The organism is Duffyella gerundensis (assembly GCF_001517405.1).
GTDB lineage: Bacteria > Pseudomonadota > Gammaproteobacteria > Enterobacterales > Enterobacteriaceae > Duffyella > Duffyella gerundensis.
In genome coordinates, this window is sequence record NZ_LN907827.1 from 2,065,576 (window position 1) to 2,180,918 (window position 115,343).

The window sequence follows — 115,343 nt, forward strand, 5'->3', positions numbered from 1 at the left end:
TCTTGCTATTCCCCTTACCTCTTCTCAGGCCGGGCTGCTTCGCGCCATGACGGTAATCACCTCCAGCGTCAACATCACGCTTTCACTGCGTGGCGAATATCTCGCGATGCATTTTGTCGGCCGTAAAGTTGATCAATATACCTGGGCGGGCAGCGCGTCAGCCTGGGGCGACACCACTGCCGTGGCCAGAGATTTGACCCAGGGGCTGTCGTTTGCTGAGCAGGTTGTCTCGGAGGCAAACTCGGTAATCGTGATACTCGATCAGCGGGGAAACATTCAGCGATTTAACCGTTTGTGCGAAGAATATACCGGCCTGAAGGAACAGGAAGTTATTGGCCGTAATGTGTTTCAGCTGTTTATGACTCGCCAGGAAGCCAGCGAGTCGCGCCGCAATATTGCTGGTTTTTTCCGCGATGGCAGCTCTTACGAAGTGGAACGCTGGGTGAAGACCAAAAAAGGTCAGCGGCTGTTCCTGTTTCGCAACAAGTTTGTGCACAGCGGCAGCGGAAAAAACGAGGTTTTTCTAATCTGTTCCGGTACGGATATCACTGAAGAACGACGGGCGCAGGAACGGTTACGCGTGCTGGCCAATACCGATACGGTGACCGGCCTGCCAAACCGCAACGCGATTCACCAGCAGATTGCTCAGGTGATTGAAGCCCGCGAAAACTCTACTATTGGCGTGGTCTATCTTGACCTCGACAACTTTAAAAAAGTGAACGACGCCTACGGCCATATGTTTGGCGATCAGCTTTTACAGGCTGTTTCACTGGCTATCTTAAGCTGCCTCGATAAAAATCAGACACTTGCCCGCCTTGGCGGCGACGAGTTTCTGGTGCTGGCTGAAGATACCTCGCAGGAGAAGATGGAAGCGATGGCCACGCGGATTCTGGAGCACCTGCGCCAGCCTTTCCGCATCGGCTTAATCGAAGTCTACAGTGGCTGTTCCATCGGCATTGCGCTGTCTCCTGCTCATGGTGAAGAGCGGGAAAGCCTGATTCGTAATGCCGATACCGCCATGTATTACGCCAAAGAGCATGGCCGTGGCCGCTATTGCCTCTTCTCGGCGGAGATGAACAAGCGGGTTTTCGAGTATGTCTGGCTCGACACCAACCTGCGTAAGGCGCTGGAACAGGATCAGCTGCTGCTGCACTATCAGCCTAAGATCGACCAGGGCGGCGCGGTCAGCAGCGTTGAAGCGCTGGTGCGCTGGAACTCACCAGAACGCGGCATGGTGTCGCCAGGGGAGTTCATCGCCTATGCCGAGGAGTCGGGTCTGATTGTGCCGCTGGGGCGCTGGGTGATGCTCACCGCGGTGAAACAGATCGTGGAATGGCGCAAGCAAGGCATTATGTTGCGCGTTGCGGTAAACGTTTCTGCGCGCCAGCTGATCGATCAGAGCATCTACCTCGACTTACAGCAGGCGCTGCAGGAGAACGGGCTGGATGACTGCCCGATCGATATTGAGCTGACCGAAAGCTGCCTGATTGAGAATGAAGAGAAGGCGCTGATGCTGATGAAGCAGTTTCAGCAGCTGGGTGCCGAAGTGCATCTGGATGATTTTGGTACCGGCTACTCGTCGCTGTCACAGCTGGCGCGCGTGCCTATCGACGCCATCAAGCTGGATCAAAGCTTTGTGCGCGACGTAAACACCCAGCCGGTGGCGCAATCGCTGGTGCGCGCTATCGTTGCCGTGGCCAAGGCACTGGAGCTGAAGGTGATTGCGGAAGGCATCGAAACTGAAGCGGAAGAGACGTTCGTGATGGAAAGCGGTGTCGATGTGCGACAGGGCTACCTTTATGCGAAGCCAATGCCCGCAGAAGATATCGGGCATTGGCTGGTTAAGCGTCCTGCCCTTGGCTAATTATCCCGCTTTACGTAACTGCGCACTGTGGCGGTTTTGCAACTGCACCAGGCGCGTCATGTAAGCGAGGTCCTTTGGTTCAATGGTAAAGGCAAAGTCGACCCAGTCTTCGGTAATATCCATCAGCTCGGCGCGTGACAGCTGCAACACACGCTGACGCGCTTTCAACATCGCCCTGACCCCGTTGAGCTTGGGCTGTAACGTATCGATAAAGGTACGTACCGCCCGATAGCCTTCACCGGGTTGAAACACCTTATCCACCAGGCCACGGGTTTCAAACCACTCCGCAGAGTGTGATTCCCCCTCACAAATCAGCTCTTCCGCCAGCTTCATGCCGGAACGGCGAGCCACCAGCGAATAGCCGCCCATTCCCGGAAACAGGTTAAAGGCAATTTCCGGAAAACCCATCCGTGCGTTGTTCTGCGCCAAAATAAAGTGATGCGCCAGCGCGGCCTCAAATCCACCGCCCAGTGCGCTTCCCTCAATCATCGCCAGTGACACCGCGCCGGTGTCAAAACCCCGAGCCGCCGCGTGGATGCAATCCACACAGGCGCGCGCATACGCACGCAGCGCCTCCCGACGGTTGTTTTGGATGCAGTCAACAAAGAAGCCGAGATCGCCTCCTGCGTTGAACATCGATGGCACCAGCGACCCGGTGACCCAAAAGTCAATCTTCAGGCCCGAGCGTTGCGCGGCATAGCTCAGATTCATGATCTCTTCAATCAGAGCATGGTTAAAACTGGGACGCGGTTGCGCACGCAACATCATCCACATGGTTCGGCGGCCTTCCTCGTAATAAGCAGAAAGTTGCGTGGTTTGTCCTGCTTCGGTAAACACTCTGCATGCCGCCTGGTTTAAAACTGTCATAATGGTATCCTCTCGTTATATGAATGCGTTAACCGCAACACCAGCGTAAACGAGAGTGAGGCCAAACTTAATAAGAGTAAGATTTTTAAGAAAAAACCGTGCTAAATCGCTGACTTAGCACGGTTTTAAAACATTAGCGCGGCTATTTTATTGCGGCATGCTGCGCCGAGGCCACTTGCAGACGCTTAATGCGTCGTGAATAGAGCGCGGTGAGTATCGGCACTAAAATCGAGGTGACAATCACCGAGGTCGCGACCAGTGCGGTGGCAGCGGGCGCTACCGCCTTAAACTGTGGCAACATTTCAGCAATCAGCACCGGCGTGGCTACCGCGGCGCCAGCGGAACTGGAGGCAGCGATGCCCGCCGTGCCGTCACCGCCGCCAATCCAGCGGTCGGCGAAAATCAGTGGGATGCCAGTGACCACAATTACCGCCAGGCCGAGCATGATACCGAGCAGACCGGTCTGTGCGATGACCGTAAGATCGATGGTGTTGCCAAGGGCGAAGGCGAAGAAAGGGATCAGCGTCTGAATCGCCTTGCTGAAAAACTCGCGCAGTTCAGGATCGATATTGCCCAGCGTGAAGCCAATCACAAATGGCAGCACCGCGCCGACAAACACATGTGGTTCAAAAGAGGCGATACCGGCGGTGCCGAGGATTACCATGGTCATCAGCGGGCCCGATTCCAGCGACATCAGGACAAAGGCGCCCGCCTCTTCTTTGGTGCCATATTGTTGCATCACCGAGGCGTACAGGCCGCCGTTGGTCATGTCCATTGCCGCAACCAGCGCCAGGGTGGACAACCCCGCCAGCATACCGACCTCAAAGCCATTCTCTGGAATCAATCGCGATGCAACCGCAGCGACGATCCAGGCCACGGCAATTTTTGTCACCACCAGCGTACCGGATTTGCGTAGTACGGTGCCGGTAGCACTGAGCTTGATCGACGCGCCCATGCAGAAAAACCATACCGCCAGAATCGGTACCGTGCCGCCAATCAGGCCGTTGGTAAATGAGCCAAAATATTTGCCGGCACCGGGCGCAAGCGTGTGGCAGAGAGCGCCAAGGAAAAGCGGCACTAACATCATGCCGCCAGGGATTTTGTCAATCGCGCGTTTGATATGCATTTTGTTTTCACCTTGATTCAGCAAGACGAAGTCGTCGGTTGCAGAGGCCCGGATGGGCGGTGAAAGCAAGATAGCGGAATAGTCACGCTGCAAAAGTGATCTGGTCGATATTTTTAAAACAACGTTTCATTTTTATAGATCTGCCATTTTGAAAGGCAAATCACTCCTTTTGACCGTACCAGGCATCTTTGCCGTGCTTGCGCAAATAGTGCTTATCCAGCAGTGCCGGATTGATGGCGGGCAGCTGCGGCGTCAGTTGCTGGCTGAACAGAGCCATGTAGGCCACCTCTTCCAGCACTACCGCGCTATGCACCGCATCCTGCGCACTTTTTCCCCAGGCAAAAGGCCCGTGTGAATTGACCAGCACAGCGGGAATCGCCAGCGGATCGATCTGCCGTTCGCGCAGCGTCTCAATGATCACCTGCCCGGTTTGCCACTCATAGCGCTCAATGATTTCATCATCACGCATGGCACGTGAACAGGGAATGGTGCCGTAAAAATCATCGGCGTGCGTGGTGCCCCAGGCAGGAATATCGCGTCCGGCCTGTGCCCAGATGGTCGCATGTCGGGAATGGGTATGGACAATTCCGCCTGCTTCTGGCCAGGCCAGATAGAGTGCACGATGGGTATCGGTATCAGAAGAAGGACGTTTTGTGCCCTCCACTACGCGGCCGGTTTCCACTTCAACCACCACCATGTCGGCTTCCGTCATCTCACTGTATTTCACACCAGAGGGTTTGATCACCATCAGCCCAGAGGCGCGGTCTATCTCGCTAACGTTACCCCAGGTAAAGGTCACCAGATTGTGCTCCGGTAAGGCCAGATTTGCCTCGAGCACCTGCTTTTTCAGTTGTTCCAGCATCCTGTTTCTCCTTGCAAATAAACAGCAACAGTGTTGCCTGAAGCGAGCCTGGAGAATATGGATTGACTGGCTGTAATGCCGTCGGAAAGTCGCTGATGAGAGGAAACTGTGATGGAAATTGAGAGTTTTTAACCTGTTCAGGCGAAACGGAAAACCTACAATACTCGGGTCAGCTACCTGTGCACAGGACATGACATTATCGCGTTATGCCTTGCTTATGCGCACATAATGAAAAATTATACACAGAGCGGAATAAGAGAAACAGAAGACCATCTATACTTGTGGTGTTGTCTCTGAGATCAATAACAAAGGAGTAGTGATGACAATCAATTTTAAACGCGTATCAGCGGTGGTTTTGGCCACCACGTTAGTCATTTCATTGAGCGGATGTTCTAACTGGTCAAAACGCGATCGCAACACCGCGATCGGCGCAGGCGCAGGTGCTATCGGCGGTTCTGTACTGACCAACGGCAGTGGCCTGGGCACCGTAGGTGGTGCAGCAGTAGGCGGCATTATCGGCCACCAGATCAGCCGCTAACGCACTTACCTGATACTTCACACAGCGTAATAACAATAAGCAAAAGGCCACTAATCAGTGGCCTTTTTTTTATCCGCCCGCCAGCTTAACCTTCAGCCCTTTCGCTTCCAGCAGGCTTTTCAACAGATCGCGCTTATCGCCCTGGATTTCGATGACGCCGTCTTTAATCGCGCCACCGCAGCCGCATTTCTTTTTCAGCTCGGCAGCCAGCGTGCTCAGCCCCGCATCATCCAGATCGAGGCCGGTGATCAAACAGACGCCCTTGCCCTTGCGTCCGCTGGTTTGCCGCTGAATACGCACAATACCGTCACCTTTGGGCCGCACCGGTGCTGCTTTTGGTGTATCGATACGGCCGCTGTCGGTTGAATATACCAGAGGATTGTCGCGACTCATTTTGCTTCCTGTAACGATGCCAGAATAGTGTTCAGTGTAGCGCCCGGATCGGTGGATTGGGTGATCGGGCGTCCAATGACCATGTAATCCACGCCGGCGCGCTGCGCATCCACCGGCGTCATGATGCGACGCTGATCGCCAGCCTCGCTGCCCGCTGGACGAATGCCTGGCGTTACCAGCCTGAATGCGCTGCCCAGCTCTGCTTTGAACGTTGCGGCTTCCTGCGCCGAGCACACCACGCCGTCCAGGCCATTCTGTTGTGCCAGCCGTGCCAGACGTCCGGCATATTCTGCCGGTGACGCCTGAATGCCCAGATCAAGCAGATCGCTGCTTTCCATGCTGGTGAGTACGGTAACGGCGATCAACAACGGCGCATCTTTGCCAAATGGCAGTAACGCCTCTTTGGCCGCCGTCATCATGCGCGCCCCGCCGCTGGCATGCACGTTGACCATCCAGACGCCAAGATCGGCCGCTGCGGCGACCGCGTGCGCGGTTGTATTGGGAATGTCATGAAATTTGAGGTCGAGGAAAATCTCGAAGCCACGCTGCTGCAGCGAGGTGACAAAGTCAGGGCCGAACCGGGTAAACATCTCTTTACCCACTTTCAGACGGCAACTGCGGGGATCGATGCCATCCACAAAGGCCAGCGCACGGTCGCGATCGGCATAATCGAGAGCGATCAGAATCGGTGAAGAGATCGGAGCAGGTGAAGTCATGAATTGTCCTTGGCTGAGCACCGGCGGGCGCATTGATAAACGGCAGCATTCTACCTGCGGTCACCGCCCTATGACAATGTTGCAACGGCCTGTCGCCATTGTTCTTTTGCCAGACTTTTAGATGACCTGTGCTCTGGGGTAAGGTTAACCTTGTATACATTATATAGTATGTTGTAACTAGCATCGACCATTAAAAAAATGGGCAGTATTATTGCCCATCCAGCCCGCGAATCGGTTTTACCGAGGACCATGCGCGGCACGAAGGACAGTGCCAGTAAAGCGCATGCGCGGTAAAACCGCATTTGTGACAGCGATAACGCGGCTTAGTGCGAATCTGTTCGCCAACCATATCGCGCAGCACCATCAGGCTCTCTTTCGCGCGACCATCTTCAGCTTCCTGCAGGTGAAAATCCATCAGACGATGGAAAACACGCATCGTGGGATGGCGTTGCAACTGGCGGTTTACATAAGCTTCGGCGGTTTCCGCGCCTTCCTGTGCTTCCATGATGTCCGCCAGATAAAGTTCGGCTGCTGCACCGGTGTTCTCTTCCACGCAGCGCTGCAGATATTCCGCCCACTGATCGGTACGTTGCAGATGACCATAACAGGTTTCCAGCATCGGCAGCGTTTCGCTCACCAGCTCTTTGTCCTGCTCAATCACGCGCTGCAGAAAACCGGTGGCTTTGGCAAACTCTTCCTGCGCCATCAGAATACGGCCCATCATAATGGACACGCGCGCGCTCTGCCGATCGGCCGCCTCGCCCTTTTTCAACAGGCTCATCGCCCGTTCAAGATCGTCACTGCCCATCGCCTGCAGCGCCAGCTCGCAGTAAAAGTGCGCAATCTCCATCTTCTGCTTATCTTTACCGAGCTTGACCAGCCGCTCAGCGACGTCAATTGCCTGCTGCCATTCGCTGGTTGCCTGATGAATCAGCAGCAGCTGTTGCAGGGCGCTGACGCGAAACTCAGTTTCATCGGTCAACTGGGTAAACATATCTTCCGCGCGGTCATACATACCGGCGGCCATGTAGTCGCGGCCCAGCTGCTGCACTGCCAGCAAGCGCTGATCGTAGTTCAGCGAGGCGCTTTCCATTAAAGACTGGTGAATGCGGATGGCGCGATCCACTTCGCCGCGTGAACGAAAAAGATTGCCCAGCGTCAGGTGCGCTTCCACGGTGCCGCTGTCCTCTTTCAACATATCGAGAAACAGATCGACCGCTTTGTCCTGCTGATTTGAGAGCAGGAAGTTAACCCCCGTCACGTAATCCCGCGACAGGCGGCTCGCTTCCTGTTGCTTATCCTGCTGTGCGCTTCGTCTGCCCATATACCATCCGTAAGCAGCGGCAACGGGAAGGAGCAGGAATAGCAATTCCAACATAAGAGGTTATTCCTTGACCACAACACTGCGCGAGGCGGCAGATTTCGATTCATTCTGCTGGCTGATCTGCTGTTGCAGACGTTTTAGCTTACGTTGTGTGTGGCCCAACGAGACGCGCACGCGCAGCCAGAACAGGCCGCATATCGCCCAGCCAAGCAGGAAGCCCGCGGCAAACAAGGTCGCCAGAAGCGTGGAGATGCTGAACTGTCCTTGTGCGAGCAGGTAGTTAAAGGTGACCACCTGATCGTTATGTGCGCCAAGCGTGACGGAAATGATAAAAATGACCAGCACGACTAAAAAAATCAGCAAATATTTCACGTTTCTTCCCGTATGGAATGGTAACTAAAAGAATTATGCCAAAAAAGCGCGGCGGATGCTGCAACGTCATCATCAGCAGCGCGCGCTTTTCCTCTCCTGGCTGCCTGAATTATTTGGGGGCGAAATGTGTCAATGCAATCACCTGCCCTGCTCTTCCCGCTGATTTATCTCCTGCGACTCTTCAACCGGCACGGTAAGCGGGCCACACACTCTTTGCGCCAACCACACGGCGAGGGTAACCAGCAACCAGCTTATCAGCGTGGCCACGATCAAATCACGCGGCCAGTGCATGCCGAGCAGCATACGGCTGACCATCACGCCAGTAGCCCACAGCAGTAGCACCACGATGGTCAGGGTACGGCGGCGCGGCCACAGTAGACCTACACCCAATAATGCCCAGCTGGCGGCAAACAGGGTATGACCGGATGGAAAAGCAAAGCCGGTTTCAAACGCCCAGTGCCGTTTTAGCCATCCCGGAACCTGTTGTTCGTCCTGCAACAGGTTAGTGACCATTTCGCCACGCGCCTTACGCTTGAGCTGATAGAACGTCTCTTCATTGACGCCGTGCGTTTTTTCCAGCCAGAGTACGTAGGGCCGCGGTTCCTGCACGCGCTCTTTAATGAAAGATTTGGTGTACTGGCCCGCCATAATGGCCGCAAGCATAATAGCGACAAGGAAAAGCGCGGGTTTAAGGCGAAAGCGCAAACACCATAAAAACCAAGCGGTCAGCAGGATAAAAGTGATGATGCCCCAGGGACGAGTCACGGTTTCAGTCATCCAGAACAGGCCTTTCAACCACAAGGTATTCTGCCCCGGCTGCCATTGCCAACCTGACAGCCATACCACCAGCGGTATGATCAGCAACAGTAATGCGCCCAAAGCGGTTCGCCTGGCGATGTCAAACATCCGAGCTCCTTGGTGATGGCAAAAAATCTGCAAAGCAATACAATAGCTTAAAAAATAATAACATAACGATTACTACTTGGATAATTGTGCTTTATCACTACAATCGCTGATACAGGTTACCCCTTACAATAGTGGTTATGGCAAAATAGCCGCCATCATTCAGGTCAGTCGGGCCTGCAAGCGTTACCATTATGATAGCGCAACAGATCAAGGTTCTGGAGAGTTACATGCAGCTGAAACGGGTGGCAGAAGCCAAACTGCCAACGCCATGGGGAGATTTCCTGATGGTGGGATTTGAAGAACTGGCCACCGGGCACGACCATGTTGCCCTGATTTATGGCGATATCAACGACAATGAGCCAGTGCTGGCGCGAATTCATTCAGAGTGTCTCACCGGTGATGCGCTGTTCAGCTTGCGCTGTGACTGCGGCTTTCAGCTGGAAGCCGCGCTGACCGCCATCGCTGAAGAGGGTCGCGGTGCGCTGCTTTATCATCGTCAGGAGGGTCGCAATATTGGCTTGTTAAACAAGATTCGCGCCTATGCGTTGCAGGATAAGGGTTACGACACGGTTGAGGCTAACCATCAGCTCGGCTTCGCTGCCGATGAGCGTGATTTCACCCTCTGCGCCGATATGTTTAAGCTGTTGGGCGTCAATGAAGTCCGTCTGCTGACTAACAACCCACGCAAGGTTGAGATCCTCAGCGAAGCGGGCATCAATATTGTCGAGCGCGTGCCGCTGATAGTGGGGAGAAATCCTAAGAATGCCCATTATCTCGATACCAAAGCTGAGAAAATGGGCCATTTGTTGCCTAAAGGATAAGAGGAAAAAGGCCGTTACCGGCCTTTTTTTAGCTCTTCAACATGTTCCTGATAACAAAATGCAGGATGCCATCGTTGCGGTAATAGGTCAGTTCATTACCGGTATCAATGCGACAACGCGTCACCAGTTCCTCTTTGCTGCCATCGGAACGCGTTAAGGTCACGCGCACCGTACAGCCTGGCTGCAAATCTTCCAAATCTTCCACGTCAATCAGCTCTTCCCCGGTGAGATTAAGGGTTTTACGCGTGACGTCTTGCGGAAACTCCAGCGGTAAAATCCCCATGCCAATCAGGTTTGAGCGGTGAATACGCTCGAAAGACTCAGCGATTACTACGCGAACGCCCTGCAATCGTGGCCCTTTTGCCGCCCAGTCACGGCTGGACCCTGAGCCGTACTCTTTGCCGGCTATGATCGCCAGCGGCACGTTCTCCTGCTGATATTTCATTGCGGCATCGTAAATCGCCATCTGCTCGCCGCTGGGGTAATGCTTGGTTATCCCCCCTTCCACGCCCGGCACCATCTCATTGCGAATACGAATATTGGCAAAGGTGCCACGCATCATGACTTCATGGTTACCGCGGCGTGAACCGTAAGAGTTAAAGTCATTGCGCTCGACGCCATGCTGTTGCAGATAGCGTCCCGCCGGACTTTCGGCTTTGATGCTGCCCGCAGGTGAAATATGGTCAGTGGTCACCGAATCGCCGAGCATAGCCAGAATCCGGGCGCCGCGAATATCTTTCACCGGTTTAGGCTCCGCTTCCATATCGTCAAAGAACGGCGACAGACGGATGTAGGTTGATCCTTCATCCCAGTCATAGGTTGCCGCCTCGCTGACCTTGATCTCCTGCCATTCCGGCGTGCCGTCGAACACTTCGGCATACTCTTTGTGGAACATGTCCACCGAAACCTGCTGCACCGCTTCCGCAATCTCTTCCGGCGTCGGCCAGAGATCTTTCAGATAAACCGGCTTGCCGCTGAGATCGTTACCCAGCGGTTCAGTTTGCAGGTTGATGTGCATATTGCCTGCCAGCGCATAAGCCACAACCAGCGGCGGTGAAGCGAGCCAGTTGGTTTTGATCAGTGGATGAATTCGCCCTTCAAAGTTGCGGTTGCCTGAGAGCACGGCCGCAACGGTGAGATCACCTTCTTTGATGCCGTTTTCAATGGCGTCCGGCAGCGGCCCGGAGTTACCGATACAGGTGGTGCAGCCGTAGCCAACCAGATTAAAACCAAGCTTATCGAGATGCGGCGTCAACCGGGCTTTGGCAAGATAATCAGAGACCACTTTCGAACCCGGCGCCAACGACGCCTTCACCCACGGCTTACGCCGCAGTCCCAGTGTGACCGCTTTTTTCGCTACCAGGCCCGCCGCCATTAACACACTGGGGTTGGATGTGTTGGTACAGGAGGTAATGGCGGCAATCACTACCGCGCCATCCTCCAGCTCATATTCGTGTCCGCTTTCACTGTCGGACCATTTCACCGTCTTGTGGGCTTTCTGGGCACGGTTAACTTCCAGTTCGTTGCTGGCGTTGAACGCATTAGGCACATCGCCCAGCGATACGCGGTCCTGCGGACGTTTTGGTCCGGCAATACTGGATTCAACATCGTGCATATCCAGCGACAATGAGCTGGTAAAGACCGGCTCGTCGCCTGGATTACGCCACAGGCCCTGCGCTTTGGCATAGGCTTCCACCAGCGCTACCTGTTCATCGCTACGGCCTGTCAGACGTAAATAGCCCACCATTACCTCGTCGACCGGGAAAAAGCCGCAGGTTGCGCCATATTCAGGGGCCATATTGGCGATGGTGGCACGATCGGCCAGCGGCAGATCGGCCAAGCCGTCCCCGTAAAACTCAACAAATTTTCCTACCACGCCATGCTTGCGCAGCATCTGCGTAACCGTTAATACCAGGTCGGTCGCGGTAATACCCGGCTGTAGCTTACCGGTGAGTTTAAAGCCAACCACATCCGGAATGAGCATGGAGACCGGCTGACCGAGCATTGCTGCCTCAGCTTCGATGCCGCCTACGCCCCAGCCAAGCACGCCGAGCGCGTTGATCATCGTTGTGTGGGAATCAGTACCTACCAGCGTATCCGGCCAGGCGTAATGTTCGCCATCGCGCTCTTCCTGCCAGATAGCTTTACCGAGATACTCCAGATTGACCTGATGGCAGATGCCGGTGCCCGGCGGCACGACCCGAAACTGATTAAAGGCTTTTTGTCCCCAGCGCAAAAACACATAGCGCTCGTGGTTACGCTCCATTTCCAGGCGCACGTTCTCTTCGAACGCATCGTCATTGCCAAAATGGTCGACGGTCACCGAGTGGTCAATGACCAGATCGACCGGGGAGAGCGGATTGACCTTCGCCACGTCGCCGCCCAGCCGGTTAACGGCTTCACGCATTGCCGCCAGATCAACCACCGCCGGAACGCCGGTAAAATCCTGCATTAACACACGTGCCGGGCGATAAGCAATCTCTCGATCGGCATGAGCGGTCTGCTGCCAGTCTGCCAGCGCCTGAATATCTTCAGCCGTAACGGAATCGCCGTCCTGCCAACGCAGCAGATTTTCAAGCAGGACCTTGAGGGATTTGGGCAGACGATCAACATTGCCCAGCTGTTCAGCAGCACGCGGCAGGCTAAAGTAATGGTAAGACTTACCTTCCACATCCAGCCTGTCCTGACTTATTTCGTGTAGGGATAACGACATAGCTCCTCCATATTATTGTACGAGCGTTCACCCTAAAGGCTCAGGGCATACAATAAAGATAGTCCACACAGTCATTAACGTTTTGATAACAACAAAAATTGACACTTTTAAATAAAACGATAGAAACAAAAACGCCCCGCGAATAACTCGCAGGGCGTTTGTTAAAATTTGTGTTAATTACATTACCAGAACTGCAGCGCCGCTCCAGAATGCACAAGACAGGGCCCAGGCGCTATACCACGTAATTTTAGTAAGATTCATATATAACTCGCTCAGGCCGGAATACGGCCAATAAAAAACGCACATTCAGAATCAAGCAGTTAGCGCCGATCCAACCGATTTTTAGAGACCCAGAAGTGTTGATGTTTATGGACATCAAACGCTATAAGCGAAAACAATATTACTTAAATCAAATTAACCACATTGCGCAGTTAGCTTTACGGCAAATATAACAAACAGCTTATTTTACTTTCTCATCGAACATCGATTCGATGAAATTTCTCTGCTTCTCGTTCAGGTTCCATGATGGGGGTATATTCACTGTGTCCGCATCCCTGGCTTTGCAGTAGGGAGAGGCTTCAACATTGCGCGCCTGCTTCGGTTTGTGACTCAGCGTATGTCCCAACATGATTTACCCCCAGAAGCGCCAAATCATTACTGCAATCCCCACCCAGAACAGGGCAGACACAGCAAAAACGGATAACCATGCGTTGCGGCGGGTGTTACCACTACGCTCGACCTTAGTGCTTTTTGCCCGGAAGCCGGGTTGTACAGTTATTCTGGTAGCCATAGTTTTTGATAATCACTCTCAATGAAACGATTGTTAGGACCGATGAAGAATTAGGACGAATCCTAAACTCTTACCCAATTAAAATCCAGCTATTTTTATTGAACACAACGATTAACGTTATTAATCAAATTGGCAATTATCGTTCAGTAAACTGCTGCTCTTTAACTGCGACATAATTGCTCCGTAACTTAAATTAAAATAATCGGCACAAAAATCAGATCCATCTATTAATAGAGCCACCCGGTTGCATTAGCGGTGCAGCTGACCTAAGCCACATCGGATAACTGGAGTATGAGATTTATCCTGGCTTTCTGCAAAACAGAACATAGGAAAATGTGCTGCATTTCTCATTTAAGAAACAACAATGAATAAACCTGTGAGCCATGTTTCATTTACAATAAATTAATAAAACAGATGTGAAAATGGGGCTTTAGGACCAACCAGACATAAAAAAAGCCGCATAAGCGGCTGAGAAAAGAAGGAAATGCTGGCTAAACTCTATTTGACAGGCAATTTTATATCTTTGAACATGGCTTCAATGTCATCGTTAGATCGTAATGCCACGGCGGTATCCACGACGTCTCGCGTCAGGTGTGGCGCAAAACGTTGAATAAAATCATACATATAGCTTCTAAGGAATGTGCTACGGCGAAAGCCAATTTTGGTCGTGCTATAGGTAAAAGTATCTGTCGCTTCTATGCGGATTAAGTCAGGGTCTGCAACAGGATCGACTGCCATGCTGGCAATAACCCCTACTCCCAGCCCTAAACGCACGTAAGTTTTGATCACGTCAGCATCGGTGGCGGTAAAAATTATTTTCGGCGTCAGGCCAGCGCGATTGAAAGCAGTATCCAGTTCAGATCGTCCGGTAAAGCCGAAGGTGTAGGTTACCAACGGATATTCAGCCAACTCCTCAATCGATACTTTGCTTTTCGCCGCCAGTGGATGGTCCGGGGTGACCACGATAGCGCGGTTCCAGTGATAGCAAGGCAGCATGATTAAATCGTCATACAGGTGCAGCGCTTCGGTGGCGATAGCAAAATCGGCATTCCCCTTGGATACCGCCTCTGCAATCTGCGTAGGCGAGCCCTGATGCATATGCAATGAGACACGCGGATAGCGCTCGATAAAGCCCTTAATGACGTTTGGCAGTGCATAGCGCGCCTGAGTATGTGTGGTGGCGACGTATAGCGATCCCTTATCCGGCCAGGTGTGCTCGCCTGCTACCGACTTAATCGCCTCAACCTTTGACAACACTTCACGGGCGATGCGGATAATCTCTTCACCGGCCGGTGTAACCTGCGTCAGGTGTTTGCCACTGCGCGCAAATATTTGAATGCCAAGCTCGTCTTCCAGCATGCGCACTTGTTTACTGATGCCCGGCTGCGAGGTGTAAAGCCCTTCAGCGGTAGAGGAAACGTTAAGATTGTGGTTAACGACTTCGACGATATAACGCAGCTGTTGCAGTTTCATAATGGTGTTCCCGGTTAGCGTCCAGTGCACGCCCTCTTTCCGTTCGTGAAATGATGCAGGCGACGGGTAAAGGTCAGGCAAAATGGTGGGGTTTTACTATAACAACTATATCATTTTACGTTTGGATGTAGAGGATATTGTTATAAGCAGCGCCATAAAAAAAGGCCAGCAAAGCTGACCTTTTCATTAGCGAACGTTAAGCGGGGGCTACTTTTTCGCTTCCTGCCATTTGCCATCAACAAAAAAAGCTGACCAGCCGGTGGCTTTTCCCTCTTTTTCTGAGCTGACATACTGCTGTTTTGTCTTACGACTGAAGCGAACGACCGTCTTATTCCCCTCTTTGTCGGCTACAGGCGCATCGGCCAGGTAGCGCAATTTCTCAGGCAGACGATCTTTAAAGCGTTGCAGCTCTTCCACCAGCGGCGCACGGGTTTCGCGCGATTTCGGGAAGGTGTTAGCGGCAAGGAACACGCCTGCCGCGCCGTCACGCAGCACGAAGTAGGCATCGGACTTCTCACACGCCAACTCAGGCAGCGGTACCGGATCTTCTTTTGGTGGCGCAACGTCGCCATTACGCAGAATTTTACGCGTGTTTTTGCACTCTTCGTTGGTGCAGGCCATGTATTTACCGAAACGACCCATCTTCAGGTGCATCTCAGAACCACATTTTTCACATTCTACGATAGGGCCGTCGTAGCCCTTGATGCGAAACTCGCCCTGCTCAATTTCGTAGCCATCACAGCCGGGATTGTTACCACAGACGTGCAGCTTGCGCTGGTTGTCGATCAGATAACTGTCCATGGCGGTGCCGCACTTCTCACAGCGGCGACGGGCACGTAACGCATTGGTTTCGGCATCGTCACCTTCAAGAATGTTCAGCACTTCATTTTCAGGAATCAGGTTAATCGTCTGCTTACAGCGCTCTTTAGGCGGTAACGCGTAACCTGAACATCCTAAAAACACGCCGGTGCTGGCGGTGCGAATACCCATTTGACGGCTACAGGTTGGGCAGTCAATAGTGGTCATCACCATCGCATTCGGCTGCATGCCGCCTTCTTCCGGATCTTTTTCAGCCTGCTCAAGCTGCTGGCTAAAATCGCTGAAAAAGCTGTCGAGCACCCCTTTCCATTTCGCTTCGTTGTTCGCGACCTGGTCAAGGCTGTTTTCCATATGCGCGGTAAAATCGTAGTTCATCAGCTCGCGGAAATTTGCTTCCAACCGATCGGTAACGATTTCACCCATTTTTTCCGCATAGAAACGGCGACTTTCAACGCGCACATAACCGCGATCCTGAATAGTCGAAATAATTGACGCATAGGTTGACGGTCGGCCAATGCCGCGCTTTTCCAGTTCACGCACCAGTGAGGCTTCGCTGAAGCGCGCCGGCGGCTTGGTAAAGTGCTGACTTGGCGTCAACTGCACCAGCGTGAGATCGTCACCGACGTTGACCGGCGGCAGGGTGCGATCTTCATCGCCTTTGCGCAGCGCTGGCATCACTTTGGTCCAGCCGTCAAAACGCAGCGTACGGCCTTTCGCTTTCAGTCTGAAATCACCAGCATTGACGGTCAGCGTCGTTGAATCGTACTGCGCAGGCATCATCTGACAGGCAACAAACTGGCGCCAGATCAGCTGATAAAGCTTCTGCGCATCCGCTTCCATGTCCTTCAGGCTTTCCGCCAGCACGTTGACATCAGAAGGACGAATCGCTTCGTGTGCCTCCTGCGAATTGTCTTTGCTGGCGTACTGATTTGCTGCTTCCGGCAGATACTTTTTACCGAACTCGCCGCCGATATAGTCGCGTACCATGCTTACCGCATCCTGACTCAGATTGGTTGAGTCAGTACGCATATAGGTGATGTGACCCGCTTCATACAGCCGTTGGGCCATCATCATGGTTTTTTTGACGCCAAAACTCAGGCGGGTACTGGCGGCCTGCTGCAGCGTCGAGGTAATAAAAGGTGCACCCGGTTTGCTGCTGGTCGGCTTATCTTCACGATCGGCAACGGTAAAGCGCGCTTTTTCCAGCAGGCTCAACGCCGCCTGGGTCTGCTCACCGTTTACCGGGCGAAATGCTTTGTCGCCCTGATGCGTGACCTGCATGGCCAGATCGCTGCCTTTTGGCGTGGTGAAATCAGCATCCAGCTCCCAGTACTCTTCGGGAACGAAGGCTTTGATCTCACGCTCACGTTCTACGACCAGACGTACCGCTACCGACTGAACGCGTCCCGCGGAGAGACCACGTGCGATTTTTTTCCACAGCAAAGGGGAAACCATGTAACCCACCACGCGATCCATAAAGCGTCGCGCCTGCTGTGCGTTAACCCGGTTAATGTTCAGTTCGCCCGGCTTTTCAAACGCCTGACGAATGGCATTTTTGGTGATCTCGTTAAAGACCACGCGACTGAAGCGGGAATCATCACCGCCAATCACTTCCCGCAGGTGCCACGCAATGGCTTCCCCTTCGCGGTCAAGGTCAGTTGCGAGATAGATGTGGTCAGCGTTTTCAGCCAGTGCTTTCAGCTCGGCAACCACTTTTTCTTTGCCCGGGAGAATTTGATAATCCGCTTCCCAGTCATGCCACGGGTCAACGCCCATGCGGTTGACCAGCGCCGCTTTCTCATCTTTCTTAACTTTTTTGGCAGGTTTACTGGTTGTAGAGTCAGCGCTCTTTTTAACTGTTGATCCACTGGTCGGCAAATCACGAATATGACCTACGCTGGATTTCACCACGAAGTCATTGCCGAGATATTTATTGATTGTTTTGGCTTTTGCCGGGGACTCAACGATTACCAGAGCTTTTCCCATAATTACCTTTACCTGAATATAACGTCTGACCGTAAATGAAATGAAAGGATGACGACCGGTTGCGGTACAGAGGAATCTGATGCCTCATCAGAACCACAACGAAATGTCTTTATCCAACCTACTGAAAAGGCATGCCTTTTAACAGCGATGCAACTCCAGCACAACAAAATTTACTGCCAGAACCTGAATCGCCCACACTCTACCTGATAAAATCTGTTACGCAACCTTATTAGCACTCAGGTTAAAATCGCGCCATAAACTGCGAAGCAGTAAACAGATTTGAGCGAGTGTAGCCCGGCCAGTAATATAGAAGGATTCTCTTCACTGTCAAAAAATGAGGCAATAATGATGCTGACTACAACCGCCCTTTCGCGTGAAGCATTACTGGAACGGGCAAATGCCATGCTTGAAGCGCACGACGATTATTTTCCTGGTGTGCAGGTTGATGGCGTAGAGCAAAAAGGCGACGTGCTGGTGTTCAACGGCAATTTTTGGCTGGATGAGCAGGGATTACCCACGGCAAAAAGCACGCGGGTATTTAATCTGTATAAATTTTTGGCAACCGAACTGTCGAAACAGTATCACCTGGCGTAATGTCCGGCGATAAACCGGGCAACATTGACTACAGCAGCGGTTTATCGCCGCGCTGCCACAGCTTCAGCAGCGAGCGTTCGGCGCTGGCGGCCGCGCTCTGCGTAAAGCGATCGAACATTTTTTTGCGGCGAGCATAGCGCACGCTCAACACGTCAAAACGCTCCAGTTGCGAGATGATCAGCGTATCGCTGGTGCCAATCTCATCAACCAGTCCCAGCTCAAGTGCCTGACGTCCAAACCAGTGTTCGCCGGTGGCGACCTGCTCAATATCCAGCGAAGGACGCATCTCATGCACAAAATCTTTAAACAGCAGATGCGTTTCGTTTAAATCCTCACGGAATTTTTCACGGCCTTCTTCGGTATTCTCACCAAACAGAGTCAGCGTGCGCTTATATTGCCCGGCGGTATGCAGCTCAACATCAATATTGTTACGTTTCAGCAGGCGGTTAAAGTTAGGCACCTGCGCCACCACACCAATTGAGCCGACAATCGCAAAAGGCGCGGCGACGATACGATCGGCCACGCAGGCCATCATGTAGCCGCCACTGGCCGCCACTTTATCCACCGCAGCGGTAAAGGTGATACCGCTGTCGCGCAAACGCTGCAGCTGCGATGCAGCCAGGCCATAACCGTGCACTACGCCGCCTGGGCTTTCCAGTCTGAGCAGCACTTCATCGCCGGGTACGGCAACGGCAAGAATGGCGGAAATCTCTTCGCGCAACGATGCCACTTCGCCGGCGTCTATGCTGCCCTTGAAATCGAGCACGTAGAGTGAAGGTTTGGTGCTGTCACGCTTAATGCCTTGTTTCGCGTTGCGCTTAGCCAGCTTGTTTTTTTCTTTCTCGCGCTTTTTATGCTCTTTCAGCCAGGTTTTTTGCTCCAGTGGCGGCAGTTTAGCCAGCGTCATCTCCTCTTTGACATGACGATAGTCATCGCCAATACGCACTACCTTCAGCTGTCCTGCCTGACCACGCTTACGCTGCGCCACGTTCACCAGAATAATGGCGATGGCCGCGATGGCGGCCACAATGGTGATGGTTTTCGCCAGAAACAGTCCATACCAGAAAAGTAATTCCATTCGTCCGCCCTGTTGCACATGTTGTTAATTGTCTCTCAGTTTATCACAGCGTGACCGCTTCACATCACGCGCCCTGTGCTGGTTTGCACTGCCTGGTTTTTTCAGGCATAAAGCGAACACCATGAACAATTGCACGTGACGGCAATCTGCCGAGGAGCCGCTATGGATTACCAACCGAAAAACAACCTGCTTGAAGGCCGCATTATTTTGGTGACCGGTGCCACTGACGGCATCGGTCGCGAGGCAGCACTGACTTATGCCCGCCATGGCGCCGAGGTTTTGCTTTTAGGGCGCAACAGTGAAAAGCTCAGCCAGGTCGCTGCAGAGGTCGCGACCATAACCCGCAAGCCCGGCAAAACGTTCGTGCTGGATATGAATAGCGCTACCCCCGCAACCTGCCAGACGCTGGCAGCGTCGATTGCCGCTGAGGTTCCTCGGCTGGATGGTCTGCTGCATAACGCTGGCGTGCTGGGCGACATTGCGCCAATGTCAGAGATTAAACCGCACGTCTGGCGCGAAGTAATGCAGGTTAACGTAGACGCCACTTTTTGGCTGACGCAGGCGCTGTTGCCATTACTGTTGAAATCGGCTGCCGGCTCGCTGGTGTTTACCACCTCAAGCGTTGGCCGTACCGGTCGCGCCGGATGGGGCAGCTATGCGGTTTCCAAGTTTGCTACCGAGGGCATGATGCAAGTGCTTGCCGATGAGTATAAAGATCGTCATTTACGGGTGAACTGCATCAATCCTGGCGGAACGCGTACCAAAATGCGCGCCAGCGCCTTCCCACAGGAAGACGCCAATAAGCTGAAAACGCCAGCTGATTTAATGCCGCTTTACCTCTATCTAATGGGCGACGACAGCCGCAACGAGAACGGTGTCAGCTTTGATGCTCAGCCGGGCCGCAAGCCAGGAGCTGCAGAATAATGGCCGCTGAAGATCGTCATCAACAGCGCCAGCAGCGGTTGAAAGATCAGGTTGACGCCCGCATCGCCGCGGCAACGGACATGCGCGGCATTGTGATGGTGTTCACCGGCAACGGCAAAGGCAAAACCACCGCGGCTTTCGGCACGGCTACGCGGGCGGTCGGTCATGGCAAGCGCGTCGGCGTGATTCAGTTTATCAAAGGCGAATGGCCAAACGGTGAACGCCAGCTGCTGGAGCCGCAGGGCGTGGAGTTTCAGGTGATGGCCACCGGTTTTACCTGGGAAACACAGAGCCGGGAAACGGACAGCGTCGCCTGCGCGGAAGTGTGGCAACATGGCCTGCGCATGCTGGCTGATGCGCGTCTCGATCTGGTGATTCTGGATGAGCTAACTTACATGGTGAGTTACGATTACTTGCCGCTGGACGCGCTGCTCACGGCATTACGGCAACGCCCCGCTCATCAGAGCGTGATCATTACCGGGCGCGGCTGCCATCGTGACATTTTGGAACTGGCGGATACAGTGACGGAGATGCGACCGGTCAAACATGCGTTTGATGCCGGCATTCAGGCACAGCAGGGAATTGACTGGTAAAAAAAAGGCGCCCCGAAGGCGCCTTTTTTGTTATCCGCGTTTGCTGTTGCTGTTAGTGCGACGCGAACCGCTGCTGACATTGCTGTGACGTTTCACCGCCCGGCGAATCTGGTTCGCCTTGGTGCGACGGCGATCTTTTTCTACCGCCACCTTGGTGACCGTTTCCGCAGGCAGATCCACCAGCTCGCGCAAATAGTTAATTGGCGGCAGCTCCAGTTCGGTCCAGCCACCGCGTGGCAGACCTTTTGGCAACGGAATATCGCCATAACGCACACGAATCAGACGGCTAACCTGTACACCCACGGCTTCCCACAGGCGGCGCACTTCACGGTTACGGCCTTCGGTCAATGTGACGTTGTACCACTGGTTGATGCCTTCACCGCCGGCAAACTTGATGGTTTTAAATGCTGCCGGACCATCTTCCAGTTGCACACCGCGGCTCAGCTGGCGAATTTTATCATCGTCAACCTGGCCAAAAACGCGTACCGCATATTCACGCTCAACTTCACGACTTGGGTGCATCAGGCGATTGGCCAGCTCACCATCGGTGGTGAACAGCAACAGACCACAGGTGTTAACATCGAGACGACCCACCGCTACCCACCGCGCGCCGCGCAGGCGTGGCAGGCGATCAAATACGGTTGGGCGACCTTCGGGATCGTTGCGCGTGCACAGCTCGCCTTCCGGCTTATAGTAAGCGAGCACACGGCACACTTCCGTGGCCGATTCGGTGATGGCAACAATGTGCCCATCAATACGGATTTTCATCGATTTGTCGACTTCAACGCGATCGCCGAGGGTGGCAATTTTGCCATCGACGCTGACGCGTCCGGCGCTGATCATCGTTTCAATTTCGCGTCGTGAGCCATGGCCCGCGCGCGCTAAAACTTTTTGTAACTTTTCGCTCATTGAGCTGCCTCGCTGTCGCCTTCACAGGCGTCGTGGAAAAAACATTCAGGCAATTTTGGTCATTCCGCAGGAATTAACGCCGGGGATTGCACACCGCACTCTGATCGCGGCGAATCGTCGCTCTGCGCAGAGGCGGCATATTCTATACCAGTTAACTGCATAAAGCTGTGAAATCTTCACCCCGTAGTTAACGTCTGCGTAACGGCTCGTACCGCATCAGTTTATTGATTTATTTACCGCGTAATTAACCGCACCGATTATTTTCGACAAATAAATATTATCGATAATTATCGATATAGTCTTATTTACAAGAATGCGTACTGCGCTAGGATTTGACTGGCAAATTAACACCAGGGAAATAGTCGTTACAGTAACCCGTAATATATAGCCAGCCCGCGCAGGCTGATTATCTGCACGCTTATTTTTTAATAATTATCTCACAACAGCAATTAAAAGGATTCAGGATGAACATGTTTTCCTGTTCGGCACTGCTACGCAAAGGAACGCTATTAGCTCTCTTTTTTACGCCCCCATCCATGGCGCTGATCGAAATACGTGACGGCTTTGTTTACGGTCCTTCTGCGCCCTATGATGACTATGTAAAATGGACCAACCCGGCGCTGCTCGATTTCCACTTTTCTCATATTCGTTCAATACGCAGCGTCGCGCCTGAAGGTGAACACGGCTCCGTCACCGTGTTTCTCAACGATACGTTAGTGTCAGGTGCGGATGGCACAGCCATCGATCTCACCGCTCAGGACCACAGTTTCCAGGTCGGCCCCTGGCTGGATGTTAACAACAGTACTGTAACCAGCAATCGCGACAGCGTGGTGAAATTAGACGAGCGCGGCATTATTCGCATGGACAATGGAAAAATCATTGCAGGGGAAAATGGCGAGCATGGTGTTGAATTACGCAGCGGATATATGACGTTAACCAATGGCAGTGAAATTATCGGCAACGATGTCGGTTTATTATGGGGAGGCGGCTATTTCCCAAACCAGACTAATACATCAATTGGTGTTGACAACGGATCGATTATCTCAGGACGGAATGGTCCGGCTGTACGCGTTGAGGATAATATAAAACAAATCAAATATCTCAACATGACGAATGACAGCAAATTAATCTCCGGCACCGACACGATTGTCGAAGCGGTGGGTGAAAATACCCTGCTTGATATTCTGTTCAGAAATACCACCATTGAAGGCGATGTGGTTGCCCGTAATGGTGCAGAAATGCTGTTGTGGCTCGATCGCAACGCAAATTTTACTGGCAATGTACGGAACGCCACGCACATGACTTTAAGTCGCAACAGCACCTGGTATCTACCTGCCGACAATGATTTACAACAGCTTGAACTGGATGCCGACAGCAAAATTGTGTTTGGTGACGGTTCCGCACCCCGTACCCTGACGGCCAACGACCTCTACGGTGGTGGCCATTTTTATATGAACGCCTGGACAGCCGACAACCGCAGCGATTTTCTGCGCATCAATAACCGCGCCACCGGCGACTATTATCTGCATTTCACGCATCAGGGCAGCGAGCCGGGTAAGAATAACCAGCCTCTTAATGTGGCGCATATCGCCGGAGGCGACGCCTCGTTTTATCTTCCGGGCGGCAGCGTTGATTTAGGCACCTGGCAATATACGCTGGTACAACAGGAGCAGGATTACTTCCTCTGCCAGAACAGCGCCACCTGCCTGACTGGCGAACCGGTTACTCCCGAAGAACCTGAGGAGCCGGGTAAGCCGGAAGAACCTGAGGAGCCAGGCAAGCCGGAAGAACCCGAGGAGCCGGTTAAACCGGTTGAACCAGAAAAGCCTGTCGATCCCTGCGCGCACGGCGGCTGTGTAACCACACCCTCTACCGATGCTCTGATTGCCATGGGTATCGCACCGCGAATGATCTTTAATGCGCATCTGCCCGCCTGGCGCACCCGCAGCGGTGACACCGGCGGTGTTAAGCGACAGCAGGAGCAGGTTAACGCTCGTTTCCTCGGCGGCACCCGTCGTTATCAGGGCGCGGCTAACAGCGAATGGAAAATGCAGAGCCGTGGCGTGGAAGTGGCGATCAATACACCCTTTGCTTTTGAAGGAGGAGAAGCTTATTTCGGGCCGGTTGCTACCTTCTCTTCGCAGACCCTTACCGATCGGCGTGGTGCAAACGGTCAGGTTGACAGCTGGGGTATTGGCCTGGAGGCCAGCTGGGTATTCGACAATGGCGCCTGGATCGACACGCTGCTGACCACCAGCCGATATGACCATCGGCTGGGTACCCGAATGAGCAGCGGCACAGAGGTAAGCGGAGAATGGGCTCGTCAGGGTTTTGGCGCCGCGCTGGAGTCAGGCTATCGCATTGCCACCACCGGTGCCGTGTGGCTCGAGCCCTATGCCCGGCTGACCGCCTTCACCGCTGACAGCAAAAATGTGGCGCTGGATAACGGCATGCGGGCGCATTTCAGTCGTGACCGTTCGCTAATGGGTGAAGCGGGCCTCTATGTAGGAGGAACGTTGCAGCTGGCTTCTCTACCGGTAACGCCCTGGCTTAAAGCGGCCATGAGTTATGAAACGCTAAAAGGCAAGGACACGGTGATCAACGATCGTTATCGCTTTGATAACGACTTTAGCGGCGCGTCTGCCACCTATGCCGCCGGCGTTTCATTAGCCGTGAGCGATACGACGCGTCTGTTCGGGGAAATTGGCGGTCAAAAAGGCGCCTCAATAACCGCTCCGCTTAACGCATCGCTTGGCGTGAACATCGCGTTTTAATCGCTCACTTGCCGTTTGGCGCAAGGTTTCACAGCCTGACGCTGAGCCACGCTTTCCTTCTGCCTGCGGCCTGAATGACTGTCAGCTCGCAGGCAGACCAGGATTTTCCTCATAAAACAAGGAATTGTAATATTAATCAGCAAAAGACACTGCAAAAAACAACCGTAAAAGCAGCTTATAACGCCTTAAGCTATATTCTCTGTTTTATCCTGACACCGGCAGGGAAATTTTCAGCTTAAGTAATTTCTGGATTAACTTAACTCTATATCATTAATATTATTTGATTCTTCTCCTTTTGAATTACGTTGTCGAATTAATTAATCAGTGTATTATTCAATCACTGATGCGCAAAGATTTAATGACTTAACTAAAATATAACCTTCGCATTATTAAAAAATTAAAATAACTCATTTTTAACAAAAAATATCATCTGCCGGACTGGATGAAATAATCTGCAATTGACTGCCCACTTAATATGCCATGAGTCTTCACCAGGGATTTTTCGGCATATAACACTAACGATGTGAACACCATGAAAACACTGCCATTATTGTCAGTAGTAGCTGCGCTATTACTCAGTGGCTGCTCAGTGGGAAAATATGAGTACAGCCGGGAAGCGATGGAACGCGTTGATATGAGCGTAACGGGTATACCGACCATTCTGGGCCTCGGCACAATGGGTACCAGCATACCGCTCACGCCTGAATACAGCCTGACCGCTGCGCACGTGGCGAAGTTCGCCGTGCAGCGCGTAAAGGCCTACCATCCCTATTGCGATCTGGCGATCATTTATCATAAAAACGATTTGAAAACGCTGCCCGCTTTTCGTGCCGGTAAGCCGGGTGACGCGGTCAAAATGTTTGGTTATAGCTTTTATTCTGCCATGCCGGTCGAATCCAGCGGCGTTAATTTAGCGCGCACCGGCATTCGCAATGAGTGGAATAAAAGTCCCTGCATTGCTATGGCGTCAAACGCTGGCGTGGTGCAGGGTATGTCCGGCGGCGCGGTATATAACAGCGATAACACCGTTGCGGGCGTGATTATTGGTTATTCACGTGAAATTAAAAGTCGTCGCCGCGATCAGCCAGTGCTGAAAGATGTCTCGCTCTATATTCCTTATAGCGACTTCTCGAAATGGCTGGCGCGCGAAACCACTTCCTGAATAATCATTAATACACCAAGCAGGCGCATTATTGTTTAAAAACAATAATGCGCCGCGTATTTATTCAAACGGTTTTGTCGGGCCTACGCCTTCGCGAATGATCTCCGGTGCGTCACCGGTGAGATCGATTACCGTGGTCGGATGCTGACCAATCGCCCCGCCATCGATAATTAAATCCACCACTTTGCCTATGCTGTGCTGAATATCTTCGGGATCGGACTCGGTAAAGTCATTGCCTGGCAACATTAACGAGGTCGACATCATCGGCTCGTTTAGCGCCTCCAGCAGCGCCAGAGCAATAGCGTTTGAAGGCACGCGTAATCCAATGGTTTTACGCTTGTCATTCATTAACCGCCGCGGCACCTCTTTCGTCGCCTTGAGGATAAAGGTATAGCTGCCCGGCGTATTATTTTTAATCAGTCTGAATGCGCTGTTATCAACATAGGCGTAGGTCGACAGCTCAGAGAGATCGCGACACATCAGGGTGAAGTGATGGTTACCATCCAGCTGGCGAATACGGCAGATACGCTCCATAGCATTTTTGTCTTCCAGACGGCAGCCCAGCGCGTAGCCGGAATCCGTTGGGTAGACGATCACGCCGCCTTTAGTGAGGTATTCCACCGCCTGTTTAATCAGACGTGGTTGGGGATTCTCTGGATGTACGGGAAAAAGTTGACTCATAATATCCTCTTGTCACTGTGCCATATCGACCAGCTGTGGCGTGATATGTGGATGGCGCGTCCAGACTGGCTCCACACCACCGGGCAACCACAGTTTTCGACCCAGCTCGATCCACGGGCAAGGTTGATGAAAATCGGAACCTTGCGAAGCGGCCAGGTTATGATCTCTGGCGTAGACCGCCAGTTGGCTACGTTCATTGGGCGGTTGCTGACACTGCGCGACTTCCATCGCATCGCCGCCGCTCAGGGTAAATTGGGCGATCAAACGCTTAAGCCATTTTGCTGAAAGTCCGTAGCGGCCAGGGTGCGCCAGTACCGCGCAGCCGCCCGAATGATGAATAGCATCAATGGCTTGTTTCATTGTACACCACTCTGGCGGCACGTAACCGGTTTTGCCCCTGGCCAGATAATTTTTAAACACCTGCGCCATATTCTCCGCTTTTCCCTGCTCGATTAAAAAGCGGGCGAAATGGCCACGGGTGATATTTTCGCCCTGAGCCAGCCGCTGCGCGCCAGCAAGCGCATCCGGTATGCGCGCCTTCTCCAGCCGCTCAGCAATACGTTCAGCCCGCTGCCAACGCGTGCTGGCCTGCCCGGCAAGAAAGGCGGTCAGCGCAGGATGGGCGATATCCATGCCCAACCCGACAATGTGTATCTCATGATTCTCCCACAGCGTGGACGCCTCAACGCCAGCAACGATATGCAACGGCAGGTCGCTCTGCTGAACCGCTGCGCGAGCGGGTACGACCCCGGCGACGGTATCGTGATCGGTGATCGCCAGCACACCTACTCGCATGTCCACCGCACGTTGCACCAGCGCTTCCGGGCTTAGCAGGCCATCGGAGGCGGTGGTATGGCTGTGCAGATCGTATAAAGGAAAGGTGCTATTGGGGATTGAAGCGGTCAAAGGTACTCCGGAAATCGTGGCAAACAACTGACATGATAACCAAAGCTGGCCGTCAGAGAAAAAGAGTATTGACATTTTTCCGCTGAACCAGTTAACTAGTACACAAGTTCACACGTATGGGGTGTTAATCATGGCTCAGTTTGGTACGTCTTTAAATGGTTGGTGGCGCGCTTCTCCCGAATCAGGGCGACGTCGTCATGCACATTTCGCGTAACTGCCGTGCAGACACCCAGCCCGCTTAAGCGGGCTTTTTTTTGAGTGAAATTCAGAGAAATCATCATGCCAAATGCGAAACCTACAGTGAAGTTGATTACCGGGAATGCGCCTTATCGCGAAGATCCGGCCGCGGTATTCCATCAGTTATGCGGCGCACGTCCGGCAAGCCTGCTGCTTGAGTCAGCGGATATTGACAGCAAACATAATTTAAAAAGCCTGCTGATCGTCGACAGCGCGCTGCGGATTACCGCGCTGGACAACGTGGTCACCCTTCAGGCGCTGTCTGAAAATGGCCGCGCGCTGCTGCCGCTGCTGGATGCCGCGCTGCCTGCCAGCGTCATCAACCAGCCCCGCCCTGATGGCCGTGAGCTGCGTTTCCCCGCCGTTGAGGACGTTCAGGATGAAGATTCACGTCTGCAGTCGCTGTCGGTGTTTGATGCCCTGCGCCTGCTGCCGCAGTTAGTGAATACGCCAGAAGATGAGCGCGAAGCGATGCTGCTCGGTGGCCTGTTCGCCTACGATCTGGTAGCTGGCTTTGAGTCCCTGCCCGCGCTGGATAACCACCAGCGCTGCCCGGATTTCTGCTTCTATCTGGCCGAAACCCTACTGGTGATCGACCATCAGAGCCGCAGCGCACGTTTACAGGCGAGCCTGTTTACACCGTCTACTCATGAGTTTCAGCGTTTGCAGGGCCGCATCGAGCAGCTGCACGGACAGATGCTGCAACCGGCGCCCGCATTGCCGGTGCAACAGGTGGAAAGCATGACGCTGAACTGCAGCCAGAGCGATGAAGCGTACTGTGATGTCGTACGCAATATGCAGCAGGCGATTCGCGTGGGTGAGATTTTTCAGGTCGTGCCCTCACGCCGCTTCTCACTGCCTTGCCCTTCTCCGCTGGCGGCTTATGACACACTGAAGCGCAGCAACCCAAGCCCGTACATGTTCTTTATGCAGGACAATGACTTCACGCTGTTCGGCGCCTCGCCTGAAAGCTCACTGAAATATGACGCGCAGTCGCGGCAGATTGAAATCTACCCCATCGCCGGTTCACGCCCACGGGGCCGTCATGCCGATGGTTCACTCGATCGCGATCTCGACAGCCGCATTGAGCTGGAAATGCGTACCGATCATAAAGAGCTGGCTGAACACCTGATGCTGGTTGATCTGGCGCGCAACGATCTGGCCCGTATCTGTGAACCCGGCAGCCGCTATGTTGCCGACCTGACTAAAGTCGATCGTTACTCTTTTATTATGCATCTGGTTTCACGCGTGGTCGGTACGCTGCGTAACGATCTGGATGTGCTGCACGCCTATCGCGCCTGTATGAACATGGGCACGCTGAGCGGTGCACCAAAAGTTCGCGCCATGCAGTTAATCGCTGCTGCTGAAGGCACGCGACGCGGCAGCTACGGCGGCGCAGTGGGCTACTTTACCGCCAGTGGCGATCTCGACACCTGTATCGTGATTCGCTCCGCCTATGTTGAAGATGGCATCGCCACCGTACAGGCTGGCGCTGGCGTGGTGCTCGACTCCAATCCGCAGGCGGAAGCCGATGAGAGCCGTAATAAAGCACGCGCCGTGCTGCGCGCCATCGCTACTGCCCATCACTGCAAGGAGATCTTCTGATGGCCGATATCTTACTGCTCGATAATATCGACTCCTTTACCTATAACCTCGTCGACCAGTTACGCACCTTCGGCCATAACGTGGTGATTTATCGCAACAGCGTGCCGGCAGAAACGTTAATTGAACGTCTGCAGCACATGGAAAATCCAATACTGATGCTGTCGCCTGGTCCCGGCGCACCGGCAGACGCGGGCTGCATGCCTGAGCTTCTACAACGCCTGCGCGGCGAACTGCCAATTATCGGTATCTGCCTCGGTCATCAGGCGATTGTCGAAGCCTATGGCGGCCATGTTGGCCAGGCGGGCGAAATTCTGCATGGCAAAGCCTCTGCCGTGACCCATGACGACAGCGCCATGTTTGTCGGGCTACCTAATCCGCTGCCAGTGGCGCGTTATCACTCGCTGGTTGGCAGCAACACGCCACAGGAACTCACGGTGAATGCCACCTTTAACGGCATGGTGATGGCGGTGCGTCATGAAGGCGATCGCGTCTGCGGCTTCCAGTTCCACCCGGAATCGATATTGACCACGCACGGCGCAACCCTGCTGGAACAGACTTTAGCCTGGGCACTGGCGTAACAAGGAGAAGCACATGCAAAACTTACTGGAGAAGCTTTACCAGGCGCAAACCCTTACTCAGGATGAGAGCCACCAGCTGTTTAGCGCGATTATCAGTGGTCAGCTGGAGCCTACTCAGCTGGCAGGTGCGCTGGTTGCCATGAAGGTGCGCGGCGAAAGGCCGGAAGAAATCGCCGGTGCGGCGTCAGCGCTGCTGGCGGATGCCAAACCTTTTCCCCGTCCCGATTACGCTTTTGCGGATATCGTTGGCACCGGCGGCGACGGCAGCAACAGTATCAATATTTCCACCGCCAGCGCCTTTGTTGCCGCTGCCTGTGGCCTGAAGGTGGCGAAACATGGCAACCGCAGCGTGTCCAGCAAATCCGGCTCCTCCGACCTGCTGGCCGCGTTTGGCATCAGCCTGGATTTGCCTGCTGAGCAGGCGCGCCAGGCGCTGGACGATCTCAACGTCTGTTTTTTGTTTGCGCCGCAGTATCACAGTGGCTTCCGTCATGCGATGCCGGTACGTCAGCAGCTGAAAACGCGGACGCTGTTTAACGTACTTGGCCCGTTGATCAACCCGGCTCGTCCGCCGCTGGCGGTGATCGGTGTTTACAGCCCGGAACTGGTGCTGCCGATTGCACAGACGTTGCGCGTTCTCGGCTATCATCGCGCGGCGGTGGTACACGGTGGCGGCATGGATGAAGTGGCAGTGCACAGCGCAACCTTAGTAGCAGAGCTGCGCGAAGGTGAAATCACCAGCTATCAGCTCTCGCCGGAAGACTTTGGCTGCAGCATGCACAGCCAGGATGCGCTGGCAGGCGGCACGCCGGAAGAAAATCGTGACATTCTCACACGTTTACTTCAGGGTAATGGCGACCTCGCACACGAGGAAGCCGTCGCCGTTAACGTCGCGATGCTTTTAAAAGTTTTTGGACATGAAGACCTGCGCGAAAACGCTCAGCGTGCGCTGGCTGTTATCCGTAGCGGCCAACCTTATGAGCGTGTTACCGCGCTGGCAGCCAGGAGAGGTTAATCATGCAGGACACCGTACTGACAAAAATCGTGCAGGATAAGGCCATTTGGGTCAATGCACGTCGGGCACAACAGCCTTTAGCCTCGTTCCAGAATGCGATCACCCCCGCCACGCGCCACTTTTATGAAGCGCTTAAGGGCACGCGCACCGTATTTATTCTGGAATGCAAAAAAGCATCGCCTTCCAAAGGCGTTATCCGCGAGGATTTCGATCCTGCCGCCATTGCTGACGTCTACCGTCATTACGCCTCTGCCGTGTCGGTCTTAACCGACGAAAAATATTTCCAGGGCAGCTTTGATTTCCTGCCGGTGGTGAGCGCCGCGCTGACGCAACCGGTGCTGTGCAAAGACTTCATCATTGATCCTTACCAGATTTATCTGGCGCGTCACTATCAGGCCGATGCCATTCTGCTGATGCTGTCGGTGCTGAATGATGACGAGTATCGCCAGCTTGCCGCCGTGGCGCACAGCCTGAACATGGGCGTGCTGACCGAAGTAAGCAATGAAGAAGAGCTGGAGCGCGCGATTGCACTGGAAGCAAAAGTGGTGGGCATCAATAATCGCGATCTGCGCGATCTGTCGATCGATCTCAATCGCACCCGCGAACTGGCGCCGCGCCTTTCTCATGGTGTAACGGTGATCAGCGAATCGGGCATCAATACCTATGCGCAGATCCGTGAGCTGAGCAACTTTGCCAACGGTTTTCTGATCGGCTCAGCGCTGATGGCAGAACAGGATCTGCACGCCGCCGTGCGCCGCGTGCTGACCGGCGAAAACAAAGTGTGCGGCCTGACCCGGACGGAAGATGCGCAAACCGCGCATGCGGCCGGCGCCATTTTCGGTGGCCTGATTTTTGCCGCGGGTTCACCGCGCCAGATTGATGTCAGCCAGGCTGCGCGCGTGATTGCCGCGGCGCCGCTGAAATATGTTGGCGTATTCCGCAATGCGCCCGTTGAAGAAGTGGCGCAGGTGGCCTGCGAGCTGGGCCTTGCTGCGGTGCAGCTGCACGGTGATGAAGATCGTGACTTTGTGGCTGCCCTGCGCGATATGCTGCCCGCCAGCACGCAGATCTGGAAGGCGTTTAGCGTCAAAGAGACCTTGCCTGCGCGTGACTGGCCGCACGTCGATCGCTACGTGCTGGATAACGGCGCCGGCGGCAGCGGTCAACGCTTCGACTGGAATCTGCTGCAGGGTGAAAAGCTGGACAACGTTCTGTTGGCAGGCGGACTGGCCGCCGACAATGCGGTCTCTGCCGCCCAGTTGGGCTGTGCCGGCCTGGACTTTAACTCCGGCGTTGAAAGCGCACCCGGCATCAAAGATCACAGCAAACTTGCCGCCGTGTTTCAAACACTGCGCGCCTACTGATTCATCGGGGCGGCGGCGATCGCCCCGAACTGAGAAAGGGAGACATAATGACGCTTTTAAATCCATGGTTTGGTGAGTACGGCGGCATGTTCGTACCACAAATTCTTATGCCGGCGCTCAATCAGCTTGAAGCGGCGTTTGTTGAGGCGCAGCAGGATCCTGCGTTTCAGGCGGAGTTCACCGATCTGCTGAAAAACTATGCCGGTCGCCCTACCGCGCTGACGCTCTGTCAGAACCTGACCAAAGGCACCAAAACCCGCCTCTATCTGAAACGTGAAGATCTGCTGCACGGCGGCGCGCACAAAACTAACCAGGTGCTGGGTCAGGCGCTGTTAGCGAAGCGCATGGGCAAAAAAGAGATCATCGCAGAGACCGGCGCCGGTCAGCACGGCGTGGCATCAGCGCTGGCCTGCGCACTGCTCGGCCTGAAGTGCCGCATTTATATGGGCGCGAAAGATATTGAACGTCAGTCGCCTAACGTTTTCCGTATGCGGCTGATGGGCGCGGAAGTTATTCCGGTACACAGCGGTTCCGCCACGCTGAAAGATGCCTGTAACGAAGCGCTGCGCGACTGGTCCGGCAGCTATGAAACGTCACATTACATGCTCGGCACCGCCGCTGGTCCGCATCCTTTCCCGACCATCGTGCGCGAATTCCAACGCATGATCGGCGAAGAGACCAAAGCGCAGATTCTGGAAAAAGAGGGCCGTCTGCCTGATGCGCTGCTGGCCTGCGTGGGCGGTGGTTCCAATGCCATCGGTATGTTTGCCGATTTCATCGACGATACCGAGGTTAAGCTGATCGGCATTGAGCCCGGCGGACACGGCATTGAAAGCGGTGAGCACGGCGCGCCGCTCAAGCATGGCCGTACCGGCATCTATTTCGGCATGAAAGCGCCGATGATGCAGACCGAAGATGGTCAGATCGAAGAGTCTTATTCGATTTCAGCCGGCCTGGACTTTCCGTCGGTAGGACCGCAGCACGCGCACCTCAACAGTATTGGTCGCGCAGACTACGTTTCGATCACCGATACCGAAGCGCTGGACGCGTTCAAGCTACTTTGCCGCTCAGAAGGGATTATTCCGGCGCTGGAATCGTCGCATGCGCTGGCACATGCGCTGAAAATGATACATGCCGAACCGGAGAAAGAGCAGCTGCTGGTGGTTAATCTCTCCGGCCGCGGTGATAAAGACATCTTCACCGTTCACGACATTCTGACCGCGCAGGGAGAAATCTGATGGAGCGTTATCAGCAACTGTTTAACCGCCTTGCCGAACGCAAGGAAGGCGCCTTTGTGCCCTTTGTTACCCTCGGCGATCCCTCTCCGGAACTGTCGCTGCAGATTATCGACGCGCTGGTCGCGGGCGGTGCCGATGCGCTGGAGCTGGGCATTCCCTTCTCCGATCCGCTGGCTGATGGCCCAACCATTCAGAATGCCACGCTGCGCGCCTTCGCTTCCGGCACCACGCCAGCGCGCTGCTTCGAGATGCTGGCCACAGTAAGGCAGAAGTATCCCGATCTGCCAATCGGCCTGCTGATGTACGCCAACCTGGTATTCACCAACGGCGTTGACAGTTTTTATGCCCGCTGTGCGGAAGTGGGTGTCGATTCCGTTCTGGTGGCCGACGTGCCGGTGGAACAGTCTGCGCCTTTCCGCGAAGCAGCGATGAAGCACAACGTGGCGCCAATATTTATCTGTCCGCCGAATGCTGATGACGATTTGCTGCGTGAAATCGCCTCGCACGGCCGCGGCTACACCTATCTGCTGTCGCGAGCGGGCGTCACCGGCGCAGAAAATCGCGCTCAGCTGCCGTTGAAGCATCTGGTCGATAAGCTGAAAGAGTACAATGCGGCGCCTTCTCTGCAGGGATTTGGTATTTCTGAACCTTCGCAGGTCAAAGAGGCGATTGCGCTGGGTGCCGCAGGTGCGATCTCCGGCTCGGCTATCGTAAAAATCATCGAAAAACATCATGCCACGCCGGATGTGATGCTGGCTGAACTGCAGCAGTTTGTCAGCAACCTGAAGGCAGCCACGCGTCAATAATAATCTGTGCCTTATCGCTGGATAAGGCACTCTTTCCCCTCTCTTTTATTTTCTTTCGCCATTTGTAGTTCCGCCAATCCTGAACCACACTTATGACGTATTCACCGCCCGGTGAAGCGTGACCAATGATTACGACAGGGAGATAAAATAATGAAGATGGTTAAAGTCCTGGCAAGCGCAGCAATGGCAGCAGTAGTGGCATTAACGTTAAGTGCCTGTGCCCCAACACCAACCAAAGAAGGCACTGGCGGTTATATCGATGACACCGTGGTAACCACCAAAGTTAAAACCCAGCTGCTGGGCGATGACGCGCTGAAATCACGCGAAATCAACGTTGAAACCTTTAAAGGCCGTGTGCAGCTGAGCGGTTTTGTTTCCTCGCCACAGATGGCGCGTCACGCGGTAGAAGTGACCCGTAGCGTACCAGGCGTGAAATCTGTTGTGAACAACATGCAGGTTAAATAAGTTTATTGATCAACCGGGCCCTGCGGCCCGGTTTTTTTATGTTCAGAAGCGGTAACCGACGCCAAAGAAAAATACCCACGGGTCGATGCGCATATTGATGTTCTGCTGCTGTCCGTTGGCCTTGAATTTCACTTCCGTATCGATGTCCATGTACCAGACAGAGGCGTTGATCATCCAGTTATCATCGACCTTGTAATCCAGCCCCGCCTGACCCGCCATACCCCAGGAATCTTTGACGCTTAAATCGCTGAGCCCGGCATCACGTCCGGTCTGATTAAAATCAGCGTCATAAAACGTGGTGTAGTTAATACCGGCGCCGACATATGGACGCAGCTTGCTGGCGCTGTCAAAGAAGTAGTATTGCGCCATCAACGTCGGCGGCAGCTGACGAACGGTAGCCAGCGTGCCGGTAGCGGCTAAGCCGACCTTATGACGAAACGGCGTGGCGGCCAGCAGCTCAACACCAATATTATCGGTGGCCATCCAGGTAAAGGTCAGGCCAAGCTGCGTATTGTTATCGACGTCAAACGAGCCCAGCCCCATGACGTTATCAGAACCCTCGGTTGGCCTTACGGTTGCGCTGCCTGCGCGCATAAAAAAATCACCTTCCTGATGTGCACTCGCGACAATCGGCATTGCCGCCACCATAGCCAATGCAAGGGCTGCCAGTTTCATAACCACTCCTGTTTTCTCTTCGGGAAGCGGGCCACCGCCCAGACGATGCACCCGTGTTTTCAGCGGCCTCTTTTTTACAATGAAAACGGGCAAAGATCATGCGGAGAACGTCTTCTATTCTGCTTAAAAAACAATGATTTGATCTGGATCAAAAACGCCATCACCCTGAGGTCCGGTAAACCCCTGTTGTGCGCATTATTCTGCTGATAGCCAGCGGAGAACCGATTATCGCGGGCGCAGACCGCAGCGGCTTTTCACATTTGCGGAAAGTTATGTAAGTCGGGGTGCCAGCATTCCCTCAGACCATGTACAATCGCCGGGTTAATTAACCCGGTTTTTCCAAGGAGAGTACATGTCTATCACGGCGGGTTCGCTATACCGTGACACAGGAAATTTTTTCCGCGATCAGCTGGTGACCATCGTGCTGATGGCCCTGCTGACCTCATTCATTACGGTGATCGTCGGTCACGCCCTGACGCCCAACGCCGAGCAGCTTTCCCTGCTGGCTGAAGGCAGCAGCGACAGCGCCAGTTCGCTGTTTGAAATGGTGCAGAATATGTCTCCTGAACAGCAAAGCGTGCTGTTGCGCACCTCGGCTGCCGGTACCTTTGCGTCGTTGATTGGTAACACGCTGCTGCTTGGCGGCATGCTGTGTCTGATTCCAATGGCATCGTCACAGAAGCGCGTCAGTGCGCTGCGCGCCATCGGCACGGCGGCGCCGCTGCTGCCTAAGCTGCTGCTGCAGACCTTTCTGATCACCCTGCTGGTACAGCTGGGATTCATGGCGGTATTTGTGCCGGGGGTCATTCTGGCGATTCTCTTTTCGCTGGCGCCGGTTATGCTGGCCAACGATAAGCTGGGCGTGTTTGGCTCACTCAAGGCCAGCAGCAAGCTGGCGTGGCGCAACGTGAAGCTCATCGCGCCGGCCATCATGTTATGGCTGCTGGCAAAAGTCGCCATCATGCTCTTCTTTTCCACGCTGACGCTGCTGCCTGCTAATGTCTCAGCGGTGGTGCTGAACGCGCTGGGCAATCTGGTTTCCGCCCTGCTGGTTATCTATCTGTACCGTCTCTATATGCTGGTACGTTAATGCACAGGCGGCGCCCGCTGCGCCGCCCCTACTCTGGACGCGCTATGAAGCAGTTACTCGATTTCCTTCCGCTGGTGGTGTTTTTTGTCTTTTACAAAATGTACGACATCTTTGTCGCCTCGGGCGCACTGATCGTCGCCACCGGCCTGGCTCTGGTGGCCAGCTGGATCCTGTTCCGTAAAGTTGAAAAAATGACCATCGTGACCTTTGTGCTGGTCGCGGTGTTTGGCACTCTGACGCTGGTATTCCACAACGATGAGTTCATCAAGTGGAAGGTGACGGTGATCTACAGCCTGTTTGCGCTGGCGCTGCTGTTCAGCCAGTTCTTTATGCAGAAGCCTCTGATTCAGACCATGCTGGGCAAAGAGCTGCAGTTACCCACCCACGCCTGGCGTCGGTTGAACGTTGCCTGGGCAATTTTCTTTCTCGCCTGTGGCGTTGCCAATATTTATGTCGCGTTCTGGCTGCCGCAGGAAGTATGGGTTAATTTTAAAGTCTTTGGCCTGACGGGTTTGACCCTGCTGTTCACCCTGCTGAGCGGTGTTTATATCTACCGCCTGATGCCGCAGGAACAAAAATAATTGCGGCTTCCGACACAACCGGAAGCCCGCCTTATCTGAAGAGTGAATCATGAACAGAGAGCATAAAATGCCGCAGGGTGAGATGGTTATGCGCACCCTGGCGATGCCAGCTGATACCAATGCCAATGGCGATATTTTTGGCGGCTGGCTGATGGCGCAGATGGATATGGGCGGCGCGATCATGGCGAAGGAGATCGCTGAAGGTCGTGTGGTAACGGTGCGGGTGGACGGCATGAGCTTTCTTAAGCCGGTCGCCGTGGGTGATGTGGTGAGCTGCCACGCGACCTGTTTACGCACCGGCAGCAGTTCCATCACCATCAACGTGGAAGTGTGGATCAAGAAGGTCTCTTCTGAACCCATTGGCCAGACCTACTGTGCTACCGAAGCGGTGTTCATCTATGTTGCCGTGGACGAGGCGGGCAAATCGCGTCCGTTACCGGCGGATAAAAGCCACTTTACGGCTGAAACCGATCCTGCCTGAAACCGGGGCGGCAATGCCGCCCCTCTGCGTTACTCGACGCTCGCCCCGCCGTTGATCCGGAACACAATATTCATGGTCATGTTCTGCCCGGGTTTGCCGCTCTGATAGCGCCACTTTTTCATCGCCTGCTTCACTTCACGCTCAAACATATTGCGCGGCTCAGCCGAAAGGATACGAATGTTGTCCACGCGGCCATCGCTGTCGACATCAAACTGCACGCGTACTTTTCCTTCGACCCGCAAGGCAAACGCACGCGCCGGATAAGCCGGTTTGCTGACGCTCAGCGCCTGTGGGCCTGTTGCCACGCTTTGCGACGGCGCTGGTGACGGTTTAGGTGCCGTTTGCGGCTTGCTCTGCGTGGTTGGTGCCTTCTGATCAAACGGCGATGCAGCACGCGGCTCCGCAGGCTTAACCGGCTGCTTTGGCTTTACCGCCTCGTGCTTAACCGGTTTGGGCTTAGGCTTGGGTTTAGGCTTTGGCTCGGGTTTTGGAATCGGCACCGGCTCGGGTTTTGGCGGCTCGGGTGCAGGTTCCGGCACGGGCTCCGGCTCAGGTTGCGGCTCGGCAACGGGTTCAGGCGGCTGCTGTACGGCAGGCGCTGGCGCCGGCATCGGCTGAACTTCCGGCGCGACCATCGTGACACTGATCGGTTGAGACGCTTTAGGCACTTCAATAACCTGGTGAAAAGATGCATAGAGCAAGCCTGCAATCACCGAGCCGTGAAGCGCAACGGAGAGCAATACCGGAAGAGAAAGTCGTTTGGGTAATGTCGAAGTCAGCGTCGTCATAACAATCTGGTTGATAGAGTGAGGCGATAATTTTAAATGCAAATAGCAATCAGTTTCAATAACATTAGGCCATCGCGGCCATAAAAGCGTTTCGTGCCCGGCAACGGCGCTTTCGCAGCGGCAAATTTATCTTTCAATTGCACTCTCGATCACGATGACTTACCGTGTCAGCCACATCATTTGATCCGACAGGAGTCACTCTGTGCTCTATGTAATTTATGCCGAAGATACCGCTGATTCACTGGAAAAACGCACGGCGGTTCGCCCGGCGCATCTGGCACGCCTGCAGCTGCTGCAGGACGAAGGCCGCGTGATCGCCGCAGGCCCGCTGCCCGCAGTGGACAGCAACGATCCAGGTGCCGCGGGCTTTACCGGCTCGGTGATTATTGCTGAATTTTCATCGCTGGAAGCGGCGCAATCCTGGGCGCAGGATGACCCTTATGTGGCGGCGGGCGTCTATAAACAGGTGGCGGTGAAGCCATTTAAACGTGTGATGTAATTCAGGGCGCTTCGGCGCCCTGATTATTAATGATGCTGTGAGATAAACAGAATGGAGCGTCGCTGCTGTTGCGCCAGCTGATGACGAACCGCATGAATCCGGCCATAGCGCCGCGATTGCCCTTCAACCCAGCGCGCACGCCGCCGTTGCACCTGCCGCATCATTCTCCAGCGCGCCACTTCATTCCTGCTTCTTCTCATCTGACTTTCTCCGCGATTTAATACGCGGCGCAGTATAGACCTTTCTTCGTCGTAACCAGATCGGATCTGTTATCGTAGTCATTGCCGCCAAAGGGTTCCTTAACCCGCAATCTGCACGTAAACTTCTCACATCAATGCGCGAACGGGATGTCCACGTAATGTCCACTTTTTTTACTTTTGTTAGCTGGTTACTGCTGTTTGGCTATTGGTTGCTGATTGCCGGTGTGACATTGCGCATTTTAATGAAGCGCCGGGCGGTCACCTCGGCGATGGCCTGGCTGCTGATTATCTTTATCCTGCCGCTGGTGGGCATCATCGCCTATCTCTCATTTGGCGAACTGCACCTGGGTAAGCGTCGCGCCGAGCGCGCGCGGACCATGTGGCCCTCCACCGCCAAATGGCTGTCTGAGCTCAAGCAGAGCCACCATATTTTCGCGACCGAATACAGCGACGTGGCGCGTTCGCTGTTTCAGCTGTGTGAAAATCGCCAGGGCGTCGCCGGGGTGCGCGGCAATCAGCTGCAGCTGCTGACCAGCGCGGAAGAGACCATGGCGGCGCTAATTCGTGATATTCAGCTCGCCCGGCATAATATTGAGATGGTGTTTTACATCTGGCATCCCGGCGGTTTGGCCGACGAGGTTGCTGAATCGCTGATGGCGGCGTCGCGGCGCGGCGTGCATTGTCGACTGATGCTGGACTCTGCCGGCAGCGTGACCTTTTTCCGCAGCCCGATGGCCGCCATGATGCGCAATGCCGGCGTGGACGTGGTTGAAGCGTTACAGGTAAGCCTGCTGCGCGTATTTCTGCGCCGTATGGATCTGCGTCAGCATCGCAAAGTGGTGCTGATCGACAATTACATCGCCTATACCGGCAGCATGAACCTGGTTGATCCGCGCTTCTTCAAGCAGGATGCCGGTGTCGGCCAATGGGTTGATTTGATGGCGCGTATGGAAGGCCCGATCGCCACCACCATGGGCATTGTCTACGCCTGCGACTGGGAGATTGAGACCGGCAAGCGCATTTTGCCCCCGGCGCCGGACGGCAATATCATGCCGTTTGAACAGGAGAGCGGCCATACTATTCAGGTGATCGCCTCCGGGCCCGGCTTCCCGGAAGATATGATTCATCAGGCGCTGCTGACCGCGGTTTATTCCGCGCGTGAGCAGCTGATCATGACCACGCCCTACTTTGTGCCCAGCGACGATCTGCTGCATGCTATTTGCACCGCCGCCCTGCGCGGCGTCGACGTCAGCATTATCGTGCCGCGTCACAACGATTCCCTGCTGGTCGGCTGGGCCAGCCGCGCCTTCTTCACTGAACTGCTGGAAGCGGGCGTGAAAATATATCAGTTTGAAAGCGGCCTGCTGCACACCAAAAGCGTACTGGTCGACGGTCAGCTCAGTTTAATCGGCACGGTTAACCTGGATATGCGCAGCCTGTGGCTAAACTTTGAGATCACGCTGGTGATCGATGATGCCGGTTTTGGCGGCGATTTGTCCCACGTTCAGGATGATTATATTGCCCGTTCCCGCCTGTTGGATGCGCGCCGCTGGTCGCAGCGCGCCTGGTGGCAGCGCATTGTGGAACGACTGTTTTACTTCTTCAGCCCTTTGCTGTAAAACGAGCGAAATTGCAAACTGCCCGCGGGCAAACAGGACATATTATGGACCTCAATAATCGTCTTACTGAAGATGAAACACTGGAACAGGCTTACGATATTTTTCTTGAGCTGGCAGGCGATAACCTCGATCCGGCAGACATTATTCTCTTCAATCTACAGTTTGAAGAGCGCGGCGGCGCGGAGTTATTTGATCCATCAGAAGACTGGCATGAGCATGTTGATTTTGACGTCAATCCCGATTTCTTTTCAGAAGTCGTGATTGGTCTGGGTGATGCTGATGGCGAACCGATCAACGATATTTTTGCCCGCGTGCTGCTGTGCCGGGAAAAAGATCACAAGCTCTGCCATATTTTGTGGCGGGAATAAGACGATAAAAAAGGCCGGAAATTATCCGGCCTTTTTTATTACAGCGGATCGACTTTCAGGCAGGAGACCGCATGGCGGAAGCTGCCTTCCAGCAGCGGACGGGTTTTCGCGCACTCCGGACCGGCAATCGGACAGCGGGTGCGGAAGACGCAGCCCGACGGCGGATTAATCGGCGACGGCAGTTCCCCTTCCAGCAGCTGAATGACTTTGTTCTTCTCCAGATCCGGATCGGGAATCGGCACTGCGGACATCAACGCTTTGGTATAGGGATGCTGTGGATTGTTGTACACCGAATCGTAGGTGCCTAATTCCACCGCGTGTCCGAGATACATCACCAGCACACGATCGGAAATGTGTTTTACCACCGCCAAATCGTGCGCGATAAAGATCAGCGACAGCCCCATTTCACGCTGCAATTTCTGCAGCAGATTAACCACCTGCGCCTGAATAGAAACATCCAGTGCGGATACCGGCTCATCACAGATGATCAGCTTAGGTTCCAGAATCAGCGCACGCGCGATACCAATACGCTGGCACTGACCGCCGGAAAACTCATGCGGGTAGCGGTTGATCAGGTTAGGCAGCAGGCCGACCTTCATCATCATGTTTTTGACGCGCTCTTTGACTTCCTGGCGCGGCATTTCTGGATGATAGGTGCGCAATGGCTCAGCGATGATATCGCCGATGTTCATGCGTGGATTGAGCGAAGCAAGCGGATCCTGGAAAATCATCTGGATATCGCTGCGTGCGCGGCGCCACTCCTCTTCGCTCTGCCCCAGCAGGTTACGTCCCAGCCAGGCAACGCGGCCATCGGTGGCTTTAACCAGGCCGATGATGGCACGCGCCAGCGTCGATTTACCGCAGCCTGATTCGCCCACCACGCCCAGCGTTTCGCCTTCGTACAAACGCAGGCTAACGCCATCGACCGCCTTCAGGGTTTTAGAAGGCTGCCAGAACCACTGGCGGCCATCTTTAATATCAAAGTGGACCTTCAGATCGGCTACTTCAAGCAGGACTTTTTTCTCGGCAACATCACTCATACTAACTCCTCAACCGGCTTAAAGCAGGCGCGCAGGCGGCCTTCGCCAAAGGCTTCCAGCGGTGGCGGGCTGGAGCAGATTTCCATGGCATAAGGACAACGTGGCTGGAACGGACAACCTGACGGCAAGCGCAGCAGGTTCGGCGGGTTGCCCGGAATGGTCATCAGGGATTCCCCTTCAGCATCCAGACGCGGCACCGCGTTGAGCAGACCAATGGCATATGGATGCGCCGGACGATAAAAAACGTCGCGTGCCTGACCATATTCCATAGTACGCCCGGCATACATCACCAGCACTTTATCGCAGATACCGGCCACCACGCCGAGATCGTGGGTGATCATGATGATCGCCGTATTGAACTCATGCTTAAGCTCATTCAGCAGCGTCATGATCTGCGCCTGTACAGTCACATCCAGCGCCGTGGTCGGCTCATCGGCAATCAGCAGTTTTGGCCGACACAGCAGCGCCATGGCGATCATCACGCGCTGGCGCATCCCGCCTGAAAATTCATGCGGAAACATTTTCATGCGTTTCCGCGCTTCCGGCATTTTCACCGCGTCCAGCATGCGCACCGACTCTTCAAACGCCTGACTGTTACTCATGCCTTTATGCAACTGCAAAACTTCCATCAACTGCTCGCCAACGCGCATATACGGGTTCAGCGAGGTCATCGGATCCTGAAAAATCATCGCAATCTGCTCGGCGCGCAGCTTGTTCAGCTCGTGCTCCGGCAGGTTAAGGATTTCACGGCCGTTAAAGCGCGCTGAGCCGCCGATGCGGCCGTTGTTGGCCAGCAATCCCATCAGGGCAAAGGCGGTCTGTGATTTCCCGGAACCGGACTCACCCACGATACCCAGCGTCTCACCGGCGCGCAGGTTAAAATTGAGGTCGTTCACCGCGGTAACATCACCATCTGCCGTGCTAAAGGTCACGCGCAGATCTTTTACGTCTAATAACAGATCGCTTCCCGCGCTCTGCACCGTTGCTGGCTGCATTTCAATCGTACTCATCGGGAACTCCTTAGCGATCTTTCGGGTCGAGGGCATCACGCAAGCCATCGCCGATAAAGTTAAAGCAGAACAGCGTAATCACCAGAAAACCTGCCGGAAACAGCAGCAGCCACGGCGACACTTCCATCGAGTTAGCGCCATCGCTGAGCAGCGCGCCCCAGCTACTTAACGGCTCCTGCGTACCCAACCCCAGAAAGCTGAGAAAAGATTCAAACAGGATCATGCTCGGCACCAGCAGCGAAGCGTAAACCACCACCACGCCAAGCACGTTCGGCACGATGTGGCGGGTAACGATTTTCATGGTGGACACGCCGCCCACGTGCGCAGCTTCGATAAACTCTTTGCGCTTCAGGCTCAAGGTCTGACCACGTACGATACGCGCCATATCCAGCCACGACACCATGCCGATCGCCACAAAGATCAGCAGGATGTTCTGACCAAAGAAGGTCACCAGCAGGATAACGAAGAACATGAACGGAAAGGAGTTGAGGATCTCCAGCAGGCGCATCATCACCGAATCGGTTTTTCCGCCCAGATAACCCGCCAGTGATCCGTACAGCGTGCCGAGCACCACCGCCACCAGCGCGGCAGAGACGCCCACCATCAGCGAAATACGACCGCCAATGGCGACGCGCACCAGCAAATCGCGGCCGGAGGAGTCGGTACCAAACCAGTGGCCGGAAACGGTGTCCGGCGGCGCAGACATCATCGCCCAGTCGGTGTCATCGTAGGTGAACTGCGCCACCATCGGTGCAATCGTCACGAACAACGCGATTAACAGCAGCACAAACAGGCTGGCCAGCGCCGCCTTGTTGTGGATAAAACGACGGCGGGCATCCTGCCACAAGCTACGGCCTTCTACTTCCAGTTTTTCACTGAATGTGTCGAGAGCCTCGCTATTTTTTTTAGTCAACATCACGGCGAGCCTCGCTTAATAACGAATTTTAGGATCGATAACGGCGTATAACACATCAACAATCGCGTTAAACAGAATGGTGAGCGCCCCCACCAGAATGGTTAGGCTGAGCACCAGCGAATAGTCGCGGTTCAGCGCGCCATTGACGAACAGCTGGCCAATGCCAGGTAATCCGTAAATGGTTTCAATGACCATTGAACCGGTGATAATGCCGACAAAAGCGGGACCCAAATAGGAGAGCACCGGCAGCAGCGCAGGCTTCAGCGCGTGACGCAGAATAATGCGGCGCATCGGCAGCCCTTTAGCGCGCGCGGTACGGATGAAGTTGGAATGCAGGATTTCAATCATCGAGCCACGCATGATACGCGCAATACTGGCAATGTAAGCCAGCGACAACGCCACCATTGGCAAAATCATAAATTTCAGCGCCCCGCCGTTCCAGCCGCCGCCCGGAAGCCAGCGCAGCAGAATCGCAAACACCAGCACCAGCAACGGCGCAACGACAAAGCTGGGGATAACCACGCCGGTCATCGCCACGCCCATCACCGCATAATCCCATTTGGTATTTTGCTTCAGCGCCGCGACCACGCCCGCGGTAACACCCAGCACCAGCGCCAGCAGGAACGCCGCCAGGCCAAGCTTGATCGAAACCGGAAACGCACCGGCGACCAGATCATTGACGCTGTAATCTTTGTACTTAAACGACGGCCCTAAATCACCGTGCGCCAGTTGCAACAGATAGTTGCCGTACTGTTTGATCATCGGATCGTTCAGATGATATTTCGCTTCGATGTTGGCCATTACTTCCGGGGCCAGCGTTCGTTCGCCGGTAAACGGGCTACCGGGTGCTAAGCGCATCATAAAGAAGGAGATAGTGATCAGAATAAAGAGCGTTGGAATCGCTTCAAGACAGCGACGAAAGATGAATTTTAACATTGCCTGTACCCACGTGCTGCCAGTTCCGCCCCCGCAGGAGCGGATCCACATTGCCTTATCAGAGGCGGAAAATTCCGCCTCTCAAACTGTCATCAGTGCTTAATGATATAAAGGTTTTTGTCGTAAACGTTGTCCAGCGGATCTTTGCCGGTATAACCGCCGACATAAGGTTTCACCAGGCGCGCGTTGACGTAATAATAAACCGGCACGATCACCGAATCTTTATCCAGAATTTGCTCTGCCTGCGCGTAAAGCGCGCTGCGTTTTGCATCATCCGGCGCCTTCAGTGTCTCACCCATGATCTTATCGAACGCCGGGCTCTTATAGTGCGCGGTGTTGTTGCTGCTGTCTGACAGCATGGTGTTCAGGAAGGTGGTCGGTTCGTTGTAATCCGCACACCAGCCAGCACGCGCCACGTCAAAGTTGCCCTGATGACGCGTGTCGAGGAAGGTTTTCCACTCCTGGTTTTCCAGCTTGACGTTGACGCCGAGGTTTTTCTTCCAGATCGACGCCACGGCGATAGCCAGCTTCTTGTGCAGGTCAGAAGTGTTGTACAGCAGATCGAAAGTCAGCGGTTTATCCGCGGTATAACCCGCTTCAGCCAACAGCTTCTTCGCCTCTTCGTTGCGCTTTTCCTGTGACCAGGTAAACCACTCCGGTGGCGTTAACTTGATGCCGTCGGTGTAAGGCGGTGTATAACCGTAGGCTGGCAGATCGCCCTGGTTTTTCACTTTGTTAACGATGATATCGCGATCGACACCCAGCTTAAGGGCAGCACGGACGCGCGGATCGTTAAATGGCGGCTTCTGGTTATTGATTTCGTAATAGTAAGTACAGAGGTAAGGATCGACGTGTACCTCGGTCGGGATCTCTTTCTTCAGCTTCTGGAACAGCTCAATTGGCATGTTGTTGTAGGTCATATCGCTGCCGCCGCTGCGATAGCGGTTAACATCGGTGACTTCAGAAGAGATCGGCAGGAAAGTCACTTTATCCAGTTTGGTATTGACGTTGTCCCAATAATTGGTGTTGCGCACCAGCACCAGACGCTCATTCACCACCCACTGCGACAGCTTAAATGCGCCGTTGCCGACCCAGTTTTCTGGCTGCGTCCACTTATCGCCAAACTTCTCAATGGCGGCTTTATTCACCGGTGACATGGAAGGATGGATCAGCAGCTTAAAGAAGTACGGTACCGGTTCGCTCAGCGTGACTTCAAGCGTATGTTCATCAAGCGCCTTCACACCGAGCTGATCGGGTTTTTTCTTACCGGAGATAATGTCATCCACGTTGAGCAGGTGACCATATTGCAGGTAGCTGGCATACGGAGACGCGGTTTTAGGATCGGCCAGGCGCTGCCAGCTGTAGACAAAGTCCTGCGCCGTCAGCGGTTCGCCATTTGACCATTTAGCATCTTTGCGCAGGTGGAAGGTCCACACTTTGCCATCTTTATTGTCCCAGCTCTCTGCCACGCCAGGAATCGGATGCCCCTGCACGTCACTGATGATCAGCCCTTCCAGCACGTCGCGGTTGGCGTTGGATTCGGGTACGCCCTCGATTTTATGCGGATCGAGTGACTGCAGTTCCGCACCGTTGCCTTTCACCAGCTCTTGTTTCGGAGCCAGTTCGGTGCCGGCAGGAACGGTTGCCGCCATAACGATGTTGCTGCTCATTGCGCTGAGCGCGGTGAAAACACCAATAGCAACAAGGCTTTTCTTTGTGATGTTGGTCATTATTACACTCCAGTGTTTTTTATCATCGCTGAGCCAGTCTGCTCAGCGTTTTTCCGTTTTCCGGAAGGCGCTTCACGGTGAGGAACGTCAGCCGCTAACGCCGTGACCCGTAATGGTCTTATCGTGACTCAGGCGCGCCCGGCTGTACCGCCGGATAATGCCTGCGCTCAATGATTCCTGATAAAGTAGTATTTCAGATCGGTGTAGTCCTGCGGATCTTTACCGGTAAACCCACCCACCCACGGCTTCACCAGCCGTACGCTGACGCGATAGTAGACCGGCACGATGGCTGAATCCTTATCCAGCTGCGCTTCCGCCTGCTGATAAAGCGCTGCCCGTGCATCGCTGTCGGATGCCGCCAGGGTTTTCGCCATAATGGCGTCGAACGCCGGGCTGCGATAGAACGCGGTGTTGGTCGACGAGTTCGACAGCAGCATATTCAGGAAGGTTGACGGCTCGTTATAGTCAGAGCACCAGGTGGCGCGTACCACGTCGTACTGCCCTTCATGACGCGTGGTCAGCAGCGTTTTCCACTCCTGATTTTGCAGGGTGACTTTCGCACCAAGATTTTTCTGCCACATTGACGCCGCCGCAATCGCCTGCTTTTTATTCTGATCGGAGGTGTTGTAGAGCAGAGTAAATTGCAACGGGTGCCCGGCGTTATAGCCCGCTTCAGCCAACAGCTTTTTCGCTTCGTCGTTACGTTGCTGCTGCGTCCAGCCAAACCAGGCCGGTGGCGTGAGCTTAGCACCGTCGGTAAACGGTGGCGTCAGGCCGTAAGCCGGGATTTGTCCCTGCCCCATGATTTTCTGCGCGATGATGTCACGATCAAGCGTCAGCTTGATGGCGCTGCGCACGCGCGCATCGTTAAAGGGCGCGCGCTGATTATTGATTTCGTAATAAAAGGTGCAGAGATAAGGGCTGACGCGCATCTCACCGCCCAGCTCTTTCTTCAGTCGGCCATAAAGCTCCGGCGGCACCGCACTGTTGGTCATATCGATACCGCCGGCACGATAACGGTTGATATCGCTGTTTTCGGAGGCGATGGGTAAAAATGTGCCCTGCTCAATCACCGTATGCGCGTTGTTCCAATAGTGCGGATTACGCTTAAGCACGATTTTTTCATTCACCACCCACTCGCTCAGCGTATAGGCGCCATTGCCGACATAGTGATCCGGCTGCGTCCATTTATCGCCCCAGCGCGCGATGACCCGAGCGTTGACCGGGCGCATGGCGGTGTGGGTCAGCATCGATAGCAGATAAGGCACCGGCTCACTCAGCGTGACCTGCAAACGATGCGCATCCAGCGCTTTCACGCCTAAGGTATCGGGGGATTTTTTGCCGCTGATAATCTCATCAACGTTGGCAATGTGCGCATATTGCGCATAGCTGGCGTAAGGGGATGCGGTTTTGGGATCGACCAGGCGACGCCAGCTATAAACAAAGTCCTCAGCGGTCACCGGCGTGCCGTCGCTCCATTTGGCATCGTCACGCAGGGTGAAGATCCACTCTGTGCCCTTCTGCTGCCAGGATGTGGCCACGCCAGGCACAACATGGCCATTATTGTCAGTTGAAACCAGCCCTTCCAGCAGATTAAGAATCACGTTGGATTCCGGTACGCCTTCGACTTTTTGCGGATCCAGCGAGGAAACTTCCGTGCCGTTGTTAATAACGATATTTTGCTGTGTAGCGAGAGAGGTTCCCGCAGGGACCTCAGCAGCACAGACAGTAAATGAGAACAGAATGCCTGCGACAGCCGTGCCTATGCGAGTAAGGGAGAGCTCATTCATTAAACGTTAACCAACCTCAATTAGATGACCTTACTGGCTACTAGCAAATTTCGTTCTCATTTTGCCGGTAAGCGCAAAAAATTCTGAATGCAGGCAAGCTATCAGAAGGAAACGACGTGCGCTAAGAGTAAATAACAAAAATGTTACCTATTTCTCTTTTAACATTTTTATTCTGGTGTGCAAAGTATTAATTTTCGCTAAAAAATAATAGCTAACTTAATGAAAAATAGTACTTTACCGGACATTCCCTCTCTGCATCAGCGGAATGACGAAACTCGCCGTTCGCGGCAACGCAATTCGTTCCAAATGCCTTTTTTGTAGCACGATCGCCTACTATTAATTGCATTTCAGGCGGGTCTCACTGCTTCTTAAATTTTAACCAGCATTATTTAATGTTAGAAAAATCACATTTTTTCACGCTATTTTGCCGGGTTTATTTTTAAGAAATAAAACTTATGGGCTGTTGCTCCTGTTAAGCCGCGTGAATAATTGCACCTTAATGGAACATAAAAATGGCCCGCTGCACTAATTAAGTGCGGCGGGCCATTATCATTGCGAAATAAGCTGTGATTGGGTTGGTTAAATGCTGAGCATTCAGGGCGTTATTTAATTCACCAGGCCAGGAAATAGCGCACGCAATCCGGTCACCACAAATTCGATGCCTAACGCCATTAGCAGCAAGCCCATAATACGGGTAATGACGTTAATGCCGGTTTGTCCCAGTACGCGTGCCATCAGCGGCGCGGCACGGAAAAGCAACCAGCAACAGCCCGCAAATAAGGCGATAGCCAGGCTGAAGCCCAGCAGGTTTATCCAGCTGTGATAGCGCGTACTCCAGACAATGGTAGAGCTGATGGCACCCGGACCGGCCATTAACGGTAGCGCCAGTGGTACCACGCCGATGCTTTCACGAATCGCGGTTTCTGATTTCTCCTGCTTGTTCTGTTTATCCTCACCCAATTTACCGCTGATCATCGACATGGCAATGGTCACCACCAGAATGCCACCAGCGATACGGAATGAATCGATCGAAATGCCAAACAGACGCAGGATGGCGTCACCTAAAAACAGCGAACTCCAGAGAATAATCGCTACCGCCAGGTTGGCGGTAAAATTGGTTTTATTACGCTCGGCGACCGCCTGATAGCTGGTCATGCTGATAAAAACTGGAATGATGCCCACTGGATTCACCAGGGCAAAAAGACCGACAAAAAATTTTATGTAGCCTGATAAATCAAGAATAGCCGGATTCATTGCGCGCTCCTGAGCCGGTAAATCACTGTGCTAAATACGTTTAACCCCCTGACAGGCAGCCAGCCCGAGGCCACCGGTTTTCTGCCTTTATAAAGTAACTCTGTCAATACTTGATCCTTAACAAGCTGAATGGTGTCAGCATGCGTAAAAATTGATCCAAATCATTATTCACTGCCTCCGATAAGAGTAATCTTTAATCAGACAAAGCAGATAAACACTCATAGTAAAGCGCTCAGGGCAGCATTTTAGCCAAACACTTTTAGTAATAAGCATGATAAAGCACTATTTAATGCAATTCTCGTTTATCTCAGCCAACAGAGGGCGGACAAACGAAAAACATGCTCCTTAACTAAAAGAGTTTACCTTTATCAGGAGAGCATTATGGCCGTTACTAATGTTGCTGAACTAAATGCAATGGTTGCCCGTGTAAAACAGGCACAGCGTGAGTACGCAAACTTCACGCAGGAGCAGGTTGATAAAATCTTCCGTGCTGCTGCCTTTGCCGCCGCCGACGCCCGCATCCCGCTGGCAAAAATGGCGGTTGCCGAATCTGGCATGGGCATCGTTGAAGATAAAGTGATTAAAAACCACTTTGCCTCTGAATATATTTACAACGCCTATAAAGACGAAAAAACCTGCGGCATTCTGGAAAGCGATGACACCTTCGGTACCATTACCATCGCGGAGCCAACCGGCTTGATCTGCGGGATTGTACCGACAACTAACCCAACGTCCACCGCAATCTTCAAGGCGCTTATCAGCCTTAAAACTCGTAACGGCATTATTTTCTCTCCGCATCCACGGGCGAAAAACGCTACCAACAAGGCGGCGGACATTGTCCTGCAGGCCGCGATTGCTGCCGGAGCGCCTAAAGACATTATTGGCTGGATCGATGCGCCTTCCGTCGAACTCTCCAATCAGCTGATGCACCATCCCGATATCAACCTGATCCTCGCAACCGGTGGTCCGGGTATGGTGAAAGCGGCCTACAGTTCAGGCAAGCCGGCTATCGGCGTAGGTGCGGGTAACACGCCGGTGGTAATTGATGAAACCGCTGATATCAAGCGTGCCGTCGCCTCTATTCTGATGTCAAAAACCTTTGATAACGGCGTGATTTGCGCCTCTGAACAATCCGTCATCGTGGTCGACAGCGTTTATGATGCGGTGCGTGAACGTTTTGCCAGCCATGGTGGCTATTTGCTGCAGGGCGCAGAGCTGAAAGCAGTGCAGAATATTATTCTGAAAAATGGCGGCCTGAATGCGGCGATTGTAGGTCAGTCAGCGGTCAAAATTGCTGAAATGGCCGGAATCAGCGTGCCGGTCAATACCCGTATCCTGATTGGTGAAGTGGTGTTGGTCGATGAGTCCGAGCCGTTCGCTCATGAAAAACTCTCGCCAACGCTGGCGATGTATCGAGCCAAAAGCTTTGAAGATGCCGTAGAGAAAGCGGAAAAACTGGTGGCAATGGGCGGCATCGGCCATACCTCCTGCCTCTATACTGACCAGGATAACCAACTGCAGCGCGTGCACCACTTTGGCGACAAAATGAAAACCGCGCGCATTCTGATCAATACGCCTGCTTCTCAGGGCGGCATCGGCGACCTCTACAACTTCAAACTGGCACCATCCCTGACGCTGGGTTGCGGTTCATGGGGCGGTAACTCTATCTCTGAAAACGTCGGTCCAAAACATCTGATCAATAAGAAAACCGTGGCTAAGCGAGCAGAAAATATGTTGTGGCACAAACTGCCGAAATCTATTTACTTCCGTCGCGGTTCACTGCCGATTGCCCTGGAAGAAGTGGCAACAGACGGTGCGAAACGCGCGTTTATCGTGACCGACCGTTATCTGTTTAACAACGGTTATGCCGACCAGATTATCAACGTTCTGAAACGTCACGGTATTGAAACCGAAGTGTTCTTTGAAGTGGAAGCGGATCCAACCCTGAGCGTGGTGCGTAAAGGCGCTGAGCAGATGCACTCATTCAAACCGGATGTGATTATCGCCCTGGGCGGTGGTTCGCCGATGGATGCGGCTAAAATCATGTGGGTAATGTACGAGCATCCGGAAACCCATTTCGAAGAGCTGGCGCTGCGCTTTATGGACATTCGTAAACGCATCTACAAATTCCCGAAAATGGGCGTCAAAGCCAAAATGGTGGCGATTACCACCACTTCCGGTACCGGTTCAGAAGTGACACCGTTCGCGGTAGTAACTGATGACGCCACCGGTCAGAAATATCCGCTGGCAGACTATGCGCTGACGCCGGATATGGCTATCGTCGATGCAAATCTGGTGATGAACATGCCGAAGTCTCTCTGCGCTTTTGGCGGCATTGACGCGGTAACCCATTCACTGGAAGCCTACGTTTCTGTACTGGCAAATGAATATTCAGACGGTCAGGCATTGCAGGCACTGAAGCTGCTGAAAGAGAACCTGCCAGCCAGCTATCGTGACGGCGCGAGCAATCCGGTTGCCCGTGAACGCGTACACAATGCTGCGACTATCGCCGGTATCGCCTTTGCCAACGCCTTCCTTGGGGTCTGCCACTCCATGGCGCATAAGCTGGGCTCTGAATTCCACATTCCGCACGGTTTATCGAACGCGCTGCTGATTTGTAACGTCATCCGCTATAACGCGAACGACAATCCAACTAAGCAGACTGCCTTTAGCCAGTACGACCGTCCGCAGGCGCGTCGTCGCTACGCAGAAATCGCCGAGCATCTGGGTCTGGTTCAGCCTGGCGACCGCACCGCCCAAAAAATTGAGCGGTTACTGGCTTGGATTGAAGAGCTGAAAGCGCAGTTGGGCATTCCAAAATCGATTCGCGAAGCAGGCGTGCAGGAGGCAGATTTCCTGGCCAAAGTGGATAAGCTGGCTGAGGATGCCTTTGATGACCAGTGTACCGGTGCTAACCCACGCTATCCGCTGATTGCTGAACTGAAACAGGTTATGCTCGACAGCTTCTACGGTCGTCCGTATGACGAACCTTTTGCTTCAGTAGCAGAAGCAATTGCCGAGCAGCCGGTGAAAGCAGAGAAAAAAGCGAAGAAAGTGTAAAACGCTGACAATAAAAAACCCGCTAAGGCGGGTTTTTTTTGGCCTGCTGGCGGTCAAATCGAACGCACGGGTACGCCATGAACCTCTTCCAGCGAACCGCTGCTCAACGCCTGCTTATAATGCTTACGGCAGACCGATACATAACGCTCGTTGCCGCCAATCACAACTTGCTCCCCTTCGTGACGGGGACGCCCTTCGCTGTCCAGCCGTAGCACCATGGTCGCTTTGCGTCCGCAATGACAAATAGTTTTCAGCTCGACCAGCTTATCCGCCCACGCGAGCAGATATTCACTACCACTAAACAGCTCACCGCGAAAATCGGTGCGCAAACCGTAACAGAGCACCGGTATATCCAGTTCGTCGACCACATCTGACAATTCCCTGACCTGCTCTTTCGTCAGGAACTGGCATTCATCAATAAGCACGCAGTGAATAGGCTGCCGCTGATGCTTAGAGGAAATTTCCGTATAAAGCGCGGTTTGGGTATTAAACAGGCTGGCTGGCGAACTGAGTCCGATACGTGAGCTGACCTGTCCGGCACCAAAGCGATCGTCAATTTCTGCGGTGTAAACGACGGAGCGCATGCCTCGCTCCTGATAATTATAGGAAGATTGTAACAGGGCAGTAGATTTTCCGGCATTCATCGCCGAATAATAGAAATAAAGCTGCGCCATCGGGCTGGGCTCCGCAGTAAAAGATATTTATGCCGCCGATTCTAACATGCAGGCGAAAATTTTCACTAAGACAGCAACCTGCCCCCAGGTTAATGTTAAGCGCGTTATCTGTTTTAAAAGCCTGCCGTTAAGATTTAGCCGACAGGATGAAATGCCGCTGCAACGGATTAAATGCCATTACGTTCTGCCGCAACCGCTAATCAACAAGGCGATTAACGGCATATTCAAATGAGAAAAGGCTTAATGAATCTGTTTATGGCTGACAAAAGATTACGGATATAACTACGAGCGTAGCGGCAGTTAAAAAAGGGCACTTTGCTAGCTATCAATGATTAATTCTAATTTTATAAGGGGCTAAGCGGGTTAAGTGCTCGCGTTATAGGGTTTATTTTTCATTACACAATGCTGCTAAAATAGGATTTGTGAGTTTCTTACAAAATTAACTATTGCAGTTCTTTTTTGCCATCACTACTATTACCTGGCAGAACAACTCTCCCGATGAATATATAAAAGAGATTAAGATAATGAGCGAAGCCCTTAAAATTTTAAACAACATCCGCACCCTTCGCGCTCAGGCCAGAGAGTGCACCCTCGAAACGCTGGAAGAAATGCTGGAAAAATTAGAAGTTGTCGTTAATGAACGCCGCGAAGAAGATAATCAAACCGCAGCAGAAAACGAAGAGCGTACGCGCAAACTGCAACAATATCGTGAAATGCTGATTGCTGACGGCATTGATCCTAATGAATTACTGCAGACCATGGCGGCGACTAAAGCACCTGGCAAGACCAAGCGTGCGGCCCGTCCGGCTAAATATCACTACACTGATGAAAATGGCGAAGCCAGAACCTGGACTGGTCAGGGCCGTACGCCAGCGGTGATTAAGAAAGCTATCGAAGATGAAGGCAAACAGCTGGATGACTTCCTGCTTTAACGCTTTTAAGGTGCTACGCTTTTAGCCCCATCTATTAATGGGGTTTTAATGACGAAACTTTGTCACTTAATCACATCATGCAGGGCATAAAAAAAGGAAGCCAGGCTTCCTTTTTTTAATTCCACTGGTTTATTGTTGATAGAATGCTTTATACCAGCTGACAAAACGGGCAATGCCCTCTTCCACCGTTGTTTCCGGTTTAAAACCAATCGTTTCGTAAAGCGCACTGGTATCGGCACTGGTTTCCAGTACATCCCCAGGCTGCATTGGCAGCAGATTCTTTTTGGCCTCAATACCCAACGCTTTCTCCAGCGCCTCAATATAAGCCATCAGCGTCACTGGCTGACTGTTGCCAATATTATATACACGATATGGCGCAGAGCTGGTTGCTGGCGAGCCTGTTTCTACCGTCCAGTTTTCATCACGTTGCGGAATCACATCCTGTAAACGCACGATAGCTTCGGCAATATCATCAATATAAGTGAAATCGCGGCGCATTTTTCCGTGGTTATAAACATCAATGCTTTCGCCCGCGATGATTGCTTTAGTAAATTTAATAAAGCCATATCAGGCCGACCCCATGGACCATACACGGTAAAAAAGCGCAGGCCTGTGGTGGGCAGATTATAAAGATGGGAATAGGTGTGCGACATTAACTCATTAGCCTTTTTGGTCGCGGCATAGAGCGATACCGGATGATCAACGCTGTCATCGGTTGAAAAAGGCGTTTTACGATTTAATCCATAAACAGAACTGGAGGACGCGTATAATAAATGGCCAATCTTATGATGGCGGCATCCTTCGAGAATATTGAGGTGACCTACTAAATTGGCATCAGCATAGGCGTGAGGGTTATCAATGGAATAACGTACGCCAGCCTGGGCGGCCAGATGTATCACCCGCTCAAAGCCATTCTGTTCAAATAGCGAGGCAATGGCCTGCCGATCGGCAAGATCGCCATGACAGAACGAAAACTGAGGATGGTGAAGGAGTTGATCCAGACGGGCTTGCTTGAGGCTGATATCGTAATAATCATTCAGGTTGTCGAGACCGACAACCTGGTGACCGGCGTCCAGCAGGCGCTGGCTAACATGAAAACCAATAAAACCTGCTGCGCCGGTAACCAGATATTTCATACTTTCCTCGTTAATTATGCAATGTCGATAGACTTCCCGCGGCCGATTGCATAATAAACGAAACCGCGTTTGCTGATTCTTTCTGGATCATACAGGTTACGACCATCAAAAATCACGGGTTCTTTTAGGGCATTTTTAATGACGTCAAAATCCGGTGCGCGGAAGTTCTGCCATTCGGTACAGATGACCAGGCCATCAGCACCCTGCAGAGCAGATTCTTTCGTGCCCATCAGTTTCAGGTCACTACGGTGTCCGTAAATGCGCTGTGCTTCATCCATTGCTTCTGGGTCAAATGCCTGTACGCTGGCGCCCGCTTCCCACAGCGTTTCCATCAGTACACGACTTGACGCCTCACGCATATCATCGGTATTCGGTTTAAAAGAGAGACCCCACAATGCAAAGGTTTTCCCTTTGAGGTCATCACCGAAATGACGTTTGATAAACGTTGGCAGCTTGGTTTTCTGCTTGTCATTCACATCTTCAACCGCCTGCAGCAGGCGCGGTGTATAACCGATAGATTCAGCCGTGCGAATTAACGCCTGCACATCTTTCGGGAAACATGAACCGCCGTAGCCACAGCCTGGATAGATGAAGTGGTAGCCAATACGTGGATCAGAACCGATCCCCTGGCGCACTTTCTCGATGTCGGCACCCAGGCGTTCAGCCAGGTTAGACATCTCATTCATAAAGCTGATTTTGGTGGCCAGCATGCAGTTAGCCGCATATTTGGTCAGCTCAGCACTACGGATATCCATCAGGATCAGACGATCGTGATTGCGGTTAAACGGCTCGTAGAGTTCACGCAGCAGTTCAACTACGTCGTCATTGTCAGTACCGACAACAATACGCTCAGGACGCATACAGTCGCTGACCGCCGCGCCTTCTTTCAGAAACTCTGGGTTCGACACCACGTCAAACGTAACGTCAAGGCCGCGCGCCTTCAGGGTCTCTTCCATTACTGCGCGTACTTTATCTGCCGTGCCAACCGGTACGGTAGATTTATCCAGCACCACTTTGTGCTCGGTCATGTACTGAGCAATGGTACGGGCTACTGCCGTCACATATTTCAGATCTGCAGAGCCATCTTCATCAGGAGGCGTGCCCACTGCGATGAACTGCATCACACCGTGGTTAACGCCTTCTTCCGCGTCGGTAGTGAACTTCAGGCGGCCCGCTTCATAGTTCTGTTTTACCAGCGGGGTAAGGCCCGGCTCATAAATAGGGATGATGCCCTTTTTCAGATTTTCGACTTTATTCGCGTCAACATCGACACAAAGAACGTCATGTCCGACTTCAGCCAATACTGCAGCCTGAACCAGACCAACATAGCCGATACCAAATACGGAGACTTTCATTGAGTTATCCCGTTCCTAATAATTACTTGTTGCTGCCGACTTCGCTTTCAAGCCACTTTTTAAAGTCGCTACCCAGCGTTTCATGACGCACGCCGTATTCAACGAATGCTTGCATGTAGCCCAGCTTGTTGCCGCAGTCATGGCTCACACCTTTCAGGTGATACGCTTCAACGGTCTCTTTTTCCATCAGCATTGCAATGGAGTCAGTCAGCTGTACTTCGCCGCCTGCGCCCGCTGGGGTTTTAGCCAGCAGAGGCCAGATATCAGCAGACAGGACATAACGACCCACTACCGCCAGGTTAGAAGGCGCTTCAGCCGCTTTAGGCTTCTCAACTACGCCCACCATTGGTGCGCTGTCACCTGGGTTCAGGGTTGCGCCCTGGCAATCAACCACGCCGTAAGCGGTTACATCGGCAACGGGCTCAACCATGATCTGGCTACGGCCGGTTTCGTCATAACGCTGCAGCATTTCTGCCAGGTTTTCTTTAGACAGATCGGATTCATATTCATCAATGATCACGTCTGGCAGGATAACCACGAATGGCTCGTTGCCAACCAGTGGCTGCGCACACATAACAGCGTGGCCCAGGCCTTTAGCGATACCCTGACGAACCTGCATGATGGTCACGTGTGGTGGGCAGATTGACTGGATTTCGTCCAGAAGCTGACGCTTAACGCGTTTTTCCAGCATGGACTCAAGTTCAAAGCTGGTATCAAAATGGTTTTCGATAGCATTTTTTGAAGAGTGGGTAACCAGTACGATTTCGTTGATACCGGCAGCGATACATTCGTTCACGACATACTGGATCAGTGGCTTATCAACCAGCGGTAACATTTCTTTTGGAATTGCTTTGGTGGCAGGCAGCATACGCGTGCCTAAACCTGCAACTGGGATTACCGCTTTTTTTACTTTTGACTTATAGGCAGACATTAAGATACCCCTCTTAGGCAGTTCAAGTTATTACTTGATATGTCGATTTAAAAACGAAATGAGTATATCAGGTGAATAGCGCCGGATTTATCCTGGTTAGGTCATATCCGACGAAATTAAGATTATTACCCAAGTGTAAAGCTTAAATTTGGCACTGCTGGGAAGTGCCAAAAAATATATTTTTTACTGGCTTAATCGGTCGCTAACATCAGGCGCAGCCTGCCACCAGCGCCCCACACCTGGCATTGCCATGCATCGCCTTTTTGGCTTATTTGATTAAGATGTGTGCTTCCCATTGTGCCGAGCGGAACACCATTGCTCAGCTGTATTTGATGAGTATTAATGTTCAAAGTGGCGTTTAAACCAGCAGAAACGAGGATAAGGCTCTTTAAGGTCTGATGGTAATAACCCACCAGCAGCGGAAATTGCCCCTGTAAATTAGCCTGCCGTAATAAAAGGTTCACCTGTTTTAACAGCCCGGTTAATTCCGGCAGCCTTTGTTTGCGCTCTGAAATCTGCTCCTGCAACAGGCCGTTAAACAGCGCACGCAACAACAAGGCGGCCAGCACGCCGTTATCCCCTGCTCGCGTGACATCCAGACAATAAAACGCCAGATCTTTATCCGAGAGCGCAGCGATATCCAGGACCAGGCCTGGCTGCTCGGCCATCGTCAGCTGGCGATAATTGATCCGGCAGTTAGCGATGGTTTGCTGCACCGGCGGCTGCAACTGTTTCAACAGCTTGGCGGCGGCGCTGGGATCGCGCACCAGCGCATCCCAATCCTGAAACAGCTGTTCATCCTCTTCTACTTTTGAGGTAAACATTGAGGGATAGAGGCATTCGTAAACGGCTTCGCGCAGTCGCTCAAGATTTTTAAGCGGTTTCAGTAGCACATCCTGCACGCCAAGGCGCAGCACGTGGGCGATATCTGCCATGTTTTCGGTGGCCGAAATCACTAACACAGGGATCACCGAGCCCTGCGTACGCAGATGCTCCACAAACTTGATGCCGTTCATGCGTGGCATTTCAAGATCGCAAATAATCAGATCCGGCGCGGCGACCTTAAGCTTCTCAATCCCTTCAAGACCGTCACCAGCGGTAGCGATTTCGCCACCCATTGCCTGGAGGAAGTTTTCCAGCAGAGAGCGGAAAATGACCTCATCTTCAATGATGAGAATCTTTTTCCCAATTAGCGGCTTTTCCATTTATCTCCCCCTGGTACCAGATATTTCAATAGTGGCTCAAAAACTGCTGTTTTGCCTGTCAGAATTGGCTGAACTCGTTGTGTTTTTTGTTCAGGCACAATCAAATGTTTCGTAATAGTGGTAAAAGCTCATCCATTTTCTTCTCTACGGCCGCTTTCCCTGCGGCAATCGCCTCTTCTGCCCGATGAAAATCCAGCGTCGATATCTGCGGACAGAAGGGCTGAATCAGTACATCTGGCGGATCGCCTGCCATACGATGGCGCTTGACGCGGTTTTCCAGCATTTGAATAGAGGTCGTCATGATCTCCATCGCACCGGGCGTCTGATTATTCCGCCTTTGAGTCATACCCATTAGCCGCTGGCGGATTGACGTACGCCAGCCGCGGCTTTCAGGTGCTACCGGCTCATCCACCGGCGGTGTGACGGACAGGAGATCCTGCTGCATGAGGTGAGCATCATGTTGTAAATCAACGGCGATCACAATATCTGCTCCAAGGGCGCGTGTCAGTGAGACAGGAACCGGGTTGACCACCGCGCCATCCACCAACCAGTATCCATTGTAGCTTACTGGCGCCAGAAGGCCGGGCATACTGCAAGAGGCGCGCACGGCACGCTGTAGATCACCATCGGTTAGCCAGAGCTCACGCCCGGTGCTTAAGTTGGTGGCCACCACGCCGAAGGGTTTGCCGCATTCCTCGATGGTCTCGTGCGGAATCAGACGATGAATATGATTAAATACCTTCTCGCCGCGCAGCAGGCCGCCACGCCGCCAGGAAAAATCCATAAGCCGGATGACATCCCAATAGCTGAATGAGCAGACCCACTTTTCCATCAGCGGAAGACGCTGGTTAACGTAGGCAGAGCCGACCAACGCGCCGACCGAACACCCCGCCACGACATCTATCTGAATGCCCGCCCGCTCCAGCGCCTTAATCACGCCGATGTGCGCCCAGCCTTTTGCCGCGCCTGCGCCAAGGGCCAGGCCTATTTTTACCTGTCTCATACAACCTCTACTCTCAGCGGCATCACCCTGATGACTTCAATTCCCTGACTCGGGTAACATAGGGCGCTTGTAAACGCTCTCATTAATCACAGTTTGGAGTTAACGTGTCAGAACCCTGTCCCTGCTGCAGTGGCCAGCAGTATAGCCTATGTTGCCAGCCCTACTTAGCGCGGGCTGCTCAGCCCCCTACAGCAGAAGCCCTGATGCGTTCACGCTACAGCGCCTACGTTAAGCACGACCTTGCCTGGCTGCTGGCCACCTGGCATCCCGCTCAGCGTTCGCCTTCACTAAGTGCGTCATTATCTGAAAGTTTTCAAAATACACAATGGCTTGGATTGAATGTAACCGCTTGCGAAGCGGGAAACCATGAGAATGAAAGCCTGGTAACCTTTTTTGCGCGCTATGTCGAAAACCATACCAACGGCTTTATCTATGAACGTTCGCGCTTTCTTCGCGAGGATCATCGCTGGTACTATGTCGACGGTACGTACCCGCAGCCAGGCCGCAATGACGCCTGTCCATGTGGCTCGGGCAAAAAATACAAAAAATGCTGCGGCCTTTGATGTCTGGCTCAAAAACCAGCGGATTGATTGTTTCACAGGATGCTAATTGATATGCAAGCGCAAACCATCGAAAGAAAAGTGCTTCGGACCGTTTGTCCGGATGCAAAAGGCCTGATCGCCAAAATCACCAATATTTGTTACAAGCACGAGCTTAACATCGTGCAAAACAACGAGTTCGTTGACCATCGCACCGGGCGCTTTTTTATGCGCACCGAGCTGGAAGGTATTTTCAACGACGCAACCCTGTTGGCCGATCTGGATGGCGCCCTGCCGCAGGGTGCCACTCGCGAGCTGAACTCTGCCGGTCGTCGGCGCATCGTCATTCTGGTCACTAAAGAAGCGCACTGTCTTGGCGATCTGCTGATGAAAAGCGCTTACGGTGGGCTGGATGTGGAGATCGCAGCCGTCATCGGTAATCACGATACGCTGCGCACGCTGGTTGAACGCTTTGACATTCCGTTTGTGTTAGTCAGCCATGAAGGCCTGACGCGCGAAGAGCATGACATTAATATGGCCGTGGAGATTGAGCGCCACCAGCCTGACTATGTTGTGTTGGCCAAATATATGCGCGTGTTAACGCCTGCCTTTGTTCAGCGCTTCCCCAATCAGATTATTAATATTCACCACTCATTTTTACCGGCGTTTATCGGCGCACGTCCTTATCATCAGGCGTATGAGCGCGGGGTGAAAATCATTGGCGCCACGGCGCACTATGTGAATGATAATCTCGATGAAGGCCCGATCATCATGCAGGATGTGATTCACGTTGATCACAATTACACCGCTGAAGATATGATGCGTGCTGGTCGTGACGTCGAAAAGAACGTGCTGAGTCGTGCGCTGTATAAAGTGCTGGGGCAACGGGTGTTTGTTTACGGCAACCGCACCATCATTTTATAAGCCTTTTCATGCTGGTTTGTATGACGAACCAGCATGATGTTTAAATAATGGGCAAACGCCGCGGCTTTATGATGATGGCGCTTTACAGCCACATTTCATTTGGTATGATGCGCCCGCTTTCAGTAATAAGCAGCCCCGTGGTGGGGTTCCCGAGCGGCCAAAGGGAGCAGACTGTAAATCTGCCGTCACAGACTTCGAAGGTTCGAATCCTTCTCCCACCACCATTTACTTCGCTGCTGCTAAGCACGTTAAACTGAATGCATGTATTACAACATGATCCCCGGTGGGATTCCCGAGCGGCCAAAGGGAGCAGACTGTAAATCTGCCGTCACAGACTTCGAAGGTTCGAATCCTTCTCCCACCACCATTTCAGTTCGCCTCGCTCCTACTTGCTCTATTTTCCTGAACACTTCTTGTTATTCCCTGTTCTGTTAATTTCGTACGCTTCATCCTGCCCGAAAATGACGCCTGTTGATTCGCAATGCCAGGGTGTCTGCCGCCCTTCCGCCTCGTTAAATTCACCCTCGCGCCTGTAGAAGCTTCGACAATCCGCCGGGCTCTCTGCTACCATCGCGGCATATTTTCCCTGCACTATGGCAACTGAAATGAAATTTGTTTCTTTTAACATCAATGGGCTGCGCGCGCGTCCTCATCAACTGGCCGCGTTGGTTGAACAGCACCAGCCTGACGTCATCGGCCTGCAGGAAACAAAAGTCCATGACGATATGTTTCCGCTTGAAGAGGTCAGTAAGCTGGGCTATCACGTTTTTTATCACGGCCAGAAAGGCCATTATGGCGTGGCGCTGCTGACTAAAACCGCCCCCACCGAGGTGCGTTATGGTTTTCCCGGCGATGAAGAAGACGCGCAGCGTCGGCTGATCATGGCCGACATCCCGAGCCCGCTGGGCGACATCACGGTGATTAACGGCTATTTCCCCCAAGGCGAAAGCCGCGACCATCCCACCAAGTTTCCCGCCAAGGCGCGCTTTTATCGCGATTTACAGGATTATCTGCAGGCGCAGCCAATGGATAAGCCCATCCTGGTGATGGGTGATATGAACATCAGCGCAACCGATCTGGATATTGGCATTGGTGAAGAGAGCCGCAAACGCTGGCTGCGAACCGGCAAATGTTCATTTTTACCGGAAGAGCGTGAATGGATGGATCGGCTGCTGGGCTGGGGGCTGGTCGATACCTGGCGCCTGCAGCATCCTGAAGATAACGAGCAGTTCTCGTGGTTTGACTACCGTTCCAAAGGGTTTGATGACAATCGCGGATTGCGCATCGACCTGCTGCTGGCCAGCCAGCCACTGGCGGAACGCCTTGCTGAAACCGGCATCGATTATCAGATCCGTGCGATGGAGAAGCCCTCCGATCATGCGCCGGTCTGGGCCAGCTTTACGCTGTAATCGCAACGAGCCGCGGCTGATCCGCGGCCCGTTCGACTATTTCAGGACTTTCCAGATCAAATTATTGGTGCCCAGTGATTTCTCGTCACGGGAACATTGCAGAATAATGCCCTCCGCTTTAACGAGCGATCCTTCACTGTAGCGCCGATTCTCGTAAGTACAGCAACGCTGACAGTCATCCTGCTGCCGCTGCTGATTTTGCGTCCAGACTTCCGGCGGCAGATCAACCACCACATCCGCGTTACCGCCCTGAGAAGGCATTGAGTTGTACTCTTCACGGTGCGCCATCGCTGCACTACTGACCATCAACATTATTGCTATTGCCGCCGCTCTTTTTCGCACTGGTCTTTCTCCGATAGGTCGTCTGTTTAGCCGGGCGGCTGCCTTTTTTTGCTGCGGGCAGGCCACGGAATGCATGCGCAGCGGGTTGTTGACGCGCCTGCGCAATAAGCTGATAGAGCGTCTCAACCAGCGGCTGCATAAAGTCCTGATAGCGACACTGCTTCTCGCTGATTTTAGTCAGCGTTGATTCCCACTGCGCGGTCATATCGGGCCGGGCAGCCATTTCCGGCAGCGAATGAATCAGGGCGCGCCCCGCTTCGCTGGCATGAATGGCGCGCCCCTGCTTAAACAAGAAGGTACGTTTGAATAGCAGCTCAATGATGCCGGCACGTGTCGCCTCAGTGCCTAAACCATCGGTCGATCGGAGGATTTTCTTTAGATCTTTATCCTGCACAAAGCGGGCAATGCCGGTCATGGCGGAGAGCAACGTCGCATCGGTGAAGGGCCGCGGTGGCTGCGTTTGCTTGGCCAGCACTTCGCCATGCTCACAGTGCAGCTCATCGCCTTTAGCCACCACCGGCAGCGGCGTACCGTCATTTTCCTCATCGCGCTCTTTGCTTCCCAGCATGGCGCGCCAGCCCGCTTCCGCCAGAAAACGGGCTCTGGCGCTGAATTTGCCGCCCGCAATATCGAGATCGATCACGCATTTGCGGAACAGCGCATCCTGACAGAATTGCATCAAATATTGTCTGGCCACCAGCGCATAAATATTGGCTTCGTTTTCACTGAGATTAACGCTGCTGCTGCGTGCAGTTGGAATGATGGCGTGGTGAGCGTCAACTTTTTTATCATCCCAGCAGCGGTTACGGCGATTAGTATCGGCATCTTCCGGCAACGCCAGCGTCGGCTGATGCTGCTGAATCGCCTTGAGCACCGCGTGACGTCCGTTGAAATGCTCATCGGGCAGATACCGGCTGTCCGAGCGCGGATAGGTGATCAGCTTGTGCGTTTCATAGAGCCGCTGGCAGGTATCCAGCACGGTTTGCGCACTCAGCCCAAAACGCTTAGCGGCTTCAATTTGTAGGCTGGAGAGAGAGAACGGCAGCGGCGCGGTTTCACTTTCACGCTTATCCTGATAGCCGCTGACCCTAGCTGGCACACCCTGAATACGCGCTACTACGTGATCGGCCAGCGGACGGTGCAGCAATCGGCCCTCTTCATCCTGCCAGGGTTCACAGGATTCGCTGGGCTGCCATAGCGCGGTAAACCGTACGCCATCGGGCGTAATAATGTGCGCTTTGACTTCGAAATAGTCTTTGGCGACGAAGTTTTCGATCTCTTCATCGCGGCGCACCACCAGCCCTAACACCGGCGTTTGCACCCGTCCGACCGAAAGCACACCATCGTAACCAGCGTTGCGCCCCAGCAGCGTATAGGCACGGGTCATATTGATGCCGTAAAGCCAGTCGGCGCGAGAACGGGCCAGCGCAGAGACACAAAGTGGCACAAACTCACGGTTTTCACGCAGCCGGCCAATCGCCTTCTCCACCGCCTGCGGATTGAGATCGTTAATCAGGCAGCGCTGCACTTTTTCGCGTTTCTCTGCCGACAGACCAAGATAGTCGATCACTTCATCGACCAGCAGCTGGCCTTCGCGGTCCGGATCGCCTGCGTGCACCACTTGTGAGGCCTGCGTCAGTAAGCCTTTGATCACTTTCAGCTGTTTCGCCACCGACGGACGCGGCTGCAGCTGCCATTTTTCCGGTACGATAGGCAGATCGGCCAGTGACCAACGGGCGTACTTACTGTCATAGCTGTCCGGCTGAGCCTGCTCCAGCAGGTGACCTACGCACCAGGTCACCATTTGATCGTTGCCACAGGCAATGAAGCCATCGCCGCGACGATGTGGCTTGGGCAGCACATCTGCAATGGCGCGGGCGAGGCTGGGTTTTTCTGCAATAAACAAACGCATCTGTTGCCGGCAACCTTCTACTCGAAAAGACAAAAATCCTCGGCGTTGTCTTGCGCCGAATAAATCCGCCAGGGCTTAATCAGCCCTGTGCAGAGAGGCGAAATCTTAACGTGCTGCGGCGCCTGCGCACCAGCAGATTGCGCCGAGATGCGCGCGGCATCGCAAGATTTTGCGGCGGCTATAGTAGCGTTTTCAACGTAAGCTGATAAGGGGATTGAGAAATTTCGCGGACAGGGCACACGGCAAGCCCGGCAGGGCAAGCACTGCCCTGCTTTACGCCATCAGAAATAACGGACAAACGGCGCGTGATCGGGTGGCAGAACGGTAGTGGAGGATTTAAGTTGCGGCGTACCTAAGTAGAGAAAGCCCACAATGGCATCCTGCTCGCGGCAGCCAAACGCCTCACGCACCGCCGCGTGATCGGTCCATGGGCCGCTACGCCAGATGCCGTTAAAGCCCTGCGCCTGCGCCGCCATCTGCATGGCCATCACCGCACAGCCTGCGGACACCACCTGTTCCCAGCGCGGGACTTTATGATGTGCTTCGCAATGCGCCACCACAGTAATGATCATCGGTGCGCGGAATGGCGATTTTTGCGCTTTATCAATCGCCTTCTGTTCCATGTCATCATCGCGCGCGCATTTTTCCAGCAGCTGGCTGAAGCGTTCGCGCCCTTCCCCTTCGACAATAATGAAGCGCCATGGCTGAAGTGTACCGTGATCGGGGGCGCGCATGCCCGCCCTGATGATATTCTCCAGCGCCTCGCCGGCTGGCGCGGGCTCACTGAGCCGCGATGCAGAACGTCGGTTTACCAATAAATCCAGCGCATCCATCTGAGCCTCCTGATAATGATTAGCATTAACAACAAACTAGCACAGGCCAGCACTTTGTAACAGTCGCGCTCGATTTCATGCTGACTTTTAGCACGCCGCTCTTTAGGATGAGTGCGGTAATCGGACCTCTGCGGTCTGAATGAGATAATAGGGAGATGCTATGCGCACCTTGTGGCGAATTATTGCTGGTTTCTTTAAGTGGAGCTGGCGCGTTTTAAATTTTATCAGGGAATTTATCCTGAACCTTTTTTTGATTTTTTTAGTGCTGGTGGGCGTAGGCATCTGGCTGCAAATTAATCATGCGTCTGCTCCCGCTGATGTGCAGCGCGGCGCGCTAAAAATCGATCTGACCGGCGTGGTGGTGGATAAGCCCTCGGTCAGCAATAAGCTCAGCAAACTGAGCCGTCAGCTTCTGGGTGCCAGCAGCGATCGCCTCAAAGAAAACTCCCTGTTTGATGTCGTTGATGCCATTCGCCAGGCAAGAGATGACAAAAACATCACCGGCATTGTGCTCGATTTACGCGATTTTGCCGGCGCCGATCAGCCTTCGCTGCAATACATCGGTAAAGCGCTGCGCCAGTTCCGTGACGCGGGCAAACCTATATTCGCCACCGGCGACAGCTACACGCAGGCACAATATTATCTGGCCAGCTATGCCAATAAAATCTATCTCTCGCCGCAGGGCGCGGTTGACCTGCACGGTTTTGCCACTAACGGCCTTTACTACAAATCGCTGCTGGATAAGTTAAAGGTCAGCTCGCACGTCTTCCGCGTGGGTACCTATAAGTCTGCCGTGGAACCCTTCCTGCGTGATGACATGTCGCCTGCCGCCCGCGAAGCGGACAGCCGCTGGATTGGCGAGCTGTGGCAGAACTATCTCAATACCGTTTCCGCTAACCGCCAGATTACCCCGGATCAGCTGTTCCCGGGTGCTCAGGGCGTGATTGTCGGCCTGCAGAAAGCAGAAGGCGATACCGCGAAGTATGCGCTTGATAACAAGCTGGTAGATCAGCTCGCCACGCGAGCCAACATTGAGCAGCTGTTCAGCAAAACCTTTGGCTGGGACAAGCAGAGCAACGATTATCATGCGATCAGCATTTACGATTATCCGCTGCACGCCAGCACCCAGGATAACGGCAATATCGCGGTAATCCTGGCTAACGGTGCCATCATGGATGGCGAAGAGACCGCCAGCAGCGTTGGCGGCGACACCACCGCCATGCAAATTCGTGAAGCGCGTCTCGATCCTAAAATCAAGGCGATCGTGTTCCGTGTGAACAGCCCTGGCGGCAGCGTTACCGCTTCTGAGGTGATTCGCGAAGAGCTGGCGGCGGCGCGTGCAGCCGGCAAGCCGGTGGTAGTCTCAATGGGCGGCATGGCGGCCTCCGGCGGCTACTGGATCTCTACGCCAGCGGATTACATTTTGGCCAGCCCAACCACACTAACCGGTTCAATTGGTATTTTTGGCGTCATCAACACCGTTGAAAACAGCCTGAACGAAATTGGCGTGCATGGCGATGGCGTTGCTACATCGCCGCTGGCCGACGTATCAACCACCAAGGCGTTGCCGCCAGAAGTGCAGCAGATGATGCAAATCAGCATTGAAAGCGGCTATAAAAACTTCATTGGTCTGGTTGCCAAATCGCGTAACAAAACGCCGCAAGAGATCGATCAGATTGCGCAGGGCCATGTCTGGACCGGCAGCGATGCCAAAGCCAATGGTCTGGTGGACGCGCTGGGCGACTTTGATGATGCCGTCGACAAAGCGGCCGCGCTGGCCAAACTGAGTCAGCCGCAGCTGAGCTGGTACCAGGATGAACCAGGACTGGTTGACATGATGCTTAATCAGGTTGACGCATCGGTTCGCGCCACGCTGCCTGCTGCCGTCCAGGCGCTGCTGCCTGCGCCGGTTGCCGAAGTGATGTCAGCCATGCAATCTCAGCCTGGCATGATGACCAAAATGAACGATCCGGCCCATCGTTATGCCTTCTGTCTGACCTGCGGACAGGTGCGATAAAGTTCACAGCCCGGCCACTGGTCGGGCTGTTTTTCCCCCGCTTTCCTTCTATAATGCGCCTTTCGTGGCAAGCCTGAGTTACCCATGCATAAGAAAAATATTTACGTCGCCTATACGGGCGGAACCATCGGGATGCAGCGTTCAGCGCAGGGCTATATTCCGGTTTCAGGACATCTTCAGCAGCAGCTGGCCAATATGCCCGAGTTCCACCGCGCCGAAATGCCGCTGTTTACCATTCATGAATATCAGCCGCTGATGGACTCTTCAGACATGACCCCTGAAGACTGGCTGGCCATCGCCAATGACATCAAAAAGAACTACGATCGCTATGATGGCTTTGTGATCCTGCACGGTACCGACACCATGGCGTTCACCGCATCGGCGCTGTCGTTTATGCTGGAAAACCTCACCAAACCCGTGATCGTCACCGGCTCGCAAATTCCGCTGGCTGAGCTGCGTTCTGATGGTCAGCAGAATCTACTCAATTCGCTGTTTGTCGCGGCCAACTATCCCATCAGCGAAGTCACCTTGTTCTTTAATAACACGCTGTTTCGCGGCAACCGCACCACCAAAGCCCACGCCGACGGTTTCAATGCTTTTGCCTCGCCAAATCTGGCGCCGTTGCTGGAAGCGGGTATTCATATTCGCCGCCTCGGCACGCCGCCTGCGCCACAGGGCAAGGGTGAGCTGATCGTTCATCCGATCACGCCACAGCCAATCGGCGTGGTCACTATCTATCCGGGGATTTCTGCGGAGGTGGTGCGCAACTTTTTACGACAACCAGTCAAAGCGCTGATTTTGCGCTCGTACGGCGTTGGTAATGCGCCGCAAAACCCGGAGTTTATTAATGAGCTGAAGCAGGCAGCAGAACGCGGCATCGTGGTGGTGAACCTGACGCAGTGTATGTCCGGCAAGGTCAATATGGGCGGTTACGCCACCGGCAACGCGCTGGCGCATGCTGGTGTCGTCAGCGGTTCTGACCTGACGGTGGAGGCGACGCTGACCAAGCTGCACTTCCTGCTCAGCCAGTCATTGACCAGCGATCAGGTCCGCCAGCAGATGCAGGCTAACCTGCGCGGCGAACTCACCCCTGACGAATAAGCAGGAGAAACAATGAAACGGGCACTGGTACTTATCGATCTGCAAAACGATTTTTGCCCCGGCGGGCCGATGGCGGTAGCCGAGGGCGATTTAACCGTTGAAGTAGCAAATCAGTATGCACAGGCGTTTAAGCAACGTGGTGAATGCGTGATCGCTTTACAGGACTGGCACCCTGCCAGACACGGCAGTTTTGCTTCGGTTTCTGGCGAACCGGTTTATACCCTCGGCGAACTCAACGGTCTGCCGCAAATTTGGTGGCCCGATCACGCGATTCAACACAGCCCGGGCGCCGATTTTCATCCCGCGCTCGATCGCAGCGTCATCGAAGCGATTTTCCACAAAGGCGAAGATGTGGATGTCGACAGCTACAGCGCCTTTTTCGATAACGGTCACCGGCGCCAGACAGAACTGCACGGCTGGTTGCAGGCGCGCGGCATTACGCATTTAGTGATGCTGGGGCTGGCAACCGATTATTGCGTGAAGTACAGCGTGCTGGATGCGCTGGAGCTGGGTTATCAGGTTGACGTGATCAAAGCAGGCTGTCGCGGGGTAAATTTATCGCCGGAAGACAGCGACATCGCGTTCGCACAGATGGCCGCGCAGGGCGCGACGCTGATTTAAAAACAGAGGCTGCCGCGGCAGCCTTTGTCATATTAGTGCAGAGTAAGCCGGGTAATGTCGTCATCAATACCCAGTTCTTGCTTGAGCTGCTTTTTGCTTTTGGTGACGATATCGCCGCCCTTCGCAATGCTCATATGCTGCGCCTGCTCGTTGTGCTGAGACTGCCACAGCATCACTAGCTGTAGCGAATGCGCTTTTTGTTCCGGGGTCAGCGCCACGCCGTCTGGCCATTTCCCCAGCTCAACGGCCGTCGCCAGACGTTGATAAACCTCTGGCGTCATTGCCGCCAGTACACTCTGTAGATCCTTATCCATGGCTTACCCTTTTACCTGATTGCCGTCGTCGTCGGTAAAACGCATTGACGCAGAATTCACGCAGTAGCGTTCGCCGGTAGGCTGCGGGCCGTCAGGGAAAACGTGGCCCAGGTGCGCATCGCAACTTCCACAGCGGATTTCCGTGCGGTGCATGCCGTGAGTATTATCTTCCAGATAACGAATCGCATCATCCTTCACCGGCTCATAAAAACTGGGCCAGCCACAGCCGGAGTCGTACTTGCTTTCAGAAAGAAACAGCGGTGCATTACAGACCAGGCAGTGATAGATACCTTCAGCTTTGTTGTGCAATAACGCGCCTGAGTAAGGCGGTTCGGTGCCACGTTGCTGGGTAACGTAACGCTGCATTTCGTTCAGCTCAACGTCTGATGCATGGTGCGTATCGGGTTTTGCCATAATTGAAGGTCTCGAGGAAGGTGAATCTGGAAATTTCGGCTAATATTCTAACAAACACCTAACAATGGCAGCTGAATAATTTGTGCCCTGCCCTGTTCGGTAGCAAGAAGAGTCTGAATTTGTGATGAAGATCACTCTTGGCAATGCAGGGTCTTTTCAGGACTGTGCAAAGCAAAGCGAAGTGAGCAAAAATCAGCTGTCAGAGGCGATCGGCAGAGGAATAATTCCTCGCCGAGGAATTGACCTGTCGCAACTATTGACACGATTCCGCTTGACGCCTGGTAAGGTTTTTGTAATTTTACAGCCAACCTTTTATTCACTAACAAATAGCTGGTGGAATATATGACTATCAAAGTAGGTATCAACGGTTTTGGCCGTATCGGCCGCATCGTTTTCCGTGCTGCTCAGCAGCGTTCTGACATCGAGATCGTGGCAATCAACGATCTGCTGGATGCAGAATACATGGCTTACATGCTGAAGTATGACTCCACTCACGGCCGTTTCGACGGTACCGTTGACGTGAAAGATGGTCATCTGGTCGTAAACGGCAAAACCATTCGCGTTACCGCTGAGAAAGATCCGGCTAACCTGAAATGGGGCGACGTAGGTGTTGATGTTGTTGCTGAAGCAACCGGTATCTTCCTGACCGACGAAACTGCGCGTAAACACATCGCTGCAGGCGCGAAGAAAGTGGTTCTGACCGGTCCATCGAAAGATGACACCCCAATGTTTGTTCGCGGTGCCAACTTCGACAAATATGCTGGCCAGGATATCGTTTCTAACGCCTCCTGTACCACCAACTGCCTGGCGCCACTGGCTAAAGTTATCAACGACAAGTTTGGTATCGTTGAAGGCCTGATGACCACCGTTCACGCGACCACCGCTACCCAGAAAACCGTTGATGGCCCGTCTCACAAAGACTGGCGCGGCGGCCGCGGCGCATCGCAGAACATCATTCCATCTTCAACTGGCGCAGCGAAAGCTGTAGGCAAAGTGCTGCCAGAACTGAATGGCAAACTGACCGGTATGGCTTTCCGCGTACCAACGCCAAACGTTTCTGTGGTTGACCTGACTGTACGTCTGGAAAAACCAGCGTCTTACAAAGAAATTTGTGAAGCGATCAAAGCCGCTGCTGAAGGCGAAATGAAAGATGTACTGGGCTACGTTGAAGACGACGTGGTTTCTACTGACTTCAACGGCGAAGTGCTGACCTCTGTATTTGATGCGAAGGCCGGTATTGCCCTGAACGACAACTTTGTGAAACTGGTTTCCTGGTACGATAACGAAACTGGCTACTCAAACAAAGTTCTCGACCTGATTGCACTGGTTTCTGCAAAATAATTTGCAGCTCCGTTTCAGGCAAAGGGCGACTTCGGTCGCCCTTTTTTATCGTGCCGCTGATGGAAGGATTAGCTTATGACCCACACCATTTTTTCGCTGCCGGTGGTTAACCAGATTTCACCTTATCTCTCACAACGCCAGCTGGGAGAACTGCCGGTTATCGCCATTAATCACCCGTTATTTCGTGCAGCTGTGACCCTGCAGGGTGCTCAGCTGATTGCCTGGCAGCCCAATGGCGAAGCGCCAGCGATTTGGCTCAGTGAAAAATCCGCATTCTCGCCGGGTAAGGCGATTCGCGGCGGCGTGCCGATCTGCTGGCCGTGGTTTGGTCCGGCGGGAGAACCGGCGCACGGCTTTGCCCGTACGTTGCCGTGGACGTTAAGCGCCCATGATGAAAATGACCAGAGCGTCATGCTGACCTTTGTGCTGGAAAGCAGTGAGCAGACGAAAAAGCTGTGGCCGCACGACTTCACGCTGTTTGCCCGCTTCCGCATTGGCGAACGCTGTGAAATCGAGCTGGAAGCGCATGGCGACTACACTGCTACCGCAGCGCTGCACACCTACTTTGCCGTGGGTGATATCAACCAGACGGAAGTCACTGGCTTAGGCAACACCTTCATCGATAAGGTGAAAAACGGTGAAAACGGCACCTCTGATGACGGCAAACAGCGTTATACGCAGCGGGTTGACCGCATCTATACGCAGCCCGAAGATTGCAGCCTGATCAACGATGCGGCCAATAACCGCATCATTGAGGTATATCACCATTATCATCAGGATGTGGTGACCTGGAACCCAGGCGCTGAGCTCTCCTGCAGCATGCAGGATATGGCCAACGACGGCTACAAAACCATGGTTTGCGTGGAGACCGCGAGCATCAACCAGCCGATGAAAAGTGCGGGCGAAACGCCTGCCCGACTGGCTACCACCTTCCGCTTGCGCCGCAAAGCGTAATCTCTCCGCGGCGAGCATCGTCTCGCCGCGTCATACCATATCAAGCGGCTGTTTGCCGTTCGGCGGCGGAAAAGCCTGATTGATCAGCGCCAGTTCTTCACTGCTCAGCGTGACCTGCATCGCCAGCGCATTCTCTTTCACATGCGCCGTTGAACTGGCTTTGGGAATCGCCATTACACCCTCTTTACGGATAACCCATGCCAGTAACAGCTGAGCCACGCTGATGCCCTTTTGTTGTGCAATTTCCTGCAGCAACGGATGCGTAAGCAACTGATGGCGCAATTTACCTGCCTGTGCCAGCGGACAATAGGCCATTATCGGCAGGCTGCGCTGCTGACATTCCGGCAGCAAATCGTATTCGATACCGCGTGAAGCCAGATGATAGAGAACCTGATTTGTCGCACAGGCATCACCGCCCGCTTCCTGCCACAGCTCATGCAGATCCTCGACGTCAAAGTTAGAGACGCCCCAGCGACCGATTTTACCCTGCTGCTGAAGCGTCTGCATGGCCAGCAGCGTCTCTTCCAGCGGCACGTTGCCACGCCAGTGCAGCAGATAGAGATCAAGATAATCGGTCTGTAGCCGTTTCAGGCTGCGCTCGCACGCGTCTATCGCCTCAGTCGCGCTGGCGTGCCAGGGATAGAATTTCGATACCAGAAATGCCCGATCGCGACGTCCCTTCAACGCCATGCCGACCACCTTTTCCGCGCCGCCTTCAGCATACATTTCCGCGGTATCGATCAGCGTCAAACCGGCATCAAGGCCCGCCTGCAGCGCCGCTATTTCGCGCTGCTGTTCAGCAGGCTGCTCACCCATGAACCACGTACCCTGTCCCACAGCGGGTAATGCGATACCGCCAAGGTTTACATGCTGTGTCATCTTGCCTCCTGTTGCGCCATTGTTGCGCCCCGTAAATGCACAAAAGGGCGCAAGCGCCCTTTTATCGTGCAGATCAGCGGACGATTAGAATGAATAGCTGATGCCTGTCCAGACAGAAACCTGATCGTCGCGATCCACCATCGGACTGTCTTTGACTTCGCTGGCGAGACGGGTATAGCGACCCGAGACAGTGGCATTCCACTGCGTGCTGAGCTGATAGCTGGCGTTCAGCTCAACGTACGGATTCCAGCTGTCATCAGGATCGTAGCTGTTAATGCCGGTACGCGTCGATTCATGATCTGACACGCCAAAATAGTAGCGGTTTTGATTGGCGCTGCTCCACAAGGCACCAATGCCCGGCGTCAACGTAAGCTGACCAAGCTTAACCGGGTAGAGCCAAGTTAAATCCCAGATGATGCCGTTGCTGTTGTTCAGCACATCTCCTAATAACGCGGTGCGCACCACGCCCCACTCGGCGGTGTGGCGATAGGTTGCGCCCGCCATCAGCGTCATGCGGCGCTTATCCAGCGCTTTCATGTCGCTGTGATCGTTGTCTTTAGGATCATATTTCTGCGGCGATCCCACCAGCGTTAAAGACAGCTGATCCTGCTGATCTTTCCACAGGTAGTAACCTCCCTGCAGGCTACGGAACCAAAAGCTGTCGCCTTCATAATTAATGATCGGAATCGGCAGATAACGATCCTGCCCACCGCGATAAGGGCTCTGTGCATAAAGCACTGAGGCACCCAGTGAGAGCGTTTCCGCCTGCGTTAATGCAGAGGTAAAAGCACAAGGTAAAATAATGGTCAGCGCGCTAAGTTTGAAATAGTTCACAATTTATTCATTCCATAAATATAACAATGACAATATCGGTGCCACAGCTAAGGCGACAGCGTATACCTGTTTGTGTGGCGCAACGTATATAGCAAAATAGCATCAACCGTGACAGAGTGAAGGGCACACGAGATTTACAAATCCCCGCCAGGCCGCGCTATATGCAGGAACCACGCAAGTTTCGCAAACTTTCTTATTGAAAAATCATCAAAAAGGGCTTTTTGCCCGAGAATTAATCTGGAGGTCGATCTACAGTTAACTCTCATACCAACTCAATTCTGAGAGAAGAGTAACCCTATAATTTGTGTATTTCCAGGAGAATACGCCAGGTTGGCATAAGGGTTGCTGTACTTAATTAAAGGATATCTTCCGGGAGCAGCTGGGTTTCCTTTTACGCTCCTTACCTGTGCTAAAAACAAAAGGACGGGCATTGCTATGAATATATTCGATCACTATCGTCAGCGTTATGAAGCTGCCAAGGACGAAGAGTTCACACTGCAGGAATTTCTTGCTACCTGTAAGCAGGATCGCAGTGCATACGCCAACGCGGCAGAGCGACTGTTAATGGCCATTGGTGAGCCAGTAATGGTTGATACTGCTCTCGAGCCACGCCTTTCCCGCTTGTTTTCCAATCGTGTTATCGCGCGTTATCCCGCCTTTGAAGAGTTTTACGGCATGGAAGAGGCGATCGAACAGATTGTCTCTTATCTGCGTCATGCAGCCCAGGGGCTGGAAGAGAAGAAACAAATTCTCTATCTGCTGGGCCCGGTAGGTGGCGGTAAATCCTCGCTGGCTGAACGCTTAAAAGCGCTGATGCAGCGCGTGCCTATTTACGTACTTAGCGCCGATGGCGAACGCAGCCCGGTCAACGACCACCCGCTCTGCCTGTTTAATCCGCAGGAAGATGCGCATATTCTGGAAAAAGAGTATGGCGTGCCACGGCGTTATCTCGGCACCATCATGTCACCCTGGGCGGCCAAACGCCTGCATGACTTTGGCGGCGATATCACCCGTTTCAAGGTGGTTAAAGTCTGGCCGTCGATTCTCGAGCAGGTGGCGATAGCGAAAACCGAGCCGGGTGATGAGAACAACCAGGACATCTCCGCGCTGGTCGGCAAAGTGGATATTCGTAAACTGGAAAACCACGCGCAAAACGATCCCGATGCCTACGGTTACTCCGGTGCGTTGTGCCGCGCCAATCAGGGCATCATGGAATTCGTCGAGATGTTTAAGGCACCGATCAAAGTGCTGCACCCGCTGTTAACCGCCACTCAGGAAGGTAACTATAACGGCACCGAGGGGATCTCTGCCCTGCCCTTTAACGGCATCATTCTGGCTCACTCTAACGAATCAGAATGGGTGACCTTCCGTAATAACAAAAATAATGAAGCGTTCCTTGACCGTGTTTACATCGTCAAAGTACCGTATTGCCTGCGCGTGTCGGAAGAGATCAAAATCTACGACAAACTGCTGACCCACAGTGAGCTGACCACCGCGCCCTGTGCGCCAGGCACGCTGGAAACGCTGGCACGCTTCTCAATCCTTTCACGTCTGAAGGAGCCGGAAAACTCCAGCACCTACTCAAAAATGCGCGTCTATGATGGCGAAAGTCTTAAAGATACCGATCCGAAAGCGAAGTCCTATCAGGAATATCGCGATTATGCTGGCGTCGACGAAGGCATGAACGGCCTGTCGACGCGTTTTGCCTTTAAGATTCTGTCACGCGTATTTAACTTTGATCATGCCGAGGTCGCGGCGAACCCGGTACATCTGTTCTATGTCATTGAGCGGCAGATAGAGCGCGAACAGTTTCCTCAGGAGCAGGCGGATAAATACCTCGAGCATCTCAAAGGCTATCTGATCCCTAAATATGCCGAGTTTATTGGCAAAGAGATTCAGACCGCCTATCTGGAATCCTATTCCGAATATGGTCAGAACATCTTTGATCGCTATGTCACCTACGCTGATTTCTGGATTCAGGATCAGGAATACCGCGATCCCGATACCGGACAGCTGTTCGATCGTGAATCACTCAACGCTGAACTGGAGAAGATTGAAAAACCGGCTGGCATCAGCAATCCCAAAGACTTCCGTAATGAGATTGTTAACTTTGTCTTACGGGCGCGGGCGCAGAACAGTGGGCGAAATCCTAACTGGACCAGCTATGAAAAATTGCGCACGGTGATTGAGAAAAAAATGTTCTCGAATACCGAAGAGCTGCTGCCGGTTATTTCATTCAATGCCAAAACCTCAACGGATGAGCAGAAAAAGCATGACGACTTTGTCGATCGTATGATGGAAAAAGGCTATACCCGCAAACAGGTACGTTTGCTGTGTGAATGGTATTTGCGCGTGCGAAAATCGTCATAAATCATTGCGTACCATCAGGCCGGGGAAGCCCGGCCTGCCAGCCATGTGGTTTGGGGGAAAGTTATGGCCTATTTCATCGATCGGCGTCTTAACGGTAAGAACAAGAGCGCGGTTAACCGCCAGCGCTTTCTGCGCCGTTATAAGTCGCAAATTAAGCAATCGATATCCGAGGCCATCAATAAGCGTTCGGTTACTGATGTGGAAAGTGGCGAATCCGTATCCATTCCCGTTGATGATATTAATGAGCCGGTATTTCATCAGGGTCGCGGCGGCAACCGCCAGCGCGTCCATCCTGGCAACGATCACTTTGTGCAGAACGATCGCATCGAACGCCCACAGGGCGGCAGCGGTGGCGGCGGAAGCGGCCAGGGCAATGCCAGTCAGGATGGCGAAGGGGAAGATGAATTCGTCTTTAATATCTCCAAAGATGAATATCTCGACCTGCTGTTTGAAGATCTCGCCCTGCCCAACCTGCGTAAAAACCAGCATCGTCAGATGAATGAGTATAAAACCCACCGTGCCGGTTACACTGCCAATGGCGTACCGGCCAATATCAGCGTGGTGCGGTCATTACAGAATTCACTGGCGCGTCGCACCGCGATGACCGCTGGCAAGCGGCGCCAGCTTGGTGAGCTGGAAGAATCCTTGTTAACGCTGGAAAATGCCGAACCGGCACAGCTGCTGGAGGAGGAACGGCTACGCAAGGAAATTGCCGAGCTGCGGGCACGCATTGCGCGCGTGCCGTTTATCGACACCTTTGATCTGCGCTACAAAAACTTTGAGAAGCGGCCAGAACCGTCCAGTCAGGCGGTGATGTTCTGTTTGATGGACGTTTCAGGCTCAATGGATCAGGCCACTAAGGACATGGCTAAACGCTTTTATATTCTGCTCTATCTGTTCCTGAGCCGAACCTATAAAAACGTCGATGTGGTCTATATCCGCCATCATACACAGGCGAAAGAAGTGGATGAGCAGGAGTTTTTCTACTCGCAGGAAACCGGCGGCACTATTGTTTCCAGCGCGCTGAAGCTGATGGATGAGGTGGTGAAAGAGCGTTACGACCCGAATCAGTGGAACATCTACGCTGCACAGGCTTCAGATGGCGATAACTGGGCGGATGATTCACCGTTGTGTCATGAGATTTTAGCGAAAAACATCCTGCCCGTGGTGCGTTATTACAGCTATATTGAGATTACCCGACGGGCGCACCAAACCCTGTGGCGTGAATATGAACATCTGCAGTCGATGTTTGATAACTTTGCTATTCAGCATATTCGCGAGCAAGAAGATATCTATCCGGTATTCAGAGAGCTGTTTCATCGCCAGGCCGCAGAAGCCTGACGCAAGCACTAAAAAGCCGGCTAATCACCGGCTTTTTTATGGGCTGCAAGATAAAGAGAGAACGCCTGGCATCAGGCCGCTGCGCCCCGCGGATGTGCCGCCAGATGCGAAGCCCACAGGCTGGCAATCCACTTCACCCCTTTTGCCGTAAAGCGCGCCTGTGAAAAAGTGTGCGCGTTTTCACCCACACCAGCACGCAGCGTAAAGCGGCCAGCCGCGATGTGCTGCTGATGCGGCGCCATGCTGTTATTGATACGGTACATCACGTTGCGCTCCAGCAGGAACTGGCGAAAATCGGTCTCTTTCGCCTTGAGCATTTTACACACCTGGCGAAAACCCAGTGACTCGTCCACCGTGACATAGCGATCAAAAAACTCCGCCTTTGGCGCAAACAGGGCCAGCTGTTTTTCTGCTGCCTGCCGCTGTTCAAACTGCTCTGCCCAGGCGCGAGCCGCTACCGCCGGATTGGTAAAATCGGGCAGATGGTTGACCTGTTCGCGCGCCTGCCAGCGATCCAGCGCTTCCGCGGTAAAGCCAGGCGATAAACGGGCAACCGCCAGTAACGAGTCGCGTTTGTTAAGGCGATACTCCTGACGAACCTCGCCCGAGGCAGATTCATAGTCCCATGCCGTTAACGGTTCAGTTAAACGCTGGGCGGTTTCCAGGCTGTTAATCAGTCGCTTAACTTCGCCGTGCGTGATGCCTGTCAGTTCGGCAATTTCACGGCTGCTCATTGTGACTGATTGATGAAGAGAATTAAGGCTCTCAGTTGAAATCATCATAGGCTTCACCAGGTAGTTGTTAACGACATCCACTCTGACCAGAGTTCAAATATTATACCAAATACTGTTTAAACATCCAGTATTTATTTTAACCATTTCCGTGTTTATTACTGCTGCAATTAACAGCTTGTTTTTACTGTTAAAAGGGCAACAAGTTATTGATAATGCGTTATGTTTTGACAACCCATTGGCTTATGCAACACACTGGAAGCCTGAATGTTTATCTAACTGAGGAGAAAATGTCTTGGAAGACAGCGCGATTTACAGTTTGTATATCATTGGTTCGGTGTTGGTTGCTGCCAGCATCCTGCTGAGTTCATTTTCATCGCGCCTTGGCATTCCTATTCTGGTTATCTTTCTTGCACTTGGCATGCTGGCGGGCGTGGATGGCATCGGCGGTATCGCCTTTGATAACTATCCCATGGCCTACCTGATTTCTAACCTTGCGCTGGCGGTGATTCTGCTCGACGGCGGCATGCGTACTAAAGCGACCTCCCTGCGCATCGCGCTTGGGCCCGCCCTGTCGCTGGCAACCGTGGGCGTTCTGATTACCGCTGGCCTGACCGGCATGGCGGCGGCATGGCTGTTTAATCTCGATATGATGCAGGGCTTTCTGGTCGGTGCGATCATCGGCTCCACCGACGCTGCTGCGGTGTTCTCACTGCTGGGCGATAAGGGGCTGAATGAACGTGTCAGCTCAACGCTGGAGATTGAATCAGGTAGCAACGATCCGATGGCAGTGTTCCTGACCATCACGCTCATTGAGATGATTCAACAGGGCGAAACCGGCATCAGCTGGATGTTTGTTGTGCATCTTATTCAGCAGTTCGGTCTGGGAATTGTGCTGGGCTTGGGCGGCGGCTGGGCCCTGCAGCAATTAATCAACCGCATCACCCTGCCACAAGGGCTCTATCCCCTGCTCGCGGTTAGCGGCGGTATTCTGGTGTTTGCGCTGACCACGGTGCTGGAAGGCAGCGGTATTCTCGCCGTTTATCTGTGCGGTTTTCTGTTGGGTAACCGGCCGATTCGCAACCGTCACGGTATTTTACAGACCTTTGACGGCATGGCCTGGCTGAGCCAGATCGGCATGTTCCTGGTGTTGGGCCTGCTGGTGACGCCTTCCAGCCTGTGGCAGATCGCCGTACCGGCCATGCTGCTCTCATTGTGGCTGATCCTGGTTGCCCGCCCGTTATCGGTGTTTGTTGGCCTGCTGCCTTTCCGGGCCTTTACGCTGCGCGAGCGCGGCTTTATTAGCTGGGTGGGTCTGCGCGGCGCGGTGCCGATTATCCTCGCGGTATTCCCGATGATGGCAGGCCTGGAAAACGCCACGCTGTTCTTTAATATCGCGTTCTTTGTGGTGCTGGTCTCGCTGATGGTTCAGGGCACTTCGCTGGGGTTTGCGGCGCGTAAAGCCAAGGTAGTGATACCGCCGATGGCCTCGCCAATTAACCGCGTGGGTCTGGATATTCATCCGGAAAATCCGTGGGAGCAGTTTGTTTATCAGCTCAGCGCCGATAAGTGGTGCGTAGGTGCGGCGCTGCGTGATTTAAAAATGCCGCGTGAAACCCGCATTGCCGCGCTATTTCGCGACAATGTGTTGATGCACCCCACCGGCAGCACCCGCCTGAAAGAGAACGATGTGCTGTGTGTCATTGGCCGTGAGCGCGATCTGCCTGCGCTGGGCAAGATGTTTAGCCAGACGCCACCGGTTGCCCTCGATCAGCGTTTCTTTGGTGACTTTATTCTTGAGGCTGACGCGCGGTTGCGCGATGTGGCGCAAATTTATGGTCTTGAGCTCGATGAAAACACCAACGACCGCCAGACGCTGGGCCAACTTATCATGGGCCTGCTTAACGGCACGCCGGTTATCGGCGATCAGGTGGAATGGAATAACCTGATCTGGACGGTGGCGGAAAAAGAGGAAAATCAGGTGGTTCGTATCGGTGTGCGTATGGCAGAAGAGAAGGATTAATCCTGGAGAATAAGCCTCGTAATTCCTGTGGCAGGAGCTACGCTTAATGTTCACCGTATTAACAGGAGGTCATCATGGGACATGTAGTCAAAATTGGTCGCTACGAAATTGTAGACGCCGAACTGGACGTGCAAAACCTCGATACGGTTAGTATTCCTTGCAATACTAATCCGGGCTTAATAACCCAGCTCGATGGCTGGGATAAAGAGACCAGCGTGCCGGCATGGATCGATGGTAAGAAGGTTGATTTAAAGCTTGGTCATTATGATAAAGAGCAGGACCTCTGGATATTAAAGAAGCCTGCCTGAGCCAATAATCTGACCCGCTATTTCACCTGAATAGCGGGTTGTCCTAATTGTTACGCTTGACACTCTCCACTGCACTTAACTTCATCGATAATAAAATCTTATATTTCAATAAATTAAGATTATTTCCCTAATAAGCATTTCTCGCCTTTTCAGACAAACTCCATATTAACTAAGTCCCACTTCTCCTGCATACTCTGATCCGTTGCTGCACAATTTCGTGAGTTTCATCACGCTACGTTTATTCTTTTTATGCAGCGCCTATGGCAGCAAAAACTTCATGTACTGGTAATTAATCCTTATTAATTAACCGGTGAGAACCCCTGAGCGTGTACTTGATTCTGGTCAGGCATCTTTTACTTTAGAAAAGAGAGCAGGTTTTATGGCAAGTACCATTGTGTTAAACAGTGCGGGTCGCACTTATAGCGGCTTGCGTAAAAATATCATCGCCAAAGTGACGTTATCCCTTTCCGATCTTCTGGCGTTGAATCTGGCACTTTTTCTCTCGGCTGCTACGGTGCAGGGTATTTGGGGCAATCTCGACCACTTTATTCCGCCGCAGCAAATTGAAAACCGCTTCATGGCGCAATTTGTCATGTCGGTATTGTGCACCGGATGGTTTTGGATACGCATGCGCCACTATACGTATCGCAAACCTTTCTGGTTTGAGTTGAAAGAGATCATCAAAACCTTGTTTGTGTTTTCGCTGCTGGATCTGGCGCTGATCGCCTTTTCCAAGTGGGATTTCTCACGTCTGATTTGGGGCTTCAGCTGGACCTACGCGCTGATCCTGCTGCCGCTGTTCCGGTCGCTGGTGAAACATGTGATCCACAAAGCGGGTCAGTGGCATAAAGAGACGGTGATCATCGGCTCCGGCAAAAACGCCATGGAAGCCTATGCGGCGTTGCAGAGCGAAGAGATCCTTGGCTACAAGGTCACTGCCTTTGTGGCACTGGAAAATGAGCGCTTCCCGGAGAGCGTGAACGGCGTACCGGTTATTACCCAGAAAGATATCAACTGGGAGAAAATGGACCTGGATAACACGCAGTTCATCGTTGCCATGGAGTACGAACAGCAGGCCACGCGGGATAAATGGCTGAAGTTCCTCTCCAAAATGAAATGCCGCTCGGTTTCAGTCATTCCAACGCTGCGCGGCGTACCGCTGTATGGCACCGATATGTCGTTTATTTTCAGCCATGAAGTGATGATCCTGCGCGTCAGTAATAACCTCGCCAAGCACTCATCGCGCTTTCTGAAACGCACCTTTGATATTGTGGTGGCATCGATGCTGCTGCTGTTCCTCGCGCCGGTGTTTGGCCTGATCTGCTGGCTGGTCAAGCGCGACGGCAGTAACGCGATCTATGGGCATGAGCGTGTTGGGCAAAATGGCGTGAAGTTTAAATGCCTTAAGTTTCGTTCAATGGTGACCAACTCGCAGGAAGTGCTGCAAAACCTGCTGGCGACCAGCGCCGAGGCGCGCGCTGAATGGGACAAAGATTTTAAACTCAAAAACGATCCGCGTATCACCCGCATCGGCGGCATTCTGCGCAAAACCAGCCTCGACGAGCTGCCGCAGTTGTGGAACGTGATTCGTGGTGAGATGAGCCTGGTGGGCCCGCGTCCGGTAATTGAAGCCGAGCTGGAACGCTACGCCGGTGACGTCGATTACTATTTGATGGCCAAGCCTGGCATGACCGGTTTGTGGCAGGTCAGCGGACGTAATGACATTGATTACGATACGCGCGTTTACTTTGACTCCTGGTATGTCAAAAACTGGGCGCTGTGGACCGACATCGCTATCCTGTTTAAAACCGCGGGCGTGGTGTTCCGTCGTGACGGCGCCTACTGATCCCGCTCAAAAGCCTGTGCGGCGCTGCCGCGCAGGCTTTCCTGCCGAAACGCACAATCCGCCTTCCTTTTTGACGCTGAACTCACTACCCTGTCCGGCTTGATTTTACGGGATGTGAATCGACTGTTATGCGCTCTTTTACTTTATTACTGCTGAGTCTGGTGCTGTTAGGGCCGCTCGGTATCGATCTTTATCTGCCTACCCTGCCCCAAATTGCCGCCGGACTGGACACGCCGATTGCCTCAATTCAGTCGACGATTCCGCTGTTTCTGCTGGTGATGGGCCTGGGCCAAATTGTTGCCGGTCCGCTGGTGGATAATTTTGGCCGCAAGCCGCTGGCCCTGATTGGCCTGGCGCTTTATGCCGTCGGCAGCATCGTCGCGGCAACGGCGGCATGGTGGCCGATGTTCCTGGTAGCGCGCATTATTCAGGGCTGTGCCGTGTGTTGTACCGCGGTGGTCGCCTTCAGCGGGGTACGCGATCGTCTTTCCGGCGACGATGCCGCGCGCGCCTACGGCTTTCTTAACGGCGCATTAAATATCGTTCCTGCGCTGGCGCCGATGCTGGGCGGTTTTCTGGCCGAAGCCTTTGGCTGGCGTGCTAACTTCTGGTTTCTCACCGGTTATGCCGTGTTCATCACGCTGATTGTCGTGCTCTGGCTACCGGAAACGCGTCCGGCTGACACCCAGCGCGTCGCAAGCCTGCCCTTGCGCCAGTATGCCGCGATTTTACGTGAGCCACGTTTTCTCGCCTTTGCCTTTGCCAACGCTGGCGCGCTGGGCATGGTATTAACTTACGTTTCGCTGGCACCGCACGTCTTGATGAGCACCGGCGGGCTGAGCGCCCTGCAGTTCTCGGTGGCGTTTGGCGCCAACGGCCTGTGGATCATGCTGGTCAGCGTGCTGGTGAATAAGATCATTCGCAAGGTTGGACGTCCTTTCTGCCTTGCTGCGGGCTGCCTGACCATGCTGAGCGGTTGTATATTGCTCAGCGCTGGCGAGCATTTGCTGCCTGGCAGCTGGCAGACGCACTGGGCGCTCTATATGATTCCGGTGGCGGTTTCCGTTGCGGGACTGGCGTTTACCGTGGGCCCGGCAACCAGCTATGCGCTGGAACCTTATCAGCAGCAGGCAGGTGTGGCATCAGCGTTACAGGGATGTATTCAGATGGCAGGCGGTGCCGCGGGCGGGCTACTGTTTATGGCGCTGCCGCTGACTGAAAAAACGGCGCTGGCGGGTATGATGCTGCTGGGTTCATTGCTGGCGTTCATCGCCTGGCGCTGCAGTCGAAAAATGCGCGGTACGCTGACCGCGCTCTGATTCAGATAACGTTAACCGGTACCCGCGGGGCGAGCGCGCACATTAGCTCATAACCCACGGTGCCGGCAGCCTGCGCCACATCATCGATTTTTACCTGATTGCCCCACAATTCTACCGATGTACCGATGCCTGCCTGCGGGCACGGCGTCAAATCGACCATCATCATATCCATGGAAATCGCGCCAATGGTTTGGGTTAGCACGCCATCCACCAGCACTGGCGTGCCGGTTGGCGCATGACGCGGATAGCCATCAGCATAGCCACAGGCCACGATACCGATACGCTGTTCGCCACTGGCGCGATAACGGTAGCCGTAACCCACGCCATCACCCGCAGCCAGTTGCTGCACGCCGATAATTTCACTCTGCAGCGTCATCACCGGCTGTAAGCCACTACTGGCGATATCGCACCACTGACCGCTGGGTGAAGCGCCATAAAGAATAATACCGGGCCGCACCCAGTTGTAATGCGTTTCAGGATGCCACAGCGTCGCAGCGGAGTTTGCCAGCGAGCGCGGTGCTTCCAGCCCTTCTGCCGCCTGCTCAACCAGCCGCAACGGCGCGGTAATGCCATCCGCTTTCTCCGCTTCGGCAAAATGGGCCATCAGGGTCATTTCGCCCACGGTCGCTAAGCTGCGCAGCTTGCGCCACACGGCGTTAATTTGCTCTGGCCGAAAACCAAGCCGGTTCATCCCGCTGTTCATCTTCAGATAGATGTCGACCGGCGCACTCAGCTCTGCTCTTGCCAGCGCCTGAATCTGCCAGTTACTGTGAATGCTGGTGGTGAGGCGGTAGCGATCGATGATCGCCAGGTCATCCGCATGAAAAAAGCCTTCCAGCAGCAAAATGGGCTTTTTCCAGCCCTGTTCACGCAATAACACCGCTTCTTCAAGATTCAACAGCGCAAAACCGTCAGTATCGCTGAGCGCCTGCCAGCAGCGTGCAATGCCGTGACCATAGGCATTGGCTTTCACCACCGACCAGACACGAGAATGCGGGGCCGCCTTACGGGCAACCTGCAGGTTATGCCGCAACGCAGCGCTATCAAGGGTTGCGACAACTGGGCGTGACATAAAACGTCTCCTTGTAAAACTTATTGCGCCACATCCGCACGCTGCAATGGGCGATGAGAGTCTGCGCTAAAGCCAGGCAGATAACGGAATACCGACAGATCATCAGCCGCAATCGCTGGCGTAGTACCAGAGATGATGTCCGCCAGCAGCTGACCCGATCCGCAAGCCATCGTCCAGCCAAGCGTGCCATGTCCGGTATTCAAAAACAGATTGCTCAGCGGTGTCCGTCCTACAATCGGCGTGCCATCCGGCGTCATCGGACGCAATCCGCTCCAGAAAGTGGCCTGTTCAATATGGCCGCCTTCAGGATAGAGATCCTGCACCACCATCTCCAGCGTTTCACGTCGTGCCGGCAGCAGTTTGCTGTTAAAACCAACGATTTCCGCCATGCCGCCGACGCGAATGCGCTGGTCGAATCGCGTCACGGCAACTTTGTAAGTTTCATCCAGCACGGTTGATAGCGGTGCCGCCTCGGCGTTTTTAATCGGGATAGTCAGTGAATAGCCTTTCAGCGGATAGACCGGCACGGCGACGATATTGCGCAGCAGCGCCGTTGACCAGGAACCAAAGGCCACAACGTAAGCATCACCTTTGATCACCTCATCGCCACATTTAACGCCGTAGATGCGGTTGCCTTCACGCAGCAGTTGATCGACGCTGAGATTGAAACGGAAGGTCACGCCCGCCTCTTTGGCCATTTCCGTCAGCCGTTGGGTGAACAGCTGGCAGTCGCCGGTTTCATCATTCGGCAAACGTAAACCACCAGTGAGCTTATGCTGCGTTGCCGCCAGCGCTGGTTCAACGCGCGCCAGCTCATGAGCTTCCAACAGTTCATAGGGCACGCCCGCTTCCTGCAGCACGGCAATATCTTTGCTCGCGCTTTCATACTGTTGCGCGGTGCGAAACAGCTGCAGCGTGCCGCCCTGGCGACCTTCATAGGCAATCGCGGTCTCTTCACGTAGCGCCTTCAGGCAGTCACGGCTGTATTCCGCGATGCGCACCATGCGGCTCTTGTTTTGCTGATAGTGCGTCATGTCGCAGTTGCGCAGCATTTGCCACATCCATTCCATCTGAAAGCGACTGCCGTCCGGGCGAATCGCGAGCGGCGCATGACGCTGAAACATCCATTTAATCGCCTTTAACGGCACGCCCGGTGCAGCCCATGGCGCAGCATAGCCCGGTGAAATTTGCCCGGCGTTTCCGGCGCTGGTTTCCATCGCTGAAGCGGGCTGACGATCGATCACCGTGACCTCGTGTCCCGCTTTAGCCAGATACCAGGCGCTGGCAACGCCGACTACACCACTTCCAAGAATGACAACCCGCATAGTGTCTCCACCGCATCAACAAAAGAGGAATAAACCAGTTTATCGCCTGCACTCAGGTTGAATATGCTACTCAACTTTGTCGTACAGTTCATGAAGGTATTTCACATCTTTTTTACTTTTTTGGTAACTAAAAACAGGCGCTAAGGTGAAATACAGAATATTGTGCGCAGGATAGGCGCTTTATGGCGGCTTATGAGTTTGTCAGCCGCAAAAAACGAAGCCAGCAGCAGAAAAGAGTCGCATCATCGCTTTCACTTATAAACAGAACTTTATTCTTCATAAACAGCAAAAACCAAACATATACTTCAGGCAACCGGCTTAATTTGGCTCACAGCCTGTTTTTCCTCAAACTTTTCCGTTGAGTTCATGATTCGGATGGGTCACAGTGATCTATCATTGAAGTGTTCGCTCAGTTTATTTGGGCTGTCTTTCTCAGGATGAAGCCTTGAACAATCTGAACTGGTCGTGATGCCATCAGGGTGCGCGGCAGGTTTGCAAAACAGAGGTGCGCTATGACGACTATCTTTGACGATCCGATTAAGGACAGCAAACGACTCAGTGATGGACCCGACTGGACATTCGACCTGCTGGACGATTATCTGGCTGAAATTGACCGCGTGGCCAAGCTCTACCGGCTCGATACCTACCCGCATCAGATTGAAATCATTACCTCCGAACAGATGATGGATGCCTATTCCAGCGTCGGCATGCCCATCAATTATACCCACTGGTCGTTTGGCAAAAAATTCATCGAAACCGAACAGCGCTATAAACATGGTCAGCAGGGCCTGGCTTATGAAATCGTCATTAATTCGAACCCTTGTATCGCCTATCTGATGGAAGAGAACACCATCACCATGCAGGCGCTGGTGATGGCGCACGCCTGTTACGGCCATAATTCGTTCTTCAAAAACAACTATCTGTTTCGCAGCTGGACCGATGCCAGCTCGATTGTCGATTATCTGCTGTTTGCGCGTAATTACATCTCGGAATGCGAAGAGCGATACGGCGTTGAAGAAGTGGAACGGCTGCTCGATTCCTGTCATGCGCTGATGAACTATGGTGTCGATCGCTACAAGCGCCCGTCGAAGATCTCACTACAGGAAGAGAAGGCACGGCAGAAGAGCCGTGAAGAGTATTTGCAGAGTCAGGTGAATACGCTGTGGCGCACGCTGCCACGCCGCGAAAAAGAGGAAGTACATGTCTCCGCCGCGCGCTATCCATCTGAGCCGCAGGAGAACTTACTCTATTTTATGGAGAAAAACGCCCCGCTGCTGGAATCCTGGCAGCGTGAAGTGCTGCGTATCGTGCGCAAGGTCAGCCAATATTTCTACCCGCAAAAACAGACGCAGGTGATGAACGAAGGGTGGGCGACCTTCTGGCACTACACCATTCTTAATCATCTTTATGATGAGGGTAAGCTGTCCGATCGGGCGATGCTGGAATTTCTGCACAGCCATACCAACGTTATCTATCAGCCGCCTTACAACAGCCAGTGGTACAACGGCATCAATCCTTACGCGCTGGGTTTTGCCATGTTCCAGGACATCAAGCGCATCTGTGAATCTCCTACTGAGGAAGATCGCTACTGGTTCCCGGATATTGCTGGCAAAGACTGGCTGGAGACGCTGCACTTCGCCATGCGCGAGTTTAAGGATGAGAGCTTTATCAGCCAGTTTCTGTCACCGAAAGTGATGCGGGATTTCAGGCTGTTTAGCGTACTGGATGACGATCGCAATAACTATCTGGAGATCGCGGCGATTCACGACGAAGCGGGTTACCGTGCGATTCGCCAGCAGCTTTCTGCGCAATATAATCTGAGCAACCTTGAGCCAAATATTCAGGTCTATAACGTCGATTTGCGTGGCGATCGTTCTCTTACCCTGAGCTATGTGCCGCAAAGTCGCGCGCCGCTTGATAAGAGCCGCCGAGAAGTGCTGAAACACGTTAACCGGCTGTGGGGCTTTGATGTTTATCTTGAGCAACAGAATGAAGATGGTAGCGTGGAGCTGCTCGACCGCTGCCCGCCGCGCCCGGCTTCACTCTGAATCAGCGCCATAAAAAAAGCCGGAGCAATCCGGCTTCTTTCTGGCTGATTAACGCCGCGCGGGCGGCAAATCGGCGGGCATCGATTTTTGCATCCCGTGCCAGATTTCTCCGCTGCGACGGCCATATTCACGTACCACGTCAACCACCGCCTCTTTTTCTCCTTTCTCACACAGCGTCAGCAAATGGCGGTAAAAATCGCGTGCCAACTGACGTGCTTCAGGATTGGAAAAATAGTAGCGACCCACGCGGGTGTACAAACCTTTCAGGCCGTTGAGAATCAGACCATAAATAGGATTGCCGGAAGCGTAAGCCAGCCCGCGAAAAATACGGTAATCGAGTTGGGTATAGGCATCCGCCTCGTCAGCGGCCAGTTCAGCGGTAAGCAGCACTTCCCTCGCCTTCTCCGGGTGGTGTCCAACGGCGCGACGGATAAAAATCGAGGAAATATTGGTGCGGACAGAGAGCAGATTATCGATCAGCTGCGGCACGCTATCGTGATCCAGACGCGCCAGCGTTTCGAGAATATTCAGGCTGGAAGTTTCCCAAAAATCATTAACCTGCGTTGGTTTACCATGTTGAATGGTCAACCAGCCATCGCGCGCCAGACGCTGCAACACTTCACGCAGCGTAGTGCGCGTCACGCCAATTAATTCTGACAGCTCACGTTCGGCGGGCAGAATGGACCCGGGCGGAAAGCGGCTGTTCCAGATGCTCTCAATAATATACTCTTCAGCGAACCCGGCAGGGCTCTGCGCCTTAATGACCATAGCGTAATAATCTCGTTGCTTTATTAATCGGCGTAATGGACTCATCATACCAGACGGCCTGGCGCGGATACAGACTACGTGCGGATTTAGGGCATTTCGCAGCAGAAAATACTGCCCCGATCGCTTTCCGAGGGTAAGCCTGCGTCTACCCGATCGATCCTGCCTGCGTAAAAGTGCCTGACAACCCCTAATAAGTTAATTTAAGTCATTTTTTTCCGCGATTTCTGGTCGCGCGTGCTGGCAGCGCCTGGCTTTTGGTTTACACTGCCGTGTCGATTTTCACTGTATGGGAAGAGGTATGTTGCGATATTTGAATCAGTGTTCTCGCGGGCGCGGTGCCTGGCTGTTAATGGCTTTTACCGCGTTTGTGCTTGAAATGGTTGCGCTTTACTTCCAGCATGTGATGCTGCTAAAGCCCTGCGTGATGTGCATTTATGAGCGTTGCGCGCTGTTTGGCGTCATGGGTGCCGGGATTGTTGGCGCAATTGCGCCGCGCACGCCGCTGCGTTTTATCGCGCTGGGTATCTGGATCTACAGCGCGTGGCAGGGTATTCGTCTCTCTTATGAACACACCATGATTCAGCTCCATCCTAACCCCTTTACCACCTGCGATTTTGCCGCACGCTTTCCGGCCTGGCTGCCGCTGGATAAATGGTTGCCTTCGGTGTTTGTGGCCAGCGGCGACTGCGCCGAGCGCGGCTGGACCTTTCTGTCGCTGAGCATGCCGCAATGGATGATTGTGGTATTTGCCTTTTACCTGATCGCCGCCGTACTGGTCACGCTGGCCCAGCCTTTCAAGCCGAAGCGTCGCGACCTCTTCTCCCGCTGAATCAGCAGCAATAAAAAAGGGCCCTGCGGCCCTTTTATCTTATTCAATGGTCCATTCAGGACGATTGATGATGTGCTCTTCCCAGTCTCTCACCTGGCTTTCGCGTACGGCGATGTGCCGGACAGAAATACGCGCGCTGTGCATAGCGGCTTTGTTGCCCGCCCGCAGCGGATGCCACTGCGGTAAGCCTTTGCCCTCACCTAACAGACGATAAGCGCAGCTGGGCGGCAGCCAGGAGAAGGTGGTGAGATTTTCACGCGTCAGTTTGATGCAACCCTCTTCCATCTCAAAAACGGCGCTCATAGTTACGGCACTGACAGGTTTTGATGTTGAGCTGGTTGCAGGCGACGTTAGTGAAGTAAATCTCGTCGGTATCAGCATCCTGCAGCTTGTTCAGACAGCACTGGCCGCAGCCATCACACAAGGATTCCCATTCCTCATCGCTCATCTGCTCAAGGCTTTTTTGTTGCCAGAATGGAATCTCAGTCATGATGATTGTCCGCTAATGAAAAACCGCACCTTATATAGGGTTGCACGCTGTGATGCAACCTTTTAAAGCACGCGAGTAGAAATGCGTTCGCCGTTAAGCGAGATATCCAGCTTGTCACCCGAGCTCATCGGACCAACGCCTTCCGGCGTGCCGGTGAGAATAACATCGCCCGCACGCAGCGTGAAATAGTGACTCATGTAGGCAATCAGCGGCAGAATCGTGTGAATCATATCAGCGGTGCTGCCGTGCTGGCGTACCTCGCCATTGACCGACAGCTGTAACTCACAGTTTTGCGGATCGCCAGCAAACGCGTTAACCGGAATAAAGCCGGAAAGTGGGCAGGAGTTATCGAACGCTTTGGATTTTTCCCACGGCTGCCCGGCTTTCTTCAGCGTCGCCTGCAGGTCACGCAGGGTTAAATCCAGCGCCACACCGTAGCCCGCAATCGCCTTCAGCACATGATCTTCAGAGGCTTGCTTCAGCGTCGCGCCAATCAGCACCGCCAGTTCCACTTCATGATGCACTTCGCCAAATTGGGTGGGCAACGAGAGTGGCTGACGCAGATCGCACAGCGCGGTTTCCGGTTTGATAAAAATCACCGGCTCGGTTGGCGTTGCACTGCCCATTTCTTTGATGTGTTTCGCGTAATTGCTGCCCACGCACACCACTTTGCCTGCGGGATAATCTAATAAGGCGCCCTGCCAGTTACGATGCTGATACATGCTAACCTCTGCATTCAATGAGTGATGATGCCAGCCGAAGCTGACCTCTGTTTACGGCGAGATCGCATCGGCCAGACGACCAATGCTGATGGCAAAATAATAGGACCGATTCCACTGCATGATAGTGCGAAAATTGTCATAAACCATAAACGCGCGTCCCTGTAGGTCATCGGGCAGAATAATCCATGCGCGCTGCGTATCGGCTGAGGACGCGCCCGCTGATGCCTGCACGCCGAGGCGACGCCATTCGGCAACGCTTTTTGCCTTGCGGGTCTCGATACCGGCCAGTGACGCGGTAAACTCAGCAGGTAGCGTCACTTCTTCTCCCCAGCGTTGCGTCTGATGCCACCCCTCTTTCGCCAGGTAGTTCGCAGTGGACGCAAAGACATCGTCGAGATTATTCCAGATATCGATTTTGCCGTCGCCATCTCCGTCCGCGCCGTAGTTGAGAAAGGAGCTCGGCATAAACTGATTCTGCCCCATCGCACCCGCCCAGGAACCAGACATCGCACGATCTGGCAGATGTCCCTGCTCGATGATGGTCAGTGCAGCCAGCAATTCACGGGTAAAAAACGCCTCACGGCGGCCTTCAAACGCCAGCGTTGCCAGTGCAGAAATGACATCTTCTTTGCCCTGAATACGACCAAATTGGCTCTCCATCGCCCATAACGCCACGATGTACTGTGGCGGCACACCATAACGCTGGCTGACACGTTGCAAAGCCGCCTGGTGATCCTGCATGGCAGCTTTCGCCTGTGTAATTTTACTGTCAGGCAGAACGCGGCGCAGATAGTCATCAAGGGTAATCTGCTGTTCCGGTTGCTGCTGATCAGCCTTGATCACCCGATCGACAAAATGCACGCTGGCAAAGGCGCGCTCGAGAGTGGGCTGGCTGATGCCCTGCGCGCGTGCTTTGGCTTTAAGCGACTCTACAAAGGCGGGAAACTCGGCGGGGTCGCGCCCCTGTTGCGACAAGGTTTGTTGCGCTTGATCCGTGGCAGCCGCGCGGCTCGCTGGCACGACGCATCCTGCCATCAAAAGCGCACCCAAAATGATGCCTGGCGCAGGATGTTTCATGTTGAGTTCCTTATATTACGACGCTTACAAAATTAAATATTGTGTCGCGGAAGACAAGGGGGTGTATATATTTACAGATGAATCCGAATTAATCCTGACCGCTATTTTCCAGATGCATCTTTAACAGGCTTTCCGGCGGCGGCGGTATTTGTAAATAATAGCCCTGATCTAATAAAGCCTGCTGCACTTTTTTAATATCCGCGCCCGCCAGCTTCTCCCGCTTGCCCAGGTTTAAAACCATAGATAACTGTGGCTTACCAAAGCTCTTCAGCAGCGCTTCCGGCACCCGCGAAAAATCGTCTTTTTTTTCAACATAAAGGTAAGTTTGGTCGCGCAATGCGCTTCTGTAGATCACACAAAACATATTTTTTACTCGAATTAACGGGAATGGTGGCTTGCCTGAATATAGCGGTAACTATAACATGCTTGCAGTACTTCGGAATAATGTCCCGCCGCGATTAAGCATTGATTAAATCAGGCATAATTTAACCAGGTAAGACATAACAGGACTGAGTCAGGACAGATGTCGCAAACGCCAATCGAGTTAAAGGGCAGCAGTTTTACGCTGTCTGTCATTCATTTACACCACACTCAGCCCGAGGTGGTTAGTCAGGCGCTACAGGACAAGATCGACCAGGCTCCGGCTTTTTTGAAAAATGCACCTGTGGTGCTGAATGTATCCAGCCTTAATGGCGCGGTGAACTGGAAAGAGATGCAGCAGGCGATAGCAGCCACCGGGCTGCGCATCGTCGGCGTCAGCGGCTGTAAAGATGACGCGCTGAAACGCATGATCACCCGCGCCGGGCTTCCGGTCCTCTCCGAAGGTAAAGAATCAAAGCCTCAGGCTGAGGCACTGCCAGAACCGATTGTCCAGGCGGCTGAAGCGTCGAAAACGCGCATCATTAATACGCCAGTGCGATCGGGTCAGCAGATTTATGCGCGGAATGCGGATTTGATCGTAACCAGCAGCGTCAGCGCCGGTGCCGAACTGGTTGCTGATGGCAACATTCATATTTACGGCACGATGCGTGGCCGTGCGTTGGCCGGTGCCAGCGGCGATCGCGATTGCCAGATTTTTTGCACCAGTCTCTCAGCGGAGCTGGTCTCAATAGCCGGTGAATACTGGATTATGGATCAACTGCCGGCTGAATTTTTCGGTAAGGCCGCCCGCCTGTGCTTACAGGACGGCGTGCTTACCATTAAGACTTTACTTTAGGCCCCTTTTCTTTCGTTAAGGAAATCACTCTATATGGCACGCATTATTGTTGTTACATCAGGCAAAGGGGGCGTTGGCAAGACCACGTCAAGCGCGGCCATCGCGACCGGTCTGGCGCAGAAAGGTAAGAAAACAGTCGTTATCGATTTTGATATCGGTCTGCGTAATCTCGATTTAATCATGGGTTGCGAACGTCGTGTGGTATACGACTTCGTCAACGTTATTCAGGGTGATGCCACGCTGAATCAGGCGCTGATTAAAGACAAGCGCACGGAAAAACTGTTTATTCTGCCTGCGTCACAGACCCGTGATAAAGATGCACTGACCCGTGAAGGGGTTGAGAAAGTGCTGAACGACTTGGCCGCGATGGATTTCGATTTTATCGTGTGCGACTCGCCAGCGGGTATCGAAACCGGTGCGTTGATGGCGCTCTACTTCGCCGATGAAGCGATCATTACCACCAACCCTGAGGTCTCCTCAGTACGTGACTCCGACCGCATTCTGGGCATTATCGCCTCAAAATCGCGCCGTTCGGAAAACAGCCAGGATCCGGTAAAAGAGCATCTGCTGTTGACCCGTTACAATCCGGGACGCGTCAATCGCGGCGACATGCTGAGCATGGAAGACGTGCTGGAAATTCTGCGTATTCCACTGGCTGGCGTGATTCCGGAAGATCAGTCGGTACTGCGCGCCTCTAACCAGGGTGAGCCGGTCATTCTGGATACCGAATCTGACGCTGGTAAAGCTTATTCCGACACCGTTGATCGCTTGCTCGGTGAAGAACGCCCCTTCCGCTTCATTGAAGAAGAGAAGAAGGGTTTCCTGAAACGCCTGTTCGGGGGATAAACCATGGCCTTACTTGACTTCTTTTTATCCCGAAAGAAGAACACCGCAAACATCGCTAAAGAACGGCTGCAGATTATCGTGGCTGAGCGCAGGAGGGGCGACAGTGAGCCCCACTATCTGCCGCAGCTGAAGCGTGACATTCTGGAAGTGATTTGCCGTTATGTGAAAATCGATCCGGAAATGGTTACCGTGCAGCTGGATCAAAAAGGCGACGATATTTCAATTCTGGAGCTGAACGTGACGCTGCCGGAAGTGGAAGAAGCCGACACTAAATGATCACCCAACGCGTATAGCGTTCCCCTGCTGTTGAGCAGGGGAATGTTTACCGGGTCTATTCCACGTTCAGTATGTGTTGGATGCGTGCGGCCAGCAGTTCACCGCGCCAGCCTGCTAACAGCTCTGGCTCGCGTTTTTGCGGCTTCAGCTTCCAGTGCCAGCTTAATAACTGGTTGATTTGCCTGCGTGACGCCAGCAGCTCCGGGCTAAATCCGCTCTCTTCCGATACCGTCTTAATCAGCGCCTTAATCTCTTTGAACGCCGTTTTGTATTGCGGATGATCGATCAGGTTAGCCAGCGGCTCAGGCAGGCTGCTTTCGTCAGCGGCCGTCGCTTCCGCGACACAGGCAAGCATCGCTTTGCCATGAAACCGAATCTCATTGCCTGCCAGGCCAAGATGGTCCAGTTCGCCCAGTGAACCAGGCAGAAAACGTGCCACTTTCCAGAGGTGTTCTTCGCGTACGACGAAATTAACCGCCATGTCTTTCTCGCGCGCGACCTTCAGGCGCCATGCCGCCAGGCGCTGCAGCGCCGCCAGCTGACGCGGGCGCAGCTGCCAGGCGTTGGTGATTTCCCGCCATGCGTCTTCTGGCTGCAGCACATCGGTACGACGCTGGCAGAGCAGCGCGCATTCGCTTAATGCCGCGGCCATATTGCCCGCTTCCTCGGTTTCCTTCATCAGCTGATGCGCGATGGGCAGCAGATACCAGACGTCGGCGGCGGCATACTGACACTGCTTCTCGGTCAGCGGACGCGCCAGCCAGTCGGTGCGCGATTCGCTCTTATCCAGCGCAATGCCGGTAAAAGATTCCACCATGGTGGCGAAGCCGCAGGAGAGCGCGCGACCGCTGAAGGCTGCCAGAATTTGCGTGTCGATAAGAGGTTCAGGCAGCTGGCGAAACTGGTTGAGGAACACTTCAAGATCTTCACTGCCGGCATGCAGAAACTTGGTGATGCTTCTGTTGCTCATCAGCGCGACAAACGGTGTCCAGTCAGTGATTTTAAGCGGATCGATCAGGCTAACCTGTTCGCCATCAAACAGCTGAATCAGCCCCAGCTGAGGATAATAGGTGCGGGTGCGCACAAATTCTGTATCCAGCGCCACGCTGTCGTGGCGGCCAGCGGCTTCACACACTTCAGCCAGCAACTGGTCATTCTCAATCAGTAAATAATCCAATGTCATTTCTCTCTCAGTCCGCGTTTAGCGGCGGACCGTTAAAATAATCTCAATAAAAACGCCGGTAAGGATACCGGCGTAATGCGTCTGTTGTTAACAACAACGTTAAGAGGCGGTTTTCTTCAACGCTTCATCGCGCAGCTCACGGCGTAAAATTTTACCGACGTTGCTTTTCGGCAGTTCGTCACGGAACTCAATGATTTTAGGTACTTTGTAGCCGGTGAACTGGCGGCGGCAGTGATCCAGCAGCTCTTCTTTGGTCAGCGACGGATCTTTCTTCACTACGCACACCTTCACAGCTTCACCCGACAGGTCGCTGGGCACGCCAATCGCGGCGGCTTCCCGTACCTTGCTGTGCTGCATCAGCACATCTTCAATCTCGTTGGGATAGACGTTAAATCCGGAGACCAGAATCATATCTTTCTTGCGGTCGACGATGCGGATAAACCCTTCACGATCAACGGTAACAATATCGCCGCTGTGAAGCCATCCATTTTTCATCACTTCTTCAGTGGCTTCAGGATGTTGCCAGTAACCACGCATCACCTGGGGCCCGCGAATGCACAGCTCACCGGGTTCGCCCGGCGCGACCTCATTGCCCTGCTCATCGCTGACCCGAATGTCGGTAGAGGGAATCGGCAGGCCGATGCTGCCATTATGGCAGGTGATATCGTAAGGATTGACCGAAACCAGCGGCGCGCATTCGGTCAGGCCGTAGCCTTCAAGCAGATAGTGACCGGTGAGTTTTTCCCAACGCTCGGCAACCACTTTCTGCACCGACATGCCGCCACCGGCGGAAAGGCGCAGGCTTGAGAAATCGAGCTTCTGAAAATGGCTGTCGTTCAGCAGCGCGTTGAACAAGGTATTAACGCCGGTAATGGCGGTAAAGGGGTATTTCGCCATCTCTTTCACAAAGCCCGGGATGTCGCGCGGGTTGGTAATCAGCAGGTTGGTGCCGCCGAGATCGAGAAACAGCAGGCCGTTTACCGTCAACGCAAAGATGTGATACAGCGGCAGTGCGGTGACTACCAGCTCTTTGCCATCGCGGAGCACCGAACCGTAGGTCGCTTTTGTCTGCTCCAGATTCGCCTGCATATTGCGGTGGGTCAGCATTGCGCCTTTGGCCACGCCGGTGGTGCCGCCGGTATATTGCAGAAAGGCCAGATCGTCATTGCTCATCGCTGGCCGTTCGTAGCTCAGCGCTTTTCCCTGCTGCAGCACGTCGCGAAAGGAGATGGCGTTAGGCAGATGATATTTTGGCACCAGCCGTTTGACATATTTAACGACGAAGTTGACCAGCGTGCCTTTTACCGGCGACAGCTGATCGCCCAGCCGGGTCAGCACTACCTGTTTAATCGCCGTCTCTGCTACCACTTTTTCCAGCGTATGCGCAAAGTTTGAGACGATGACAATGGCGCTGGCGCCGCTGTCGTTCAGCTGATGCTTCAGCTCGCGCGGCGTATAAAGCGGATTGACGTTGACCACGATCATCCCGGCGCGTAAGACGCCAAACAGCGCCACCGGATATTGCAGCAGGTTCGGCATCATCAATGCCACGCGATCGCCTTTTTTCAGACCCAGCCCCTGCTGTAACCAGGCGGCAAACGCACGACTGCGCTCCTCCAGCTGGTTGAAGCTCATCTGCTGGCCCATATTGATAAAGGCCGCCCGGTCGCCATAGCGTTTCACCGCCGCTTCAAACAGCCCGACCAGTGATTCATAGCGATCGGCATTAATTTCAGCCGGTACATCAGCTGGATAGCGGTTAAGCCATACTTTGTTCAACGCATCACCTCGATACTCGTTTTTGATCGCCATCGCCGCCTCAAACCGGTTCAGTGTTAACAATATTTTAACTTATTAGACCAGTTGAGCCTTCATGCCCGTTTGCAGCTTGCGAGACGCATCACTAATTTTCTCATTCCATGAGAACACCAATAAAAAGGCCCGCTCACATCGCTGCAAGCGGGCCGTTTTCTATTTTATCCTGGACAGCCGGTTTATTCAGTTAAAAAGGTTTGTACCTGCGCCGGTGCACCCATATTAAAGCCGTACCACGGGTTTGGACCCCAGTAACCGTGCCGGTGGCGCGTCGGGCCATACCAGATCCATGGATCCATCGGCTGCGGTGGCATCACGACCTGCTGGCTGACGCGCCAGCGCTGATAGCCACTGACATCAATAACCAGATAGTTGTAGCTGGCCTCGCCAATCTGCCCTTTTTCAGTGCCTTTAATGGTGCCGACCACGGTGACCATCTGCTGGTTAACATCTACCGGATCGACAAAGCCGTTGATGTCGGCGTAAAGGCGACCGTTAGAAGCGGCACCTAACGTCGGACGCGCACCTTCATCCAACGGCTGGGCGGCAATTTCCAGGCGGGTTTTACCGTTGAGATTGCTGACTTTGACTACTTTGCCGCCAAAACGAGACTCCTGACCTACGTAGAGCTGCGGAGCATTCATTACCCGCACCAGATCATCCTGCGGCGTGGCCGAATGACCTTTAATTGCATCAGGGACCGTCACACAGCCTGCAAGTAGCACTGTGGCCAACACCAGAGCAGCTCGCTGCCCTATTACCGCGTAACGCATCGCCATCTCCTGTGGAAAATCTGACCATCGTCTAAATAGTACAATCTTAGCAATTAGACTATGCCGCCAACGTTAAGTTGCTGCCTTATTCGCGGCCAGGTAACTTTTTCCATGCGACGGTATTACGCAGATAGGTTGGCTCCGCCTGCTCCACCGCAACCGCCTGATTTGCTCGTAGCGCGGCCTGCGCCAGCGGCAGCATATCTTCAGCGACAGGCAGTTCCACACCGGCAGAACGCAGTTGCAGAGCGTGGCCCGTCGCCAGTTCAGGATAGGCCTGCCAGCCGGTGCCCACGGTGGACCATTCCCCGCTCAGCGCCGCCATGCGCTGCTGCGCTGCGGCGGGCGTCAGCACCGCTTCGCTCGCTTCACCGAGCCAGTTGCCCTGCTCATCGCGCTGGTATTCCGCCCAATAGACTTCGCCCATACGCGCGTCTATCGCAGCCAGCACGCGGGTTGCACCGGCCAGACGCCATGCGCCCTGCGCCATGGTTGCTAGCGTGGAAACGCCAATCATCGGCAGATCGGCGCCCAGCGCCAGACCCTGCGCGATGCCAATACCGATGCGCACGCCGGTAAAGCTGCCGGGTCCGCGGCCATAGGCCAGCGCATCCAGCGTATGCAAAGTGGCCTGCTGTTGCTGCAGCACCGACTGCACCATGGGCAAAATGCGCTGCGTGTGCTCGCGCGGGCAGATTTCAAACAGGGCATTAACGGTGTCACCGTTGGACAAGGCAACCGAGCAGGCTTCCGTTGCCGTATCAACGGCTAAAATTCGGGCAGACATATTAACCTCTGGCAGGAATGACTTTTTTGCGGCGCGCAGTTTACCATAGCGCGCCAGTAATTACCGATCTTCGCGCTCACGGAGAAAGGCGGCGGCGCGGTCAATATCACGCGTACGTGGCGTTGGCGGCAGGCTGTTGAGAAACAGCGCACCGTACGGACGCATGACCAGCCGGTTATCACAAATCACCAACACGCCACGATCGTCAACGTCCCGGATCAGGCGACCAACGCCCTGCTTCAGGGTAATCACCGCGTCAGGCAGCTGCACATCGTCAAACGGCTCGCCGCCACGCAGACGGCAATCTTCCATGCGCGCTTTGAGCAGCGGATCTTCTGGCGAGGTAAACGGCAATTTGTCGATAATCACCAGCGACAGCGCATCGCCGCGCACGTCAACCCCTTCCCAAAAACTGCTGGTGGCCACCAGCAGCGCATTGCCCGCGGCAACGAACTGTTTGAGCAACTGCCCTTTGCTGGTTTCTCCCTGCAACAGCACCGGTAGCGTCAGCATGGCGCGAAACTGTGCCGCCAGCTCACGCATCACCTGATGTGAGGTACAGAGAAAAAAGCAGCGGCCATTGTTCGCTTCGATCAGCGGCGCCAGCATAATCGCCAGCTGGCGTGCACCGCCCGGCTGATTGGGCGACGGCAGATTACGTGGCACGCACAGCAGCGCCTGACGGGTGTAATCGAACGGGCTGGAGAGGATCAGCGTTTTCGCGCCTTTAACCCCCAGCCGGTCGATAAAGTGATCCATATTTTCATTCACCGCCAGCGTCGCCGAGGTGAAAATCCACGCCGCGGGGCGATCGTTCATCACTTCGCGAAAACGATCCGATACCGACAGCGGCGTTAACGCCAGGATAAAGTGGCGCGAGTTACATTCGTACCAGTAGCTAAAGCCGGGCTGGCTGGTATCCCGCAGCCGTTTCAGGCGTGCACGATAGAGCGCGGCTCGATCAAAGGCGGCATCCAGCAGTGCAGAGCGTCCCAGCGAGAGTTTGATCACGTCATAACAGAGCTCCAGCGCATCATCCAGCAGTGTAAACGCGCGCTGCACCTCTTTATCCTGCATCAGTTCACGCAGGTTGCCACGGAAGCTCGAATCGCCAAGGCGCAAACGGAAGTCCTGTGCGCACTGTGCAAGACGATCGGCCGACTTCTGCAGCTGCTGCACATCCCGAATTTCAGTGCGATAGGCGATATTGATGTCTTTTGCCAGATCAAGCAGCTGGCGGCTGGAGAGTTGTTGACCAAAATACTGACTGGCGATATCGGGGATCTGATGGGCTTCATCAAAGATCATCACGTCGGCTTCCGGGATCAGCTCTCCAAACCCGCTGTCTTTGACTACCATGTCCGCCAGAAATAAGTGGTGATTCACCACCACCACGTCGGCATCCATCGATTTGCGGCGTGCTTTAACCACAAAGCACTCTTTATAGAGCGGGCAATCACTGCCGAGGCAGTTGTCGTTGGTGCTGGTCACTAAGGGCCAGATAGTGCTGTCTTCGGCCACTGCGGCGCAGGTGCTGATATCACCATCAACGGTTTCGCTTGCCCAGCCGCGCAGGTGTACCAGATCGCTCATCGCCTGTGCCTGAAGCTCACCGCCCGCCATCGACTGCTGTTCCATGCGTTCCAGGCAAAGGTAGTTGGAGCGCCCTTTCAACAGCGCCAGTCGGCCTTTGAAATCCAGCGCGCGCGCGATGGTCGGCAGATCGCGACTATATAGCTGATCCTGCAACGCTTTGGAGCCGGTCGAGATGATAACCTTTTTACCCGAACGTAAGGCCGGCGCCAGATAGGCATAGGTTTTACCGGTGCCGGTTCCCGCTTCCACCACCAGCTCACCGCGATCGCTGATGATGTCACTGACCGCCTGCGCCATTTCACGCTGGGCCGCCCGCGGTTTAAAACCTGGAATCGCCTGCGCTAACAGGCCTTCTGCTGCAAAATCGTCTGCCACACTTCCTCTCAACCCTGCGAAAACACCTGTGATTATGTCAGTATCCGACCTGCAACGCACTCACCGCATTTTTGCGGACATGTCGGGTTCAATAGATGACGTAAAGCGTCAGCAGGGCCAGCACAACGAAAAGGCCGATAAAGGTGAGGACGCCTTTACGCGGGGTTTGCGATTTACCCACCATCACCGAAACAAAGGTGATCAAGAGCGTCAGTGCGCCCGCCATGACCCAAAAAAGATATTGTTGATTCGCCATTTTTTGCGTTCAGTCCTCGTAAACCGTGCTTTTTTTAGGGCGGCTTTTATACCATTTTTCACCCGCTCTCGCCTTAGCTTACGCCGCTATGGCGGTGGGTTTCAGTGTCGGCGTTGCGAGAGCAGACGATGATTTAACAGAAAGGGAGCAGGAACAAGCAAAATTGGTTGAAATACTGTATATAAATACAGTATAAAGATGAGCATAAATTAACCTGTTGGCTGCGTGTTAGCAGGCGTGCCGGGCTTTTACGAGTGAAGACGTATGACGATTATTCTTTACGGCAGGGTTAGCCGCGAAACGGCGAAGGCCCGTCGTCATGCGCGACGACGGGCTGCCGGCCTCACCGCAAAACGGCATGAGAAAGCGCGACATGCGGAAAAAACTGCAGCGGGATACGCCAGGCCCTGCTGTCGCATTGAAAAAGCGGTTAGAGCGCCTTCCCTGCGCGATACGGCGACCGCTGGCGCGGTCTGTTTACCGGGCGTGGCAATTTACGCTGTTCGTCCACGGGCAAAAGTGTAGCGGCCGATCACCCTTCAATCGCTTCCAGCCCTCGCCAGTATCGCCCCAGTGATTCGGTCACCAGCACCGCAGGGTTGGCGCTGATGCGCTCGGCCAGTGCAAATACCTTGTGCATGATCTCCTGGCGATATTCGGTGCCGACGTAGGCAAACTCATCGCTGGGAAGACGATAGTTGATGCCTCCTTTACACATCAGCGTGCGCATAAAGCCATGCTGTTTCATCTCATCCCGCAGCCGGGCATAAGCCGCTGGCGGCGCGTTGCGTAATTCAATGCGAACAATGTAGCTACCCATGAATGTAATCCTGATACGGTGACCTCAAAAATTTAAGTTTACTTAACTTTCCATTTTTTGCCTGCTGAGGCTGTAAAAAAAGTGCAATCACGCAGTTTTCAACGCTGCATTTTGCTTAAGGGTTCGTTTAACAAATTGAAAATAAAGATTAATTTCAGCCCTATGCAGCTGAAAATAAAACCGCTATTTTATGGGGTTTTCGCGCGGGAAAGTATCGCAGCATAGCCGCGGTTGCACTTTTGTGGCAGGCTTGGGCGCCATGATTCTCAGGAGTAAAACAGATGACCATTAAACGCATTGACCCGGAACATCGTATGTCGGAAGCCGTGATTCATAATGACACGGTATATTATACCAGCGTGCCTGAAAACCTTGATGATGATGCCGAAGCGCAAACCACCAATGCCCTTGCGGTCATTGATGCGTTGCTGACGCGAGTAGGATCGGATAAAAGCCGCATTCTCGATGCGACCATCTTTCTGGTCAATAAAGAAGATTTCGCTGCAATGAACCGCGCCTGGGATGCCTGGGTTTCTCCCGACAATGCGCCAGTGCGCTGCACGGTTCAGGCGGGATTGATGAATCCCAAATACCTGGTGGAAATCAAAGTGGTTGCCGCGCTGTAAGCGAAGCGGGCTTATTCCTCGTCGTCTTCATCTTCAAAACGCGCGGTAATATGCCCGCCGGTGTGGGTTTCACGAATCTCTTGCGCCACCAGCGCAATCGCCTCGCCGCTGCTCATGCCTTCGGACATCAGTTTATGGATACGATCGACCGCTTCTTGCTGCTGATCGTAAGATAACGCAGGTAATCCAGTAATCATTTTGCTCTCCTGTGGGTATCACGCGATTCTACGCTAAAGCGAGATGCTACCAGTAAATTATTGTGGCAGGCTAACTGCCCAGAGAAATGAACGGTTAATAACTATGCCGCCCGTCTACACCTCGCTTGATTATCAACCCGATTCGCTGACCTCGCTGTTCTCTGCGGTGGCCGATTGCCCGTGGGCGATGCTGCTCAGCTCCGGTCAGGCGGATCACGCTGATAATCGCTTTGATATCATGGTCTGTGAGCCGCGTGTTCGGCTGGTGACCCAGGGAGCCCTCACCGAAATCGCCGACGATAACGGCGTCAGGCTCACAGAGGACGATCCCTTAACCTTACTGCAGGACGCGCTGCTGGCATCGAACCTCAGCACGCCCGCCCATCCCGACATTCCTTTTCAGGGCGGCGCGCTGGGGCTGTTTGGCTACGATTTGGGCCGTCGCTACGAACAGATCGCCAGCCAGGCACAAGATGATTTGCGTACGCCCGATATGGCGGTGGGCATTTATGACTGGGCGCTGATCGCCGATCATCATCTGCGCAAGCTGACCCTTGTCACGCAGGCAGATGACGGTGAGCGGGTAAACTGGCTGCAACGGCTGGTGCCGCGTGCCGCCGCGCCGTTTACCCTTACCCGCCGCTGGCAGTCGAATATGTCCCCGGAGGAATATCGTCAGCGTTTTGCGGCGGTGCAGCGCTATCTGCTGGCCGGCGACTGCTATCAGGTCAATCTGGCACAGCGCTTTCAGGCGCCCTATCGCGGCGACGAATGGCACGCTTTTTGTCTGCTTAATGAGCAGAACCGTGCGCCGTTCAGTGCCTTTCTGCGCCTGCCGACGAGCACCATTCTCAGCTTATCGCCGGAACGGTTTCTTTCGCTACAGGGCGACGTGGTGGAAACCCGTCCGATCAAAGGCACGCTGCCACGGCTGGATGATGCCGCCGCAGACCAGCAGCAGGCGCTGAAGCTGGCGGCATCGGAAAAAGATCGCGCTGAGAACCTGATGATTGTCGATCTGCTGCGCAACGACATTGGCCGCGTCGCCGCGCCCGGCAGCGTATCGGTGCCAGAACTGTTTGTGGTGGAGCCTTTTCCGGCGGTGCACCATCTGGTCAGCACGGTGCGTGCCCGACTGAAACCGCCGCTACAGGCGACCGATCTGTTGCGTGCCTGTTTTCCCGGCGGTTCAATCACCGGCGCGCCCAAGGTACGGGCAATGCAAATTATCGAAGAGCTTGAGCCACAGCGGCGTAACGCCTGGTGCGGCAGCATTGGCTACATCAGTTTTTGTGGACGCATGGATACCAGCATTACCATTCGCACTCTGATAGCCGAACAGGGTCAGCTGTTTTGTGCCGCGGGCGGTGGCATTGTGGCCGATAGCGACGTTGACGCGGAATATGCCGAGACGCTGCACAAGCTTAAGCGCATTTTACCCTGCCTGCCGCAGGAGGCTGACGATGCAGAATAACCTGACGCTGGATAACTTTTTAACCCGTTTTCTGCTGCATCCGCCGGCGGTAAAAACCGCTGAGCTGCCGACGCGCCATGCGGCGGTGCTGGTGCCGATCGTGGCAGCGGCTGAGCCTCGCCTGCTGTTGACCCGCCGCGCCCGCACCCTGCGTAAACACGCTGGCCAGGTCGCTTTTCCCGGCGGCATGCAGGATGCGGAAGATGCGTCACTGATTGCTACTGCCCTGCGCGAAGCGATGGAAGAAGTGGCGATCCCGCCGGATCGGGTCAGGGTACTGGGCACGCTGCCGCCAGTCACCAGCAGCACCGGTTTTCAGGTCACGCCGGTGGTCGGCCTGATCCCACCCGCGATTGATTACCGCATGAATCCGGCGGAGGTGGAATCGCTGTTTGAGATGCCGCTACAGGAAGCGCTGCGCGTTTCGCGCTACAGTGAACTCAGCGTTCACCGTCAGGGCAGACGCTTGCCGGTCTGGCTTTCCTGGTATGATGACTACTTTATCTGGGGAATGACCGCAGGCATTATTCGCGAGCTCAGCCTGCAGCTTTATCCCGACGTGCCGGAATAGTCTGATTAATCAATTCCGCTTGCCGCCAGCACGTCCCATGCAGGTGAGCCATAACTTTTTCTGTGGAAAAGCATTACTATTTTTCATGTGAAAATCGCCATTTCCTGCCCCATTGACGTTTACTATTACGCCGATAACCAGCACATAACATTTACCCCAGGAGTTCATTACGTGATTAGCGTTTTTGACATGTTTAAAGTGGGCATCGGCCCATCAAGTTCGCATACGGTTGGCCCTATGAAAGCGGGAAAACTGTTTGTCGATGAACTCCTGCAATCGGGGCGACTGCACGACATTACGCGCCTGTCGGTAGACGTTTATGGCTCGCTGTCGCTGACCGGCAAAGGTCACCATACCGACATTGCCATTATTATGGGCCTTTCCGGCGCCATGCCTGACACGGTGGATATCGATGCGATTCCGGCATTTATCAGCCAGGTTGAACAGCAGCAGCGTCTGCCGCTGGCGAATGGCCAACATGAAGTCGATTTCCCACGCGAAGGCGGCATGGTGTTTCGCAGCGATAATCTGTCGCTGCACGAGAACGGCATGCGCATTAACGCCTTTGCCGGCGATCTGCTGGTATCAAGCAAGGTCTATTACTCGATTGGCGGCGGCTTCATCGTTGATGAGGCGCATTTTGGTCAGTCAACGCTGGATGAGGTCAATGTGCCCTGGCCATTTGACTCAGCCAAAGCGCTGCTGGCGCATTGTCATCAAACCGGCCTGTCGCTTTCTGGCCTGGTGATGAAAAATGAACTGGCGCTGCATAGTCAGCAGGAGATCACCGATTACTTCAGCAACGTCTGGCAAACCATGCAGGCCTGCATCGAACGCGGGTTAAATACCGAAGGCGTGCTGCCCGGCCCGCTGCGTGTGCCGCGCCGCGCCGCCGCCCTGCGCCGCATGTTGGGATCGGCCAGTAAAAACTCCAGCGATCCAATGAACGTTATTGACTGGATCAACATGTTTGCACTGGCGGTCAACGAAGAGAACGCCGCGGGTGGCCGCGTGGTTACCGCACCGACCAACGGCGCCTGCGGCATTATTCCTGCAGTGCTGGCCTATTACGATCACTTTATTGAGAGCGTCACGCCGGCTATTTTCATTCGTTATTTCCTCGCTTCCGGTGCCATTGGCACGCTCTACAAAATGAACGCCTCTATTTCTGGTGCGGAAGTGGGCTGTCAGGGCGAAGTGGGCGTGGCCTGTTCAATGGCCGCCGCTGGACTGGCCGAACTGATGGGCGGTAGCCCGGAGCAGGTGTGCGTCGCCGCTGAAATCGGCATGGAACATAACCTCGGGCTGACCTGCGATCCGGTGGCCGGTCAGGTACAGGTGCCGTGTATTGAACGCAATGCGATTGCCGCCGTTAAAGCGATCAACTCAGCGCGTATGGCACTGCGTCGCACCAGTGCACCACGCGTTTCTCTCGATAAGGTGATCGAGACGATGTATGAGACCGGCAAAGACATGAACGCCAAATACCGCGAAACCTCGCGCGGCGGCCTGGCGATCAAGGTGCAGTGTGACTAAGTGACAATGTCACTTATTTTTATTGCGCATAACGCCACATAACCGCATTCGTTTCTGGTCGCCCTGCCCATTCCACGCCACAATGACATCTTCATAGCGCAACCGTTTGTCCCCGGGCAAACGGCCACACTTTTAATCTGTCCAGCTAAACTCAGCGACTGTCATGCCGATAACAGAACGTCGAGGATTAATTGTGCATTTTTAGGATGGTAGCTGATGCAGACGTCCCAGCAGATCGTTGGACAGTTCCGCCGTAAGCGCTTGTTCATTGCTGCAATGGTCGCCGTGCTGGTGCTGGTTCTTACGCTTAGCTTTCGTTTTTTTGAAGAAAAAAGCCGTATAGAGCAGCAATCGCGCGACTTTGCCAATCACACGATAGCGCGTTTTGATCGTATGTTTTCTCCCCTCGATGTGTCAGCGAATAACACGCAGGCGTTGGTAGGATTACGCTGTGGCGAAGTGCGTTTTCCGTTAATTGAAAACCTGGCTTCGCTGCAAACCGTGCGCGCTATTTTGCTGGTCGATCACGGTAATATCTACTGCTCCAGCATTTACGGCGAGCGCGCGATCTCCTTCAGCGAAGCCTATCCTGAGCTGGCTATCTCCAGCCAGCGTATGTTGCTGACTACCGACAACTATCTGCTGAAAGGCTCACCGGTATTGATGCTGTGGACGCCGAAAACGCTGGATAACCACTCCGGCTTAATTCAGGTGATCAATATTGAGCTGATGAGCAATTATCTGCTTGAGCCAACGCTGCCCTGGGTAGAGCGCGCGGTATTTAACGTTGGCGGCAAAAGCCTGGAATATGGCAATCCGCTGATTGAAGAGGCGCTGCCTTCGGCGGATGAAGTGAGCTATGAAGAGTCGTCGCTGCGCTATCCCTTTTCCATTACGCTGTTTGGTCCCCCCCCGGCGCGTCTGGCGCTGATGACGCTGCCGTCGCAACTGCCACTGGCGCTGCTGCTCAGCATGCTGACCAGCTATATCGTCTGGCTGGCCACCGCCAACCGCATGAGCATGGCGTGGCAGATCAGCTACGGCCTGACGGCGAAAGAGTTTATGGTTTACTGCCAGCCGATCATTAACGCCAGCAGCGGCAACTGCGACGGCATTGAATTGCTGCTGCGTTGGCATAATGCACGTCAGGGCTGGATTCCACCCGATGTTTTTATTCCGCTTGCCGAACGACAAAACCTGATCGCGCCGCTCACACGCTTTGTCATCACCGAAATGGTGGCGCACCTGCCGGTAATGCCGCGCTGCAAATCTTTTCATGTGGCGATTAACGTGGCGGCCAGCCATTTCCGCGATCGGGCGATTCTTGACGACTTACAAACCCTGTGGTGGCCCGCCAACCCCGTTCCACAATTGGTGGTTGAACTCACCGAACGTGACGCATTGCCGGTGGTCGATCAGCGGGTAATTTCCCATCTGCACAAGGTGGGCGTCCAGCTGGCAATTGATGATTTCGGCACCGGGCACAGCTCGCTCTCCTACCTGAAAACGCTGCAGCCTGATGTTCTTAAGATCGACAAGATGTTTACCGCCGCCATCGGCACCGATGCGATAAACGCCACGGTGACTGATATGGTGATTTCGCTGGCACAGCGGCTGAACATCAGCCTGGTGGCGGAGGGTGTGGAAACCGAGGAGCAGGCAAATTACCTGCGTGAGCGCGGCGTTGATCGCCTGCAGGGCTATTTCTATGCCCGCCCGATGCCACTGGGTGACTTCCCGGCGTGGATGGATCGCCACCTGGCGCATATCGCAGCATAAAAAACGGCGCCCGAAGGCGCCGTTTCGTCGTTGTCGTCTGCGGTTATTCCGCTTCAGATTCATCATGCTCATGGCGATCGCGCGTGACCCGCACCAGATCGATGCGGTAATCGGTCGCTTCCAGCACCAAAAAGTGCAGCGGCGGCAGATCGATCACTTCACCCGGTACCGGAAGCTGGCCTTTTTGTGCAATCAGCAGGCCCGCCAGCGAAGCGTGGTCATCTTCCGGCCTGACCAGATCGTGAATATCAAACAGCTGCTGCAGCGAATGCAGATCGGTGCCGCCTTTAACCAACCAGCCATCGGCGTCCGCCACAATATCCGGCGTTTCATCTTCATCCGGGAACTCACCGGCAATCGCTTCCAGCACATCCAGCGGCGTAATCAGCCCCTGCACCACGCCAAATTCGTTGGTGACAATCACAAAGCTGCCTTTGGCACGACGCAGCACGCTCAGCAGGTTAATGGGATCCAGCGTTTCCGGCACCACAATCGCCGGATTGGTGGCAGCAAAGCTGGCCACGTCAACGCCATGATCAAGTGCCACCAGCAGCTCTTTGGCGCGCACAACGCCCACAATCTCATCCAGCTCACCACGACAGACCGGAAACAGGCTGTGTGGCGTATCCAGCAGCTGCCTGCGCACGTCGTCCAGCGGGCGATTGACATCCACCCACGAGATTTCGCCACGCGGCGTCATGATGCTGCGGATAGAACGTGATGCCAGCGTCAGCACGCCGTTGATCATAAAGCGCTCTTCATCCTTAAAGGTCTCCTGCGGCATCACCGTGTTCAGCGTTTCGCCTTCGCTGCTGCTTTGCTGCGCGCTGCGACGCCCGCCCATCAGGCGTTGAATCGCCTCTGCGGTGCGTTCTCGCATCGGACGGCGCGCCTGATGACGCATAAAGTTATGACGCGCAATCTGGTTGAACAGCTCAATCAGAATCGAGAAGCCGATCGCCGCATAGAGATACCCTTTCGGAATGTGGAAACCAAAGCCTTCGGCCACCAGGCTGAGGCCAATCATCAGCAGGAAGCTCAGACAAAGCACCACAACGGTAGGATGCTTGTTAACGAAGTTGGTTAACGGCTTCGACGCCAGCAGCATCACGCCCATGGCGATAATCACCGCCGTCATCATCACCGGCAGGTTGTTTACCATGCCCACCGCGGTGATCACCGCATCCAGTGAGAAGACCGCATCCAGCACCACAATCTGCATCACTACTGCCCAGAAACTGGCGTAGCCCTTATTGCCGCCGCTGTCGTGATCGCGGTTTTCCAGCCGTTCATGCAGCTCCATCGTGGCCTTGAACAACAGGAAGAGTCCACCCGCCAACAGAATTAAATCGCGTCCTGAGAAGGCAAACTGCCCGACTTCAAACAGCGGACGCGTCAGCGTCACAATCCACGAGATCAACGACAGCAGGCCGAGGCGCATGATCAGCGCCAGCGACAGGCCGATCAGACGCGCTTTATCGCGCTGCTTAGGCGGCAGCTTGTCAGCAAGAATGGCGATAAACACCAGGTTGTCGATGCCGAGCACGATTTCCAGTACCACCAGCGTGAGTAGCCCGGCCCATATTGAGGGATCGAGAAGAAATTCCATTACAGGCTCCTGTGACTCAAACAGCGGTTAGCGCACCGCAGCCATGAATATGGCGGTGCCGGAAAAAAACGTGAGGATAAATCGTGGGAAACATGCGCTGCTGAAAAGCAGACTGAAGCAGTGAAATGACGTCGGTGACAGTCCATGCGAGGGGCTGAGGCCCGTTACTCCTGAGTAATAAACAGAGGATTACTCTATCAGTTGCAATCGTACCGTCAAAATATTTTCTTACATTTACAATAGTTACGATGGCGATCAAGGTTTAGCCATGTTTTCGCTCTTGACGGCCTATTCCAGCGCCAAATAGGCGGCACAGGTCACATAATAATTTTTTTCACTCTCTAAAATAATTCGCGGTTTTAGGCTCTTCACAGACATAAATTTACAGAACACCGTGTCATTTCTGTCACGCGCCTGCCCGCTTCACTCAGCGGCGGCAGCGTGACCATGCATCAATCCCTCAACGGAGGTAGCAAGTGGCTATTGCTATTATGATCGGCACTCACGGTTGGGCGGCGGAGCAGCTGCTGAAGACCGCTGAAATGTTATTAGGGGAGCAGGATAACGTCGGCTGGATCGATTTCGTGCCCGGCGAAAATGCGGAAACCCTGATGGAGAAATATCAGGCGCGCCTTGCTGCGCTTGACTGTCAGGAGGGCGTGCTGTTCCTGGTGGATACCTGGGGCGGCAGTCCATTTAATGCGGCCAGCCGCCTGGTGGTCGATCGCGAGAATTATGAAGTGGTCGCCGGGGTGAATATTCCCATGCTGGTGGAAACCCTGATGGCGCGTGACGATAACCCGGCGTTCAACGCACTGGTGGCTATCGCCGTGGAAACCGGTCGCGAAGGCGTTAAAGCGCTGAAGCTGCCGGAACCGGAGCAAAAGCCGGCCGCCACGGCCAGCAAAACGCCCCCGCCAGCAACTGCGCCGCAGGGCAGCGGTGGCCACATGAAAATTGGTCTGGCACGTATAGACGATCGTCTGATTCATGGCCAGGTCGCCACCCGCTGGACCAAAGAGACCAACGTAAACCGCATTATCGTGGTCAGCGATGAAGTTGCCGCCGACCACGTGCGTAAAACGCTGCTCACTCAGGTTGCGCCGCCCGGCGTGACGGCACACGTAGTGGGCGTGGATAAGATGGTGCGCGTCTGGAACAACGACAAATATGCGCAGGATCGGGTGATGCTGCTGTTTACCAATCCCACCGACGTTGAGCGGCTGGTTGCCCAGGGCGTGGAAATCAAAAGCGTTAATATCGGCGGTATGGCGTTCCGTCAGGGGAAAACGCAGGTCAACAACGCGGTTTCTGTGGATCAGAAAGATATCGAGGCGTTTCGCAAGCTGCATGCGCGCGGCATTGAGCTGGAAGTGCGGAAAGTGTCCAGCGACCAGCAGTTAAAGATGATGGATTTGATTGCCAAAGTCAGTGCCTGACCGCGTGCGGTTTAGCACCTTTTTACTACCGAATCGATTTACCACAGGAGAGACGTTATGGAGATCACCACGCTACAAATCGTGTTGATATTTATCGTTGCGTGTATTGCGGGCATGGGTTCCATTCTTGATGAGTTTCAGTTTCACCGGCCACTGGTGGCCTGTACGTTGATCGGCTTTGTGTTGGGTGATGTAAAAACGGGCATCATTATCGGCGGTACGCTGGAGATGATTGCGTTGGGCTGGATGAACATCGGCGCCGCGGTGGCACCCGATGCCGCGCTCGCCTCGATCATCTCCACCATTCTGGTGATTGCCGGCGGGCAGAGCGTGGGTGCCGGTATTGCGCTGGCCATTCCGCTGGCCGCTGCAGGCCAGGTGCTGACCATTATCGTGCGTACCATTACCGTTGCTTTCCAGCATGCGGCGGATAAAGCCGCCGATAACGGCAACCTCACCGCTATTTCCTGGATCCATGTGTCTGCGCTGGTTTTGCAGGCGATGCGCATCGCGGTGCCAGCAGTGATTGTTGCGGTATCGGTAGGTACCGACGCCGTGCACACCCTGCTTAGCTCGATTCCGGAAGTGGTGACCAACGGTTTGAACATCGCGGGCGGTATGATCGTGGTAGTGGGTTACGCCATGGTGATCAACATGATGCGCGCGGGCTATTTAATGCCGTTCTTCTATCTGGGCTTTGTTACCGCTGCTTTTACCAATTTCAATCTGGTGGCGCTGGGCGTCATTGGCGTGGTAATGGCCGTGCTCTATATCCAGCTCAGTCCGAAATATAACCGCGTTGCAGGCGCGCCAACCGCTGGCCCGGCAAACGATCTTGATAACGAACTCGATTAAGGAACAGGTGCACTCATGGTCGATACAACCACTACAGCTAAAAAGTTAACGCCTGGCGATATCCGCGGCGTATTTATGCGCTCTAACCTGTTCCAGGGCTCGTGGAACTTTGAACGTATGCAGGCGCTGGGCTTCTGTTTTTCGATGGTGCCGGTGATCCGTCGCCTTTATCCGGAAAACAACGATGCGCGTAAGCAGGCGATCAAGCGCCATCTTGAGTTTTTTAACACGCATCCTTATGTTGCTGCGCCGGTGCTCGGCGTCACCATGGCGATGGAAGAGCAGCGGGCTAACGGCGCACCCATCGACGATGCGGCGATCAACGGCATCAAGGTTGGCCTGATGGGTCCACTGGCGGGCGTGGGCGATCCGATCTTCTGGGGCACCGTGCGCCCGGTGTTTGCTGCGCTGGGAGCCGGTATTGCCATGAGCGGCAGCCTGCTCGGTCCCCTGCTGTTTTTCGTCCTGTTTAACCTGGTGCGCCTCGCCACCCGTTATTACGGCGTGGCATACGGCTACCGCAAAGGCATCGACATCGTCAACGACATGGGCGGCGGCTTCCTGCAGAAGCTGACGGAGGGCGCATCCATTCTTGGCCTGTTTGTCATGGGGGCACTGGTCAATAAATGGACCCATGTAAACATTCCGCTGGTGGTGTCGCGCATCACCGATCAAACCGGGAAAACCACGGTTACTACCGTGCAAACCATCCTTGATCAGTTGATGCCCGGCCTGATTCCGTTGTTGCTGACCTTTGCCTGCATGTGGCTGTTGCGCAGAAAAGTGAATGCGCTGTGGATCATTATGGGCTTCTTCGTCATCGGTATCGTTGGCTTCTGGGCTGGCGTGCTGGGTCTGTAACCTTCTCACCGGAGGCCATGCGGCTTCCGGTTTTTTCGCCTGTCTGAAGAGCCGTTATGACATTAACCGATAGCCTTATTCTGGCGCTGATTGTCCTGCTGCTGGGCTACGCCATTTATGATGAATTGATTATGCCGCGCCGCTATGGTCCGACTCGCCTGCGGGTGCCGCTACGCCGTCGCGCACGCCTCGACAGTCTGATTTTCATCGGCCTGCTGGTCATTCTGGTATGGAACAATATCTCCCGCCAGGGCCAGCCGCTAACCACCACGCTGCTGCTAACGTTAATTTTTATGGCGGTTTATCTTTTCTGGATTCGGCGACCCAAATTATTATTAAAAGAGGATGGCTTTTTTTTCAGCAATATCTGGATACGCTGGCCGCGTGTGCAAGCGATGAATTTATCCGAAGATGGCGTGCTGGTGATGCAGCTTGAGCAGAAGCAGTTACTGATCCACGTCTGTGAATTAGACGATCTGGAGAAAATTTATCATACAATCGTTAAAAATTAGCCACTTAAAAATATAGCAAAGGTTATACTTCTATCCCTCTGCTTATTTATTTAGCATCAGCTTGTTATTTTTTTTACTATTTAATAACCCCAACAAAATAACGATTACTATTTACCCACCTTTATTGCGGCTATTTTTGAATAGTCTCAAAGGCAATATTTTTATTTGCCGCTAAATCGCGTTGTGTTAATGTAGCCGCCGTCGTTGGGGAGTAGCCGGCTTCTGTTTTTTCAGAAGCGCACCAGTCAACATACTCGTTCCGCAGAACGTGGTTGGTGCGACCTGTCAGGTTGGCGAGACCAAAGACACATGGGCCGGTCAGGTTGGGAAGGCTTGTGTGTTATTTGGATTCCCGGCCGAGGTCATGACTTCGATGAATATCACCGCCACACTTTTTCTTGCCTTCGGCATGTCCATGGATGCCTTCGCCGCTTCGCTCTGTAAGGGCGCTGCGCTGCGTAACCCCCGTTTTTCCGATGCGCTGCGTACCGGCCTGATTTTTGGCGTGGTAGAAGCGATTACGCCGTTAATTGGCTGGAGCATTGGTCAGTTTGCCACTCAGTATGTCATGCGCTGGGATCACTGGATCGCCTTTACGTTGCTGTTAATTTTGGGTGGCAGGATGATCATGGAGGGCGTACGCGGCCACGATTGCGACTGTGAACCGGTGCTGCGTCATGGCTTCTGGCTACTGGTAATGACCGCCATTGCCACCAGCATTGATGCGATGGCGGTTGGCGTCAGCCTGGCCTTTATGCAGGTGAATATTGTGCAAACCGCGCTCTGTATCGGCACGGCAACCTTTATTATGTCGACGCTCGGCATGACCCTTGGCCGCGTCATCGGTCCGCTGCTTGGTAACCGTGCCGAGATCCTCGGCGGCGTGGTGCTGATTGCCATTGGCAGCCATCTGCTCTACGCCGCGCTGGTTTAATCCCGGCGCCAGAGCCGCAGCATGAAATCGGTCTCACAGCTGAATTCGCCCTGCTCCGCCAGATGTTCCCACACCGCCGGTTTTGCCCGCCAGGCAAATGGCGTCATCTGTAGTAACGTCGTCGCACTTTTGCCATCCAGTCTCATCTCATACGCCAGCTGTGATTCCTGTTGCAGCGTCATTCCCGGCAGCAGTTCCGCTTCGGCGGCGTGCAGCTGCACCTCAGAATAGATCAGCGATTTGAACTGAATCAGATGACGCGGTCCCGGCGTGACGGTGAGCATGATGCCGCCCGGCTTTAACACGCGCGTCAGCTCACTCGCCTTACAGGGCGCATAAATGCGCACCACCGCATCCAGACTGGCGTCGGCAAAAGGCAGACGGTGGCTTGATGCCACACAAAAGGCGACGTCGGCATAGCGTTTTGCCGCCGCGCGAATAGCCACTTTAGCCACATCCAGCCCGATAACCTCACGCTGCTCGCGGTCGGCAAAGCGTTTGGCGATCGCTGCCGTGTAATAGCCTTCACCAC

Annotated in this window: 107 protein-coding genes, 2 tRNA genes, 3 pseudogenes, 1 riboswitch and 1 other annotated feature (2 of these 114 only partly in view); of the genes and pseudogenes, 54 read left to right on the plus strand and 58 right to left on the minus strand. The window is 53.9% G+C overall.

Annotated elements, in window-relative coordinates:
- Nucleotides 1–1,864, plus strand: the 3' portion of a protein-coding gene (pdeR, locus tag EM595_RS09580) for a cyclic di-GMP phosphodiesterase (RefSeq protein WP_067430946.1). It extends 122 nt beyond the left edge of the window; 1,864 of the gene's 1,986 nt are visible here — the last part of the coding sequence; its start codon lies off the left edge, out of view; the stop codon is at nt 1,862–1,864.
- On the opposite strand, the gene EM595_RS09585 is transcribed toward pdeR, so the two are convergent.
- The 3 genes from EM595_RS09585 to araD form a co-directional block, all read right to left on the minus strand.
- Nucleotides 1,865–2,731 (minus strand): crotonase/enoyl-CoA hydratase family protein, encoded by an 867-nt coding sequence (locus tag EM595_RS09585; protein WP_067430948.1) that lies wholly within the window; start codon nt 2,729–2,731, stop codon nt 1,865–1,867.
- Nucleotides 2,732–2,873: 142 nt separating this feature from the next.
- Nucleotides 2,874–3,857 carry a 2-keto-3-deoxygluconate transporter gene (kdgT, locus tag EM595_RS09590; RefSeq protein ID WP_067430953.1) on the minus strand — a complete coding sequence of 328 codons (984 nt, stop codon included), beginning with the start codon at nt 3,855–3,857 and terminating at the stop codon, nt 2,874–2,876.
- 160 nt (nt 3,858–4,017) lie between these two features.
- Nucleotides 4,018–4,719 (minus strand): L-ribulose-5-phosphate 4-epimerase, encoded by a 702-nt coding sequence (gene araD, locus EM595_RS09595; RefSeq protein WP_067430958.1) that lies wholly within the window; start codon nt 4,717–4,719, stop codon nt 4,018–4,020.
- Nucleotides 4,720–5,038: 319 nt separating this feature from the next.
- Between araD and osmB the strand changes: the two genes are divergently transcribed.
- The gene (osmB, locus tag EM595_RS09600; protein WP_067430959.1) at nt 5,039–5,257 is read left to right on the plus strand and encodes an osmotically-inducible lipoprotein OsmB; all 219 of its coding nucleotides are present in this window, start codon (nt 5,039–5,041) and stop codon (nt 5,255–5,257) included.
- A gap of 69 nt (nt 5,258–5,326) precedes the next feature.
- On the opposite strand, the gene yciH is transcribed toward osmB, so the two are convergent.
- The 5 genes from yciH to pgpB form a co-directional block, all read right to left on the minus strand.
- On the minus strand, nt 5,327–5,650 hold the full coding sequence (gene yciH / locus EM595_RS09605; RefSeq protein WP_067430964.1) for a stress response translation initiation inhibitor YciH: 324 nt from the start codon (nt 5,648–5,650) through the stop codon (nt 5,327–5,329).
- Complete coding sequence (gene pyrF / locus EM595_RS09610) at nt 5,647–6,366, minus strand: orotidine-5'-phosphate decarboxylase (RefSeq protein WP_067430967.1); 720 nt, start codon at nt 6,364–6,366, stop codon at nt 5,647–5,649. The genes yciH and pyrF overlap by 4 nt, the downstream gene beginning before the upstream one ends.
- A gap of 208 nt (nt 6,367–6,574) precedes the next feature.
- Entirely contained in the window at nt 6,575–7,744 is a 1,170-nt protein-coding gene (gene lapB / locus EM595_RS09615; RefSeq protein WP_067430968.1) for a lipopolysaccharide assembly protein LapB, read from the minus strand.
- A gap of 6 nt (nt 7,745–7,750) precedes the next feature.
- Complete coding sequence (locus tag EM595_RS09620) at nt 7,751–8,062, minus strand: LapA family protein (RefSeq protein ID WP_067430972.1); 312 nt, start codon at nt 8,060–8,062, stop codon at nt 7,751–7,753.
- Between the two features lie 138 nt (nt 8,063–8,200).
- Nucleotides 8,201–8,968, minus strand: a complete 768-nt coding sequence (gene pgpB / locus EM595_RS09625) for a phosphatidylglycerophosphatase B (RefSeq protein WP_067430976.1) — start codon at nt 8,966–8,968, stop codon at nt 8,201–8,203.
- Between the two features lie 227 nt (nt 8,969–9,195).
- On the opposite strand from pgpB, the gene ribA reads away from it, so the two are divergent.
- Entirely contained in the window at nt 9,196–9,789 is a 594-nt protein-coding gene (ribA, locus tag EM595_RS09630) for a GTP cyclohydrolase II (protein ID WP_067430978.1), read from the plus strand.
- 28 nt (nt 9,790–9,817) lie between these two features.
- Here ribA and acnA read toward each other — a convergent pair whose 3' ends face one another.
- From acnA to topA, 4 genes are all read right to left on the minus strand, one after another.
- Nucleotides 9,818–12,502, minus strand: a complete 2,685-nt coding sequence (acnA, locus tag EM595_RS09635) for an aconitate hydratase AcnA (RefSeq protein ID WP_067430980.1) — start codon at nt 12,500–12,502, stop codon at nt 9,818–9,820.
- Between the two features lie 631 nt (nt 12,503–13,133).
- The gene (locus tag EM595_RS20650; RefSeq protein ID WP_071852506.1) at nt 13,134–13,292 is read right to left on the minus strand and encodes a YmiA family putative membrane protein; all 159 of its coding nucleotides are present in this window, start codon (nt 13,290–13,292) and stop codon (nt 13,134–13,136) included.
- A 498-nt stretch (nt 13,293–13,790) separates the two neighbouring features.
- Nucleotides 13,791–14,765 carry an HTH-type transcriptional regulator CysB gene (cysB, locus tag EM595_RS09640; protein WP_067430983.1) on the minus strand — a complete coding sequence of 325 codons (975 nt, stop codon included), beginning with the start codon at nt 14,763–14,765 and terminating at the stop codon, nt 13,791–13,793.
- Nucleotides 14,766–14,972: 207 nt separating this feature from the next.
- Entirely contained in the window at nt 14,973–17,570 is a 2,598-nt protein-coding gene (gene topA, locus EM595_RS09645) for a type I DNA topoisomerase (protein WP_067430985.1), read from the minus strand.
- A gap of 345 nt (nt 17,571–17,915) precedes the next feature.
- On the opposite strand from topA, the gene EM595_RS09650 reads away from it, so the two are divergent.
- Nucleotides 17,916–18,164, plus strand: coding sequence for a DUF2498 family protein (locus tag EM595_RS09650; protein WP_067430996.1), 249 nt, complete (start codon nt 17,916–17,918; stop codon nt 18,162–18,164).
- Between the two features lie 28 nt (nt 18,165–18,192).
- Here EM595_RS09650 and sohB read toward each other — a convergent pair whose 3' ends face one another.
- Nucleotides 18,193–19,242, minus strand: a complete 1,050-nt coding sequence (gene sohB / locus EM595_RS09655) for a protease SohB (protein ID WP_067430997.1) — start codon at nt 19,240–19,242, stop codon at nt 18,193–18,195.
- A gap of 162 nt (nt 19,243–19,404) precedes the next feature.
- Between sohB and EM595_RS09660 the strand changes: the two genes are divergently transcribed.
- Together EM595_RS09660 and cobO are read left to right on the plus strand one after the other, a co-directional pair.
- Nucleotides 19,405–20,166 carry a YciK family oxidoreductase gene (locus EM595_RS09660; protein WP_067430998.1) on the plus strand — a complete coding sequence of 254 codons (762 nt, stop codon included), beginning with the start codon at nt 19,405–19,407 and terminating at the stop codon, nt 20,164–20,166.
- Entirely contained in the window at nt 20,166–20,759 is a 594-nt protein-coding gene (cobO, locus tag EM595_RS09665; RefSeq protein ID WP_067430999.1) for a cob(I)yrinic acid a,c-diamide adenosyltransferase, read from the plus strand. The genes EM595_RS09660 and cobO overlap by 1 nt, the downstream gene beginning before the upstream one ends.
- A gap of 30 nt (nt 20,760–20,789) precedes the next feature.
- Here the strand turns inward: cobO and rluB are convergent, their stop codons facing one another.
- Nucleotides 20,790–21,668: a 23S rRNA pseudouridine(2605) synthase RluB gene (gene rluB, locus EM595_RS09670; protein WP_067431002.1), complete on the minus strand. Its 879-nt coding sequence runs from the start codon at nt 21,666–21,668 to the stop codon at nt 20,790–20,792.
- 464 nt (nt 21,669–22,132) lie between these two features.
- Here rluB and EM595_RS09675 point away from each other — a divergent pair, with 464 nt between their 5' ends.
- Nucleotides 22,133–24,442 carry an autotransporter outer membrane beta-barrel domain-containing protein gene (locus EM595_RS09675; protein ID WP_082691656.1) on the plus strand — a complete coding sequence of 770 codons (2,310 nt, stop codon included), beginning with the start codon at nt 22,133–22,135 and terminating at the stop codon, nt 24,440–24,442.
- A gap of 532 nt (nt 24,443–24,974) precedes the next feature.
- On the plus strand, nt 24,975–25,604 hold the full coding sequence (locus EM595_RS09680) for a S1 family peptidase (RefSeq protein WP_067431009.1): 630 nt from the start codon (nt 24,975–24,977) through the stop codon (nt 25,602–25,604).
- A gap of 60 nt (nt 25,605–25,664) precedes the next feature.
- Here EM595_RS09680 and EM595_RS09685 read toward each other — a convergent pair whose 3' ends face one another.
- Entirely contained in the window at nt 25,665–26,285 is a 621-nt protein-coding gene (locus EM595_RS09685) for an L-threonylcarbamoyladenylate synthase (RefSeq protein ID WP_067431012.1), read from the minus strand.
- Between the two features lie 12 nt (nt 26,286–26,297).
- On the minus strand, nt 26,298–27,191 hold the full coding sequence (rnm, locus tag EM595_RS09690; RefSeq protein WP_067431016.1) for an RNase RNM: 894 nt from the start codon (nt 27,189–27,191) through the stop codon (nt 26,298–26,300).
- Nucleotides 27,192–27,345: 154 nt separating this feature from the next.
- Nucleotides 27,346–27,447 (plus strand) — a sequence feature (Trp leader region).
- Between the two features lie 23 nt (nt 27,448–27,470).
- Between rnm and EM595_RS09695 the strand changes: the two genes are divergently transcribed.
- The 6 genes and pseudogenes from EM595_RS09695 to EM595_RS09725 all read left to right on the plus strand — a co-directional run bounded on the left by EM595_RS09695 (nt 27,471) and on the right by EM595_RS09725 (nt 34,499).
- Nucleotides 27,471–29,033, plus strand: a complete 1,563-nt coding sequence (locus tag EM595_RS09695) for an anthranilate synthase component 1 (RefSeq protein WP_067431020.1) — start codon at nt 27,471–27,473, stop codon at nt 29,031–29,033.
- Nucleotides 29,033–30,626: pseudogene (trpD, locus tag EM595_RS21360) on the plus strand (bifunctional anthranilate synthase glutamate amidotransferase component TrpG/anthranilate phosphoribosyltransferase TrpD). The gene EM595_RS09695 and the pseudogene trpD overlap by 1 nt, the downstream one beginning before the upstream one ends.
- Before the next feature lie 2 nt (nt 30,627–30,628).
- Nucleotides 30,629–31,990, plus strand: a complete 1,362-nt coding sequence (gene trpCF / locus EM595_RS09710) for a bifunctional indole-3-glycerol-phosphate synthase TrpC/phosphoribosylanthranilate isomerase TrpF (RefSeq protein ID WP_067431025.1) — start codon at nt 30,629–30,631, stop codon at nt 31,988–31,990.
- A gap of 44 nt (nt 31,991–32,034) precedes the next feature.
- Nucleotides 32,035–33,228: a tryptophan synthase subunit beta gene (trpB, locus tag EM595_RS09715; protein WP_067431027.1), complete on the plus strand. Its 1,194-nt coding sequence runs from the start codon at nt 32,035–32,037 to the stop codon at nt 33,226–33,228.
- On the plus strand, nt 33,228–34,034 hold the full coding sequence (gene trpA, locus EM595_RS09720; RefSeq protein WP_067431030.1) for a tryptophan synthase subunit alpha: 807 nt from the start codon (nt 33,228–33,230) through the stop codon (nt 34,032–34,034). Before trpB ends, trpA begins: the two co-directional genes overlap by 1 nt.
- A gap of 150 nt (nt 34,035–34,184) precedes the next feature.
- Nucleotides 34,185–34,499, plus strand: coding sequence for a BON domain-containing protein (locus tag EM595_RS09725; protein ID WP_067431034.1), 315 nt, complete (start codon nt 34,185–34,187; stop codon nt 34,497–34,499).
- A 42-nt stretch (nt 34,500–34,541) separates the two neighbouring features.
- On the opposite strand, the gene ompW is transcribed toward EM595_RS09725, so the two are convergent.
- Nucleotides 34,542–35,174, minus strand: a complete 633-nt coding sequence (gene ompW, locus EM595_RS09730; protein ID WP_067431036.1) for an outer membrane protein OmpW — start codon at nt 35,172–35,174, stop codon at nt 34,542–34,544.
- Between the two features lie 352 nt (nt 35,175–35,526).
- On the opposite strand from ompW, the gene EM595_RS09735 reads away from it, so the two are divergent.
- The 3 genes from EM595_RS09735 to yciA are packed head-to-tail and all read left to right on the plus strand — an operon-like array spanning nt 35,527 to nt 37,326.
- Nucleotides 35,527–36,264 (plus strand): YciC family protein, encoded by a 738-nt coding sequence (locus tag EM595_RS09735; RefSeq protein ID WP_067431039.1) that lies wholly within the window; start codon nt 35,527–35,529, stop codon nt 36,262–36,264.
- 44 nt (nt 36,265–36,308) lie between these two features.
- On the plus strand, nt 36,309–36,845 hold the full coding sequence (locus tag EM595_RS09740) for a septation protein A (protein WP_067431041.1): 537 nt from the start codon (nt 36,309–36,311) through the stop codon (nt 36,843–36,845).
- A gap of 49 nt (nt 36,846–36,894) precedes the next feature.
- Nucleotides 36,895–37,326 (plus strand): acyl-CoA thioester hydrolase YciA, encoded by a 432-nt coding sequence (gene yciA, locus EM595_RS09745; RefSeq protein ID WP_067431043.1) that lies wholly within the window; start codon nt 36,895–36,897, stop codon nt 37,324–37,326.
- Between the two features lie 29 nt (nt 37,327–37,355).
- Here yciA and tonB read toward each other — a convergent pair whose 3' ends face one another.
- Nucleotides 37,356–38,114, minus strand: coding sequence for a TonB system transport protein TonB (gene tonB / locus EM595_RS09750; protein WP_173645368.1), 759 nt, complete (start codon nt 38,112–38,114; stop codon nt 37,356–37,358).
- Between the two features lie 202 nt (nt 38,115–38,316).
- Between tonB and EM595_RS09755 the strand changes: the two genes are divergently transcribed.
- Nucleotides 38,317–38,613 carry a YciI family protein gene (locus EM595_RS09755; RefSeq protein ID WP_067431045.1) on the plus strand — a complete coding sequence of 99 codons (297 nt, stop codon included), beginning with the start codon at nt 38,317–38,319 and terminating at the stop codon, nt 38,611–38,613.
- A 26-nt stretch (nt 38,614–38,639) separates the two neighbouring features.
- Here the strand turns inward: EM595_RS09755 and EM595_RS21070 are convergent, their stop codons facing one another.
- Nucleotides 38,640–38,813, minus strand: coding sequence for a YciY family protein (locus EM595_RS21070; RefSeq protein WP_157883862.1), 174 nt, complete (start codon nt 38,811–38,813; stop codon nt 38,640–38,642).
- Between the two features lie 158 nt (nt 38,814–38,971).
- Here EM595_RS21070 and cls point away from each other — a divergent pair, with 158 nt between their 5' ends.
- Together cls and EM595_RS09765 are read left to right on the plus strand one after the other, a co-directional pair.
- Nucleotides 38,972–40,432 carry a cardiolipin synthase gene (gene cls / locus EM595_RS09760; protein WP_067431048.1) on the plus strand — a complete coding sequence of 487 codons (1,461 nt, stop codon included), beginning with the start codon at nt 38,972–38,974 and terminating at the stop codon, nt 40,430–40,432.
- Between the two features lie 44 nt (nt 40,433–40,476).
- On the plus strand, nt 40,477–40,800 hold the full coding sequence (locus tag EM595_RS09765; protein ID WP_067431051.1) for an HI1450 family dsDNA-mimic protein: 324 nt from the start codon (nt 40,477–40,479) through the stop codon (nt 40,798–40,800).
- 38 nt (nt 40,801–40,838) lie between these two features.
- Here the strand turns inward: EM595_RS09765 and oppF are convergent, their stop codons facing one another.
- The 7 genes from oppF to EM595_RS09800 all read right to left on the minus strand — a co-directional run bounded on the left by oppF (nt 40,839) and on the right by EM595_RS09800 (nt 49,476).
- Nucleotides 40,839–41,840: a murein tripeptide/oligopeptide ABC transporter ATP binding protein OppF gene (gene oppF, locus EM595_RS09770; protein WP_067431055.1), complete on the minus strand. Its 1,002-nt coding sequence runs from the start codon at nt 41,838–41,840 to the stop codon at nt 40,839–40,841.
- The gene (gene oppD, locus EM595_RS09775; RefSeq protein WP_067431058.1) at nt 41,837–42,850 is read right to left on the minus strand and encodes an ABC transporter ATP-binding protein; all 1,014 of its coding nucleotides are present in this window, start codon (nt 42,848–42,850) and stop codon (nt 41,837–41,839) included. Before oppD ends, oppF begins: the two co-directional genes overlap by 4 nt.
- 10 nt (nt 42,851–42,860) lie before the next feature.
- Entirely contained in the window at nt 42,861–43,769 is a 909-nt protein-coding gene (gene oppC, locus EM595_RS09780; protein ID WP_067431061.1) for an oligopeptide ABC transporter permease OppC, read from the minus strand.
- 12 nt (nt 43,770–43,781) lie between these two features.
- Nucleotides 43,782–44,702 carry an oligopeptide ABC transporter permease OppB gene (gene oppB, locus EM595_RS09785; RefSeq protein WP_067431062.1) on the minus strand — a complete coding sequence of 307 codons (921 nt, stop codon included), beginning with the start codon at nt 44,700–44,702 and terminating at the stop codon, nt 43,782–43,784.
- A gap of 92 nt (nt 44,703–44,794) precedes the next feature.
- The gene (gene oppA, locus EM595_RS09790; RefSeq protein WP_067431065.1) at nt 44,795–46,432 is read right to left on the minus strand and encodes an oligopeptide ABC transporter substrate-binding protein OppA; all 1,638 of its coding nucleotides are present in this window, start codon (nt 46,430–46,432) and stop codon (nt 44,795–44,797) included.
- 167 nt (nt 46,433–46,599) lie between these two features.
- Nucleotides 46,600–48,222 (minus strand): ABC transporter substrate-binding protein, encoded by a 1,623-nt coding sequence (locus EM595_RS09795; RefSeq protein ID WP_067431068.1) that lies wholly within the window; start codon nt 48,220–48,222, stop codon nt 46,600–46,602.
- A gap of 606 nt (nt 48,223–48,828) precedes the next feature.
- Nucleotides 48,829–49,476, minus strand: a complete 648-nt coding sequence (locus tag EM595_RS09800; RefSeq protein ID WP_067431071.1) for a YchE family NAAT transporter — start codon at nt 49,474–49,476, stop codon at nt 48,829–48,831.
- A gap of 381 nt (nt 49,477–49,857) precedes the next feature.
- On the opposite strand from EM595_RS09800, the gene adhE reads away from it, so the two are divergent.
- Nucleotides 49,858–52,536 (plus strand): bifunctional acetaldehyde-CoA/alcohol dehydrogenase, encoded by a 2,679-nt coding sequence (gene adhE / locus EM595_RS09805; protein ID WP_067431075.1) that lies wholly within the window; start codon nt 49,858–49,860, stop codon nt 52,534–52,536.
- A 53-nt stretch (nt 52,537–52,589) separates the two neighbouring features.
- Here adhE and tdk read toward each other — a convergent pair whose 3' ends face one another.
- Entirely contained in the window at nt 52,590–53,210 is a 621-nt protein-coding gene (gene tdk / locus EM595_RS09810; protein ID WP_067431077.1) for a thymidine kinase, read from the minus strand.
- Between the two features lie 524 nt (nt 53,211–53,734).
- Here tdk and hns point away from each other — a divergent pair.
- On the plus strand, nt 53,735–54,142 hold the full coding sequence (gene hns / locus EM595_RS09815; protein WP_067435349.1) for a histone-like nucleoid-structuring protein H-NS: 408 nt from the start codon (nt 53,735–53,737) through the stop codon (nt 54,140–54,142).
- A gap of 129 nt (nt 54,143–54,271) precedes the next feature.
- Here the strand turns inward: hns and EM595_RS21460 are convergent, their stop codons facing one another.
- The 6 genes and pseudogenes from EM595_RS21460 to rssA all read right to left on the minus strand — a co-directional run bounded on the left by EM595_RS21460 (nt 54,272) and on the right by rssA (nt 59,772).
- Nucleotides 54,272–54,640 carry a Rossmann-fold NAD(P)-binding domain-containing protein gene (locus EM595_RS21460; RefSeq protein ID WP_269446969.1) on the minus strand — a complete coding sequence of 123 codons (369 nt, stop codon included), beginning with the start codon at nt 54,638–54,640 and terminating at the stop codon, nt 54,272–54,274.
- Between the two features lie 3 nt (nt 54,641–54,643).
- A pseudogene (locus EM595_RS09820) lies at nt 54,644–55,278 on the minus strand (NAD-dependent epimerase/dehydratase family protein); the annotation flags it as partial.
- A gap of 14 nt (nt 55,279–55,292) precedes the next feature.
- Nucleotides 55,293–56,633: a UDP-glucose dehydrogenase family protein gene (locus tag EM595_RS09825; protein ID WP_067431080.1), complete on the minus strand. Its 1,341-nt coding sequence runs from the start codon at nt 56,631–56,633 to the stop codon at nt 55,293–55,295.
- A 22-nt stretch (nt 56,634–56,655) separates the two neighbouring features.
- Nucleotides 56,656–57,564, minus strand: coding sequence for a UTP--glucose-1-phosphate uridylyltransferase GalU (galU, locus tag EM595_RS09830; protein WP_067431082.1), 909 nt, complete (start codon nt 57,562–57,564; stop codon nt 56,656–56,658).
- A gap of 191 nt (nt 57,565–57,755) precedes the next feature.
- Nucleotides 57,756–58,769: a two-component system response regulator RssB gene (gene rssB, locus EM595_RS09835; protein WP_067431086.1), complete on the minus strand. Its 1,014-nt coding sequence runs from the start codon at nt 58,767–58,769 to the stop codon at nt 57,756–57,758.
- Between the two features lie 100 nt (nt 58,770–58,869).
- Nucleotides 58,870–59,772, minus strand: a complete 903-nt coding sequence (gene rssA, locus EM595_RS09840) for a patatin-like phospholipase RssA (protein WP_067431089.1) — start codon at nt 59,770–59,772, stop codon at nt 58,870–58,872.
- Between the two features lie 104 nt (nt 59,773–59,876).
- On the opposite strand from rssA, the gene EM595_RS09845 reads away from it, so the two are divergent.
- From EM595_RS09845 to xthA, 5 genes are all read left to right on the plus strand, one after another.
- The gene (locus EM595_RS09845; protein ID WP_067431092.1) at nt 59,877–60,335 is read left to right on the plus strand and encodes a YchJ family protein; all 459 of its coding nucleotides are present in this window, start codon (nt 59,877–59,879) and stop codon (nt 60,333–60,335) included.
- 51 nt (nt 60,336–60,386) lie between these two features.
- On the plus strand, nt 60,387–61,235 hold the full coding sequence (gene purU / locus EM595_RS09850) for a formyltetrahydrofolate deformylase (RefSeq protein WP_067431095.1): 849 nt from the start codon (nt 60,387–60,389) through the stop codon (nt 61,233–61,235).
- 139 nt (nt 61,236–61,374) lie between these two features.
- Nucleotides 61,375–61,459, plus strand: a tRNA-Tyr gene (locus tag EM595_RS09855).
- 58 nt (nt 61,460–61,517) lie between these two features.
- Nucleotides 61,518–61,602, plus strand: a tRNA-Tyr gene (locus tag EM595_RS09860).
- Between the two features lie 238 nt (nt 61,603–61,840).
- On the plus strand, nt 61,841–62,644 hold the full coding sequence (gene xthA, locus EM595_RS09865; protein ID WP_067431098.1) for an exodeoxyribonuclease III: 804 nt from the start codon (nt 61,841–61,843) through the stop codon (nt 62,642–62,644).
- 36 nt (nt 62,645–62,680) lie between these two features.
- Here xthA and EM595_RS09870 read toward each other — a convergent pair whose 3' ends face one another.
- The 3 genes from EM595_RS09870 to EM595_RS09880 all read right to left on the minus strand — a co-directional run bounded on the left by EM595_RS09870 (nt 62,681) and on the right by EM595_RS09880 (nt 65,731).
- Complete coding sequence (locus tag EM595_RS09870; RefSeq protein ID WP_225701623.1) at nt 62,681–62,950, minus strand: DUF1496 domain-containing protein; 270 nt, start codon at nt 62,948–62,950, stop codon at nt 62,681–62,683.
- Nucleotides 62,940–64,898: a DNA topoisomerase III gene (locus EM595_RS09875; RefSeq protein WP_067431105.1), complete on the minus strand. Its 1,959-nt coding sequence runs from the start codon at nt 64,896–64,898 to the stop codon at nt 62,940–62,942. The genes EM595_RS09870 and EM595_RS09875 overlap by 11 nt, the downstream gene beginning before the upstream one ends.
- Before the next feature lie 281 nt (nt 64,899–65,179).
- Nucleotides 65,180–65,731 (minus strand): NAD(P)H nitroreductase, encoded by a 552-nt coding sequence (locus tag EM595_RS09880; protein WP_067431108.1) that lies wholly within the window; start codon nt 65,729–65,731, stop codon nt 65,180–65,182.
- 160 nt (nt 65,732–65,891) lie between these two features.
- Between EM595_RS09880 and sppA the strand changes: the two genes are divergently transcribed.
- From sppA to pncA, 3 genes are all read left to right on the plus strand, one after another.
- Complete coding sequence (gene sppA / locus EM595_RS09885; protein ID WP_067431111.1) at nt 65,892–67,748, plus strand: signal peptide peptidase SppA; 1,857 nt, start codon at nt 65,892–65,894, stop codon at nt 67,746–67,748.
- Nucleotides 67,749–67,832: 84 nt separating this feature from the next.
- Nucleotides 67,833–68,849, plus strand: a complete 1,017-nt coding sequence (gene ansA, locus EM595_RS09890) for an asparaginase (RefSeq protein WP_067431114.1) — start codon at nt 67,833–67,835, stop codon at nt 68,847–68,849.
- A gap of 12 nt (nt 68,850–68,861) precedes the next feature.
- Nucleotides 68,862–69,470, plus strand: a complete 609-nt coding sequence (gene pncA, locus EM595_RS09895; RefSeq protein WP_067431117.1) for a bifunctional nicotinamidase/pyrazinamidase — start codon at nt 68,862–68,864, stop codon at nt 69,468–69,470.
- 32 nt (nt 69,471–69,502) lie between these two features.
- On the opposite strand, the gene EM595_RS09900 is transcribed toward pncA, so the two are convergent.
- Together EM595_RS09900 and msrB are read right to left on the minus strand one after the other, a co-directional pair.
- Nucleotides 69,503–69,784, minus strand: coding sequence for a YeaC family protein (locus EM595_RS09900; RefSeq protein ID WP_067431120.1), 282 nt, complete (start codon nt 69,782–69,784; stop codon nt 69,503–69,505).
- Nucleotides 69,785–69,787: 3 nt separating this feature from the next.
- Nucleotides 69,788–70,198, minus strand: coding sequence for a peptide-methionine (R)-S-oxide reductase MsrB (msrB, locus tag EM595_RS09905; RefSeq protein WP_067431122.1), 411 nt, complete (start codon nt 70,196–70,198; stop codon nt 69,788–69,790).
- 342 nt (nt 70,199–70,540) lie between these two features.
- On the opposite strand from msrB, the gene gapA reads away from it, so the two are divergent.
- Together gapA and EM595_RS09915 are read left to right on the plus strand one after the other, a co-directional pair.
- Nucleotides 70,541–71,539, plus strand: a complete 999-nt coding sequence (gapA, locus tag EM595_RS09910) for a glyceraldehyde-3-phosphate dehydrogenase (protein WP_067431125.1) — start codon at nt 70,541–70,543, stop codon at nt 71,537–71,539.
- 75 nt (nt 71,540–71,614) lie between these two features.
- Nucleotides 71,615–72,493 (plus strand): D-hexose-6-phosphate mutarotase, encoded by an 879-nt coding sequence (locus tag EM595_RS09915; RefSeq protein WP_067431127.1) that lies wholly within the window; start codon nt 71,615–71,617, stop codon nt 72,491–72,493.
- A gap of 30 nt (nt 72,494–72,523) precedes the next feature.
- Here the strand turns inward: EM595_RS09915 and EM595_RS09920 are convergent, their stop codons facing one another.
- Nucleotides 72,524–73,372, minus strand: coding sequence for an aldo/keto reductase (locus tag EM595_RS09920; protein ID WP_067431130.1), 849 nt, complete (start codon nt 73,370–73,372; stop codon nt 72,524–72,526).
- 84 nt (nt 73,373–73,456) lie between these two features.
- Complete coding sequence (locus tag EM595_RS09925; RefSeq protein WP_067431133.1) at nt 73,457–74,206, minus strand: MipA/OmpV family protein; 750 nt, start codon at nt 74,204–74,206, stop codon at nt 73,457–73,459.
- A gap of 435 nt (nt 74,207–74,641) precedes the next feature.
- Between EM595_RS09925 and yeaG the strand changes: the two genes are divergently transcribed.
- Together yeaG and EM595_RS09935 are read left to right on the plus strand one after the other, a co-directional pair.
- The gene (gene yeaG / locus EM595_RS09930) at nt 74,642–76,576 is read left to right on the plus strand and encodes a protein kinase YeaG (protein ID WP_067431136.1); all 1,935 of its coding nucleotides are present in this window, start codon (nt 74,642–74,644) and stop codon (nt 76,574–76,576) included.
- 63 nt (nt 76,577–76,639) lie between these two features.
- On the plus strand, nt 76,640–77,917 hold the full coding sequence (locus EM595_RS09935) for a YeaH/YhbH family protein (RefSeq protein WP_067431139.1): 1,278 nt from the start codon (nt 76,640–76,642) through the stop codon (nt 77,915–77,917).
- Between the two features lie 71 nt (nt 77,918–77,988).
- Here the strand turns inward: EM595_RS09935 and EM595_RS09940 are convergent, their stop codons facing one another.
- Nucleotides 77,989–78,699: a phage antirepressor KilAC domain-containing protein gene (locus EM595_RS09940; RefSeq protein ID WP_067431142.1), complete on the minus strand. Its 711-nt coding sequence runs from the start codon at nt 78,697–78,699 to the stop codon at nt 77,989–77,991.
- Between the two features lie 244 nt (nt 78,700–78,943).
- On the opposite strand from EM595_RS09940, the gene EM595_RS09945 reads away from it, so the two are divergent.
- From EM595_RS09945 to EM595_RS09960, 4 genes are all read left to right on the plus strand, one after another.
- Nucleotides 78,944–80,671 (plus strand): potassium/proton antiporter, encoded by a 1,728-nt coding sequence (locus tag EM595_RS09945; protein ID WP_067431145.1) that lies wholly within the window; start codon nt 78,944–78,946, stop codon nt 80,669–80,671.
- Nucleotides 80,672–80,745: 74 nt separating this feature from the next.
- The gene (locus EM595_RS09950; RefSeq protein ID WP_067431147.1) at nt 80,746–80,979 is read left to right on the plus strand and encodes a DUF1480 family protein; all 234 of its coding nucleotides are present in this window, start codon (nt 80,746–80,748) and stop codon (nt 80,977–80,979) included.
- Between the two features lie 379 nt (nt 80,980–81,358).
- Nucleotides 81,359–82,825: an undecaprenyl-phosphate galactose phosphotransferase WbaP gene (gene wbaP, locus EM595_RS09955; protein ID WP_067431150.1), complete on the plus strand. Its 1,467-nt coding sequence runs from the start codon at nt 81,359–81,361 to the stop codon at nt 82,823–82,825.
- Nucleotides 82,826–82,953: 128 nt separating this feature from the next.
- The gene (locus EM595_RS09960) at nt 82,954–84,144 is read left to right on the plus strand and encodes a multidrug effflux MFS transporter (RefSeq protein WP_067431153.1); all 1,191 of its coding nucleotides are present in this window, start codon (nt 82,954–82,956) and stop codon (nt 84,142–84,144) included.
- Nucleotide 84,145: 1 nt separating this feature from the next.
- Here EM595_RS09960 and dadX read toward each other — a convergent pair whose 3' ends face one another.
- Both dadX and EM595_RS09970 read right to left on the minus strand, forming a co-directional pair.
- Nucleotides 84,146–85,216 carry a catabolic alanine racemase DadX gene (gene dadX / locus EM595_RS09965; RefSeq protein WP_067431157.1) on the minus strand — a complete coding sequence of 357 codons (1,071 nt, stop codon included), beginning with the start codon at nt 85,214–85,216 and terminating at the stop codon, nt 84,146–84,148.
- A gap of 20 nt (nt 85,217–85,236) precedes the next feature.
- On the minus strand, nt 85,237–86,541 hold the full coding sequence (locus EM595_RS09970) for a D-amino acid dehydrogenase (protein ID WP_067431160.1): 1,305 nt from the start codon (nt 86,539–86,541) through the stop codon (nt 85,237–85,239).
- Between the two features lie 512 nt (nt 86,542–87,053).
- Here EM595_RS09970 and EM595_RS09975 point away from each other — a divergent pair.
- Entirely contained in the window at nt 87,054–88,589 is a 1,536-nt protein-coding gene (locus EM595_RS09975; protein WP_067431163.1) for a SpoVR family protein, read from the plus strand.
- Nucleotides 88,590–88,637: 48 nt separating this feature from the next.
- Here EM595_RS09975 and fadR read toward each other — a convergent pair whose 3' ends face one another.
- The gene (gene fadR / locus EM595_RS09980; protein ID WP_067431165.1) at nt 88,638–89,357 is read right to left on the minus strand and encodes a fatty acid metabolism transcriptional regulator FadR; all 720 of its coding nucleotides are present in this window, start codon (nt 89,355–89,357) and stop codon (nt 88,638–88,640) included.
- 298 nt (nt 89,358–89,655) lie between these two features.
- On the opposite strand from fadR, the gene dsbB reads away from it, so the two are divergent.
- The gene (gene dsbB, locus EM595_RS09985; RefSeq protein WP_067431168.1) at nt 89,656–90,186 is read left to right on the plus strand and encodes a disulfide bond formation protein DsbB; all 531 of its coding nucleotides are present in this window, start codon (nt 89,656–89,658) and stop codon (nt 90,184–90,186) included.
- Between the two features lie 39 nt (nt 90,187–90,225).
- Here the strand turns inward: dsbB and EM595_RS09990 are convergent.
- The 4 genes and pseudogenes from EM595_RS09990 to EM595_RS10005 form a co-directional block, all read right to left on the minus strand.
- Nucleotides 90,226–90,676 (minus strand): annotated as a pseudogene (locus EM595_RS09990) (YcgN family cysteine cluster protein).
- A 62-nt stretch (nt 90,677–90,738) separates the two neighbouring features.
- Nucleotides 90,739–91,398: a fumarylacetoacetate hydrolase family protein gene (locus EM595_RS09995; protein WP_067431171.1), complete on the minus strand. Its 660-nt coding sequence runs from the start codon at nt 91,396–91,398 to the stop codon at nt 90,739–90,741.
- Between the two features lie 51 nt (nt 91,399–91,449).
- On the minus strand, nt 91,450–92,475 hold the full coding sequence (locus tag EM595_RS10000) for a lytic murein transglycosylase (RefSeq protein WP_082691658.1): 1,026 nt from the start codon (nt 92,473–92,475) through the stop codon (nt 91,450–91,452).
- A gap of 88 nt (nt 92,476–92,563) precedes the next feature.
- Nucleotides 92,564–92,839, minus strand: a complete 276-nt coding sequence (locus EM595_RS10005) for a YcgL domain-containing protein (RefSeq protein WP_067431172.1) — start codon at nt 92,837–92,839, stop codon at nt 92,564–92,566.
- Nucleotides 92,840–92,998: 159 nt separating this feature from the next.
- On the opposite strand from EM595_RS10005, the gene minC reads away from it, so the two are divergent.
- The 3 genes from minC to minE are packed head-to-tail and all read left to right on the plus strand — an operon-like array spanning nt 92,999 to nt 94,813.
- Complete coding sequence (gene minC / locus EM595_RS10010) at nt 92,999–93,691, plus strand: septum site-determining protein MinC (RefSeq protein WP_067431175.1); 693 nt, start codon at nt 92,999–93,001, stop codon at nt 93,689–93,691.
- A 33-nt stretch (nt 93,692–93,724) separates the two neighbouring features.
- Nucleotides 93,725–94,537, plus strand: coding sequence for a septum site-determining protein MinD (gene minD / locus EM595_RS10015; RefSeq protein WP_067431178.1), 813 nt, complete (start codon nt 93,725–93,727; stop codon nt 94,535–94,537).
- Nucleotides 94,538–94,540: 3 nt separating this feature from the next.
- Nucleotides 94,541–94,813 (plus strand): cell division topological specificity factor MinE, encoded by a 273-nt coding sequence (minE, locus tag EM595_RS10020; protein WP_067431181.1) that lies wholly within the window; start codon nt 94,541–94,543, stop codon nt 94,811–94,813.
- Between the two features lie 55 nt (nt 94,814–94,868).
- Here minE and rnd read toward each other — a convergent pair whose 3' ends face one another.
- The 6 genes from rnd to EM595_RS21275 form a co-directional block, all read right to left on the minus strand.
- The gene (gene rnd / locus EM595_RS10025) at nt 94,869–95,990 is read right to left on the minus strand and encodes a ribonuclease D (RefSeq protein WP_067435355.1); all 1,122 of its coding nucleotides are present in this window, start codon (nt 95,988–95,990) and stop codon (nt 94,869–94,871) included.
- A 105-nt stretch (nt 95,991–96,095) separates the two neighbouring features.
- Nucleotides 96,096–97,775 (minus strand): long-chain-fatty-acid--CoA ligase FadD, encoded by a 1,680-nt coding sequence (gene fadD, locus EM595_RS10030; protein WP_157883863.1) that lies wholly within the window; start codon nt 97,773–97,775, stop codon nt 96,096–96,098.
- Nucleotides 97,776–97,990: 215 nt separating this feature from the next.
- Entirely contained in the window at nt 97,991–98,584 is a 594-nt protein-coding gene (locus tag EM595_RS10035) for a Slp family lipoprotein (RefSeq protein ID WP_067431186.1), read from the minus strand.
- A gap of 85 nt (nt 98,585–98,669) precedes the next feature.
- Complete coding sequence (tsaB, locus tag EM595_RS10040; RefSeq protein ID WP_067431189.1) at nt 98,670–99,371, minus strand: tRNA (adenosine(37)-N6)-threonylcarbamoyltransferase complex dimerization subunit type 1 TsaB; 702 nt, start codon at nt 99,369–99,371, stop codon at nt 98,670–98,672.
- A gap of 60 nt (nt 99,372–99,431) precedes the next feature.
- Nucleotides 99,432–101,342 carry a DNA repair helicase YoaA gene (locus EM595_RS10045; protein ID WP_067431192.1) on the minus strand — a complete coding sequence of 637 codons (1,911 nt, stop codon included), beginning with the start codon at nt 101,340–101,342 and terminating at the stop codon, nt 99,432–99,434.
- A gap of 88 nt (nt 101,343–101,430) precedes the next feature.
- Nucleotides 101,431–101,598 (minus strand): hypothetical protein, encoded by a 168-nt coding sequence (locus EM595_RS21275; protein WP_173645369.1) that lies wholly within the window; start codon nt 101,596–101,598, stop codon nt 101,431–101,433.
- A 264-nt stretch (nt 101,599–101,862) separates the two neighbouring features.
- Between EM595_RS21275 and EM595_RS21075 the strand changes: the two genes are divergently transcribed.
- Complete coding sequence (locus EM595_RS21075; RefSeq protein WP_157883864.1) at nt 101,863–102,123, plus strand: transcriptional antitermination N peptide; 261 nt, start codon at nt 101,863–101,865, stop codon at nt 102,121–102,123.
- Nucleotides 102,124–102,130: 7 nt separating this feature from the next.
- Here EM595_RS21075 and EM595_RS10050 read toward each other — a convergent pair whose 3' ends face one another.
- Nucleotides 102,131–102,418, minus strand: a complete 288-nt coding sequence (locus tag EM595_RS10050; protein WP_067431195.1) for a type V toxin-antitoxin system endoribonuclease antitoxin GhoS — start codon at nt 102,416–102,418, stop codon at nt 102,131–102,133.
- 281 nt (nt 102,419–102,699) lie between these two features.
- Between EM595_RS10050 and EM595_RS10055 the strand changes: the two genes are divergently transcribed.
- A complete protein-coding gene (locus EM595_RS10055) occupies nt 102,700–103,044 on the plus strand; it encodes a RidA family protein (protein ID WP_067431198.1) in 345 nt (114 codons plus the stop codon).
- 11 nt (nt 103,045–103,055) lie between these two features.
- Here EM595_RS10055 and EM595_RS10060 read toward each other — a convergent pair whose 3' ends face one another.
- Nucleotides 103,056–103,241: a YoaH family protein gene (locus EM595_RS10060; RefSeq protein WP_067431201.1), complete on the minus strand. Its 186-nt coding sequence runs from the start codon at nt 103,239–103,241 to the stop codon at nt 103,056–103,058.
- A 103-nt stretch (nt 103,242–103,344) separates the two neighbouring features.
- On the opposite strand from EM595_RS10060, the gene pabB reads away from it, so the two are divergent.
- The 4 genes from pabB (at nt 103,345) to EM595_RS10080 (ending at nt 108,601) form a co-directional block, all read left to right on the plus strand.
- Nucleotides 103,345–104,715 (plus strand): aminodeoxychorismate synthase component 1, encoded by a 1,371-nt coding sequence (gene pabB / locus EM595_RS10065; protein WP_067431204.1) that lies wholly within the window; start codon nt 103,345–103,347, stop codon nt 104,713–104,715.
- Nucleotides 104,705–105,286, plus strand: coding sequence for a CoA pyrophosphatase (locus tag EM595_RS10070; protein WP_067431207.1), 582 nt, complete (start codon nt 104,705–104,707; stop codon nt 105,284–105,286). The genes pabB and EM595_RS10070 overlap by 11 nt, the downstream gene beginning before the upstream one ends.
- Nucleotides 105,287–105,457: 171 nt before the next feature.
- Complete coding sequence (locus EM595_RS10075; RefSeq protein WP_067431210.1) at nt 105,458–106,822, plus strand: L-serine ammonia-lyase; 1,365 nt, start codon at nt 105,458–105,460, stop codon at nt 106,820–106,822.
- A gap of 216 nt (nt 106,823–107,038) precedes the next feature.
- Complete coding sequence (locus EM595_RS10080) at nt 107,039–108,601, plus strand: cyclic di-3',5'-guanosine monophosphate phosphodiesterase PdeD (protein ID WP_067431213.1); 1,563 nt, start codon at nt 107,039–107,041, stop codon at nt 108,599–108,601.
- A 43-nt stretch (nt 108,602–108,644) separates the two neighbouring features.
- On the opposite strand, the gene EM595_RS10085 is transcribed toward EM595_RS10080, so the two are convergent.
- Nucleotides 108,645–110,210 (minus strand): TerC family protein, encoded by a 1,566-nt coding sequence (locus tag EM595_RS10085; protein WP_067431216.1) that lies wholly within the window; start codon nt 110,208–110,210, stop codon nt 108,645–108,647.
- Nucleotides 110,211–110,686: 476 nt separating this feature from the next.
- On the opposite strand from EM595_RS10085, the gene manX reads away from it, so the two are divergent.
- From manX to mntP, 5 genes are all read left to right on the plus strand, one after another.
- Entirely contained in the window at nt 110,687–111,649 is a 963-nt protein-coding gene (gene manX / locus EM595_RS10090) for a PTS mannose transporter subunit IIAB (RefSeq protein ID WP_067431219.1), read from the plus strand.
- 57 nt (nt 111,650–111,706) lie between these two features.
- On the plus strand, nt 111,707–112,504 hold the full coding sequence (locus EM595_RS10095; RefSeq protein ID WP_067431222.1) for a PTS mannose/fructose/sorbose transporter subunit IIC: 798 nt from the start codon (nt 111,707–111,709) through the stop codon (nt 112,502–112,504).
- A 15-nt stretch (nt 112,505–112,519) separates the two neighbouring features.
- Nucleotides 112,520–113,365: a PTS mannose transporter subunit IID gene (locus EM595_RS10100; protein ID WP_067431225.1), complete on the plus strand. Its 846-nt coding sequence runs from the start codon at nt 112,520–112,522 to the stop codon at nt 113,363–113,365.
- Between the two features lie 56 nt (nt 113,366–113,421).
- A complete protein-coding gene (locus EM595_RS10105; protein WP_067431228.1) occupies nt 113,422–113,877 on the plus strand; it encodes a DUF986 family protein in 456 nt (151 codons plus the stop codon).
- Between the two features lie 194 nt (nt 113,878–114,071).
- A riboswitch (yybP-ykoY riboswitch) is annotated at nt 114,072–114,243 on the plus strand.
- A gap of 7 nt (nt 114,244–114,250) precedes the next feature.
- A complete protein-coding gene (gene mntP, locus EM595_RS10110; protein ID WP_067435358.1) occupies nt 114,251–114,811 on the plus strand; it encodes a manganese efflux pump MntP in 561 nt (186 codons plus the stop codon).
- On the opposite strand, the gene rlmA is transcribed toward mntP, so the two are convergent.
- Nucleotides 114,808–115,343 carry the 3' portion of a 23S rRNA (guanine(745)-N(1))-methyltransferase gene (gene rlmA, locus EM595_RS10115; RefSeq protein ID WP_067431231.1) on the minus strand. The gene runs 280 nt beyond the window's last position, so the window shows 536 of its 816 coding nt (coding positions 281–816); the start codon falls outside the window, past its right edge; the stop codon is at nt 114,808–114,810. The two genes, mntP and rlmA, sit on opposite strands and share 4 nt — an antisense overlap.

Bases quoted from the DNA above. Each gene is read 5' to 3' on its own strand.
- EM595_RS10055 (WP_067431198.1), top strand. From the start codon at position 102,700: ATGACCATTAAACGCATTGACCCGGAACATCGTATGTCGGAAGCCGTG.
- purU (WP_067431095.1), top strand. From the start codon at position 60,387: ATGCAAGCGCAAACCATCGAAAGAAAAGTGCTTCGGACCGTTTGTCCG.
- oppD (WP_067431058.1), bottom strand. From the start codon at position 42,850: ATGAGTACGATTGAAATGCAGCCAGCAACGGTGCAGAGCGCGGGAAGC.
- rluB (WP_067431002.1), bottom strand. From the start codon at position 21,668: ATGAGCGAAAAGTTACAAAAAGTTTTAGCGCGCGCGGGCCATGGCTCA.
- ompW (WP_067431036.1), bottom strand. From the start codon at position 35,174: ATGAAACTGGCAGCCCTTGCATTGGCTATGGTGGCGGCAATGCCGATT.
- EM595_RS10085 (WP_067431216.1), bottom strand. From the start codon at position 110,210: ATGGAATTTCTTCTCGATCCCTCAATATGGGCCGGGCTACTCACGCTG.
- sppA (WP_067431111.1), top strand. From the start codon at position 65,892: ATGCGCACCTTGTGGCGAATTATTGCTGGTTTCTTTAAGTGGAGCTGG.
- EM595_RS09650 (WP_067430996.1), top strand. From the start codon at position 17,916: ATGATGCTGACTACAACCGCCCTTTCGCGTGAAGCATTACTGGAACGG.
- dsbB (WP_067431168.1), top strand. From the start codon at position 89,656: ATGTTGCGATATTTGAATCAGTGTTCTCGCGGGCGCGGTGCCTGGCTG.
- EM595_RS09870 (WP_225701623.1), bottom strand. From the start codon at position 62,950: ATGGTCAGTAGTGCAGCGATGGCGCACCGTGAAGAGTACAACTCAATG.
- dadX (WP_067431157.1), bottom strand. From the start codon at position 85,216: ATGTCACGCCCAGTTGTCGCAACCCTTGATAGCGCTGCGTTGCGGCAT.
- ribA (WP_067430978.1), top strand. From the start codon at position 9,196: ATGCAGCTGAAACGGGTGGCAGAAGCCAAACTGCCAACGCCATGGGGA.
- pyrF (WP_067430967.1), bottom strand. From the start codon at position 6,366: ATGACTTCACCTGCTCCGATCTCTTCACCGATTCTGATCGCTCTCGAT.
- oppA (WP_067431065.1), bottom strand. From the start codon at position 46,432: ATGACCAACATCACAAAGAAAAGCCTTGTTGCTATTGGTGTTTTCACC.
- yeaG (WP_067431136.1), top strand. From the start codon at position 74,642: ATGAATATATTCGATCACTATCGTCAGCGTTATGAAGCTGCCAAGGAC.
- tdk (WP_067431077.1), bottom strand. From the start codon at position 53,210: ATGGCGCAGCTTTATTTCTATTATTCGGCGATGAATGCCGGAAAATCT.
- osmB (WP_067430959.1), top strand. From the start codon at position 5,039: ATGACAATCAATTTTAAACGCGTATCAGCGGTGGTTTTGGCCACCACG.
- yciH (WP_067430964.1), bottom strand. From the start codon at position 5,650: ATGAGTCGCGACAATCCTCTGGTATATTCAACCGACAGCGGCCGTATC.
- minD (WP_067431178.1), top strand. From the start codon at position 93,725: ATGGCACGCATTATTGTTGTTACATCAGGCAAAGGGGGCGTTGGCAAG.
- pabB (WP_067431204.1), top strand. From the start codon at position 103,345: ATGCCGCCCGTCTACACCTCGCTTGATTATCAACCCGATTCGCTGACC.
- trpA (WP_067431030.1), top strand. From the start codon at position 33,228: ATGGAGCGTTATCAGCAACTGTTTAACCGCCTTGCCGAACGCAAGGAA.
- araD (WP_067430958.1), bottom strand. From the start codon at position 4,719: ATGCTGGAACAACTGAAAAAGCAGGTGCTCGAGGCAAATCTGGCCTTA.
- EM595_RS09935 (WP_067431139.1), top strand. From the start codon at position 76,640: ATGGCCTATTTCATCGATCGGCGTCTTAACGGTAAGAACAAGAGCGCG.
- rssA (WP_067431089.1), bottom strand. From the start codon at position 59,772: ATGAGACAGGTAAAAATAGGCCTGGCCCTTGGCGCAGGCGCGGCAAAA.
- EM595_RS09740 (WP_067431041.1), top strand. From the start codon at position 36,309: ATGAAGCAGTTACTCGATTTCCTTCCGCTGGTGGTGTTTTTTGTCTTT.
- EM595_RS10095 (WP_067431222.1), top strand. From the start codon at position 111,707: ATGGAGATCACCACGCTACAAATCGTGTTGATATTTATCGTTGCGTGT.
- yciA (WP_067431043.1), top strand. From the start codon at position 36,895: ATGAACAGAGAGCATAAAATGCCGCAGGGTGAGATGGTTATGCGCACC.
- EM595_RS09900 (WP_067431120.1), bottom strand. From the start codon at position 69,784: ATGGATAAGGATCTACAGAGTGTACTGGCGGCAATGACGCCAGAGGTT.
- minE (WP_067431181.1), top strand. From the start codon at position 94,541: ATGGCCTTACTTGACTTCTTTTTATCCCGAAAGAAGAACACCGCAAAC.
- galU (WP_067431082.1), bottom strand. From the start codon at position 57,564: ATGTCTGCCTATAAGTCAAAAGTAAAAAAAGCGGTAATCCCAGTTGCA.
- topA (WP_067430985.1), bottom strand. From the start codon at position 17,570: ATGGGAAAAGCTCTGGTAATCGTTGAGTCCCCGGCAAAAGCCAAAACA.
- EM595_RS09585 (WP_067430948.1), bottom strand. From the start codon at position 2,731: ATGACAGTTTTAAACCAGGCGGCATGCAGAGTGTTTACCGAAGCAGGA.
- EM595_RS09995 (WP_067431171.1), bottom strand. From the start codon at position 91,398: ATGTATCAGCATCGTAACTGGCAGGGCGCCTTATTAGATTATCCCGCA.
- kdgT (WP_067430953.1), bottom strand. From the start codon at position 3,857: ATGCATATCAAACGCGCGATTGACAAAATCCCTGGCGGCATGATGTTA.
- oppF (WP_067431055.1), bottom strand. From the start codon at position 41,840: ATGAGTGATGTTGCCGAGAAAAAAGTCCTGCTTGAAGTAGCCGATCTG.
- EM595_RS21075 (WP_157883864.1), top strand. From the start codon at position 101,863: ATGACGATTATTCTTTACGGCAGGGTTAGCCGCGAAACGGCGAAGGCC.
- EM595_RS09875 (WP_067431105.1), bottom strand. From the start codon at position 64,898: ATGCGTTTGTTTATTGCAGAAAAACCCAGCCTCGCCCGCGCCATTGCA.
- EM595_RS10100 (WP_067431225.1), top strand. From the start codon at position 112,520: ATGGTCGATACAACCACTACAGCTAAAAAGTTAACGCCTGGCGATATC.
- xthA (WP_067431098.1), top strand. From the start codon at position 61,841: ATGAAATTTGTTTCTTTTAACATCAATGGGCTGCGCGCGCGTCCTCAT.
- cls (WP_067431048.1), top strand. From the start codon at position 38,972: ATGTCCACTTTTTTTACTTTTGTTAGCTGGTTACTGCTGTTTGGCTAT.
- minC (WP_067431175.1), top strand. From the start codon at position 92,999: ATGTCGCAAACGCCAATCGAGTTAAAGGGCAGCAGTTTTACGCTGTCT.
- EM595_RS10005 (WP_067431172.1), bottom strand. From the start codon at position 92,839: ATGTTTTGTGTGATCTACAGAAGCGCATTGCGCGACCAAACTTACCTT.
- adhE (WP_067431075.1), top strand. From the start codon at position 49,858: ATGGCCGTTACTAATGTTGCTGAACTAAATGCAATGGTTGCCCGTGTA.
- EM595_RS09695 (WP_067431020.1), top strand. From the start codon at position 27,471: ATGCCAAATGCGAAACCTACAGTGAAGTTGATTACCGGGAATGCGCCT.
- EM595_RS10060 (WP_067431201.1), bottom strand. From the start codon at position 103,241: ATGATTACTGGATTACCTGCGTTATCTTACGATCAGCAGCAAGAAGCG.
- EM595_RS10105 (WP_067431228.1), top strand. From the start codon at position 113,422: ATGACATTAACCGATAGCCTTATTCTGGCGCTGATTGTCCTGCTGCTG.
- EM595_RS20650 (WP_071852506.1), bottom strand. From the start codon at position 13,292: ATGGCTACCAGAATAACTGTACAACCCGGCTTCCGGGCAAAAAGCACT.
- EM595_RS09725 (WP_067431034.1), top strand. From the start codon at position 34,185: ATGAAGATGGTTAAAGTCCTGGCAAGCGCAGCAATGGCAGCAGTAGTG.
- fadR (WP_067431165.1), bottom strand. From the start codon at position 89,357: ATGGTCATTAAGGCGCAGAGCCCTGCCGGGTTCGCTGAAGAGTATATT.
- pncA (WP_067431117.1), top strand. From the start codon at position 68,862: ATGAAACGGGCACTGGTACTTATCGATCTGCAAAACGATTTTTGCCCC.
- EM595_RS21070 (WP_157883862.1), bottom strand. From the start codon at position 38,813: ATGAGAAGAAGCAGGAATGAAGTGGCGCGCTGGAGAATGATGCGGCAG.
- EM595_RS10050 (WP_067431195.1), bottom strand. From the start codon at position 102,418: ATGGGTAGCTACATTGTTCGCATTGAATTACGCAACGCGCCGCCAGCG.
- EM595_RS09950 (WP_067431147.1), top strand. From the start codon at position 80,746: ATGGGACATGTAGTCAAAATTGGTCGCTACGAAATTGTAGACGCCGAA.
- tsaB (WP_067431189.1), bottom strand. From the start codon at position 99,371: ATGTCTGCCCGAATTTTAGCCGTTGATACGGCAACGGAAGCCTGCTCG.
- ansA (WP_067431114.1), top strand. From the start codon at position 67,833: ATGCATAAGAAAAATATTTACGTCGCCTATACGGGCGGAACCATCGGG.
- EM595_RS09660 (WP_067430998.1), top strand. From the start codon at position 19,405: ATGGATTACCAACCGAAAAACAACCTGCTTGAAGGCCGCATTATTTTG.
- hns (WP_067435349.1), top strand. From the start codon at position 53,735: ATGAGCGAAGCCCTTAAAATTTTAAACAACATCCGCACCCTTCGCGCT.
- pgpB (WP_067430976.1), bottom strand. From the start codon at position 8,968: ATGTTTGACATCGCCAGGCGAACCGCTTTGGGCGCATTACTGTTGCTG.
- EM595_RS21460 (WP_269446969.1), bottom strand. From the start codon at position 54,640: ATGCGCCGCGATTTCACTTATATTGATGATATTGCCGAAGCTATCGTG.
- EM595_RS09680 (WP_067431009.1), top strand. From the start codon at position 24,975: ATGAAAACACTGCCATTATTGTCAGTAGTAGCTGCGCTATTACTCAGT.
- oppB (WP_067431062.1), bottom strand. From the start codon at position 44,702: ATGTTAAAATTCATCTTTCGTCGCTGTCTTGAAGCGATTCCAACGCTC.
- EM595_RS09960 (WP_067431153.1), top strand. From the start codon at position 82,954: ATGCGCTCTTTTACTTTATTACTGCTGAGTCTGGTGCTGTTAGGGCCG.
- EM595_RS09880 (WP_067431108.1), bottom strand. From the start codon at position 65,731: ATGGATGCGCTGGATTTATTGGTAAACCGACGTTCTGCATCGCGGCTC.
- cysB (WP_067430983.1), bottom strand. From the start codon at position 14,765: ATGAAACTGCAACAGCTGCGTTATATCGTCGAAGTCGTTAACCACAAT.
- EM595_RS09970 (WP_067431160.1), bottom strand. From the start codon at position 86,541: ATGCGGGTTGTCATTCTTGGAAGTGGTGTAGTCGGCGTTGCCAGCGCC.
- EM595_RS10000 (WP_082691658.1), bottom strand. From the start codon at position 92,475: ATGAAACATCCTGCGCCAGGCATCATTTTGGGTGCGCTTTTGATGGCA.
- EM595_RS09685 (WP_067431012.1), bottom strand. From the start codon at position 26,285: ATGAGTCAACTTTTTCCCGTACATCCAGAGAATCCCCAACCACGTCTG.
- sohB (WP_067430997.1), bottom strand. From the start codon at position 19,242: ATGGAATTACTTTTCTGGTATGGACTGTTTCTGGCGAAAACCATCACC.
- EM595_RS10070 (WP_067431207.1), top strand. From the start codon at position 104,705: ATGCAGAATAACCTGACGCTGGATAACTTTTTAACCCGTTTTCTGCTG.
- tonB (WP_173645368.1), bottom strand. From the start codon at position 38,114: ATGACGACGCTGACTTCGACATTACCCAAACGACTTTCTCTTCCGGTA.
- EM595_RS10080 (WP_067431213.1), top strand. From the start codon at position 107,039: ATGCAGACGTCCCAGCAGATCGTTGGACAGTTCCGCCGTAAGCGCTTG.
- acnA (WP_067430980.1), bottom strand. From the start codon at position 12,502: ATGTCGTTATCCCTACACGAAATAAGTCAGGACAGGCTGGATGTGGAA.
- EM595_RS09765 (WP_067431051.1), top strand. From the start codon at position 40,477: ATGGACCTCAATAATCGTCTTACTGAAGATGAAACACTGGAACAGGCT.
- EM595_RS09800 (WP_067431071.1), bottom strand. From the start codon at position 49,476: ATGAATCCGGCTATTCTTGATTTATCAGGCTACATAAAATTTTTTGTC.
- msrB (WP_067431122.1), bottom strand. From the start codon at position 70,198: ATGGCAAAACCCGATACGCACCATGCATCAGACGTTGAGCTGAACGAA.
- rssB (WP_067431086.1), bottom strand. From the start codon at position 58,769: ATGGAAAAGCCGCTAATTGGGAAAAAGATTCTCATCATTGAAGATGAG.
- EM595_RS09920 (WP_067431130.1), bottom strand. From the start codon at position 73,372: ATGACACAGCATGTAAACCTTGGCGGTATCGCATTACCCGCTGTGGGA.
- EM595_RS09975 (WP_067431163.1), top strand. From the start codon at position 87,054: ATGACGACTATCTTTGACGATCCGATTAAGGACAGCAAACGACTCAGT.
- EM595_RS09940 (WP_067431142.1), bottom strand. From the start codon at position 78,699: ATGATGATTTCAACTGAGAGCCTTAATTCTCTTCATCAATCAGTCACA.
- EM595_RS09735 (WP_067431039.1), top strand. From the start codon at position 35,527: ATGTCTATCACGGCGGGTTCGCTATACCGTGACACAGGAAATTTTTTC.
- EM595_RS21275 (WP_173645369.1), bottom strand. From the start codon at position 101,598: ATGGCGAATCAACAATATCTTTTTTGGGTCATGGCGGGCGCACTGACG.
- lapB (WP_067430968.1), bottom strand. From the start codon at position 7,744: ATGTTGGAATTGCTATTCCTGCTCCTTCCCGTTGCCGCTGCTTACGGA.
- gapA (WP_067431125.1), top strand. From the start codon at position 70,541: ATGACTATCAAAGTAGGTATCAACGGTTTTGGCCGTATCGGCCGCATC.
- EM595_RS09795 (WP_067431068.1), bottom strand. From the start codon at position 48,222: ATGAATGAGCTCTCCCTTACTCGCATAGGCACGGCTGTCGCAGGCATT.
- mntP (WP_067435358.1), top strand. From the start codon at position 114,251: ATGAATATCACCGCCACACTTTTTCTTGCCTTCGGCATGTCCATGGAT.
- EM595_RS09825 (WP_067431080.1), bottom strand. From the start codon at position 56,633: ATGAAAGTCTCCGTATTTGGTATCGGCTATGTTGGTCTGGTTCAGGCT.
- trpCF (WP_067431025.1), top strand. From the start codon at position 30,629: ATGCAGGACACCGTACTGACAAAAATCGTGCAGGATAAGGCCATTTGG.
- EM595_RS10035 (WP_067431186.1), bottom strand. From the start codon at position 98,584: ATGCGTTACGCGGTAATAGGGCAGCGAGCTGCTCTGGTGTTGGCCACA.
- EM595_RS09675 (WP_082691656.1), top strand. From the start codon at position 22,133: ATGAACATGTTTTCCTGTTCGGCACTGCTACGCAAAGGAACGCTATTA.
- EM595_RS09915 (WP_067431127.1), top strand. From the start codon at position 71,615: ATGACCCACACCATTTTTTCGCTGCCGGTGGTTAACCAGATTTCACCT.
- wbaP (WP_067431150.1), top strand. From the start codon at position 81,359: ATGGCAAGTACCATTGTGTTAAACAGTGCGGGTCGCACTTATAGCGGC.
- cobO (WP_067430999.1), top strand. From the start codon at position 20,166: ATGGCCGCTGAAGATCGTCATCAACAGCGCCAGCAGCGGTTGAAAGAT.